Annotated in this window: 101 protein-coding genes, 2 tRNA genes and 5 pseudogenes (2 of these 108 running past the window's edge); 45 read left to right on the top strand and 63 right to left on the bottom strand. The window is 72.6% G+C overall.

What is annotated here, in order from left to right; genetic code table 11:
• The 3 genes from IG74_RS0111245 to rsmI all read right to left on the bottom strand — a co-directional run.
• Positions 1–514, bottom strand: the 5' portion of a protein-coding gene (locus tag IG74_RS0111245; protein WP_030673752.1) for a TatD family hydrolase. 356 nt of this gene lie to the left of the window's left edge; 514 of the gene's 870 nt are visible here — the first part of the coding sequence; it begins with the start codon at positions 512–514; its stop codon lies beyond the left edge, outside the window.
• Positions 515–570: 56 nt separating this feature from the next.
• On the bottom strand, positions 571–999 hold the full coding sequence (locus IG74_RS0111240; protein ID WP_030673749.1) for a hypothetical protein: 429 nt from the start codon (positions 997–999) through the stop codon (positions 571–573).
• 355 nt (positions 1,000–1,354) lie between these two features.
• Positions 1,355–2,272: a 16S rRNA (cytidine(1402)-2'-O)-methyltransferase gene (gene rsmI, locus IG74_RS0111235; protein ID WP_078868709.1), complete on the bottom strand. Its 918-nt coding sequence runs from the start codon at positions 2,270–2,272 to the stop codon at positions 1,355–1,357.
• Between the two features lie 62 nt (positions 2,273–2,334).
• Here rsmI and IG74_RS0111230 point away from each other — a divergent pair, with 62 nt between their 5' ends.
• The gene (locus IG74_RS0111230; protein WP_030673743.1) at positions 2,335–4,077 is read left to right on the top strand and encodes a dolichyl-phosphate-mannose--protein mannosyltransferase; all 1,743 of its coding nucleotides are present in this window, start codon (positions 2,335–2,337) and stop codon (positions 4,075–4,077) included.
• A gap of 25 nt (positions 4,078–4,102) precedes the next feature.
• On the opposite strand, the gene IG74_RS0111225 is transcribed toward IG74_RS0111230, so the two are convergent.
• Positions 4,103–4,873: a polysaccharide deacetylase family protein gene (locus IG74_RS0111225; protein WP_030673740.1), complete on the bottom strand. Its 771-nt coding sequence runs from the start codon at positions 4,871–4,873 to the stop codon at positions 4,103–4,105.
• 216 nt (positions 4,874–5,089) lie between these two features.
• On the opposite strand from IG74_RS0111225, the gene IG74_RS0111220 reads away from it, so the two are divergent.
• From IG74_RS0111220 to IG74_RS0111200, 5 genes are all read left to right on the top strand, one after another.
• Positions 5,090–5,698: a hypothetical protein gene (locus IG74_RS0111220; RefSeq protein WP_030673737.1), complete on the top strand. Its 609-nt coding sequence runs from the start codon at positions 5,090–5,092 to the stop codon at positions 5,696–5,698.
• A 120-nt stretch (positions 5,699–5,818) separates the two neighbouring features.
• Complete coding sequence (locus IG74_RS0111215; RefSeq protein WP_030673734.1) at positions 5,819–7,444, top strand: penicillin-binding transpeptidase domain-containing protein; 1,626 nt, start codon at positions 5,819–5,821, stop codon at positions 7,442–7,444.
• Between the two features lie 250 nt (positions 7,445–7,694).
• Positions 7,695–9,425 carry a penicillin-binding transpeptidase domain-containing protein gene (locus IG74_RS0111210; protein WP_030673732.1) on the top strand — a complete coding sequence of 577 codons (1,731 nt, stop codon included), beginning with the start codon at positions 7,695–7,697 and terminating at the stop codon, positions 9,423–9,425.
• A 107-nt stretch (positions 9,426–9,532) separates the two neighbouring features.
• Complete coding sequence (locus IG74_RS49315; protein ID WP_199818813.1) at positions 9,533–9,697, top strand: hypothetical protein; 165 nt, start codon at positions 9,533–9,535, stop codon at positions 9,695–9,697.
• Positions 9,694–10,545, top strand: a complete 852-nt coding sequence (locus tag IG74_RS0111200) for a DMT family transporter (protein WP_030673729.1) — start codon at positions 9,694–9,696, stop codon at positions 10,543–10,545. Before IG74_RS49315 ends, IG74_RS0111200 begins: the two co-directional genes overlap by 4 nt.
• Before the next feature lie 39 nt (positions 10,546–10,584).
• Here the strand turns inward: IG74_RS0111200 and IG74_RS0111195 are convergent, their stop codons facing one another.
• Genes IG74_RS0111195 through IG74_RS0111180 form a run of 4 tightly spaced genes read right to left on the bottom strand, consistent with a single transcriptional unit; the run spans position 10,585 to position 14,400 of the window.
• Positions 10,585–11,775, bottom strand: a complete 1,191-nt coding sequence (locus IG74_RS0111195) for a serine hydrolase domain-containing protein (RefSeq protein WP_051854792.1) — start codon at positions 11,773–11,775, stop codon at positions 10,585–10,587.
• Between the two features lie 36 nt (positions 11,776–11,811).
• A complete protein-coding gene (locus IG74_RS0111190) occupies positions 11,812–12,570 on the bottom strand; it encodes an energy-coupling factor ABC transporter ATP-binding protein (protein ID WP_030673722.1) in 759 nt (252 codons plus the stop codon).
• Positions 12,558–13,319, bottom strand: coding sequence for a cobalt ECF transporter T component CbiQ (gene cbiQ, locus IG74_RS0111185; RefSeq protein ID WP_030673719.1), 762 nt, complete (start codon positions 13,317–13,319; stop codon positions 12,558–12,560). Before cbiQ ends, IG74_RS0111190 begins: the two co-directional genes overlap by 13 nt.
• 1 nt (position 13,320) lies before the next feature.
• Entirely contained in the window at positions 13,321–14,400 is a 1,080-nt protein-coding gene (locus IG74_RS0111180) for an energy-coupling factor ABC transporter permease (protein WP_030673716.1), read from the bottom strand.
• Between the two features lie 264 nt (positions 14,401–14,664).
• On the opposite strand from IG74_RS0111180, the gene IG74_RS0111175 reads away from it, so the two are divergent.
• Positions 14,665–15,033 carry an SsgA family sporulation/cell division regulator gene (locus IG74_RS0111175; protein ID WP_030673712.1) on the top strand — a complete coding sequence of 123 codons (369 nt, stop codon included), beginning with the start codon at positions 14,665–14,667 and terminating at the stop codon, positions 15,031–15,033.
• Between the two features lie 15 nt (positions 15,034–15,048).
• On the opposite strand, the gene IG74_RS0111170 is transcribed toward IG74_RS0111175, so the two are convergent.
• Positions 15,049–17,295 (bottom strand): MMPL family transporter, encoded by a 2,247-nt coding sequence (locus IG74_RS0111170; RefSeq protein WP_030673709.1) that lies wholly within the window; start codon positions 17,293–17,295, stop codon positions 15,049–15,051.
• Positions 17,296–17,400: 105 nt separating this feature from the next.
• Positions 17,401–17,991: a TetR/AcrR family transcriptional regulator gene (locus IG74_RS0111165; RefSeq protein WP_030673706.1), complete on the bottom strand. Its 591-nt coding sequence runs from the start codon at positions 17,989–17,991 to the stop codon at positions 17,401–17,403.
• Positions 17,992–18,190: 199 nt separating this feature from the next.
• Here IG74_RS0111165 and IG74_RS0111160 point away from each other — a divergent pair, with 199 nt between their 5' ends.
• A complete protein-coding gene (locus IG74_RS0111160; protein WP_030673704.1) occupies positions 18,191–21,478 on the top strand; it encodes a S41 family peptidase in 3,288 nt (1,095 codons plus the stop codon).
• Between the two features lie 92 nt (positions 21,479–21,570).
• Positions 21,571–21,756 (top strand): hypothetical protein, encoded by a 186-nt coding sequence (locus IG74_RS0111155; RefSeq protein WP_030673703.1) that lies wholly within the window; start codon positions 21,571–21,573, stop codon positions 21,754–21,756.
• Between the two features lie 201 nt (positions 21,757–21,957).
• Here the strand turns inward: IG74_RS0111155 and IG74_RS0111150 are convergent, their stop codons facing one another.
• From IG74_RS0111150 to IG74_RS0111140, 3 genes are read right to left on the bottom strand one after another with little or no spacing between them, the layout of a single operon-like run.
• Entirely contained in the window at positions 21,958–22,845 is an 888-nt protein-coding gene (locus IG74_RS0111150) for an SDR family oxidoreductase (protein WP_030673701.1), read from the bottom strand.
• Positions 22,842–23,792, bottom strand: a complete 951-nt coding sequence (locus IG74_RS0111145; protein ID WP_037825028.1) for an alpha/beta fold hydrolase — start codon at positions 23,790–23,792, stop codon at positions 22,842–22,844. Before IG74_RS0111145 ends, IG74_RS0111150 begins: the two co-directional genes overlap by 4 nt.
• Positions 23,789–25,333, bottom strand: coding sequence for a flavin-containing monooxygenase (locus IG74_RS0111140; protein WP_030673697.1), 1,545 nt, complete (start codon positions 25,331–25,333; stop codon positions 23,789–23,791). The genes IG74_RS0111145 and IG74_RS0111140 overlap by 4 nt, the downstream gene beginning before the upstream one ends.
• Positions 25,334–25,564: 231 nt before the next feature.
• Here IG74_RS0111140 and IG74_RS0111135 point away from each other — a divergent pair, with 231 nt between their 5' ends.
• Positions 25,565–26,191 (top strand): MerR family transcriptional regulator, encoded by a 627-nt coding sequence (locus IG74_RS0111135; protein WP_030673695.1) that lies wholly within the window; start codon positions 25,565–25,567, stop codon positions 26,189–26,191.
• 37 nt (positions 26,192–26,228) lie between these two features.
• On the opposite strand, the gene IG74_RS0111130 is transcribed toward IG74_RS0111135, so the two are convergent.
• Both IG74_RS0111130 and IG74_RS0111125 read right to left on the bottom strand, forming a co-directional pair.
• Positions 26,229–27,242 (bottom strand): DUF6528 family protein, encoded by a 1,014-nt coding sequence (locus IG74_RS0111130; protein ID WP_030673694.1) that lies wholly within the window; start codon positions 27,240–27,242, stop codon positions 26,229–26,231.
• A 143-nt stretch (positions 27,243–27,385) separates the two neighbouring features.
• Entirely contained in the window at positions 27,386–28,174 is a 789-nt protein-coding gene (locus IG74_RS0111125; protein ID WP_030673693.1) for an exodeoxyribonuclease III, read from the bottom strand.
• Between the two features lie 75 nt (positions 28,175–28,249).
• Here IG74_RS0111125 and IG74_RS0111120 point away from each other — a divergent pair, with 75 nt between their 5' ends.
• Positions 28,250–28,729 carry a GNAT family N-acetyltransferase gene (locus IG74_RS0111120; RefSeq protein WP_030673691.1) on the top strand — a complete coding sequence of 160 codons (480 nt, stop codon included), beginning with the start codon at positions 28,250–28,252 and terminating at the stop codon, positions 28,727–28,729.
• Between the two features lie 99 nt (positions 28,730–28,828).
• Here the strand turns inward: IG74_RS0111120 and IG74_RS0111115 are convergent, their stop codons facing one another.
• The 3 genes from IG74_RS0111115 to IG74_RS0111105 all read right to left on the bottom strand — a co-directional run bounded on the left by IG74_RS0111115 (position 28,829) and on the right by IG74_RS0111105 (position 31,318).
• Positions 28,829–30,037 carry a HAMP domain-containing sensor histidine kinase gene (locus IG74_RS0111115; protein WP_030673689.1) on the bottom strand — a complete coding sequence of 403 codons (1,209 nt, stop codon included), beginning with the start codon at positions 30,035–30,037 and terminating at the stop codon, positions 28,829–28,831.
• Between the two features lie 13 nt (positions 30,038–30,050).
• Positions 30,051–30,515: a hypothetical protein gene (locus IG74_RS0111110; RefSeq protein WP_030673687.1), complete on the bottom strand. Its 465-nt coding sequence runs from the start codon at positions 30,513–30,515 to the stop codon at positions 30,051–30,053.
• A gap of 95 nt (positions 30,516–30,610) precedes the next feature.
• Positions 30,611–31,318: an FMN-dependent NADH-azoreductase gene (locus IG74_RS0111105; protein ID WP_234334309.1), complete on the bottom strand. Its 708-nt coding sequence runs from the start codon at positions 31,316–31,318 to the stop codon at positions 30,611–30,613.
• Positions 31,319–31,393: 75 nt separating this feature from the next.
• On the opposite strand from IG74_RS0111105, the gene IG74_RS0111100 reads away from it, so the two are divergent.
• The 5 genes and pseudogenes from IG74_RS0111100 (at position 31,394) to IG74_RS0111085 (ending at position 36,274) form a co-directional block, all read left to right on the top strand.
• Entirely contained in the window at positions 31,394–32,287 is an 894-nt protein-coding gene (locus IG74_RS0111100) for a sigma-70 family RNA polymerase sigma factor (RefSeq protein ID WP_030673682.1), read from the top strand.
• A 287-nt stretch (positions 32,288–32,574) separates the two neighbouring features.
• Positions 32,575–33,096 (top strand): annotated as a pseudogene (locus tag IG74_RS0111095) (transposase family protein); the annotation flags it as partial.
• A gap of 147 nt (positions 33,097–33,243) precedes the next feature.
• Positions 33,244–34,059, top strand: coding sequence for an SDR family oxidoreductase (locus IG74_RS0111090; protein WP_030673676.1), 816 nt, complete (start codon positions 33,244–33,246; stop codon positions 34,057–34,059).
• 451 nt (positions 34,060–34,510) lie between these two features.
• A pseudogene (locus tag IG74_RS53380) lies at positions 34,511–34,751 on the top strand (IS5/IS1182 family transposase); the annotation flags it as partial.
• Between the two features lie 134 nt (positions 34,752–34,885).
• On the top strand, positions 34,886–36,274 hold the full coding sequence (locus IG74_RS0111085) for a S53 family peptidase (protein ID WP_030673672.1): 1,389 nt from the start codon (positions 34,886–34,888) through the stop codon (positions 36,272–36,274).
• 37 nt (positions 36,275–36,311) lie between these two features.
• On the opposite strand, the pseudogene IG74_RS45790 reads toward IG74_RS0111085, so the two are convergent.
• A pseudogene (locus IG74_RS45790) lies at positions 36,312–36,786 on the bottom strand (IS5/IS1182 family transposase); the annotation flags it as partial.
• A 96-nt stretch (positions 36,787–36,882) separates the two neighbouring features.
• Here IG74_RS45790 and IG74_RS53375 point away from each other — a divergent pair.
• Positions 36,883–37,106: pseudogene (locus tag IG74_RS53375) on the top strand (integrase core domain-containing protein); the annotation flags it as partial.
• A gap of 695 nt (positions 37,107–37,801) precedes the next feature.
• Here IG74_RS53375 and IG74_RS0111075 read toward each other — a convergent pair.
• From IG74_RS0111075 to galU, 7 genes are all read right to left on the bottom strand, one after another.
• Positions 37,802–37,875 (bottom strand) — tRNA-Ala (locus IG74_RS0111075).
• 114 nt (positions 37,876–37,989) lie between these two features.
• Positions 37,990–39,300 (bottom strand): gephyrin-like molybdotransferase receptor GlpR, encoded by a 1,311-nt coding sequence (gene glpR, locus IG74_RS0111070; protein ID WP_030673670.1) that lies wholly within the window; start codon positions 39,298–39,300, stop codon positions 37,990–37,992.
• A gap of 305 nt (positions 39,301–39,605) precedes the next feature.
• Positions 39,606–40,229 (bottom strand): GNAT family N-acetyltransferase, encoded by a 624-nt coding sequence (locus IG74_RS0111065; protein ID WP_030673668.1) that lies wholly within the window; start codon positions 40,227–40,229, stop codon positions 39,606–39,608.
• Positions 40,226–40,774, bottom strand: a complete 549-nt coding sequence (locus IG74_RS0111060) for a MogA/MoaB family molybdenum cofactor biosynthesis protein (protein WP_051854787.1) — start codon at positions 40,772–40,774, stop codon at positions 40,226–40,228. Before IG74_RS0111060 ends, IG74_RS0111065 begins: the two co-directional genes overlap by 4 nt.
• Positions 40,771–41,262 (bottom strand): cyclic pyranopterin monophosphate synthase MoaC, encoded by a 492-nt coding sequence (gene moaC / locus IG74_RS0111055; RefSeq protein ID WP_030673664.1) that lies wholly within the window; start codon positions 41,260–41,262, stop codon positions 40,771–40,773. Before moaC ends, IG74_RS0111060 begins: the two co-directional genes overlap by 4 nt.
• 127 nt (positions 41,263–41,389) lie before the next feature.
• The gene (glp, locus tag IG74_RS0111050) at positions 41,390–42,766 is read right to left on the bottom strand and encodes a gephyrin-like molybdotransferase Glp (protein ID WP_037825024.1); all 1,377 of its coding nucleotides are present in this window, start codon (positions 42,764–42,766) and stop codon (positions 41,390–41,392) included.
• Positions 42,767–42,769: 3 nt separating this feature from the next.
• Positions 42,770–43,672, bottom strand: a complete 903-nt coding sequence (galU, locus tag IG74_RS0111045; protein WP_030673660.1) for a UTP--glucose-1-phosphate uridylyltransferase GalU — start codon at positions 43,670–43,672, stop codon at positions 42,770–42,772.
• 95 nt (positions 43,673–43,767) lie between these two features.
• Here galU and IG74_RS0111040 point away from each other — a divergent pair, with 95 nt between their 5' ends.
• Entirely contained in the window at positions 43,768–44,379 is a 612-nt protein-coding gene (locus tag IG74_RS0111040; RefSeq protein WP_078868715.1) for a 5-formyltetrahydrofolate cyclo-ligase, read from the top strand.
• Positions 44,380–44,481: 102 nt separating this feature from the next.
• On the opposite strand, the gene IG74_RS0111035 is transcribed toward IG74_RS0111040, so the two are convergent.
• A complete protein-coding gene (locus IG74_RS0111035) occupies positions 44,482–47,331 on the bottom strand; it encodes a penicillin acylase family protein (RefSeq protein WP_030673656.1) in 2,850 nt (949 codons plus the stop codon).
• A gap of 198 nt (positions 47,332–47,529) precedes the next feature.
• Here IG74_RS0111035 and IG74_RS0111025 point away from each other — a divergent pair, with 198 nt between their 5' ends.
• From IG74_RS0111025 to mscL, 6 genes are all read left to right on the top strand, one after another.
• Complete coding sequence (locus IG74_RS0111025) at positions 47,530–49,059, top strand: potassium/proton antiporter (protein WP_078868706.1); 1,530 nt, start codon at positions 47,530–47,532, stop codon at positions 49,057–49,059.
• Between the two features lie 438 nt (positions 49,060–49,497).
• Positions 49,498–50,763, top strand: a complete 1,266-nt coding sequence (locus tag IG74_RS0111020; protein ID WP_030673650.1) for an MFS transporter — start codon at positions 49,498–49,500, stop codon at positions 50,761–50,763.
• 67 nt (positions 50,764–50,830) lie between these two features.
• Complete coding sequence (locus IG74_RS49300) at positions 50,831–51,160, top strand: FmdB family zinc ribbon protein (protein WP_030673647.1); 330 nt, start codon at positions 50,831–50,833, stop codon at positions 51,158–51,160.
• 112 nt (positions 51,161–51,272) lie between these two features.
• Positions 51,273–52,124: an S-methyl-5'-thioadenosine phosphorylase gene (locus IG74_RS0111010; protein WP_030673643.1), complete on the top strand. Its 852-nt coding sequence runs from the start codon at positions 51,273–51,275 to the stop codon at positions 52,122–52,124.
• A 361-nt stretch (positions 52,125–52,485) separates the two neighbouring features.
• Positions 52,486–52,986, top strand: a complete 501-nt coding sequence (locus IG74_RS0111005; protein ID WP_030673639.1) for an RcpC/CpaB family pilus assembly protein — start codon at positions 52,486–52,488, stop codon at positions 52,984–52,986.
• 138 nt (positions 52,987–53,124) lie between these two features.
• The gene (gene mscL / locus IG74_RS0111000) at positions 53,125–53,640 is read left to right on the top strand and encodes a large conductance mechanosensitive channel protein MscL (RefSeq protein WP_030673635.1); all 516 of its coding nucleotides are present in this window, start codon (positions 53,125–53,127) and stop codon (positions 53,638–53,640) included.
• Positions 53,641–53,680: 40 nt separating this feature from the next.
• On the opposite strand, the gene IG74_RS0110995 is transcribed toward mscL, so the two are convergent.
• Positions 53,681–53,899, bottom strand: a complete 219-nt coding sequence (locus IG74_RS0110995; protein ID WP_030673632.1) for a hypothetical protein — start codon at positions 53,897–53,899, stop codon at positions 53,681–53,683.
• Positions 53,900–54,135: 236 nt separating this feature from the next.
• Here IG74_RS0110995 and IG74_RS0110990 point away from each other — a divergent pair, with 236 nt between their 5' ends.
• From IG74_RS0110990 to IG74_RS0110975, 4 genes are all read left to right on the top strand, one after another.
• The gene (locus IG74_RS0110990) at positions 54,136–55,347 is read left to right on the top strand and encodes a low temperature requirement protein A (RefSeq protein ID WP_030673628.1); all 1,212 of its coding nucleotides are present in this window, start codon (positions 54,136–54,138) and stop codon (positions 55,345–55,347) included.
• Between the two features lie 76 nt (positions 55,348–55,423).
• Entirely contained in the window at positions 55,424–56,533 is a 1,110-nt protein-coding gene (locus IG74_RS0110985) for a P1 family peptidase (RefSeq protein WP_063761232.1), read from the top strand.
• Positions 56,534–56,770: 237 nt separating this feature from the next.
• Positions 56,771–58,003 (top strand): L,D-transpeptidase, encoded by a 1,233-nt coding sequence (locus IG74_RS0110980; RefSeq protein ID WP_030673621.1) that lies wholly within the window; start codon positions 56,771–56,773, stop codon positions 58,001–58,003.
• A gap of 204 nt (positions 58,004–58,207) precedes the next feature.
• Positions 58,208–58,981, top strand: a complete 774-nt coding sequence (locus tag IG74_RS0110975) for a DUF6227 family protein (RefSeq protein WP_030673619.1) — start codon at positions 58,208–58,210, stop codon at positions 58,979–58,981.
• 58 nt (positions 58,982–59,039) lie between these two features.
• Here the strand turns inward: IG74_RS0110975 and IG74_RS0110970 are convergent, their stop codons facing one another.
• The 6 genes from IG74_RS0110970 to IG74_RS0110945 form a co-directional block, all read right to left on the bottom strand.
• Positions 59,040–59,291, bottom strand: coding sequence for a hypothetical protein (locus tag IG74_RS0110970; RefSeq protein WP_030673616.1), 252 nt, complete (start codon positions 59,289–59,291; stop codon positions 59,040–59,042).
• 101 nt (positions 59,292–59,392) lie between these two features.
• A complete protein-coding gene (locus IG74_RS0110965) occupies positions 59,393–59,785 on the bottom strand; it encodes a hypothetical protein (protein WP_158857567.1) in 393 nt (130 codons plus the stop codon).
• Positions 59,786–59,879: 94 nt separating this feature from the next.
• Positions 59,880–61,955, bottom strand: coding sequence for a PTS fructose transporter subunit IIABC (locus tag IG74_RS0110960; protein WP_030673614.1), 2,076 nt, complete (start codon positions 61,953–61,955; stop codon positions 59,880–59,882).
• Positions 61,956–62,041: 86 nt separating this feature from the next.
• On the bottom strand, positions 62,042–62,989 hold the full coding sequence (pfkB, locus tag IG74_RS0110955; protein WP_030673613.1) for a 1-phosphofructokinase: 948 nt from the start codon (positions 62,987–62,989) through the stop codon (positions 62,042–62,044).
• The gene (locus IG74_RS0110950; RefSeq protein ID WP_030673612.1) at positions 62,986–63,753 is read right to left on the bottom strand and encodes a DeoR/GlpR family DNA-binding transcription regulator; all 768 of its coding nucleotides are present in this window, start codon (positions 63,751–63,753) and stop codon (positions 62,986–62,988) included. Before IG74_RS0110950 ends, pfkB begins: the two co-directional genes overlap by 4 nt.
• A 230-nt stretch (positions 63,754–63,983) precedes the next feature.
• Positions 63,984–65,516 carry an MFS transporter gene (locus IG74_RS0110945; RefSeq protein ID WP_030673611.1) on the bottom strand — a complete coding sequence of 511 codons (1,533 nt, stop codon included), beginning with the start codon at positions 65,514–65,516 and terminating at the stop codon, positions 63,984–63,986.
• 165 nt (positions 65,517–65,681) lie between these two features.
• Between IG74_RS0110945 and IG74_RS0110940 the strand changes: the two genes are divergently transcribed.
• Positions 65,682–66,665, top strand: coding sequence for a helix-turn-helix transcriptional regulator (locus tag IG74_RS0110940; RefSeq protein WP_030673610.1), 984 nt, complete (start codon positions 65,682–65,684; stop codon positions 66,663–66,665).
• A gap of 308 nt (positions 66,666–66,973) precedes the next feature.
• On the opposite strand, the gene IG74_RS0110935 is transcribed toward IG74_RS0110940, so the two are convergent.
• The gene (locus tag IG74_RS0110935) at positions 66,974–67,978 is read right to left on the bottom strand and encodes a sigma-70 family RNA polymerase sigma factor (RefSeq protein WP_030673609.1); all 1,005 of its coding nucleotides are present in this window, start codon (positions 67,976–67,978) and stop codon (positions 66,974–66,976) included.
• A gap of 216 nt (positions 67,979–68,194) precedes the next feature.
• On the opposite strand from IG74_RS0110935, the gene IG74_RS0110930 reads away from it, so the two are divergent.
• The 3 genes from IG74_RS0110930 to IG74_RS0110920 all read left to right on the top strand — a co-directional run bounded on the left by IG74_RS0110930 (position 68,195) and on the right by IG74_RS0110920 (position 70,593).
• The gene (locus tag IG74_RS0110930) at positions 68,195–68,731 is read left to right on the top strand and encodes a GNAT family N-acetyltransferase (RefSeq protein WP_037825022.1); all 537 of its coding nucleotides are present in this window, start codon (positions 68,195–68,197) and stop codon (positions 68,729–68,731) included.
• A gap of 48 nt (positions 68,732–68,779) precedes the next feature.
• Positions 68,780–69,973 carry a questin oxidase family protein gene (locus IG74_RS0110925; protein ID WP_078868705.1) on the top strand — a complete coding sequence of 398 codons (1,194 nt, stop codon included), beginning with the start codon at positions 68,780–68,782 and terminating at the stop codon, positions 69,971–69,973.
• 83 nt (positions 69,974–70,056) lie between these two features.
• Complete coding sequence (locus tag IG74_RS0110920; RefSeq protein ID WP_037825020.1) at positions 70,057–70,593, top strand: MarR family winged helix-turn-helix transcriptional regulator; 537 nt, start codon at positions 70,057–70,059, stop codon at positions 70,591–70,593.
• Between the two features lie 129 nt (positions 70,594–70,722).
• Here IG74_RS0110920 and IG74_RS0110915 read toward each other — a convergent pair whose 3' ends face one another.
• Both IG74_RS0110915 and IG74_RS0110910 read right to left on the bottom strand, forming a co-directional pair.
• A complete protein-coding gene (locus IG74_RS0110915) occupies positions 70,723–72,246 on the bottom strand; it encodes an MFS transporter (protein WP_030673600.1) in 1,524 nt (507 codons plus the stop codon).
• A gap of 241 nt (positions 72,247–72,487) precedes the next feature.
• Complete coding sequence (locus IG74_RS0110910; RefSeq protein WP_030673598.1) at positions 72,488–73,156, bottom strand: TetR/AcrR family transcriptional regulator; 669 nt, start codon at positions 73,154–73,156, stop codon at positions 72,488–72,490.
• Positions 73,157–73,514: 358 nt separating this feature from the next.
• Between IG74_RS0110910 and IG74_RS0110905 the strand changes: the two genes are divergently transcribed.
• A complete protein-coding gene (locus IG74_RS0110905; protein WP_078868704.1) occupies positions 73,515–74,846 on the top strand; it encodes a M6 family metalloprotease domain-containing protein in 1,332 nt (443 codons plus the stop codon).
• A gap of 15 nt (positions 74,847–74,861) precedes the next feature.
• Here IG74_RS0110905 and rho read toward each other — a convergent pair whose 3' ends face one another.
• Positions 74,862–76,016: a transcription termination factor Rho gene (gene rho / locus IG74_RS0110900; RefSeq protein ID WP_037825019.1), complete on the bottom strand. Its 1,155-nt coding sequence runs from the start codon at positions 76,014–76,016 to the stop codon at positions 74,862–74,864.
• Between the two features lie 367 nt (positions 76,017–76,383).
• Between rho and IG74_RS0110895 the strand changes: the two genes are divergently transcribed.
• From IG74_RS0110895 to IG74_RS0110885, 3 genes are all read left to right on the top strand, one after another.
• The gene (locus tag IG74_RS0110895) at positions 76,384–76,674 is read left to right on the top strand and encodes a hypothetical protein (RefSeq protein ID WP_051854784.1); all 291 of its coding nucleotides are present in this window, start codon (positions 76,384–76,386) and stop codon (positions 76,672–76,674) included.
• A gap of 100 nt (positions 76,675–76,774) precedes the next feature.
• The gene (locus tag IG74_RS0110890) at positions 76,775–77,590 is read left to right on the top strand and encodes an SDR family NAD(P)-dependent oxidoreductase (RefSeq protein ID WP_030673589.1); all 816 of its coding nucleotides are present in this window, start codon (positions 76,775–76,777) and stop codon (positions 77,588–77,590) included.
• A gap of 121 nt (positions 77,591–77,711) precedes the next feature.
• Positions 77,712–78,233, top strand: coding sequence for a GNAT family N-acetyltransferase (locus IG74_RS0110885; RefSeq protein ID WP_051854783.1), 522 nt, complete (start codon positions 77,712–77,714; stop codon positions 78,231–78,233).
• A gap of 43 nt (positions 78,234–78,276) precedes the next feature.
• Here IG74_RS0110885 and IG74_RS0110880 read toward each other — a convergent pair whose 3' ends face one another.
• The 3 genes from IG74_RS0110880 to IG74_RS0110870 are packed head-to-tail and all read right to left on the bottom strand — an operon-like array spanning position 78,277 to position 82,440.
• Positions 78,277–79,851 (bottom strand): aldehyde dehydrogenase family protein, encoded by a 1,575-nt coding sequence (locus IG74_RS0110880; RefSeq protein ID WP_051854782.1) that lies wholly within the window; start codon positions 79,849–79,851, stop codon positions 78,277–78,279.
• Positions 79,851–81,296: a VOC family protein gene (locus IG74_RS0110875; RefSeq protein WP_267885559.1), complete on the bottom strand. Its 1,446-nt coding sequence runs from the start codon at positions 81,294–81,296 to the stop codon at positions 79,851–79,853. Before IG74_RS0110875 ends, IG74_RS0110880 begins: the two co-directional genes overlap by 1 nt.
• A gap of 37 nt (positions 81,297–81,333) precedes the next feature.
• On the bottom strand, positions 81,334–82,440 hold the full coding sequence (locus tag IG74_RS0110870) for an NAD(P)/FAD-dependent oxidoreductase (protein WP_051854793.1): 1,107 nt from the start codon (positions 82,438–82,440) through the stop codon (positions 81,334–81,336).
• A gap of 237 nt (positions 82,441–82,677) precedes the next feature.
• Between IG74_RS0110870 and IG74_RS47865 the strand changes: the two genes are divergently transcribed.
• Together IG74_RS47865 and IG74_RS0110860 are read left to right on the top strand one after the other, a co-directional pair.
• Positions 82,678–83,670: a LysR family transcriptional regulator gene (locus IG74_RS47865; protein ID WP_030673575.1), complete on the top strand. Its 993-nt coding sequence runs from the start codon at positions 82,678–82,680 to the stop codon at positions 83,668–83,670.
• Positions 83,661–83,736 (top strand) — tRNA-Arg (locus tag IG74_RS0110860). Before IG74_RS47865 ends, IG74_RS0110860 begins: the two co-directional genes overlap by 10 nt.
• A gap of 111 nt (positions 83,737–83,847) precedes the next feature.
• Here IG74_RS0110860 and IG74_RS0110855 read toward each other — a convergent pair.
• Complete coding sequence (locus tag IG74_RS0110855; RefSeq protein WP_234334307.1) at positions 83,848–86,040, bottom strand: ATP-binding protein; 2,193 nt, start codon at positions 86,038–86,040, stop codon at positions 83,848–83,850.
• 351 nt (positions 86,041–86,391) lie between these two features.
• Here IG74_RS0110855 and IG74_RS0110850 point away from each other — a divergent pair, with 351 nt between their 5' ends.
• Positions 86,392–87,753, top strand: coding sequence for a hypothetical protein (locus tag IG74_RS0110850; RefSeq protein WP_030673568.1), 1,362 nt, complete (start codon positions 86,392–86,394; stop codon positions 87,751–87,753).
• A 516-nt stretch (positions 87,754–88,269) separates the two neighbouring features.
• The gene (locus tag IG74_RS45780) at positions 88,270–89,232 is read left to right on the top strand and encodes a PP2C family protein-serine/threonine phosphatase (protein WP_051854781.1); all 963 of its coding nucleotides are present in this window, start codon (positions 88,270–88,272) and stop codon (positions 89,230–89,232) included.
• Positions 89,233–89,424: 192 nt separating this feature from the next.
• On the opposite strand, the gene IG74_RS0110835 is transcribed toward IG74_RS45780, so the two are convergent.
• The 5 genes and pseudogenes from IG74_RS0110835 to IG74_RS0110820 all read right to left on the bottom strand — a co-directional run bounded on the left by IG74_RS0110835 (position 89,425) and on the right by IG74_RS0110820 (position 92,276).
• Positions 89,425–89,652, bottom strand: coding sequence for a hypothetical protein (locus IG74_RS0110835; RefSeq protein WP_030673562.1), 228 nt, complete (start codon positions 89,650–89,652; stop codon positions 89,425–89,427).
• On the bottom strand, positions 89,652–90,050 hold the full coding sequence (locus IG74_RS45775) for a hypothetical protein (protein WP_158857565.1): 399 nt from the start codon (positions 90,048–90,050) through the stop codon (positions 89,652–89,654). Before IG74_RS45775 ends, IG74_RS0110835 begins: the two co-directional genes overlap by 1 nt.
• 298 nt (positions 90,051–90,348) lie before the next feature.
• A complete protein-coding gene (locus tag IG74_RS54405; protein ID WP_324607498.1) occupies positions 90,349–90,987 on the bottom strand; it encodes a hypothetical protein in 639 nt (212 codons plus the stop codon).
• 397 nt (positions 90,988–91,384) lie between these two features.
• Positions 91,385–91,465: pseudogene (locus IG74_RS54400) on the bottom strand (hypothetical protein); the annotation flags it as partial.
• 169 nt (positions 91,466–91,634) lie between these two features.
• Positions 91,635–92,276 carry an HAD family hydrolase gene (locus tag IG74_RS0110820; protein ID WP_030673557.1) on the bottom strand — a complete coding sequence of 214 codons (642 nt, stop codon included), beginning with the start codon at positions 92,274–92,276 and terminating at the stop codon, positions 91,635–91,637.
• Between the two features lie 326 nt (positions 92,277–92,602).
• On the opposite strand from IG74_RS0110820, the gene IG74_RS0110815 reads away from it, so the two are divergent.
• The 3 genes from IG74_RS0110815 (at position 92,603) to IG74_RS0110805 (ending at position 94,326) form a co-directional block, all read left to right on the top strand.
• On the top strand, positions 92,603–92,971 hold the full coding sequence (locus IG74_RS0110815) for a hypothetical protein (protein ID WP_030673554.1): 369 nt from the start codon (positions 92,603–92,605) through the stop codon (positions 92,969–92,971).
• 153 nt (positions 92,972–93,124) lie between these two features.
• Positions 93,125–93,658 carry a flavoprotein gene (locus IG74_RS0110810; protein WP_030673550.1) on the top strand — a complete coding sequence of 178 codons (534 nt, stop codon included), beginning with the start codon at positions 93,125–93,127 and terminating at the stop codon, positions 93,656–93,658.
• On the top strand, positions 93,655–94,326 hold the full coding sequence (locus tag IG74_RS0110805; protein ID WP_030673546.1) for a nucleotidyl transferase AbiEii/AbiGii toxin family protein: 672 nt from the start codon (positions 93,655–93,657) through the stop codon (positions 94,324–94,326). Before IG74_RS0110810 ends, IG74_RS0110805 begins: the two co-directional genes overlap by 4 nt.
• Here IG74_RS0110805 and IG74_RS0110800 read toward each other — a convergent pair whose 3' ends face one another.
• The 14 genes from IG74_RS0110800 to IG74_RS0110735 form a co-directional block, all read right to left on the bottom strand.
• Positions 94,327–95,556 carry a DegT/DnrJ/EryC1/StrS family aminotransferase gene (locus IG74_RS0110800; protein WP_051854779.1) on the bottom strand — a complete coding sequence of 410 codons (1,230 nt, stop codon included), beginning with the start codon at positions 95,554–95,556 and terminating at the stop codon, positions 94,327–94,329.
• Between the two features lie 2 nt (positions 95,557–95,558).
• Complete coding sequence (locus tag IG74_RS0110795) at positions 95,559–96,713, bottom strand: GNAT family N-acetyltransferase (protein WP_051854778.1); 1,155 nt, start codon at positions 96,711–96,713, stop codon at positions 95,559–95,561.
• A 251-nt stretch (positions 96,714–96,964) separates the two neighbouring features.
• Positions 96,965–97,945: a DUF1648 domain-containing protein gene (locus IG74_RS0110790; protein WP_037825016.1), complete on the bottom strand. Its 981-nt coding sequence runs from the start codon at positions 97,943–97,945 to the stop codon at positions 96,965–96,967.
• Between the two features lie 69 nt (positions 97,946–98,014).
• On the bottom strand, positions 98,015–98,317 hold the full coding sequence (locus tag IG74_RS0110785; RefSeq protein WP_030673534.1) for a hypothetical protein: 303 nt from the start codon (positions 98,315–98,317) through the stop codon (positions 98,015–98,017).
• Between the two features lie 28 nt (positions 98,318–98,345).
• Positions 98,346–99,359, bottom strand: a complete 1,014-nt coding sequence (locus IG74_RS0110780) for an alpha/beta fold hydrolase (protein ID WP_078868703.1) — start codon at positions 99,357–99,359, stop codon at positions 98,346–98,348.
• Positions 99,356–100,312, bottom strand: coding sequence for an aromatase/cyclase (locus IG74_RS0110775; RefSeq protein WP_030673530.1), 957 nt, complete (start codon positions 100,310–100,312; stop codon positions 99,356–99,358). Before IG74_RS0110775 ends, IG74_RS0110780 begins: the two co-directional genes overlap by 4 nt.
• A 20-nt stretch (positions 100,313–100,332) precedes the next feature.
• Positions 100,333–101,118 (bottom strand): SDR family NAD(P)-dependent oxidoreductase, encoded by a 786-nt coding sequence (locus IG74_RS0110770; RefSeq protein WP_030673527.1) that lies wholly within the window; start codon positions 101,116–101,118, stop codon positions 100,333–100,335.
• Positions 101,119–101,179: 61 nt separating this feature from the next.
• A complete protein-coding gene (locus tag IG74_RS0110765; RefSeq protein ID WP_030673524.1) occupies positions 101,180–101,437 on the bottom strand; it encodes an acyl carrier protein in 258 nt (85 codons plus the stop codon).
• Between the two features lie 135 nt (positions 101,438–101,572).
• A complete protein-coding gene (locus IG74_RS0110760; protein ID WP_030673522.1) occupies positions 101,573–102,781 on the bottom strand; it encodes a ketosynthase chain-length factor in 1,209 nt (402 codons plus the stop codon).
• Entirely contained in the window at positions 102,778–104,055 is a 1,278-nt protein-coding gene (locus tag IG74_RS0110755; RefSeq protein ID WP_030673520.1) for a beta-ketoacyl-[acyl-carrier-protein] synthase family protein, read from the bottom strand. The genes IG74_RS0110760 and IG74_RS0110755 overlap by 4 nt, the downstream gene beginning before the upstream one ends.
• Positions 104,052–104,600 carry a TcmI family type II polyketide cyclase gene (locus IG74_RS54395; RefSeq protein WP_324607497.1) on the bottom strand — a complete coding sequence of 183 codons (549 nt, stop codon included), beginning with the start codon at positions 104,598–104,600 and terminating at the stop codon, positions 104,052–104,054. The genes IG74_RS0110755 and IG74_RS54395 overlap by 4 nt, the downstream gene beginning before the upstream one ends.
• A 258-nt stretch (positions 104,601–104,858) precedes the next feature.
• The gene (locus IG74_RS0110745) at positions 104,859–105,542 is read right to left on the bottom strand and encodes a response regulator transcription factor (protein ID WP_234334306.1); all 684 of its coding nucleotides are present in this window, start codon (positions 105,540–105,542) and stop codon (positions 104,859–104,861) included.
• 149 nt (positions 105,543–105,691) lie between these two features.
• Positions 105,692–106,642 (bottom strand): class I SAM-dependent methyltransferase, encoded by a 951-nt coding sequence (locus tag IG74_RS0110740; RefSeq protein ID WP_051854777.1) that lies wholly within the window; start codon positions 106,640–106,642, stop codon positions 105,692–105,694.
• An 18-nt stretch (positions 106,643–106,660) separates the two neighbouring features.
• A complete protein-coding gene (locus IG74_RS0110735) occupies positions 106,661–107,884 on the bottom strand; it encodes a cytochrome P450 (RefSeq protein ID WP_030673512.1) in 1,224 nt (407 codons plus the stop codon).
• A gap of 641 nt (positions 107,885–108,525) precedes the next feature.
• On the opposite strand from IG74_RS0110735, the gene IG74_RS0110730 reads away from it, so the two are divergent.
• Positions 108,526–109,191, top strand: a complete 666-nt coding sequence (locus tag IG74_RS0110730; protein ID WP_037825042.1) for a response regulator transcription factor — start codon at positions 108,526–108,528, stop codon at positions 109,189–109,191.
• 21 nt (positions 109,192–109,212) lie between these two features.
• Here the strand turns inward: IG74_RS0110730 and IG74_RS0110725 are convergent, their stop codons facing one another.
• A complete protein-coding gene (locus IG74_RS0110725; RefSeq protein ID WP_051854776.1) occupies positions 109,213–110,754 on the bottom strand; it encodes an MDR family MFS transporter in 1,542 nt (513 codons plus the stop codon).
• A 178-nt stretch (positions 110,755–110,932) separates the two neighbouring features.
• Complete coding sequence (locus IG74_RS0110720; RefSeq protein WP_234334305.1) at positions 110,933–111,673, bottom strand: TetR/AcrR family transcriptional regulator; 741 nt, start codon at positions 111,671–111,673, stop codon at positions 110,933–110,935.
• 453 nt (positions 111,674–112,126) lie between these two features.
• Here IG74_RS0110720 and IG74_RS0110715 point away from each other — a divergent pair, with 453 nt between their 5' ends.
• On the top strand, positions 112,127–113,356 hold the 5' portion of the coding sequence (locus tag IG74_RS0110715) for a transglycosylase domain-containing protein (RefSeq protein WP_051854775.1). The gene runs 696 nt beyond the window's last position; the window shows 1,230 of its 1,926 coding nt (coding positions 1–1,230); its start codon is at positions 112,127–112,129; its stop codon lies off the right edge, out of view.

Below are 113,356 nucleotides of genomic sequence, written 5' to 3'. Positions count from 1 at the left end.
CGTCGTCGTGGGCCTCGCGGTCGTGGATGACCAGGGCCTTGCCGTGCCGCTTGGCGATCTCGATGTGGGCGCGGAAGGACCGTTCCTGCGCGGCCATGCCCTCGGGCCCGGTGCGGAAGTGGTCGAGGCCGGTCTCGCCGACGCCCTTGACGTGCGGCAGCGCGGCGAGCCGGTCGATCTCGGCGAGCGCCTCGTCGAGCGCGGCCTCTCCCCCGGCGGCGCGGGCCCCCTGCCGCGACCATCCGTCGGGATCCCCGTGCACGATGCGCGGCGCCTCGTTCGGATGAAGGGCCACCGCGGCGTGGACGGCGGTGTGCGCGGCTGCGGTCTCGGCGGCCCAGCGGGAACCGGCGACGTCGCAGCCGACCTGCACCACCGTGGTGACGCCCACCGACGCGGCCTTGGCGAGCGCCTCCTCGACGGTGCCGGACTGCATGTCGAGGTGGGTGTGGGAGTCGGCGACCGGGACGCGGAGCGGGGCGGGGGCCGGGGGCGGAGTGGTGTCGGCGGGCATGCCCCGATCCTACGGAGCCCTCCCGGAGACGCCCCGCCCCCGTCCCGCCGCGGGCCTCAGCCCGCCTTGCGGTGGTTCTGGAAGGGGTGCAGCAGGTCCGAGAGGTGCCAGTGGTGCTTGGGCTCCCCCGCGGAGGCCTCGGCGGAGTCGTCGCTCGCCGGGACCTTCGTGGCCGACGGCGGGTGCTCGGTGTGCGGCTGGCGGTGCAGGGACTCAAGAGCGGACCGCACGGTCGACACCTGGCCCGCGCGCATGATCCGTACGACGTGACCCCCGCAGTTCAGGCAGGTGGGCCGGGTGAGCGGGGACGGCACGCGGTGCCCGCCCGCCAGATACATCACGAACTGTTGACCCTTGGCGTCCACGTGGTGCTCGATCTCGTACGACTGTTCCCAGCCGTGCCCGCAGCGCATGCAGGCGAACGCGTAGGACTCATGGACGACGTCGACAGCCGTGCGGTGACCGGTGTCTGCGATCTCACTCATGTGCGAGCTCCTCTTGTCCGCTGGACAAGCACCACCGGCCCGGAGCGTCCTGCCCGGACCCGGGCCTGGCGGTGAGGGACGGGTGCGCCCCTGACCTCCAGTGGACGCCTTTCCCGAAGCGAGCGCATCAGACCTGTGCACTGTTGGGCCCGATTTGGCATTCCCATAGGAATTCAGCCTGACGCGCGGCCCACGCTTTTGCCTTTCACGATAGTCCTTTGCCAGCCGATGGGCCGCTCGGAGGAATAAATCCCCCGGATCCGAAACGGTCGGCGAAGGCGGAGAAAGTGCAGGCAGCACGCGTGTGCGCCGGTATCTCACGCCCCTGCGCACACGCTGTCGCTCCCGTCCCGCGTCACGCCCCAGGCGCGTGCTTCGCCGCGACCACGGCGTCGAAAACGCGCCGCTTCGGCAGCCCCGCGTCGGCGGCCACGGCGGCGATCGCCTCCTTGCGCCGCTCCCCCGCCTCCTCGCGCACGCGCACCCGGCGCACCAGCTCGTCGTCGTCGAGTTCGTCGCCGCTCGGCTCGGGCGCGCCCGTCACGACGACGGTGATCTCACCGCGCACCCCGTCGGCCGCCCACTCGGCGAGGTCCTTGAGGGGGCCGCGGCGGACCTCCTCGTACGTCTTGGTCAGTTCGCGGCACACGGCGGCCCGGCGCTCGGGGCCGAAGGCCTCGGCCATCGCGGCGAGCGCGTCGGCCAGGCGGTGCGGGGCCTCGAAGTAGACGAGGGTGCGCCGCTCGTCGGCCGACTCGCGGAGCCGGGCGAGGCGCTCGCCCGCCTTGCGGGGCAGGAAGCCCTCGAAGCAGAAGCGGTCCACGGGCAGGCCGGAGAGCGCGAGCGCGGTCAGGACGGCGGAGGGGCCGGGCACCGCGGTGACCCGGACGTCCCGCTCGACGGCGGCCGCGACCAGGCGGTAGCCGGGGTCGGAGACCGACGGCATGCCCGCGTCGGTGACGAGCAGCACCCGCGCGCCGCCTTCGAGCGCGTCGGCGAGCTCGGGCGTGCGCGCCGATTCGTTGCCCTCGAAGTACGACACCACGCGGCCGCCCACGGTGACGCCGAGCGCCTGCGCGAGCCGCTTGAGCCTGCGGGTGTCCTCGGCCGCCACGACGTCGGCGCGCTGAAGTTCGGCGGCGAGCCGGGGCGGGGCGTCCGCGGGGTCGCCGATGGGCGTGCCGGCGAGGACGAGCGTGCCGGTGCCGTCGGGGGAGCCGCCGGGGGTGGTGCCGGGCGTGCCGTCGGGGCTTGAGTCTGCGCTTCCTGTCACGGTTCCATCCTCGCAGGGGCAGGGCGCGGGACTGTCACAGTCTGGTTCCCTACGATGGCGCGGTGACCAGTACCGCGTCGTCCCCGGACACCCGTGAGGGCCAGCAACCCGAGGAACAGCAGCCGTCGCCCTGGCACCGCAGACTGCGCCGCTTCGGCTACGCGGCGCGGCCCAGAGGCGATGTGCGGGCGCGGCTCGTCCCGCCGTACGCCGAGCCGAGCTCGCGGATCTGGGCGGCGCTCGGGGTGCCGCCCCTGGCCGCCCAGCGGGTGACGCGCTGGTCGGGCTGGGGCGGGCCGATCCTGGTGGCGCTGGTGGCGGGCCTGCTGCGGTTCTGGAACCTGGGCAGCCCGAAGGCGGTGATATTCGACGAGACGTACTACGCCAAGGACGCCTGGGCGCTGATCCACCGCGGCTACGAACTGAGCTGGCCCGACAAGATCAACGACACGGTCATCCAGCAGGGCGACGGCATCGCGCTGCCCACGGACCCCGCGTACGTGGTGCATCCGCCGGTCGGCAAGTACGTGATCGGCATCGGCGAATGGCTGTTCGGCTTCGACCCGTTCGGCTGGCGGTTCATGACGGCGGTGCTCGGCACCCTTTCGGTCCTGATGCTGTGCCGGATCGGGCGGCGCCTCTTCCGCTCCACGTTCCTCGGCTGTGTCGCGGGCGCGCTGCTCACCGTGGACGGGCTGCACTTCGTGATGAGCCGCACCGCGCTGCTCGACCAGGTGCTGATGTTCTTCGTGCTCGCCGCGTTCGGCTGCTTCCTGGTGGACCGGGACCGGGCGCGCGCCCGGCTCGCGGCCGCGCTGCCGGTGAACGCCGACGGGGTGGTGCGCCCGGACCGGCGCGTCGCCGAGACCGTGCGCCTGGGGTGGCGGCCGTGGCGCTGGGCGGCGGGGCTCTGCCTCGGCCTGGCCTTCGCGACCAAGTGGAACGGCCTGTACATCATGGTGTTCTTCTGCCTGATGACGGTCCTGTGGGACGTGGGCGCGCGCCGCGTGGCCGGGGCGCGGCGGCCGTACACGGCGGTGCTCAGGCTGGACGTGCTGCCCGCGTTCGCCGCGACGGTGCCGGTCGCCGTCGGCACGTACCTGCTCTCCTGGCTCGGCTGGATCCTCTCGCCGAGCGACGGCACCGGCGGCTACTACCGCAACTGGGCGGCGACGGACGGCAAGGGCGGCAGCTTCACCTGGCTGCCGGACTGGCTGCGCAGCCTGTGGCACTACGAGAACAAGGTGTACGACTTCCACGTCGGCCTGTCCTCGCCGCACACCTACCAGTCGAACCCGTGGAGCTGGATCGTCGACGGCCGTCCCGTCTCGTACTTCTACGAGTCGCCGCTGCCCGGCAAGGACGGCTGCCCGGCCGACACCAAGGAGAAGTGCGCGCGCGAGGTCCTCGCGCTCGGCACCCCGCTGCTGTGGTGGGCGGCGGGCGCCGCGCTGCTCTACGTGCTGTGGCGGTGGTTCTTCCGCAGGGACTGGCGCGCGGGCGCGATCGTGTGCGGCGTCGCGGCCGGCTACCTGCCGTGGTTCATGTACCAGGAACGGACCATCTTCTACTTCTACGCCGTGGTCTTCGTGCCGTTCCTGTGCCTGGCCGTGGCGATGCTCGTCGGCGCGCTGATCGGACCGCCGGGCTCCAGCGAACGCCGCCGGGTGGCGGGCGCGGCGAGCGCGGGCGTCCTGGTCCTGCTGATCTTCTGGAACTTCATCTACTTCTGGCCGATCTACACGGGCCAGGCCATCCCGATCGAGTCGTGGCGGTCGCGGATGTGGCTGGACACCTGGGTGTAGGCGGGGAGTCGGGCGGGCGCGGGGTTCAGCGGACCGGGAAGCCGAAGGTGTAGCCCTGGGCCTTGAGCCAGGGCAGGAGGCGGCGCAGGGCCTCGACGGTCTGGGTGCGGTCGCCGCCCGCGTCGTGGAAGAGGAGCGTCGGCCCGTTGGGCAGCTCCCGCTGGACGGTGGCGACGATGGCGTCCGTGCCGGGGCGCTCGAAGTCCTTGGTGTCCACGTTCCAGCCCAGCGGGCGCATGCCGCGGGACGCGGCGAGCTTGCGGCTGTAGGGGGTGAACGCCCCGCCGGGCGCCCGGTAGTACATCGGGCGCACTCCCCCGGACGCCTTGGTGATCATGCGTTCGGCGTCGAGTATCTGCTTCGACTGGTAGGCCTGGGAGTCCTTGTCCATGGCGGTGTTGTGCGACACCGAGTGGTCGCACAGCCGGTGCCCGGCGGCGACGACCTTCTTCACGAGGTCCGGGTGGGCCTGCGCCTGCGTCCCCACCATGCAGAAGGTGGCCTTCGCGCCGTACTGCCGCAGCAGGTCGAGCATCTGGGGGGTCCACTTGAGGTCGGGGCCGTCGTCGATGGTGATGTTGACGCCCCGCTTGCCCTGCTCCGAGGCGTGCGCGATGGCCGCCGAGACGGGCTTGGCGGCGGCGCCCTTGCCGGGTGCGGAAGCCTTCGGCGGCGCGTCGTCCGTGTCACCGGCCTGCGCGGTCCACACCGAGGCGCCGGTGGCGAGCAGCATCACCCCGAGGGCCGCCCCGACCACCTTGCCGTACCAGCCCCGCCCACCGCCGTGCCGCGCCATGTCCGCCCCTCTCACAGTCCCTTGCCGATCCCCGGTCCCCTTGTGACCACCCCGCAGGACGGACCGCGGTGATCAGGGGATGCCTCTGTTACCGATCACGGACAATTCCGGGAGATTTCCCGGACAACTCCCCGGAAGCAGCGGCTGAAACCCCATCAATTGGCCCGATCTCGCCCCTCCGTGGCAACGCCCACCCGCCGCGGCGAGAATGCTGCGATGGATCAGGGCATCGCCGGACTGGCCGCGGGCATCGCGGGGCTCATCGGAGCCGGGGTGGGCGGGCTCGCCACGGCCTACGGGGCCCGTGTCGGCGCGCAGAAGACCATCGAGGCGGCGCAGACGCAGGTCCGGGCCCAGTCGTCCGTCGACCACCAGCAGTGGGTACGGGACCAGCGCCGGCAGGCGTGCACCGACGTCTTCGACGCGTTCAGCCGCTATCTGCGGGCGGCGAGCGTGTGCGGATCCCACGTCAAGGCGTCCCGCGCGGTGTCGGTCGACGAGATCGGAGAGCTGTCCGCGGCCGCGATGGACCTGCACGTCGTGGCGGGGCACCTGGAGCTGTGGGGGCCCGACGACATCGTCACCGCCGCCGACGGGGTCACCAGCACGGCGCGCGCCCAGCACGAACGGTTCACCCACTGGCTGGCGGCGTTCGCGTCCGGCGACGCGGAGGCCATGAGCGAGCAGGCGAGCCGGATCAACTCCGGCTGGCAGGACCTCGCCCGGATGCGGACGGAACTCGTCACGGCCGTACGGGCTCAACTGACGGTTCACGCTTCCCATTCGGTTCTGGCCGATCCGAATGGGTCCGGCCATTCTTCTTGACAGATAGCGATCGAGAATATGGCCGAAGATCTGCCCAGGACGCGACCGCCCTGAGGAAATCCGGGGTGGGGCGGACTTCCTCCTCCTAAAGTGTGGGCATTCCTGGGGAGGGAGCGCTTCATGCGCAAACGAGTGAAGGCCGTCATCGTCGGCGGGGTCTTCGCCGTCATGGTGGGGGGCGCCGGATACGGCGCGTTCAACGTGGTGAACGCGCTGAACGACGACGGCGGTCCGGCCACCGGGACCGCGGTGAAGAAGGGCACGCCCGACGCGAAGGAAGTCCGCGACACCGCGCGGTCGTTCCTCGCGGCCTGGGCGAAGGGGGACGCGGACACGGCGGCCGTGTACACGAACAACAGTGAGGTGGCCGCCCTCGCCCTGGCCGGCTACCGCGAGGACGCGCACATCCGCCAGGTGCGGCTGACGCCGGGCCGGATCGACGGCACCCACGTGCCGTTCTCGGTCCGCGCCACCGTGTCGTACGAGGGCACCTCCAAGCGCCTCGCGTACGAGTCCTCGTTCGAGGTCGTGCGCGGCCGGAACACCGGGCGGCCCCTCGTCGACTGGAAGGCGTCCGTCGTGCATCCGAAGCTGCACGAGGGCGAGAGCCTGGAGACCGGCGAGGCCGCGGCGCCGCCCATCAGGGCCGTGGACCGCGAAGGCCGGGTCCTGACGCCCGAGCGGTACCCGTCCCTCGCGCCGGTGCTCGCGCGGCTGCGGACGGCGTACGGCGAGAAGGCGGGCGGCCGCCCCGGGATCGAGCTGTACGTCAAACGGGCCTCGGCGGACGCCGGTACGACGACGCTGCTCACGCTCGCCAAGGGCAGACCCGGCACGCTGCCGACGACGCTGAGCGCCGTCGCGCAGCGGGCCGCGGAGGACGCGGTCGCCAAGTACCCCGAGTCGTCGGTGGTCGCGGTCAAGCCGAGCACCGGCGAGGTGCTCGCGGTCGCCAACCACCGCGAGGACGACTTCAACGCGGCCTTCCAGGGCGAGCTGGCGCCCGGCTCGACGATGAAGATCGTGACGGCGGCGATGCTCATCGACAAGGGCGTCACCAAGGCGAGCGGCCCGGCGCCGTGCCCGTCGACCGCGACCTGGCAGAGCCAGACCTTCAAGAACCTCACCGGCCTGGAGCCGAACGGCGGGGCCACGCTCGCGGACAGCTTCGCCCGCTCCTGCAACACGGCGTTCGTGAAGCTCGTCGACGAGAAGCCGCTCACCGACGCCTCCCTCACCGAGGAGGCGCGGGACAACTTCGGCCTGGGGCGCGACGACTGGCGCACCGGCATCCCCTCGGAGGACGGCTCCGTGCCCGCCTCCACCGGCCCCGACCGGGCGGCGAACGCCATCGGCCAGGGCGAGGTGCAGCTCAACCCGCTGAACCTGGCGTCGGTGACGGCCACGGCGATGACGGGCTCCTTCCGCCAGCCCGTGCTCGTGCCGAAGTCCCTCATCGCGGGCGAACTGGCCACCGCGCGCGGCCTGTCCGGGACGACCGTCGCCCAGCTGCGCCAGATGATGCGGCGCACCGCGCTGTCCGGCACGGGCGCACGGGCCATGGCGGGCCTCGGCCCCGACGTCGGCGCGAAGACCGGTTCGGCGGAGGTCGACGGACAGGCGCGGCCCAACAGCTGGTTCGCGGGCTACCGCGGGGACGTGGCCGCGGCCGCGATGGCCCAGGAGGGCGGCCACGGCAGCGACACGGCGGGCCCAATCGTGGCAGCAATCCTCCGAGCGACCTGAGCGTGAGCGCCCGCCCGGGGGCGCGCCCCAAAGGGGCGCGGGGCTGTGTCCATATGCGGCTCCGCCGCGCGGGCGCGCCCAGCCACAACCGGTCCGCGGAATGCACACCCACGGCCAGTGGGGCGCTTGGGCGCAGCCCAAACCAATGACGCCGCGAACCGTGCCCGGACGGGCTGCCGCTAGGTTGGGCCTTCGGTGAGTTGAGCAGAGGTGCGGCGGGGGCCGACGGGGAATCGCGGAGGGCTGGTTCGTGGGCAAGAGAAGACGTGTCGCCGAGCGCAAGAAGGTGCGGCCGGGCGTGCTCGGCGGGGCGGTGGTCGCCGTCGTGTGCGGGGTGGGCTTCGCCGCGTACGCCCTGGCGGGGGAGCCGGAGGCGGACGGGGCGGGCGGTGCGGACGGCAAGGCCGTGGCGTCGGGCCCGCCGACGGCCGCCGAAGTGCGCACCACCGCGCGGGGGTTCCTCGCGGCCTGGGCGGCGGGCGACGTGGACCGCGCGGCCGCGCTGACCGACGACCGCGACGCGGCACGGACGGCCCTGCGGTCGTATCAGAAGGACGCCCGCGTCACGAAGGTGCGGCTCACGCCGGGCAGGCCCGCGGGCCCCAAGAGCCCGAAGGTGCCGTTCAAGGCGGCGGCGACGGTCTCGTACGAGGGAAACCGCAAGACGCAGGGCGCGGTGGGCACGGTGCGCAAGCCGTACGCGTACGACTCGGCGCTGAAGGTCGTGCGCCGGGCGTCCGACGGCAGGACGCTCGTCGCCTGGCGCCCTTCCGTCGTGCACCCGGAGCTGAAGCCCGGCGACCGCCTGGTCACCGGCGAGGCGGGCGATCCGCCGATCAAGGCCCTGGCCCGGGACGGCGGCGCGCTGACGGCCGCCAAGTACCCCTCGCTCGGCACGGTCCTCGACGGCCTGCGGGACAAGTACGGCAAGAAGGCGGGCGGCACCGGCGGCATCGAGCTGCGGATCGTCCGCAAGGACGCGCGGGACGCGGCGCGCACGAAGGCCAAGAGCGACGACGCGAAGGTCACGCCTGACAAGACGCTCCTGACGCTCGCGCCCGGCACCCCGGGCACGCTGAAGACGACGATCAGCCCTCGTGTGCAGGAGCGGGCCGAGAAGGAGACCGCGAAGCGCAAGCAGGCGTCGGTCGTGGTCGTGAAGCCGAGCACGGGCGAGATCCTGGCCGTCGCCAACTCCCGCCCCGGCGGCTTCAACACGGCCTTCCAGGGCTCGCTCGCCCCCGGCTCCACGATGAAGGTCGTCTCGTCCTCGATGCTCCTGGAGAAGAAGCTCGCGGGCGTCGACAAGAAGCACCCCTGCCCCAAGTACGAGACGTACGGCGGCTGGAAGTTCCAGAACGACGACAAGTTCCAGATCAAGAACGGCACCTTCCGGGCGAGCTTCGCGCGGTCCTGCAACACGGCCTTCATCAGCCAGGCGAAGAAGCTCTCCGACGACGACCTGACCAAGCAGGCCCGGGACGTCTTCGGGCTCGGCAACGACAACTGGTCGATCGGCGTGTCCTCGTTCGACGGCGCGGTGCCGGTGCAGTCGGACGCCCAGATGGCGGCCTCACTCATCGGCCAGGGCGGGGTGCGGATGAACCCGCTGAACATGGCGTCGGTGGCGGCGACGGTCAAGTCCGGCACGTTCCGGCAGCCGTATCTGGTCCCGCCATCCCTGGACAAGCGGAAGCTGGCGACGGCCGCGCGCAGGATGTCCCCCTCGACGGCGTCCGCCCTGCGCGACCTCATGCACTACACGGCGGTCGCGGGCACCGCCGTCAAGCCGATGTCGGGCCTCGGCTCCGACTCCGGCGCGAAGACCGGCTCCGCGGAGGTCGACGGGCAGAAGAAGCCCAACGGCTGGTTCACGGCGTACCGCGGGGACGTGGCCGCGGCGGCGGTGGTGCAGGCCGGCGGGCACGGCGGCGAATCGGCGGGCCCGGTGGTGCGGGCGATGCTGCTCGCCGGAGGCTGAGCCGGGACGGCCGGACGGCCGGACGGCCCGTCGGCCGGGGGCCGCGAGCCGTCCGGCCGTCGATACCCGGTCGCATGGCACGTACACGCACCGCTAGCGTGCGCCGCATGGGTACTTCTGCCAGCGACGCGTACGACACCGGCGGTTCATCCGCGCACCCCCGTTTCACCCGGGCCCCGCGCGAGCTCGGCCCCGACGAACCGACCGGCGCGGTCCGGCGGTTCCCCGACCGGACCGGGACCGCCGCCGAGGCCGCCGGAGCCGCCCGGTGACCCCGCTGGTCGCCGCGGCCGTCCTGCTCGCCGCCGTCACCCACGCCGCCTGGAACGCGCTCGCCCACCACATCACCGACAAGCTCGTCGGCTTCACCCTCATATCGGGCGGCGGCGCCCTCATCGGGCTGCTGCTCGCCCCCTTCGTGGCCGTGCCGGACGCCGGGGCCTGGCCCTATCTGCTGCTGTCCGCCGCCATCCACGTCGCCTACTACGCGCTGCTCATGTGGTCCTACCGGCTCGGGGACTTCGGGCAGGCCTACCCCATCGCGCGCGGCACCGCGCCGCTGGTGGTGACCGTGCTCGCGGCGGTGTTCGCGGGCGAGGTGCCCGGCGGGTGGCAGGCCGCCGGGGTCGCCGTCTGCTCGGCCGGGCTCACCGGGCTCGCCCTGTGGGGCATCCGGGGCTCCGGGCGGCGGCCCGACTGGACCGCGCTCGGCGCGGCGCTCGCCACCGGCGTCTCCATCGCCGCGTACACCGTCGTGGACGGTCTCGGGGTACGGGCGTCCGGCTCGTCCCTCGGGTACATCGCCTGGCTGATGCTGGTGCAGGGCACGGTGGTGCCGCTGTACGCGGTGTGGCGGTGGCGCGGCGGGTTCGTGGGGCGGGTGCGGCCCGTGGCCTGGATCGGGCTCCTCGGCGCGGCGCTCTCCGTCTCCGCGTACGGGCTCGTGCTGTGGGCCCAGACGCGGGCCGACCTCGCACCGATCTCCGCGCTGCGGGAGTCCTCGATCATCGTGGGGGCGGGGATCGGGGCGGTGTTCTTCAAGGAGCGGTTCGGGGCGCCGCGGATGCTGGCCGCGGGCGTGATGGTGGCGGGCATCGGCCTGATGCTGCACGCGGGGTAGGGCCCTGCCGGGGGCTCCCGACCTCGAACGCCGGACGGGCTATACGGCCCGCAAGGCCCGGAGCACGCTCTGGGGGCGGGCGTCCGCCGTGACGCCCTTGCCCATGGTGTTCGTGACGTAGGCGAAGGCGAGGCCCGATTCGGGGTCGGCGAAGGCGAGGGTGCCGCCGCGGCCGGGGTGGCCGAAGGAGGCCGGGGTCAGCAGGGGCGCCGCGGGGCCGTGGAGCATGTAGCCGAGGCCGAAGCGGGTGGGGGTGACGAGGACCCGGTCGGGCCCGGCGGACGCCTCGCCGCGGGCGAGGGCCAGGGTGCCCGGCTCGAAGAGGCGGCCGCCCCCGTCGACGTCCCCGATGAGCGCGGCGTAGAAGCGGGCGAGCCCGTCCGCCGTGGCGATGCCGTTCGACGCGGGCAGGGAGGCCGCGCGGTAGCCGGGGTCGTTCTCGTCGGGCAGCGGGTCGATGACCGCGAAGGCGCGCCGCGTCAGGGACGAGGGGTCCGCGTACGCCGCCGCGACCTCCGGCTTCGGCCGGGCGCGCAGCCCGCCGCGCCCGGTGTCGGCCGCCATGCCGCCGAGCCGCCCGACCCGCGCGGCCCGCGCCTCGGGGAGCCCCAGCCACAGGTCGAGGCCCAGCGGCCCCGCGACCTCGTCCGCGATCCACTCGCCGATGGCCCGGCCGGAGACGCGGCGCACGAGCTCCCCGGTCAGCCAGCCGTAGGTGTGCGCGTGGTAGCCGTGGTCCGTGCCGGGCTCCCAGGCGGGCGCCTGCGCGGCGACGACCGCGGCCGCGAGGTCGGGCGAGTACGCCTCGGCGGGCGTCAGCGGCTGGTCCAGGACCGGCACCCCGGCGCGGTGGGCGAGCACGTGCCGGACGAGCGCCCGCTCCTTGCCGCGCGCCTTGAACTCCGGCCAGTAGGCGCCCACGGGCGCGTCCAGGTCGAGGCGCCCGCGCTGGTGCAGCAGGAGCAGCGCGGCGGCGGCCACGCCCTTGGTGGCCGAGCGGACGAGCTGGGCGGTGCCCCGCTCCCAGGGGGCGCCGCCGTCGAAGTCCCGCGTGCCGCCCCACAGGTCCACCACGCGCCGCCCGTCGCGGTACACGACGACCGCCGCGCCCCGCTCGCCGAGCGCGGTGAAGGTGCGCCGGAAGGCGTCCCCGACCGGTTCGTAACCGGGGGCCACCGTGCCGTGCACCTCGGTGTCGGCCCCCGCCGTAGCCACTACGTCAGCGTCCATGCCTGAGCCAACCACCCCGTGCCGCCGAAGATTCCACTAGCGTGCCGCCCCCGCCGTCTTGGGATCGAAGCCGAAGGGCAGTTCCAGGCGGTGGCTCCGCATCAGCTCCTCGTCCGCGAGCAGCTCCCCCGTCGCGCCGTCGGCCGCGATCACGCCCTCGCTGAGGACCAGCGCCCTGGGGCACAGTTCGAGCGCGTACGGCAGGTCGTGCGTGACCATCAGGACGGTGACGTCCAACGCGCGCAGGATGTCGGCGAGTTCGCGGCGCGAGGCCGGGTCGAGGTTCGAGGACGGCTCGTCCAGGACGAGGATCTCCGGCTCCATCGCGAGGACCGTCGCCACGGCCACCCGGCGCCGCTGGCCGAAGGAGAGGTGGTGCGGCGGGCGGTCGGCGTACCCGTCCATGCCGACCTGGGCGAGCGCCTTGTGCACGCGGGCTTCGAGCTCGGGGCCGCGCAGCCCGGCCGCGGCGGGGCCGAACGCGACGTCCTCGCGCACGGTCGGCATGAACAGCTGGTCGTCGGGGTCCTGGAAGACGATGCCGACCTTGCGGCGGATCTCCGCCATGTGCCGCTTGCCGACGGGCAGTCCGGCCACGGTGACGGTGCCCGCGCCAGCGGTGAGGATGCCGTTCAGGTGGAGGACGAGCGTCGTCTTGCCCGCGCCGTTCGGCCCGAGCAGGGCGACGCGCTCGCCGCGGGTGATCGTCAGGTCCACGCCGAACAGGGCCTGGTGGCCGTCGGGGTAGGCGTAGGCGAGGCCGGAGACCTCGAGCGATGCGGTCACAGGGTCCATCCCAACAGGCAGACGAAGAGGGCGGTCGCGGGCAGGGCGAGGGCGTACGACCACTGGGCCCGGCTCGCCGTCACCTCGTCGATGACCGGCATGGAGCCCGTGTAGCCCCGGCTCACCATGGCCAGGTGCACGCGCTCGCCCCGTTCGTACGAGCGGATGAAGAGCGCCCCCGCCGACTTGGCGAGCACGCCCCAGTGGCGCACTCCGCTCGCCTCGAAGCCGCGGGACTCGCGAGCGATGCGCATGCGGCGCATCTCGTCGGCGATGACGTCGCCGTAGCGGATCATGAAGGAGGCGATCTGGACGAGGAGCGGCGGGAGTCTGAGCCGCTGCAGGCCGAGGAGGAGTTCGCGCAGCTCCGTGGTGGCGGCGAGGAGCACCGAAGCGGCGACGCCGAGGGTGCCCTTGGCGAGGACGTTCCAGGCGCCCCACAGGCCGCTCTCGCTGAGCGAGAGGCCGATGACGTGCACGCGCTCGCCCTGGGCGACGAACGGCAGCAGGAGCGCGAACCCCACGAAGGGGATCTCGATCAGGAGCCGCTTCAGCAGGAACGGGGGCGGTACGCGGGCCGCGTACGCCACCGTCGCGAGCAGGGCCGCGTAGGCCGCGAAGGCCCAGACCGCCTCGCGCGGGGTGGACACCACCACGACCACGAAGCAGAAGACGGCGGTGAGCTTGGCGTGCGGCGGCAGCGCGTGCACCGGGGAGCGGCCGTGGCGGTACAGGCGGTGGGCGTGGCCCGCGCCCATGTCAGGCGCTCTCGGCGGGCGCGGTCGCCGCGGCGGTCCCGGCCGGGTCCGCCTGGTCCGTGGACTGCGCGCGCCGCCTGCGGACGGCCCAGAAGACGCCGGTGCCCGCGACCACCGTCACGCCGACGCCGACGACGCCCGCGAGGCCGCCGGAGAGGCGGGTGTTGGTGATGCCCTCCACGCTGTAGTCGAAGAAGGGCGAGTCCTTGGCGGCGTGCTCCTTCTCCTTCTGGTCGATGCCCTTGTCGCGGGCGACCTTCTCCAGGCCGTCCGGGTTCGTGGAGGCGTAGAAGGAGACGAACCCGGCGAGGACGAGGGAGGTCACCAGGCCCGCGGCCCACAGCTTGCGGTGGGAGCGGGCCGCAGCGGGGGCGGGGGCGCGCACGGCGGGCGCGTCGACGAGGGCGCCGCCCACCCGCAGCTTGAGCGGTGCCGTCAGGCCGCGCGCGCCGTGCACGAGGTCGGGCCGCACGGCGACGACCGCGCCGACCGTGAGCGCCGTGATGGCGGCCTCGCCGATGCCGATGAGGACGTGCACGCCGATCATGGCGGTGGCGACCTTGCCGATCGGGACGTCGGTGGTGCCGCCGATCGCGTAGATGAGGGTGAAGGCGGCGGCCGCGGCCGGCACGGAGAGCAGGGCCGCGGTGAACGCGGCGGCGGTGAGCGAGCGGCGGCCGCGCGGCAGGACCTTCGCCAGGCCCCGGAAGACCGCGTACGCCACGACCGTGGTGACGACCGCCATCACCGTGATGTTCACACCGAGCGCGGTCAGGCCGCCGTCGGCGAACAGGACGCCTTGCATGAGCAGCACCACGGACACGCACAGGACCCCGGTGAAGGGGCCCACGAGTATCGCCGCGAGGGCACCGCCAAGGAGATGGCCGCTCGTCCCCGCGGCGACGGGGAAGTTCAGCATCTGCACGGCGAAGATGAAGGCCGCCACGAGGCCCGCGAGCGGCGCCGTCCGCTCGTCCAGTTCACGGCGCGCGCCGCGCAGGGCGACGGCGACCGCGCCCACCGCGGCGACGCCCGCGGCGGCGGATACGGGAGCGTTGATGAATCCATCCGGGACATGCATGCGCGTGCTCCTGGAAAGGTGCATGTCGTGAGCGTGGGGAGGCACTCACGCGAAATGAGCGGATCGCTCCGAGCGGGACGCTCGTGAACCTTTCAATGATGTGCGCTGTTGCGAAAAGGTCGCAAGAGCGTAGGAGTACCAATACGCGCCCCCGTCCGCGCCCCGGAAAAGCGCCTCCCCGCACACCTCAATATCCGTACATATGGGACATTGGGGAGAGGGCATCCGCACGTGTGCGGGCCGGGACGGCGAGAGGACAGAGCCATGTCAGCGGTCGAACAAGTCACCCGGGCCCACATCGTCACCGACTCCCCCGACGACCACGTCGTCGTCCCCGTCGCCCTGCGTTACGACCCGGAGGCCGACCCGCGCTCGGTGCGGATCGGCCTGCCCGGCACGGTGGCCGCGGACGGCCCCGGATCACCCGACTGGGTCCTGGAGCGCGACCTCCTGGAGCGCGGTCTGAGGGCCCCGGCGTCCAGCGGTGACGTACGGATCTGGCCCTGCGGGCGGGTGCAGGCGGTCGTGGAGTTCCACACGCCGAAAGGCGTGGCGGTCGTGCAGTTCGACTCGTCCGCGCTGGTGCGCTTCCTGCGTCGTACGTACACGGCCGCCACGCCGGTCAGTCACTGACAGCGATCGGGGGCGTCACACGCCGACCAGCTCCCGCTTGCCGTCGGGGTCGCCGTCGGCCGCGGGCGCCATGTCCTTGAGGCCCTCGCCCTCCACGTCCACGTTCGGCAGCGCCCGGTCGAGCCAGCGCGGCAGGCTCCACGCCCGGCGGCCGAGGAGCGCGAGCACCGCGGGCACGATGGCCATGCGGACGACGAACGCGTCGAAGAAGACCGCGATGGCGAGGCCGAAGCCGATCATCTTGACCATCTGCTCGCTGGACCCGATGAAGCCCGCGAAGACGGCGATCATGATGACGGCGGCCGCCGAGACGACCCGCGCGCCGTACTTGAAGCCGGTGACGATCGCCTCCTCCGGGCTCTCGCCGTGGACGTACGCCTCGCGCATGCGGGTCACGAGGAACACCTCGTAGTCCATCGCGAGGCCGAAGACGACGCCCACCATGAAGATCGGCATCATGCTCATGATCGGACCGGTCTGCTCCACGCCGAACAGCGAGCCGAGCCAGCCCCACTGGAAGACCGCGACCACCGCGCCCAGCGCCGCGAGCACCGAGAGCAGGAAGCCGAGCGCCGCCTTGAGCGGGACCAGGATCGAGCGGAAGACGACGATCAGGAGCAGGAAGGCGAGGCCCACGACGAGCGCGAGGTAGGGCAGCAGCGCGTCGTTGAGCTTCTGCGAGACGTCGATGTTCATGGCCGTGGTGCCGGTGACCATGACGTCGGCGCCGCTGTCGGCCTTGACGTCCTTCGCCTCGTCGCGGATGGCGTGGACGAGGTTCTCGGTGTCGGCGCCGCTGGGCTTGGCGGACGGCACGACGCTGATGATCGCGGTGTCGCCCGCCTTGTTGAACACGGGCGGGCTCACGGCGAGCACGTCGTCCAGGCCGCCGATCTTCTTGGCGACGGCGGCGGCCTCGCCCTTGGCGTCCTTGACGCCCTTGAGGTCGGTGACGGTCATCAGCGGGCCGTTGTAGCCGGGCCCGAAGCCGTCCGCGATGAGGTCGTAGGCCTTGCGCTGGGTGGTGGAGGTGGGCTGCGAGCCGTCGTCGGGCAGGCCGAGTTCGAGGCTCGCGACCGGCATGGCGGCGGCGCCGAGGCCGAGCACGCCGAGCAGCAGGACGGCGATCGGGCGGCGGACCACGAAGCGGGCCCAGCGAGTGCCGAGGTTCTCCTTCGCGGGCGCGGCCTGCGCCTCGCCACCCTTGCCCTTCCTGCCCTTCTTGCCGCCGAGCAGCTTGCTCTTCTCGCCCGCGGGCTTGACCTTGCGGCCCGCGTACCCGAGCAGCGCCGGGATCATGGTGAGCGCGATCAGGACGGCGATGGCGACCGTGCCCGCCGCCGCGACGCCCATCTTGGTGAGCATCGGGATGTTGACGACCGCGAGGCCGACGAGCGCGATGACCACCGTCAGACCGGCGAAGACCACGGCGGAGCCCGCCGTGCCGACGGCCCGGCCCGCCGCGTCCTCGCGGTCGCGGCCCTCGGCCAGCTCGGCGCGGTAGCGGGAGACGATGAACAGGGCGTAGTCGATGCCGACCGCGAGGCCGATCATCATGGCGAGCGTCGAGGTGGTCGTACCGAGGTCGAGGGCGCTGGCGAGCGCGGTGATCGACGAGACGCCGATGCCGACGCCGATCAGGGCGGTGAGCAGCGGAAGCCCGGCCGCCACGAGCGAGCCGAAGGTGATGACGAGCACGACGGCGGCGACCGCGATGCCGATGATCTCCGTGGCCCCGGTGTGCGGGACGGCCTGCAGGGCGTCGCCGCCGACCTCGACGGTCATGCCGCCGGTGCGGGCGTCGTCGGTGGTCTTCTCCAGGGCGTCCCGGCTGTCGTCGGTCAGCTCCATCGACGTGACCTTGTACGTCACCGAGGCGTACGCCGTGGTGCCGTCCTTGGAGACCGCCTTGGCCGCGAACGGGTCGTCGGCGCGCGCCACCTGGTCCGAGCCGGACTTGAGCGCGGCCACGGTCTTGCCGATCGCGGCCTTGTTGGCCGGGTCGGTGACCTTCTCGCCGGCCGGTGCCTTGAACACCACGCGGGCGTTGGCGCCGTCGGCGCTGGCCTCGGGGGCGCGCTGCTCCAGGAGGTCGAAGGCCCGCTGGGCCTCCGTGCCCGGGATCGAGAAGGAGCTGGACGCGGCGGTCGGCGCCGACGCGGCGCCCACCCCCGCGAGGGTGAGCAGCGCCACCCAGATCAGGGCGACGAAGTGCCGCCGCCGGAAGGCGAGTCGGCCCAGTTTGTACAGGAACGTGGCCACGAGGGGGTACTCCCGGTCAGGTCGTGGGGTGGCTACAGGGCAGGGGGGATCGGCCCGACGACGTGAGCGACTCGCGTCAGGAGTGGTGCCGCTGAGGGGCTCGGGTCAGACGCCGAGGGCGGGGAGGATCACGGCGTCGATGTACTTGATGAGGAACTCCTGGTCGACCGTGCGCTCCTCGACGAGCTCACGGGCGGTGAAGCCGCCGACCAGCATGTGGATGACGTACTCCAGGGCCGGGTTGTCCGCGGCGACCTCGCCGCGCTCGACCGCGCGCCGCAGCATCGCGTCGAGCCCGGTGAGTTCCGGTTCGATGAGCAACTGGCGCAGCGCCTGGTGGAGTTCGGGGTTTCCGTGGATGGCGTGGAACAGGCCGCGCATCAGGGCGTGGTCCTGCTCCATCTTGCAGTCGTCCTGCAGGGTCGCCATCCGCATGAGGTCACCGCGCAGCGAACCGGTGTCGATGTCCGCGAGCGACGCCGGCTTGTTGTGCCTGAGCGCCCGCGCCACGAGCTCCGGCTTGCCGCCCCACTGGCGGTAGAGCGTGGCCTTGCTGGAGCGGGTGCGGGTGGCGACGGCGTCCATGGTGAGGCTCTCGTACCCCACCTCGCGGAGCAGGTCGAGCACGGCCTCGTACAGCTCCGCCTCACGCTCGGGCGAGATCCGGCTGCGCCGGGGGGGTGCCGTGGCCGCCATGACCGCCGCCTTTCTGTCGCTGCTCGCCCCGCTACTGTACGCGGATGTCATATCGAAACGAAACGGTTTCGTTCATGAACTGGGTCACACAGAATCAGCCCGTACGGCGTTTGAGGACGAGGCGCGAAGCGCCCATGAGGGGGAAAGGGGCGAAGCCCCATAAGTTGCAGCGACCGGCGCGCCGGAAAAGCATGGGGGCGTGCCCCAGGCGTACCTCCGCTTCCCCCACCTCAGCGGCGACCGGCTCTGCTTCGTCGCCGAGGACGACCTGTGGGTGGCCCCGCTGGCCGCGGCGGGCGCCCCGCCGGGACGGGCCTGGCGGGTGACGGCCGACCGCACCAAGCTCGGCCACCCCCGCTTCGCCCCGGACGGCCGCCACATCGCGTACACGAGCTGGCGCAGCCTCGACCCGGAGATCCACCTCGCGCCGGTGGACGGCGGGTCCGCGCGCCGCCTGACGCACTGGGGCTCCCCGGACACCCGCGTGTGCGGCTGGACGCCCGACGGGCAGGTCCTCGCCGTGTCCTCGCACGGCCAGCCCTTCTCGCACTTCTGCTGGGCCTACAGCGTGCCCACCGACGGCTCCCCCGGCGGCAAGCTGCCCTGGGGCCCGGTCCACGACATCGCGATCGACGACCTGGACGGCGAGCGCAAGACGCTGCTCCTGACCGGCAAGCCGCCGCACGAGCCCGCCGCCTGGAAGCGCTACCGGGGCGGCGCCACGGGCCGCCTCTGGCTGCACGGCGAGCACCTCCTCAAGGACGTCGAGGGGCATCTGGACGCGCCCATGTTCGTGTCCGGGCGCATCGCGTTCCTCTCCGACCACGAGGGCGTCGGCAACCTCTACTCGTGTCTGCCCGACGGCAAGGACCTGCGGCGCCACACCGACCACGACGCCTTCTACGCCCGGCACGCGGCCAGCGACGGCACCCGCGTCGTCTACCAGTGCGCGGGCGAGATCTGGCTCGTCGACGACCTCGCCGCGGACTCGGTGCCGCGGCGCCTCCCGGTCGCCATCGGCGGCCCGCGCGCGGGGCGACGCACGTACCAGGTGCCCGCCGCCCACCACGTCGACGCCCTGTCCGTGGACACCACAGGGCGCGCGAGCGCGGTCGTGGTCCGGGGCAGCCTCTACTGGCTGACCCACCGCGACGGCCCCGCCCGCACCATCGCCGACACCCCGGGCGTGCGCGTCCGGCTGCCCGAGATGCTCGGCACCGGCGGGCAGGTCGCGTACGTCACCGACGCCGAGGGCGAGGACGCGATCGAGATCGCCCATCTGCCCCGGGCCAGCGGCGAGCGCGCGCCGCGCCGCCTCGCCGCCGGGGAGCTCGGCCGGGTCCTGGAGCTGGTGTCCGACCCCGAGGGCGAGCGCCTCGCGATCGCCTCGCACGACGGCCGGCTGCTCCTCGTCACCGTGTCCGACGAGGCGGCCGCCGACGCGGGCACCGAGGACTCCGACGGCGAGGTCACCGAGCTGATCAGGTCCCTCAACGGGCCGGTGCGCGACCTGGCGTTCTCCCCCGACGGCGCCTGGCTCACCTGGTCGCACCCCGGCATCGGCCGCTCCTTGCGGCAGATCAAGCTGGCCCGGATCGCGGGCCCCGGCGCGCGCACCGTCATCGACGTCACCAACGGCCGCTTCGAGGACGAGAACCCGGTGTTCACCCGGGACGGCCGCTACCTGGCGTTCCTGTCCTGGCGCGGCTTCGACCCCGTCTACGACGTGCACACCGGCGACCTGTCCTTCCCGCTCGGCTGCCGCCCCTACCTCGTGCCGCTGTCCTCGGCCACGCCGTCGCCCTTCGCGCTGCTGCCCGACGGGCGGCCCGCGGCGGGCGGGCTCGACCCGGATGCCGACGACGCCGCCGACTCCCGGGACGGGCAGGTGACCGTGGAGGCGGAGGGCCTGGAGAGCCGGGTGACGCCGTTCCCGGTGTCGGCGTCCAAGTACTCGGCGCTCCACCCGGTGAGCGGCGGCGGCCTGGTGTGGCTGCGGTGGCCGATCTCGGGCGCCCTCGGCGAGACGTTCGCCAACCCGGCCGACACCTCGGGGCGGCCGACCCTGGAGTACTTCAACATCACCAAGGCCAAGAAGTCCGAACTGGTCGACCACCTCGACTGGTTCGCGCTCAGCGGCGACGGCAGCAGGATCGTCGTCGTCGACGAGGGCGACCTGCGGGCCGTGCCGTCCACGGAGTCCGGCGACGGCGACACCACGGTCTGGATCGACCTGCGGCGCATCCTGCACGAGGTCGACCCGGCCGCCGAGTGGCGCCAGTCCTTCGACGAGGCGGGCCGGCTGATCCGCGCCTACTTCTGGGACCCCGGGATGTGCGGCATCGACTGGGACGCGGTCCTCGACCAGTACCGGCCGCTCGTGGAGCGCGTCGCGTCCCCCGACGAGTTCGCCGACCTGCTACGGGAGGTGCTCGGCGAGCTGGGCACCTCGCACGCGTACGTGACCGCCGCCCGGCGCAACGAGGGGCCCGCCCACTACCAGCGCGCCATCGGCCTGCTCGGCGCCAACCTCGTGCGCCGCGACGACGGCTGGATGGTGAAGCGCATCCTGCCCGGCGAGTCCTCCGACTCCAAGGCCCGCTCGCCGCTGGCTGGTTCGGGCATCCGGGAGGGTGCCGTGCTCACGCACGTGGACGGCCGCCCGGTGGATCCGGTCACGGGCCCTTACCCGCTGCTCGCGGCGGCGGGCGGCACCACCGTGGAGCTGACGTTCGTGCCCGCCGAGGGCGAGGGCCGCTCCCGCCGCGTGGCCATCGTGCCGCTGATCAACGAGCGACCCCTGCGCTACCAGGACTGGGTCGCCAAACGCCGTGGCGTCGTACGGGAGCTGAGCGGCGGCAGGTGCGGCTATCTGCACATCCCCGACATGGGCGGCTCCGGGTGGGCCCAGTTCAACCGCGATCTGCGCCTCGAGGTCTCCCGGCCCGCCCTGATCGTCGACGTGCGCGGCAACGCGGGCGGGCACATCAGCGAGCTCGTCGTGGAGAAGCTGACCCGCAAGATCCTGGGCTGGGACCTCACGCGGAACGCGCAGGCCGTGTCGTACGCCTCCAACGCGCCCCGGGGCCCGGTGGTGGCCCTCGCGGACGAGGCGACCTCGTCCGACGGCGACATGATCACGGCCGTGTTCAAACTCCTCGGGCTCGGGCCCGTGGTGGGGCAGCGGACCTGGGGCGGCGTCGTCGGCATGACCGGACGGCACACGCTCGGCGACGGCACCGTGATCACCGTGCCGATGAACGCGGGCTGGTTCGACGCGTACGGCTGGGGCGTGGAGAACCACGGCGTCGAGCCCGACATCGCCGTGCTGCGGACGCCCCTCGACTGGGCCGAGGGACGGCACGCGCAGCTCGACGACGCGGTGCGGGTCGCGCTCGACCTCCTCGCCGAGCACCCCGCGGCCGCGCCTCCCGGGTACGACGACGTGCCCGACCGGCGGCGGCCCGCGCTGCCGCCGCGCGGGTGAGCGGAGCGTAACTGTCCGACATGCGTGGTATGTCGGCGCGTGTCAGGCTGGTCGAGGCCCGATCCCCTCACCCACTTCGGGAGTGAAACTTCATGGGCATCAAGGACCAGTTCCAGGACAAGGCGCGCGACCTCGCCGAGAAGGCGCAGGACGCCGTGCGCGGTGGCAAGGACGAAGCGAGCGAGCGCGCCGCGCAAGGCCGTGAACAGTCCCAGGACTCCCTGGACGACGCGCAGCGGGAGGCGGAGGACCGCTTCAACCGCGACTACGACGCGTAACGCTGCGCTGTGCTTGGGCGGGTGGGCGCCCCTGCCGCTACCGCGGCCGGGTTTCGCCCACCCGCCCATCCATGTCTCCCCAGCCTCGCGAGGCCCGGCCCCGACGCGGAGCGCTGCCGCCCGGTGGGGGGGCGGGGACGGGTGGGCACAGCGCCTAGGTGCCGAGCAACCGTTCCACCAGGGCGCAGCCCCAGGTGCCGCTCAGCCTGTTGGCTGGGCCCGGGACGCGGCCTCGTCGGCCGTGCCGCCCGCGCCCATCAGGCCCGTGGGGACCTCGCCGAGCCGCGGCTCGAAGCGGCGCATCTCGCGCTGGCCGACCCCCGCGATGATCCCCGGCAGATACGGCCGGGCACCTTGCAGGCCCCGCAGCCACCACTGCCCGTACACATGGGCGGAGCGCCGCTCGATCCCCGCCACGAGGCGGTCGACCGCGGGCCCCAGGGGGTAGGTCTTGTTGGACGGCCACGGCAGCCGCTGCCGCAACTCCCGCATCACGTCGTCCCGATCGGCCCCCCGCACCATGTCCGTGTCCGTCCAGGACAGGTAACCGACCCCCACCTTCACGCCCTTGTACCCGACCTCGGCCCGCAGCGCGTGCGCGTACGCCTCCACGCCGGACTTGGACGCGCAGTACGCGGTCATCATCGGCGCCGGAGTGATCGCGGCGAGCGAGGCGATCTGCAGCAGATAGCCGCGGCTCTCGGCCAGGACGGGCAGGAACGCCCGTGCCGTCACCGCGCTGCCGATCAGATTGACCTCGATGACCCGCCGCCAGGCGACGGGGTCCGAGGTCATGAAGGGCCCGCCGCTCGCGACGCCCGCGTTGGCGACCACGATGTCGGCCTTGCCGAAGCGCTCCTTGACCTCCGCCGCCACCCGCGCCATCGCCTCGTGGTCGGTGACGTCGGCGTACCAGAAGTCGCTCTCGGTGTGCAGCCGCCCGCTGACCTGCTTCAGCTCCTCCGGCTCCAGGCCCACGAGCGCGACGTGCGCGCCGCGCGCCGACAGCTTGCGGGCGAGGAGTTCACCGACCCCCCGCGCCGCCCCGGTGACGACCGCGACCTGCCCCTCCAGGCTGACCTTGCTCACGCGCCCTCCTTCAGTCGTCCGTACGCCCCGGACGTCGTGTCCGCGTACGTTTCGGTGAGTTCCGCGACGGCCCGCGTCACCGCCTCCGGCGCCTCCACCGGTGTCATGTGCCCGACCCCCGTCAGCTCGGTCAGGCCGGTGCAGTGCGGCAGCGCCGCCGCGAGCCGCCGTGCGTGCACGACGGGGGTCAGCCGGTCCTCGGTCCCCGCGAGCACCGCCGTGGGCACCGTGAAGTCGGCGAGACCGGCGTCGAGTTGCAGACCGTCGAGGACGTGCGCCCAGCGGTACCTCGGCACGCGCGGGCAGGAGTGCACGATCCGCGCACAGGCGTCGACCCGCTCGGGGGCCGAACCGGGCCCCATCGTCGCGTACTTGAGCAGCGTGCGCGAGAGCGGCGTGACCGGGCCCATCGGCGCCCGGGCCGCCAGGACCCGCCGGGTGAGGAAGGTCCGCGCCGCGCCCGCGCGCAGCGGCACCACCGTCGACTCCGCGACCAGGCGCGAGCTGCCCGTGCTGCACAGCAGCGCCGCCGCCGCGTGCGCGCGCACCCCCGGCCGCGCGGCCGCGGCCATCAGCGTCATGCCGCCCATGGAGTGCCCGGCGAGCACCGCCCGCTCGTCGGGTGCGAGCGTCGCGGCGAGCACGGCCTCCAGGTCGTCGGCGAGCGCCCGCGTGCTGTATCCGGCGGCCTCCACCGGCACCTGGCTGCGCCCGTGCCCGCGCTGGTCGTACACGATGACGCGGCGGGTGGCCGACAGGGCCCGGACCTGTGCCGCCCAGAACGCCGTCGAGCAGGTCCAGCCGTGGATCAGGACGACGGCGGGCGCGCCGTCGGGCCCGTGCGCCTCGACGTGCAGGCGGGTGCCGTCGGCCGACACGGCGGTGAGCTCGCGCGCGGCGACGGGCGGCGCGAACGGCCCGGTCAGGACGTGCCCCCGGCCCTTCACGCGGAGACCTCGAGGGCGCGGCCGCCCCGGTCGGCGGGGCGCGCGGCCGGGGGCCGCAGCACCTCGTACTCGTTCAGGTCCACGCTGCGGGTCGCCGTACGGAACTCCGTCGTGGTGCCGGGCCAGACCGTGGTGTTGACGCCGTTCTCGTCCAGGTACCAGCTGGTGCAGCCGCCGGTGTTCCACACGGTGCGCTTCATGCGCTCCTGGACGCGGCGGTTCCAGGCGTTGACGGCGCTCGGCCGGGGGACGAGGGCGGCGCGGCCGCCGAGGACGTCCAACTGCCGCAGATAGTCGGCCAGGTAGTTCAGCTGGGACTCGATCATGAGGATCATGGAGGAGTTCCCGAGGCCGGTGTTCGGGCCGATGACCGTGAGGAAGTTGGGGAAGCCCGCCGCGGTCGCGCCGCGCAGGGCCTTCATGCCGTCCTTCCAGGTCTCCATCAGCGTGTGGCCCTCGTCGCCCACCACGCGGTCGGCGATCGGCATGTCCGTGACGTGGAAGCCGGTGCCGAAGACGATCGCGTCGACCTCGGCCTCGGTGCCGTCGGCGGCCACCGCCGTGGAGCCGCGCACCTCCGCGAGGCCGCTGGCGACCACGTCCACGTGCGGCTGCGCGAGCGCCGGGTAATAGCTGTTGGACAGCAGGATGCGCTTGCAGCCGATGCGGTACGTCGGGGTCAGCTTGGCGCGCAGCTCCGGGTCCTTGATGGCGCGCGCCATGTTCCGCTTGGCGATGCTCTCGATCAGGCCCAGCTCGTTCGGGCGCTTGGTGAACGCCTGCACCTGGAGCTCGCGGATGCCCCACAGCAGGCCGCGCCGCAGCTGCGTGGTGAACGGCAGCTGCCGGTGCAGCCAGCGCTCGGCCCCGGTGATGTCCCGGTCCGCGCGCGGCATGACCCACGGCGGCGTGCGCTGGAAGAGCGTGAGGCGGCGCACGTCGCGCTGGATCTCCGGCACGATCTGGATCGCGGACGCCCCGGTGCCGATCATCGCCACGCGCTTGCCGCGCAGGTCGTAGCCGTGGTCCCAGCGGGCGGAGTGGAAGACCTTGCCGGGGAAGGAGTCGAGACCGGGGACGTCGGGCGTCTTCGGGTCGGACAGCGGTCCGGTGGCGGACACCACGACGTCGGCGGTGAGGTGCCCCTGGCTGGTCTCCAGCTCCCACAGCAGCCGCTCGCCGTTCCAGCGCGCCCGGCGGACCTCGGTGTCGAGGCGGATGTGCGGGCGCAGCCGGAAGGTGTCGGCGACCCGCTCCAGGTAGTCCCAGATGTGCTCCTGGCCGGAGAAGGTGCGCGGCCAGTCGGGGTTGGGCGCGAAGGAGAACGAGTACAGGTGGGACGGCACGTCGCAGGCGCAGCCCGGATAGCTGTTGTCGCGCCAGGTGCCGCCGACCGCGTCGGCGCGCTCCAGGACGACGAAGTCGGTGACGCCCTCCCGGCGCAGCCGCACGGCCGCCCCGATGCCGCCGAACCCGGATCCGATCACCGCCACCCGGACGTGCTCGTGCGCCTTGTCGCGTACCCGCTTGCGTTCGGCCATGCCGCCGCCTCCCGAAGTCCCATGACTCTGCCAGTAATTGCTGGCACGATCGGAGCGTAGAGCAGCTCCGTACTCATGGGTAGGGGTCGGCGGGGGAAAGTTACCGACGGTAGGGCTCGGGCCTGCGCATAGGCTGCCGGTATGGCGGGAGATGGGGCGGACGCGGTGACGGACGGGGCGACAGGGGCAGCGGACACGGGCGAAGGCCCGCCGCCGGTGCGCGAGTACCGCATGGACGAACTGGCCGAGGAGGCCGGGATCACGGTGCGCACCGTGCGCTTCTACCGCGAGCGCGGCCTCATCCCGCCCCCGCGCCGCGAGGGCCGCATCGCCTGGTACGACGACCACCACCTGGCGCGCCTGCGCACCATCGCCGCCCTCCTGGAGCGCGGCCACACCCTCCAGGGCATCGCCGAGCTGGCCGAGGCCTTCGAGAAGGGCCGCGACGTGGCCGAACTCCTCGGTATCGACGGCCCGTCGGAGGAGACCCCGGTCCGCCTCACCCCCGAGGAGCTGGCCGACCGCTTCGCGGGCCAGGCCACCCCGGAGAACCTGGCCGCCGCGATGGAGTTCGGCTACCTGGGCACCGACGGCGACGACATCGTGCACATCAGCCACCGGCTGCTCGACGCCTCGGCCGCCCTGGTGCGCAAGGGCATCCCGCTGGCGTCCGTCATGGAGGCGGGCCAGCGCATCCGGGAACACGCGGACGCGCTGGCCGAGTTGTTCGTCGCCTTCACCGTCGAGCACGCCGCCGAGCATCCGGAGGTGACGGCGGAGGAGCTGCGCCCGCTCGCCAAGAGCGTGGTGGAGGCGGAGCTCTCCCTGGCCCTCGACCGGCGCCTGAACCGGGCCTGAGCCCCCGGAACGGTCGGGCGGGGCAGACCGTTCCCGGTCAGCTCGGCAGCCACCAACGAGCCTTGTAGATGCCCCCGTTGACCAGGCGGTAGCTGCCGGCAGGCCGGTGCACCGTGACCCGCGTCGTCCACCAGGTCTCCCCCAGGCCGCCCTCCGGCACGGTGCTGAGCACCTGCCCGGTGCGCGGGTCGTTGCCGACCGCCTTCACCTTCGCGCGGTCGATCAGCTCGTGCCCCGCGTAGTCGCGTACGAACGCTCCCGTCCGCTTCTCGTACTGGAAGACGGCCGCGTTGGTCGTCACCCACAGCCTGCCGGGCCGCCCCGCCACCGGGAACAGGTCGTGGCCGCCCGCCGTCCGCCCCGGCACGGCCACCGGCAGCGGGGTCGCGGAGGTCTGCGCCAGGGCGGGCCGGGCGGGCTCCCCGCCGACCTCGTACGTCACGAGCTCGTCGTCGCCGATCGCCCACAGGACGCGCCGCGCCCGGTCCCAGTGCAGACCGTGCGCGCCCTTGAGGCGCGCCTCCGCGTACCGCGCGGCGTCAGGGCCGCACGAGGCGGCGTACAGGCGCACCAGCGCGCCGGTGCTGCACGCGACGGCCACGTTGCCGTCGGGCAGCACCTCGGCGCTGTGCGGGTTGAACAGGTCGTCGCCGGGGCCGATCGCGGTCCCCCAGTAGCGGCGGCCCGACGGGTACTCCACGGCGGCCGCGAACCCGAAGGACGCCGTCGTCAGGACCAGCGTGCGGCCCCGGAGCCGCCGCGGCTTCGCCTCGCACGGGTAGACCCAGCTCTCCTCGGGCCGCAGGTCCGCGTAGCGCGGGTCGCCGAGCGGCGAGAACTGCCAGCGCACGACGGACGGATCGGCGGCCGGGTCCCACTCCCGCCGCCGCGGGTCGAGCACGAGGAGCCGCTTGCTCGCCTGCTCGGTGACCAGCACGGGCGGGGTGCCCGGGGGCACGCCGCCCGCCGCGGCCCTCGCGGGCGCCGCCCCGAACGCGCCGACGGCACCCGCCCCGATCAGAAAACCCCGTCTGGAAAGACCCGCAGCCATGAAGCCCCCTCGCCCGACCGGCAGTTGACGCGCTCGCCATGCGCGCGACCGCAATCTGCCATGCCGTACGGGGGCGGGACAGCCCTCCGCCGGACCTTTCACCGACGGTTCGCCCGGAGGGCGCAAAACCGGGTCGGCCGGGCCTACTCGTAGACGACGGTCACCGGGGCGTGGTCCGACCAGCGCTCGGCGTGCGTCGCGGCCCGCTCGACGAAGCCCTTGACCGCGCGGCCCACGAGACCGGGCGTCGCGACGTGGTAGTCGATGCGCCAGCCCGTGTCGTTGTCGAAGGCGCGGCCGCGGTAGGACCACCACGAGTACGGGCCCTCGACGTCCGGGTGCAGGACGCGCATGACGTCGCCGAACTCGGCGAACACGTCCGACATCCAGGCGCGCTCCTCCGGCAGGAACCCGGAGTTCTTCTTGTTGCCCCGCCAGTTCTTGAGGTCGGCCTCCTGGTGGGCGATGTTCCAGTCGCCGCAGACGAGGACCTCGCGGCCGTCCGCTGCGGCCCGCGCCTTCAGGTCCTTCAGGTACGCGAGGAACTCCCCCATGAACCGGACCTTCTCGTCCTGCCGCTCGGTGCCGACCTCGCCGGAGGGCAGGTACAGGCTCGCGACCGTGACGCCAGGCAGGTCGGCCTCCACATAGCGCCCGCTCGCGTCGAACTCGGCGGACCCGAATCCCACCTGGACGCGCTCCGGCTCGCGCCGCGTGTACAGCGAGACGCCCGCGCGGCCCTTCGCCGCGGCCGGGGCGTGCGTGACGTGCCAGCCGTCGGGCTCGCGCACCTCGTCCGGCAGCTGGTGCGGCTCGGCCCGCACCTCCTGGAGGCACAGCACGTCGGCGCCGGTGCCGTCGAGCCACTCCACGAACCCCTTCTTGGCGGCGGCCCGCAGCCCGTTCACATTCACGCTGGTCACAGTGAGCATCCCGGCACCCTACCGGCACACTGGAGACTGCCACCGCAGCCACCACACCTCATGCATAGGGATACGATTCACAGCATGGACATACGCCGGGTCGCCTTCGACCACCCCGACGCCGTGAAGCTCAACGACCGTGTCCAGGCCGAGTACGCCGAGCGCTACGGCGACGAGGGCGACGTCACGCCCCTCGACCCGTCGATGTTCCGGCCGCCGCACGGCCTCTACCTCATCGCGTACGACGCCACGGACGCGCCCGTGGCGACGGGCGGCTGGCGCGTGATGGACCACAACGGCGAGGGCTACTCGGACGGCGACGCCGAGATCAAGCGCATGTACGTCGTCCCCGAGGCGCGGGGCCTCGGGCTCGCCCGGCGGATCCTGGCCGCCCTGGAGGACGACGCCCGCGCGGCGGGGCGGGCCCGCATGGTCCTCGAAACCGGCACCAAGCAGCCGGAGGCCATCGCCCTCTACGCCTCCAGCGGCTACGCCCTCTGCGACCGCTTCGGCTACTACCGCTTCCACGACCTGAGCCGCTGCTACGCCAAGCCCTTGCGGTGACGCTTCGCTGGATGAGCCGCGCCGGGGTCGCGCCGTACCGCGCCGGGCTGTCATCCGCCTGCCGGTCCGTCGTGGCCGCTCGCGCAGTTCCCCGCGCCCCTACGGGGCCCGCCGCACAGCGGCGCTGAGGTCAAGGGTCGCCACCGCCCCACCCCCCTCATTCGCGAAGCGCACCGAGGCGCCCAAGACCTCCGCCTGCCCCCGTGCGATGGTCAGCCCGAGCCCGAGCCCCGTCTCCCGCGCCCCCGTGCGAAACCGCTGCGGCCCCCCGGCGAGCAGCGCCTCGGGAAACCCGTCCCCCTGGTCCCGCACGGCCACCACGCCCCCGTCCACCTCCACCACGACCGGCACCCGACCGTGCCGCAGCGCGTTGGTGACGAGGTTGGCCACGACCCGCTCCACCCGCCGCGGATCGGTCCGCACCCGCACGTCCCGCACCACCCGCACCGACACCCCCTCCGCGTCCCCCACCGCCCCGCCCACGGCCCGCCGCACCACATCCGCGAGCCCGCACTCCTCCGTCCGCACCTCCTCGCCCGCCGCGTCGAGCCGCGCCACCTCGATCACGTCGTCGACCAGCTCCCGCAGCCGCCCCGCGGCCTCCCGCACGAGCTCGGCGGGCCGCCCGGGCGGCAGCAGCCCGGCCGCCGTGACCATGCCCGCGACGGGCGTCCGCAGCTCGTGGGCGATGTTCGCGGTGACCTCGCGCTCGGCCCGGATCCGCCCGGCGAGCGCGTCCGCCATGGTGTTCACGGCCGCCGCGAGCCGGGTGATCTCGTCCTTGCCGTGCAGCGGAAGGCGCGCCGTCAGATCGCCGTCCGCGATCCGCTGCGCCGCGTCCGCCTTCGCGGTGAGCCGGCGCCCGAGGCGCGTCGCGACGAGCAGCCCGGCCACACAGGCGAGCGCGGTGCCGATGCCACCCGCGGCCCACAGCACCCGGTCGAGATCGCGTACGGTCTCGGTCTCCCAGCGGTACGGCCGCTTCACCGCGACGATCTCGTCGCGGTACCCGCTGGCCGCCCACAGCTGCGGCAGCTTCCCGCTCCGGTCGAGGTACACGCCCCACTTGCCCGCCCGCGCCGCGCGCGCGAGGGGCCTCGGCAGGTCGGGCGGGTCGACGAGGGTGCGGTCGCCGTCGATCCCGGCCGCGTGGTCCTGCACGGCGGTCCGCAGCCGCTCCCCGGCCTGGCTGCGCGCGCTCGCGTACTGCGCCTCGACCGTGCGGTGGTGCACGAGAAGCCCGATCACCACGGACACGACGGCCGCCGTGCCCGCGATGGCCAGGCCGATCTTCGTCCGCAGTCCCATGCGCGCCCCGGCCTCAGAATTCCGGCGCCATCAGGCGGATGCCCTGGAACTGCACGTTCACGGCAGCGGGCGGCAGCGCCTCCGGCTTCGCCGGCTCGACGGTCGCCCGCCGGTAGTAGGCGGCGGAGTCCTCCCGCTCGACCCCGCTGAGCGTCAGCATCGCCTCGTACGGCTCCCGGCCGCACCCCGGCAGGCACCAGCTGCCGCTGAGCCGGCCCGTGGCCCGGGCGGTGGGCCCGCCCCAGTCCTTCCAGCGCAGCGACGACATGGCCACGTCGTCGGTGACGCCGAAGACCGTGGGCCGCTGGAGCGGCCGCGCGAGCGCGTCGGCGACGTACACCGGCCCGCTGATCCGCGTCGGCTTCAGCGCCGACCCCTCGACGTGCAGCCCCTCGTGCTCCGCGCAGCCCCCGGCGAGCACGGCGGCGAGCGCCGTCCCGCCGACGGCTCCGGCACGCCTCGTCCAGCTGCCCACCATGCGACAAATGTAACGATCACCCCATTGGGGCACGCGCGGAGACCAGCCGGAGGAGGGACGCCCGGCCCCGGGTCCCTCCCGGGCCCCTCCCGGGCCTAGAACGACTCCGCCAGCTCCCCCACCGCCTCCCGGGCCCGCGCGAGCGACCGCTCCCCGAGCTCGCGGAACCGCCCGAGCGCCGGGATGTCCCCGGCCCGGGTCAGCTCGGCCCGCACCACGCGCAGGTTCTCCCCCGCGACCCCGAGGGCCGCGAAGTACGCCCGCAGGTACGGCAGCTGGAAGTCGCACCCCTCGCGCGGCGTGCCGGGCCCGTAGCCGCCCCCGCACGCGGCGGCCACCACGACCCGGGTGCCGCCCAGCAGCGGCCGCCCGCTGTCCGGGTCGACGTACGCGCCGGGGAAGGAGACGCGGTCGATCCAGGCCTTGAGCGCGGCGGAGACGGAGAAGTTGTACATGGGGGCGCCGATGAGCAGCGTCGTGGCCTCCCGCACCTGGGTGACAAGGGGCAGCGTCGCCGCCCACTCGCGCTCCTCGTCGGCGCCCTCGGCGAGCGCGGCCACCTTCTCCAGCGGCAGCGCGCCCTGCCGCTCCGCCCGCGTCCCGAGCCGGACGTACCCCTCGCCGACGAGCGGTACGGGCTCCGCGGTCAGGTCCCGGTACCGGTACGCGGCGCCCGGGTACCGCGCCTGCCAGCCGCGCGCGTAGGCGGCCCCGAGCTCCCGGGTCACCGACCCGTCGCGCCGGTCCGCGCCGGAGTCCAGGTGCAGCAGCACCGGTGCCTCGGTCCGTACGGTGTCATCCACGATCGTCACTCCTGTCACCATCAGGTGGTCGGCTCCGTCACGGCCCTGACGGAGCGACCCGGGAAAAGGTGACCGATGGACGAGCGGCATGGGGCGGACGGCCTCGCGGACCTCTTCGAGACGCAGCGCGGCCGGCTGCGGGCCGTCGCGTACCGCATGCTCGGCTCCGCCGCCGAGGCCGACGACGCCGTGCAGGAGACCTGGCTGCGGCTCGGCCGCAGCGACGTCACGGGCGTCGCGAACCTGCCGGGCTGGCTGACGACGGTGGTCTCCCGCATCTGCCTCGACATGCTGCGCACGCGCGCCGCGCGCCGCGAGGAGTTCCTGTCCGACGAGGGCGCCCTCGACCGCGTCCCCGGCCACGCCGTGCCCACGCCCGAGGAGGAGGCCGTCCTGGTCGAGTCCGTGGGCCGGGCCCTGCTCGTGGTCCTCGACACGCTCGGGCCCGCGGAACGGGTCGCGTTCGTGCTGCACGACACGTTCGCGGTGCCCTTCGACCGGATCGCCCCGATCGTGGAGCGCTCCGCCGTCGCCACGAAGAAGCTGGCGAGCCGCGCCCGCCTGAAGGTCCGCGGCACGCCCGCGCTGCCCGACGCGGAACTCGCCCGACACCGCCACGTCGTGGAGGCCTTCCTCGACGCGGCCCGCGGCGGCGACCTCACCGCGCTCCTCGCGGTCCTGGCCCCCGACGTCGTCCGCCGCGCCGAGGCCGCGGCGCTGCCCGTGGGCGCCCTGGCGGAGATCCGCGGCGCCGGCGCCGTCGCCCGCGAGACGGTCCTGCTCACCCGCAACGCCCAGGTCGCCGCCCCGGCCCTGGTCAACGGCCGCCCCGGCCTGATCGTGGCGCCGCACGGCCGGCTGCTCCTGGCCCTGACCCTGACGGTCGAGTCCGACCGCGTCACGGCGTACGACGTGATCGCCACCCCGTCCCGCCTGCGCGCACTCGACCTCGCGGTCCTGCGGGACTGAGGCCCGCCGTGCCCTCGCACGGGGCACGACACCGAGGACGCGATCTCCGGGGCACAACGCAAAGATCCCGCCCGATCTTTCGATCGGGCGGGATCTTCATGTGCAGTGGGGCGTTCACAAAAGGGTCTGACCTGCAGTTCAGCGCTCGCACCGCGGCTGGCTCCCGTTAGCGGTCATCACCCGGGATCGCGGACACAGCTGCACGGGATCGACGCCTGGCGGAAGCCACGTTCCTGCAGGTCAGTCAATTCCGTCGGTGGCCCCCGGACTCCTGCCGAGTGTCCCTGGGCCTTGACCCCGGGCTGCGCGAGGCCTTGATTGGACTGAGTGAGGGCGACTTCGTCATCGTCGACGGGGCCCTCGCCCCCACCGACCGTATCGCCGCGGACGAGCCCTACTACTCCCAGAGACACAGGAAGCACGGCATGAACGTCCAGGTCATCGCGGCCCGGGACGGCACACCGCTCTGGTTCTCCCGCGCTTGGCCCGGCCGGACCCACGACCTGACCGCCGCCCGCGCCCACGGCATCGTCCAAGCCTGCCCGACCAGGGAAATCCTCGTGTTCGCGGACCGCGCCTGCCAGGGCGCCCGCTCAACCGTCCGTACTCCCTACAAGCACCACCGCGAACAACCCGCCCACTACCAGCAGTTCAACCGTGACCACGCCCGACTGCGAGCGCCGGGCGAGCGCGCCTTCACCCACCTCAAGAGCTGGCGGCTACTGCGACGAGCCCGCTGCTCGACTACCCGCACCGGCCCCACCGTCGCAACGGCCCATACCCTCCTGATCTGCGAAAACGGAGAATGAAAGGGCTCACTGATCTTGTTCATGTATCGGTCGTCTTCCGACAGGAAGCGATATGCTGACACGTGGACGCTGAGTCGCAATGCGGATGACGAAGAGGCCCCCATACCGAGGGGCCGCAATCTGGTAGTTTGCGAACGAGGGTCACCGATGAGTAATAAAACGGTCCTGATTACCGGAACGTCCTCGGGAATCGGTCTTGCCACCGCTGTCGCCGCGGCGCGCAGTGGCTGGCACGTGGTAGCCACCATGCGCGACACCAGGAAGTCCGGCTCCCTCGAAGCAGCAGCCGAGGATGCTGGTGTCTCCGTAGATGTCCACTCACTGGACGTGACTGACCCCGTCTCCGTCGAGGCGTGCCTGGCTGGCCTTGGCCAGCTGGATGCTCTGGTCAACAACGCAGGTGCTGGGCACGTGGGCACTCTGGAGCAGGAGAGCGTCGAGGACGTGCGTGCGGTGATGGAGGTCAACTTCTTTGGCGTGCTGCACGTCACCCGGGCAGCCCTGCCGCTCCTGCGTGAGAGCAAGGGGCGCGTGCTCACGGTGACCAGCGTCGGTGGCGTGGTGGGGCAGCCCTTCAACGAGGCCTATTGCGCAGCCAAGTTCGCTGTCGAGGGCTTCATGGAGTCCCTGGCGCCAGTTGCGGCCACCACCGGCGTATCCGTGAGCGTCATCGAGCCGGGAGCTGTGGCGAGCGAGTTCGTCAGCAATGCGGGTCTCGGCAACATGCCTGATATGGGGCCTTACGCCCCCGCCTTGTTCGCTTACCTCGAACGCACCCGCAACGCCTTCGCCAACGCGCAAACTCCGATGGACGTTGCTCAGACTCTGGTCGACCTGCTTGCCGCCGAGCAGCCTGCCTTCCGCGTGTTGACCTCGGAAAGTGCGTGTGCATTCGCCGGCACGAAAGTCAAGGACCTCGACGGCTCAGCGGTGCAGAAGCTGACCAGAGCCTGGGTTTCCTAGTTGGTCGTGTTTGCTACCGGCTTCGTCCTCGCTTGGTTCAGGCGCGGGTGGGATCGCACAACGGGCGTAGGGCGCCGGCGCACCGGTTGATCGGAGCCGAATCCCCGACCGCCGGCGGCAGGTGGTCACACGCCTGCCGCAATCCACAAGCGATCATTCGCCGTGCCGGGCGCGGTGAACGACTCGCAACTCCTCGGCACGGTGCCCTCCGGCAGGTCTACCGCGCGGCGGCGGAGCCATGCTTCTGATGTACCGCGCGCGCAGTGGACAGCCCGGCCGGCGGGCAAAGGCCCCTGGGACGGGGTGGCTTGAGATGAGACGGGTTTGAGGGGCGGCACAAAGTAGTGCTGAGGTTGTTGTGCGGTGAGGCCGCGCCGCGGGATTCGGGTGGTGTGCCGCCTGGAGTGGGAGTCGCCGCGCGCTTGTCTTATTCCAGGACGCCCGGTTCGAGTATGTTGACCGCACGGGAGTGCAGTGGCACTACGCGCCGCACTGGAACACCGTCTACGGCTACTTCGCCACCTGGAGAAGGACGGCACCTTCGCCCAGCTCAACGGCCTGCTGCGGGAGTTGGTACGCGAACAGGAGGGCCGCAACACGGAGCCGACGGCCTGTGTGATCGACGTGCAGAGCGTGAAGACCTCCACCCCCGCGTACTCGCCGGCAGCCAGGGCACGGACAACGCCAAGAAGCCGAACAGAATACGCATCACAGGATGAAACAACGGAAGGAATCAATCTCCCAGAACCAACCTGGGAGGTATTCGGCATACTCCCAATGGCCCAGTGATGGGGCGAGCCTGAGGCGAGGGGTGCACGCTGAGCGTATGGCCCACATACGAAATGCGGCGTGGTGCGCCCTCGCCCTCGCCCTCACCGCGACGGCCTGCGCGAGCAGCGCCGCCCAGACCGCGCCGTCCGGGTCATCCCCTTCACCCATTGCTTCCGGGCCCAAGCCGTTCCTGACGGTGCCGAGCATCCAGGAGTGCCGGAAGGCACTCCATATCCCCTGCTACACGCCGGACGTGGTGCGCAAGGCGTACGGCATCGACAAGCTCAACCATCGGGGACTGACCGGCAAGGGCCGCGTCATCGCGATCTACGACGAGTTCGTGCCGCCCTCGCTGGAGCGGGATCTGGAGAAGTTCAGCGAGGCGATGAACCTGCCGAAGCCGAAGCTGACGATCAGGAAGATCGACTCGGGCGGCTCGGCGGCCCCGTTCGACGCCACCAACGAGTCGATGGCCGCGGGCGCCATGGAAACCACCCTCGATGTGCAGATGGCGCACATGATGGCGCCGGACGCCAAGATCGTGGTCGGACAGCTCGCCCTGCCCAAGGCACCGCCCAACCGCCCTGACCGGCCGTTCCTGACACACATACCGTCTGAGGAGGCCAAGGAGAGTGGGGAGGGGATGGCGGAGCTGTTCGCCGGGGCCTTCGCGGAGATGGTCAAGCAGGACAGCCCCGATGTCATCTCGGTCAGTTACTCCGCACAGGAGTACCAGGCCGCGGGCAATACCCACGAGCCGGTGGTCGCGTTCGAGAAGGCGAGCAAGGTCTTCGCCGACCTGGTCGGCGAGGGCGTCACGTTGGTGTCCGGCGCCGGTGACTGGGGCGCGGCGCCCACGATCGGTGAGGACGACAAGCGGGTCAGATCGACGAGTTGGCCCGCATCGGATCCGGCATTCCTGTCGCTGGGCGGATCCCGGCTGCATCTGGACGCCCACGGCAAGCGGACCGGCCCGGACACCGTGTGGAACGACTCCACGACGCAGGGCGGGGCCACCGGCGGGGGCCCGTCGCAGACCTTCCGCCGCCCGGCGTACCAAGAGAGCGTGCGTGACGTGGTCGGCGATCGGCGCGGCACCTCGGATGTCTCCATGGACGGCTCCGCCTCCGGCGGCACGCTCATCTACCAGAGCTTCCTTCCCGCCGGGGCCGGATGGCTGCCCCTGGGGGGCACGAGCGAGGCGACCCCGCTGTTCGCCGCGGTCGTCGCGCTCGCGGGCGAGAAGGCGGGCAAGCGCCTGGGCGACATCCACGACGAGCTGTACAAGCTGGCCCAGGATCCCAAGGGCGGCATCGTCGACATCACCGAGGGCAACAACGGCCCCGACGGCTTCGAGGCCACCAAGGGCTACGACCTCGCCTCCGGCCTGGGCACCGTCGATGCGGCACGGTTCGTGCCGGCCCTGGCTGCCGCGGCGGCCTGAACCGAGTCCCGCTCACCGGAGGACGGTCACCAACGCCTCATCCTGTGATGCGTATGTGGTCCGGTGACGTCGGGTCGCGCGAGGGACGGTGCTCTCGGTGAGGCGGCGGGCCATGAGGCCGGTCATGGCGAGGTGGATCATCGCTTCGGAGCGGGCCGGGAGGGTCTCGCAGTCGCGGACCAGGCGGCGGTTCAGCATCAGCCAGCCGTAGGTCCGCTGGACCGTCCGGTGTTTCGAGATCGGGGTGAAACCTCTGCTCCCGGGGGTGCGGGCGGTGATTTCCATGTCGCTACCGAGAGAGACGGCATGCTCGACGAAGCGCTTGCGGTAACCGCCGTCGACCCAGGCCTTGCGGATGCCGGGCTGGCCTGCGGCGACCTGACCGAGCAACTGGGTGCCAGCCACGGAGTCCTGGACGCTGGCCGCGGCAACCAGCTCCGCAAGCAGCAGGCCGAGTCGGTCCCAATGCTCCGCTTGTGGCCCACGACCTTCTTGGCGTTGTCCGTGCCCTGGTGTGACGGAACTTTAGGTCTTTGGTAGGCGGGTTGTTCTGGCTGGTGTCTTGTTGTTGGGGCGGGGATTTTCGGATGAAGGTCGTGTTGAAGGACTCGGCCGGCAACGCACTCGCCGAGTCCTTCAACATGACCTTCAAACGCGAGACGCTCCAACGCCGAAAGCGCTGGTCCAACGAGCGCGAGGCCCGCCTCACGCGTTCCGCTGGCTGCACCGCTACAACACCCGACGCCGTCACTCCCGCCTCGGACAACGCAGTCACATCACCTACGAGACAGCACTCGACAGAACAGCAACTACCCTGGCCCAAGCCGCATAGCCCGTGTCCAAGGTTCCGGGTCAAGGCCCCCGGGCCCCGCACCAGCCGCACACTATCCGCCTCACCCCCACCGCGACCCGGTCCTGACTCTCCAATTCACCACCGAGCGTCACCAACCCAAAATCGCCGTCGTTCACACACCGATGCCTGGATCACGACATACAAGCCCATCCGGTCCCACAACGAGGGCATCAACGGTCGCTTCAAGAGCGTCGAGATCGACACGGAGAGCCCAAGCACCGCCCTGCTCCGGGCCAGGTCGCCCAGACGCTCCTGGTCGCCATCACGGCCACGGCAGGCAACCTCGACATCCTTGAGACGTGGCTCTACCGCCGCAGCGGCGTCACCGAACTCACGGACGCGGACTACGGAGCGGCCACCCCAGCACCAATCCTGCCGCTGATCGGCCTGTCAGAGGAGAGCGGACGACCGCCCCCGTCCAGGGGCTAAGCCACCGAAACCGGACAAACAATCACACACCGCGATCGCGGCCAGCCCCGGACACCCAGGGCTGGCCGTGATGCTCACAACACCACACAGCCGCGGGTCAACGCGTCCACGGCTGCGGATCACCGTCATCGCTCACCCCGAACAGCCTCGAACAGACCCCGGAAACGACGAAGATCCCGCGCGATCATGATGATCGCCGGGATCTCGTCAACCGATCTTGAGCTAACTCAAGAACGGCCGTGCAGTGGACCTGAGGGGATTTGAACCCCTGGCCCCCTCGATGCGAACGAGGTGCGCTACCGGACTGCGCCACAGGCCCTTGCAACGAGTGAAACTCTAGCACCCCCGACGGGGTGCTTGGAAATCCGTTCCCCCGCTGGTCAGCAAGCGGGACCCCGCGGTGGCGCGATGCGGTCACGGGGTGTGCCGCGGGTCACTCGTTCGCGGCGCGCGGGCGGCCGTCGGCGGACGCGGCGTCGTCGTACTGGTCGAACAGCGGGGTGCGGCCGCGCTCGCGCGAGCGGCGGGCGGACGCGGCCCGGCGGGCGTCGCTGCGGGCGTCGTCCGCGACGGCCTCGGTCCGCTCCTCCCGCGCCGGGTGCTCGTGCTCGGCGTGCTCCCGCTCGGTCCGGTCGCGCTCGGTCCGGTCGCGCTCGGCGCGGTCCGCCGTGCCGTCCGCGGCCGGTTCCGCCGTGCTCGACCGGGCCGAGCTCCAGGTGTCGGGCGCGCCCAGGTCGACGCTGCCGGTGGCGCGCGGGGCGACCGGGGCCGTCACGTACGTCGGCAGGGGCACCGGGACCGGGTCCCAGCTGTCGCCGCGGCCGGGGCCGTGCCGCCGCTCGCGCTGCTGGTCGACCCACTCGGCGTGGTCGGTCTGCTCGACGAGCGCGCGCCGGTCGGCGGCGAGCGCGGACAGACCGGGGTCGGCTTCCGGGACGGGCTCCTCCGCGACGGGCTCGGCGCTCTGCTCGGCCCTGCGCGGCTGCCGCGCGCGCAGCTGCCGCGCGGCGGCCTCGGCCCGGCGCCGGTCCATCGTGTACGTGAAGCGCCGCCGCTCCTGGCGGCGCAGATAGACGATGTACGCGCTCAGCAGCGCGGCTGGCACCCCGGGCACCCACAGGAGCGCGACACCGCCGACCGCGGCGGCGACCGCCCCGAGCGTGAAGGCGAAGAACAGCATCACGGTGGTGCGGCGGCGGCGCGCCAGGACCTTGGAGCGCCGGGCCCGCGCGGCGGCCTCGGCGGCGCCGCGCGCGGCCTGCCGCTCGGCTGCCGCGCCCCGGGGGTGCCGGTGGACCTGCTGGCGGTCGGGGGCCGGACGGCCCTGGCCCCGGCGCTCGCGCCGGTCCGCCGCTTCCTGCGCGGACGGCTCCCGGCCGTGCGGCTCCGTGTCCACGCCCGCCTGGGACCGGGGTCGCTGCCGACCCGTCGCCCGGCCGCGGGGTTCGGTCGCCACGTCCTCGTCCGGGAGCATGGCGAAGGCCCGGACGTCCACCGAGTCGGTGGCTGCGTCCGGTTCGGCGCGCGACTCCTCCTCGTCGGACGAGTCGGACGTGCGCGCGCGCAGGTCCTTGGCGTATCGGCGCTCCATGCCCGCCCGTCCGGACAGCAGCCGGATGGCGGTGCTGAAGCGTTCCGTCGGACGGGCTTCATTGAGCTCGTCCTGCCTACGGAGCCACATCGGCACCAAGTAGGCGGCCCAGGCCCCGACGATGACTGCGTAGAAGAGGCCGCTGCTGCTCACGCCTCACACGGTAGAGGGGTTTTGTCGAGGCCATCCGCCAATTGGGCCGGTGTGTCGCACGATCCGGCTGATATCTCAAACTTTTTTTGCGACTGGTGCGATCAACAGCCTGATCCCACAAGGAAATTAACGGTCACTCACCGATCATTTTCGAACAGGTATTTCATTTATGAGAGAGACAGCATCCCCGCCGGTCGGCGGCCGGGGCGCGCCAACTCGCGCCGCTCGCGCGCCAAAGCGACCTGGTGGGCGCCCTCGCGCCCGCACCGGACGCCCCGTCACCCCTGCGTCGCGCACACGGTCCGCTACGCGGTGTGCCGGGGTCGGGCCCGGTGCCAGCGGTGCAGCAGGCCCTCCGGGACCTCCTCCACGGTGAGCGCGAACACGAGGTGGTCGCGCCAGGCCCCGTCGATGTGAAGATATCGTGGACGAAGTCCCTCCTCGCGGAATCCGAGTTTCTCCACGACCCGGCGGCTCGGCGCGTTCTCCGGCCGAATGCAGACCTCGACGCGGTGCAGCCCGACCGTCCGGAAGCAGTGGTCGACGACGAGTGCCACGGCCGTCGGCATCACTCCGCGCCCCGCCACGGACTCGTCCACCCAGTACCCGACGTGCCCGGAGCACATCGAACCCCAGGTGATCCCGGCGACCGTCAACTGCCCGACGAGCCGCCCCTGGTACTCGATGACGAACGGCAGCATCCGGCCCGCGTTGGCCTCCGCCCGCAGGTGCCGGACCATCTGGCGGTACGTGGGCCGGTGCGCGACCGGGCCGCCGGGCGTGGGCGGCGGGATCGTGGCCTCCCACGGGCGCAGCCAGTCGCGGTTGCGCCGGTTGACCTCGCGCCAGGCGCGCTGGTCGCGCAGCCTTATGGGGCGGAGGGTGACGTCACCGTCCGTCAGCTCGGCGGGCCAGCTGGGGCTGTTCAGCTCGCACCCCCGTCGGTTCTCGGATGGTCGCCGCCGCGCAGCTGGTCGACGGCGTGCCTGAGGAGCGGCCCCAGGACCTCCAGGCCGTCGCGCACGCCGCCGCTGGAGCCCGGCAGGTTCACGATCAGGGTGCGGCCCGCGACCCCCGCGAGGCCCCGGGAGAGGGCGGCCGTGGGCACCTTCTCGCGGCCGTACGCGCGGATCGCCTCCGGGATGCCCGGCACCTCGTGGTCGAGGACGCCACGGGTCGCCTCGGGCGTGCGGTCGGTGGGCGAGACGCCGGTGCCGCCGGTGGTGAGGATGACGTCGTACGCGGCGTCCACCCCGGCGCGCAGGGCCCGCGCCACGGGGTCGCCGTCGGGCACGACCTGGGGCCCTTCGACGGCGAAGCCGAGCGCGGCGAGCCCTTCGGCGAGTATCGGGCCGCCCTTGTCGGCGTAGACACCGGCGGCGGCGCGGTTGGACGCGGTGATGACGAGGGCGCGGTACGGGGCCGGGGAGCCCGGGACCCCGGTGGAGCCCGGGGCGCCGGTGGAGGCGCTCACGCGTCCGCTCCCTCGCGGTTCCAGGTGCCGGACTTGCCGCCGGTCTTCTCCTCCACCCGTACGTCCGTGATGACGGCCCCCTTGTCGACGGCCTTCACCATGTCGACGACCGTGAGCGCGGCGACGCTCACTGCCGTGAGTGCCTCCATCTCCACGCCCGTGCGGTCGGTCGTCTTCACGGTGGCGGTGATCTCCACGGCGTCGTCCGCGACGGACAGGTCGAGCTTCACCCCGGAGACGGCCAGCGGGTGGCACAGCGGGATCAGGTCGGGCGTGCGCTTGGCACCCATGATGCCCGCGATCCGGGCCGTCGCCAGGGCGTCGCCCTTCGGGACGCCCTCGCCGCGCAGCAGCTCGATCACGCGTGGCGCGACCAGGACGCGCCCGCTCGCCCGCGCGGTGCGCGCGGTCACGTCCTTCTCCGATACGTCGACCATGCGGGCGGCGCCCGCTTCGTCGATGTGCGTCAGTCCCTGCTGGCTGCTCATGTGCTGTGGCGCTCCTGGTCCGGACCCCGCGCGGGCGCGCGGCCTGCTGTGCGCGACACCGTACCGCCCGCCCGTGGCGCGTGACCGCCCCACCCGAGCCGACGGCCCGCTCCCCGCCGGGCCGGGGTCAGCCGAGGAGCACCACGTCGACCTCGGCGCCCGGCTCGACCGACGTCGTGGCCTCGGGGACGACGATCAGCGCGTCCGCCTGCGCGAGGGCGGCGACGAGATGCGACCCGCTGCCGCCGACGGGCGCCACCGTGCCCGCGGCCGCGTCGTGGCGGCCGCGCAGGAACTGGCGCTTCCCGGACGGCGACGTGAGCGTCTCCGCGGTGCTCAGCCGGGCCCGGACGGTGGTCCTGTGCACGTCGGGCAGGCCCATCAGGGCGCGCACGACGGGCCGTACGAAGACCTCGAAGGAGACGTACGACGACACGGGGTTGCCCGGCAGTGCTAGGAGCGGGGTGTGGTCGGGGCCGATCGAGCCGAAGCCCTGCGGCTTGCCGGGCTGCATGGCGAGCTTGCGGAACTCCACGCCCCCGCCCGCTCCGAGGCCCTCCTCGTCGTCCGGGTCGCCGATGGCGGACAGGGCTTCCTTGACGACGTCGTACGCGCCGACGCTGACGCCGCCGGTGGTCACCACCAGGTCGGCGCGGATGAGCTGGTCCTCGATGGTGGAGCGCAGCGTCTCCGCGTCGTCGGCGACGGCGCCCACCCGGTAGGCGATCGCCCCGGCCTCGCGGGCGGCGGCCGTGAGGGAGAAGCTGTTGGAGTCGTAGATCTGACCGTCGGCCAGTTCCTCGCCGGGCTGGACCAGTTCGCTGCCGGTGGACAGGACAACCACGCGCGGGCGCGGGCGCACCGTGACCGTGCCCCGGCCGATCGCGGCGAGCAGGGCGATCTGCGGGGCGCCGAGGACCGTCCCCGCGGTCAGGGCGCGGTCGCCCGCCCGCACGTCGCTGCCCCGCGCGCGGACGTGGGCGCCGGCCGCGGCCGGGCGGTGGACGCGGACCTCGCCCGAGGCGCCCTCGGGGGCCGCGCTGTGGGCCCGCATGCCGGAGACGGGGCCCTCGCCGAGCCCGCCGTCGGTCCACTCCACGGGCACGACGGCCTCGGCACCGGGCGGCAGCGGGGCACCGGTCATGATGCGGGCGGCCTGGCCGGGGCCGACGGTGGGCGGCTCGCCCGGCCCGGCGGCGACGTCCCCGACGACGGTCAGGACGGCGGGGAACTCCTCGCTCGCGCCCGCGACGTCGGCCACCCGGACCGCGTACCCGTCCATGGAGCTGTTGTCGAAGGGCGGCAGCGACACGGGCACCGTGACGTCCTCGACCAGGACGCAGCCCTGGGCGTCGAGGAGCTGGAGCTCGATGGGCTCCAGCGGGCGGACGGCCGCCAGGACGTCGGCCAGGTGCTCGTCCACCGACCACACGTGCTCCCGGCCGGTGTCCTGCCCGCGGTGCGCCCCGGTGCCGTCGTGCGTCGTCGTGCCGCTGCTGCTCAAGTGCTACATCTCCTCGCTGACGTAACTGCGGAGCCAGGCCTTGAAGTCCGGGCCCAGGTCTTCACGTTCGCACGCGAGTCTGACAATGGCACGCAGATAGTCGCCGCGGTCGCCGGTGTCATAGCGGCGGCCCTTGAAGACCACGCCGTGCACCGGCCCGCCGATCTTTTCGTCGGCCGCGAGCTGCTGGAGCGCGTCGGTCAGCTGGATCTCGCCCCCGCGGCCCGGCTCGGTCGTGCGCAGTATGTCGAAGATGTGCGGGTCGAGGACGTACCGGCCGATGATCGCGTAGTTCGAGGGGGCGTCCGCCACGTCCGGCTTCTCGACCAGGTCGGTGACCTTCACGACGTCGCTCTCGTCGGTGGCCTCGACCGCGGCGCAGCCGTAGAGGTGGATCTGCTCCGGCTCGACCTCCATGAGGGCGATGACGCTGCCGCCGCACCGGTCCTGGATCTCGACCATGCGGGCGAGCAGCGGGTCGCGCGGGTCGATCAGGTCGTCGCCCAGGAGCACCGCGAAGGGCTCGCGGCCCACGTGCGGGGCGGCGCACAGGACGGCGTGACCGAGGCCCTTGGGGTCGCCCTGGCGGACGTAGTGCATGGTGGCCAGGTCGCTGGACTCCTGGACCTTCGCGAGCCGGGATTCGTCGCCCTTCTTCTCCAGGGCGGACTCCAGCTCGTAGTTGCGGTCGAAGTGGTCCTCCAGGGGACGCTTGTTGCGGCCCGTGATCATGAGGACGTCGTCCAGGCCCGCGGCGACCGCCTCCTCCACCACGTACTGGATCGCCGGCTTGTCGACGACCGGCAGCATCTCCTTGGGCGTGGCCTTGGTGGCGGGCAGGAAGCGCGTGCCAAGACCAGCTGCGGGGATGACAGCCTTGGTGATCTTGGGGTGAGACTCAGTCATGCGCGTCACCATATCCGGTGCCTATGCGAGGAATCTGTGGCTCCGGAATATTGGCCCATATGTAAGCACAATTAGGAAGGATGTGTGACTTCGTCATGGATCACCCCGACTCAGGCAAGGGAATCAAGCGCACGTTGCGCGGAGAGATCCTCGCGGCAAGAAGGCGGTTGCCGGAAGATGACGCGCACGAGGCGGCTGCCCGCCTCGCCGGGCGCGCCCTCGAACTGCCCGAACTCGCCACGGCCCGCACGGTCGCCGCGTACGTCTCCGTGGGCGGCGAACCGGGCACCCGCGCGCTCCTCGACACCCTCCACGCGCGCGGGACCCGCGTCCTGCTCCCCGTGCTGCTCCCGGACAACGACCTGGACTGGGCGGCCTACGACGGACCCGGCTCGCTCGCCCGCGTCCAACACGCTGGGAAGATGGAGCTGTTGGAGCCCTCCGGCCCGCGAATCGGCCCGGACGCCGTCCTGGAGGCCGACGCCGTGCTGCTCCCGGGGCTCGCGGTGGACGGCCGCGGCATGCGCCTGGGGCGCGGCGGCGGCTCGTACGACCGGGTCCTCGCGCGCCTGGAGCGTGCGGGGGCCGACCCCGCACTCGTCGTGCTCCTGTACGACGCCGAAGTCGTCGCGCACGTCCCCGGGGAGGCGCACGACCGCCCGGTGCGCGCTGTCGTGACGCCTTCGGAGGTACGGCGGTTCGGCTGAGGCCCGCGCCCCTCCTGGAGAGGGGCCGAAAAGAAAATGGCCCTCCACGCGTGCGTGGAGGGCCATTTCGCATCAGCCGCCCGTGAGGGCGTCAGCTCCGGCTCAGGGCTTCAGCACCAGCGTGTCGCTCGTGCTGTCCTCGACGGCCTTCTTGGAGTACGACCACGGCAACAGCTCGCCCTTGACCCACTTGCTCGTCTGGTCGGTGTAGTGGTCGCTGTAGGCGTGGCCCGAAGCGCCGGTGAGGTTGATCCACCGGGACTTGTCGAAGTCCTTCAGGTTCACCACCATCCGCATCGACGGCACCCAGATGACGTCGTAGCCGCCCGCCGCGTTCCAGCCGGTGGCGTTGACCGTGGCCTCGCCGCCGCCGAGCTTCCAGGGGCCGCGGTTGAGCACCCACTGGAGCCAGCCGGGCCCTTCGGTGCCGAGCGTCTGGTTCTTCAGCGTGAGCCGGTGCAGACGGCCCCAGCTCCAGGTGTCGATGTCCTTGCCCAGCTTGGCCGTCAGGTCCCAGCGGGCGTCCGCGAGGGCCCGGGCGAAGAGCTGGTCGCGGTTCTTCGTCTCCTTGTCGGTGCGGCTGCCCGGGGTCTTCCACCAGTCGTTGTCCTCGTCGTTGAGGATCTTGCGGATGACCTCGAAGTAGCGGTCGCCGCCGTCGGGCTGCGCCGAGTCCGCGTCCCGCTCGCCGCACTCGCGGACCTTCTTGTCGTCGTCGGCGGGCCGGGTGTCGCTGGTGTGGTCCACCCACAGGCACTGGCCCTTGACGCGCAGCTCCTTGGGCAGCTTGTTGCCGATGGACAGCTGCAGGATGCTGCGCCAGACCGCGTTGAAGTACGCGGCCGCCGCCGAGTCGGCGTCCTGGGTGTAGTCCCAGCCTTCCAGGAGCTTCTGCGCCTCACGGACGTGCTTGTCGCTGATGTCGACCTTGAGCAGCTTGGGCACGAGCAGGCGTGCGATCTCGCTGCTGTTGTCGGTCTGCATCAGCCGCATGTCCTCCGTGGAGATCTTGCCGCCGTTCTTGGTCTTGGCCTTGATCAGGTCCTCGATGCGCTGGCTGCGCGCGCCGTAGCCCCAGTCCGTCGTGAGCTTGTACGGGTACTTGTCGCTGATCACGGCCTGGTTGGCGGTGACGATGTAGCCGCGCTTGGGGTTGTACTCGTACGGCAGCTCGTCCTGCTCGATGTAGCCGTTCCAGCGGTACTTCGGGTCCCAGCCGGGCGCGGGCAGCGAGCCGTCGCCCTTCCCGCGCGTGGGGATCTTGCCGGGGGCCTGGTAGCCGATGTTGCCCTCGGTGTCGGCGTAGATGAGGTTCTGCGAGGGCACCTCGAAGGAGGCCGCCGCCTCGCGGAACTCCTTGAAGTCCTTGGCCCGGTTGAGCTCGAAGACGGCGTCCATGGACTTGCCCGGCGTGAGCGCGGTCCAGCGCAGCGCGATGCCGTAGCCCTCGCCGCGGTCCGGGGCGGCCGAGTCGACCTGGGCCCGCTTGCCGACCTTGACCAGCTCGTCGTCGCGGTCGGAGATCAGCGGGCCGTTGTTGGTCTCCCGGACGGTGATCGTCTTGGTCTTGCCGCCCGCGACCTTGATCTTCTCCTCGCGGGAGGTGAACGGCAGCACCTTCTTGCCGAACTGGTACCCGTCCGCGGTGAACTTCTCCAGGTAGAGGTCGGTGACGTCGGCGCCCAGGTTCGTCATGCCCCAGGCGATGTCCTGGTTGTGGCCGATGACCACGCCGGGCATCCCGGAGAAGGTGTAGCCGCTGACGTCGTACTGGCACTTCGCCGAGACCGAGCGGCAGTGCAGGCCCATCTGGTACCAGACGGACGGCAGCTGCGGCGCCAGGTGCGGGTCGTTGGCCAGCAGGGGCTTGCCGGTGATGGTGTGGGCGCCGGAGACGACCCACGAGTTGGATCCGATGCCGTTGCCGTTCGAGCCGAGGCCCGCGTCCGGGACCTCGTCGAGCACGTCCGAGAGGCCGGACAGCTGCGACTGGAGACCACTGGGGGGCTGGGCGTTGCCCGCGACGCCGGTACCCGCGGTGCTGGTGCCCGTACCGCCGGTTCCGGTGCCGGTGCCGGTACCCGTGCCGCCGGTGCCCGTGCCGGTACCCGCCGTGCCGCCCGTGCCCGTACCGGTGCCCGTGCCGGACTGCGACTGCGAGGCGTCCGACGCGTCACCGCTGAACTTCTTGGTGGCCGCGTCGTACGCGCCCTCCTGGACGATCGGCTTGTTCCGGTCGTACGGGTAGTCCGGATACAGGTCCTTGATCTGGGACGGGCCGAGGCGGCTCGTCATCAAGGAGCGGTCGATCTCGTCCTGCATGTTGCCGCGCAGGTCCCAGGCCATGGCCTTGAGCCAGGCCACCGAGTCGACGGGCGTCCACTTCTGGGGCTTGTAGTCGTTCTCGAACTCGAGCGCCGCGTACTCGAGCGAGATCTCCTTGCCCTCCTTGCCGTCGAGATAGGCGTTGACCCCCTTGGCGTACGCCTGGAGGTACTTCTTCGTCTCGGGCGAGAGCTTGGAGTCGTACTCCTTCTTGGCCACCCGGTGCCAGCCGAGGGTGCGCAGGAATTCATCGGTCTTGACCTGGCTCTTGCCGAACATCTCGGAGAGCCGCCCGGAGGTCATATGGCGGCGGACGTCCATCTCCCAGAAGCGGTCCTGCGCCTGCACGAACCCCTGGGCCATGAACAGGTCCTCGGGGGAGTCGGCGTAGATCTGCGGAATGCCGTTGCCGTCGCGCTTGACGTCGACCGGGCCCTTCAGGCCCTTCAGGTCGATGGTGCCCTTGGTCTGCGGGAAGGAGGCCCTGACGGTGCTGATGCTCCAGTACGCGCCGAAGCCGATGCCGCCGACGACGGCCAGGACCAGGAGGATCACGATCAGTCGGGCTCGGCGCCCCTTCTTCTTCCCGGGCTTAGCGCCGGAAGGGGCGGTGGTGTTGGAGGGCATCGCTGTCCTTGCTGTCCTTCGCGAGCGGCAGTTCGGGGCTTGGGCGGGTCCTGGAGTGCTGGAGCAACCATAGGCGCAGGGCGGGACGGCCCCGGACGCGGAGTCGGAAACCGACAACGAACGAAAGTTCGCTCAATGTGGATGAAGTACAGGGGTCGACGTCAAGGAAGCGTTAAAACTTAGGTAAAGTAACGAAGCATCACGGCTCGCACGACGGAAGGAACGCCCCTGTCTGTCCACGACCTCAACCAGCTGCTGCTCGTCTCCTCGCTCGTCCTGCTCGTCGCGGTGGTCGCCGTGCGCATCTCCTCGCGCAGCGGACTGCCCAGCCTGTTGCTGTACCTCGGCATCGGCGTGGCCATGGGCCAGGACGGCATAGGCAACGTCACGTTCAACAACGCACAACTGACCCAGGTGATCGGCTACGCGGCACTCGTCGTGATCCTGGCCGAGGGCGGCCTCGGCACCAAGTGGGGCGAGATCAAACCGGCCCTCCCCGCGGCCGCGTCCCTGGCGCTCGTGGGCGTCGCGGTGAGCGTCGGCGTGACCGCGGCGAGCGCGCATTACCTGGTCGGGCTCGAATGGCGACAGGCGCTCATCATCGGCGCGGTGGTCTCGTCGACGGACGCGGCCGCGGTCTTCTCCGTCCTGCGCCGGGTCCCCCTCCCCTCCCGGGTCACCGGCGTCCTGGAGGCGGAGTCCGGATTCAACGACGCCCCCGTGGTGATCCTCGTCGTGGCCTTCTCGGCCGCGGGCCCCGTGGACGACTGGTACGTCCTCATCGGCGAGATCGCCCTGGAGCTCGCCATCGGCGCGGCCATAGGGCTCGCGGTGGGCTGGCTCGGCGCCTACGGCCTGCGCCACGTGGCGCTGCCCGCGTCCGGCCTCTACCCGATCGCGGTCATGGCCATCGCCGTGACCGCCTACGCGGCCGGCGCCATGGCCCACGGCAGCGGCTTCCTCGCGGTGTACCTGGCGGCGATGGTCCTCGGCAACGCCAAGCTGCCGCACTGGCCCGCCACCCGCGGCTTCGCCGAGGGGCTCGGCTGGATCGCGCAGATCGGCATGTTCGTCCTGCTCGGCCTGCTGGTCACGCCGCACACGCTGCTCGACGACATCTGGCCCGCCGTGCTCATCGGCCTGGCCCTGACGCTGGTCGCACGGCCCGTCTCGGTCGTCGTGAGCCTGCTGCCCGTCAGGATGGCCTGGCAGGAGAAGGCGCTGATGTCCTGGGCGGGCCTGCGCGGCGCCGTGCCCATCATCCTCGCCACGATCCCCATGGTGAACGGGGTCGAGAACAGCGAGCGGATCTTCAACATCGTCTTCGTCCTGGTCGTCGTCTACACCCTGATCCAAGGGCCCACGCTGCCGGGGCTCGCCAAGGTGCTCGGCCTCGGCAAGGGCGCGGGAGCATCCGACCTCGGCATCGAATCGGCCCCCCTGGAGCGGCTGCGCGGCCATCTGCTCTCCGTGCCCGTACCGGAGGGATCGCTGCTGCACGGCGTCGAGATCAACGAGCTGCGGCTGCCCGCGGGCTCGGCCGTCACGCTCGTCGTACGGGACGAGACCTCGTTCGTGCCGCTGCCCACCACGGTCCTCCAGCACGGCGACGAGCTCCTGGTGGTGGCGACCGAACCGGCGCGCGACGCGGCGGAGAAGCGGCTGCGCGCGGTGGCCCAGGGCGGCAAGCTCGCGGGCTGGCTGGGGGTGGGGGGCGGACAGCGGTGACCACGGGGCCGCGGGGTCCCGTGGACGGGACGGGTCGGGGCGGCCAGGACGGGGCAGGCCGGGTCGGGTCGGTGCGGCCGGGTCGGGTCAGTCCGGAGACAGGGTCAGTCCGGAGACAGGGGCGGGCCGGGGGGAATCACAGGTGTCACGAGTCTCACTTCTCGTAATCACAGGTCTCATTTGCGAAGTACCTGTACGATGAAGGCGCACTCGGTCCGTCCCGTCAGCGCGCTCTCAGAGCGTCGGCGGAGCGCGCACCGAGACCCACGCACCGACACTGATCGAACCAACTCTGTCTGACGCAGAGCTGGCGCGACCGTATGGCGGCCGCGGCGCCCTCGCAGTGGGCAGCCCGGTATCTACCGCAGTTCTGCGCTAGAGGACAGCTCTCGGCGCCCCCGCACGGGCGCGCTACCAGGCAGCAGAAAGGCATGGGCCGTGGCGTCCACGGTCACTGACCCCCGCCCGGGCTACGGGCAATTGCTGCGCACCCCCCGCGCCTGGACGTTCCTGCTCCCCGGCTTCGCCGCGCGGCAGCCGTTCGCGATGCTCACCATCTCCATCGTGCTGCTCGTGCAGCACACCACCGGGTCGTACGGCGCCGCCGGTGCCGTCTCGGCGGCCACCGGCGTCTCCATGGCGCTGTTCGCCCCCCTCAGCGGCAAGCTCGCCGACCGGTTCGGGCAGCGCGCCGTGCTCCTGCCCGGCGTCCTCGTGCACGCGGCCTCCGGTGTCACCCTCACCGTGCTCGCGCTGTCCGACGCCCCCCTGTGGGCCCTCTTCGTCGCCGCGGTGCCCACGGGTGCCTCGACGCCGCAGATCGGCCCCATGGTGCGGGCCCGCTGGGGCGTCAAGCTCCAGGGTTCGCCGCTCGCGCAGACGGCCGCCGCCTTCGAGTCCGTCACGGACGAGCTGACCTTCGTGCTCGGCCCGCTGGTGGCGACCGCGCTGTGCACGGGCGTCGACCCGGCGGCCGGACTCCTCACGGAGGCCGGTCTGACCCTGGTCGGCGGCCTGCTGTTCGCCGCCCAGAAGAGCACCCAGCCGCAGCCCGCCGCTGCGGGCCACGCACGCGTGAAGCACGATTCGGCGCTCCGGGTGCCCGGTGTGCGCGTGCTGATCGTGACGTTCCTCGGCATCGGCACGGTCTTCGGAGGCATGCAGGTCGCCCTGGCCGCCTTCACCGAGTCCATCGACCGGCCCGGTCTGAACGGCGTCCTGTACGGCACCTTCGCCGCGGGCAACATGATCTCCGGGATCATCTGCGGCGCCGTCGCCTGGAAGGTCTCCCCGCAGCGGCGGCTCGTCGTCGGCTACACGGCGCTGACCTTGATGGCCTCGGGCCTGTGGGCCGCGCAGTCCGTGCTCCTGCTGGCCGGGCTCGGCCTGCTCGTCGGCGTCTGCATCGCGCCCGCCCTGATCACCGGCTACACCCTGGTCGACAGCCTGGTCGCGCCGACCGCGCGCACGGAGGCCTTCACCCTGCTCACCGGCGCCGTCGCGCTGGGGCAGGCCGCCGCCGTCACGGTCGCGGGACAGCTGGAGGACCGCCTCTGGGACGGCGCCGGATTCCTGGTGCCGCTCGGCGGCACCGCGCTCGCCCTGGCGGTGCTGCTGGTCCTGAGTTCGCGGCTCACTCCCCCGGCCACGGGCCGGACCGTCGCACGTGGCGTGGGTCACCGCGTACCGGTGGCGGTGGACTGAACCCGCGGAATACGTCACTATGGACCGTCGTTAGCACTCATCGAGTGAGAGTGCCAGGAGGAAGCAAGTGCCGACGTACCAGTACCAGTGCACCGAGTGCGGCGAGGGCCTCGAGGCGGTGCAGAAGTTCACCGACGACGCCCTGACCGTGTGCCCGAACTGCGACGGACGCCTCAAGAAGGTGTTCTCGGCGGTCGGCATCGTCTTCAAGGGCTCGGGCTTCTACCGCAACGACAGCCGCGGCTCGTCGTCGAGCAGCTCGCCGGCGTCTTCGTCGTCGTCTTCTTCGACGTCTGCGTCTTCTTCGACGTCGTCCTCGAAGTCGTCCTCTTCCTCCTCGTCGTCCTCGGACTCCAAGGCGTCGAGCACCACCTCGTCGAGCTCGTCGGCCGCCTAGCGCGCCGGTTCTCCACACTCCGGAAGGCCCCGCCGTCCCCTGGGACAGCGGGGCCTTCGGTGTCTTTGCGGCGCACTCCCGGCCGTTTCCCCGTACGGCTACTGTGCGGGCCATGGTGAACACGGCGAACGCGCAGCAGGCCGATGTCGGCGTCATCGGCGGATCGGGCTTCTACTCCTTCCTCGACGACGTGACCGAGGTGCACGTCGACACCCCCTACGGCGCCCCGAGCGACTCCGTCTTCCTCGGTGACATAGCGGGGCGCCGGGTGGCCTTCCTGCCCCGGCACGGCCGCGGCCACCACCTGCCGCCGCACCGCATCAACTACCGCGCCAACCTGTGGGCCCTGCGCTCCCTGGGCGTGCGGCAGGTGCTCGGCCCGTGCGCGGTGGGCGGGCTCCGCGCCGAGTACGGGCCGGGGACGCTGCTCGTGCCCGACCAGTTCGTGGACCGCACGACGGGGCGCACCCAGTCGTACTTCGACGGGCTTCCGCTGCCCGACGGCGGCGTGCCGAACGTGGTGCACGTGTCGCTGGCCGACCCGTACTGCCCGGCCGGGCGGGCCGCCGCGCTGAAGGCCGCGCGCGGCCGGGACTGGGAGCCGGTGGACGGCGGGACCCTCGTGGTGATCGAGGGGCCGCGGTTCTCGACCCGCGCGGAGTCGCGCTGGTACGCGTCGCAGGGCTGGTCCGTGGTGGGCATGACCGGCCACCCCGAGGCGGCGCTCGCCCGCGAACTGGAGCTCTGCTACACGTCGATGACGCTGGTCACCGACCTGGACGCGGGCGCGGAGTCGGGCACGGGCGTCTCGCACGACGAGGTCCTGCGGGTGTTCTCCGCGAACGTGGACCGGCTGCGGACGGTGCTCTTCGACGCGGTGGCGGGGCTTCCGGAGACCGGGGCGCGGGACTGCCTGTGCGTGGGGGCGCTGGGCGGGATGGATCCGGGGTTCCGGCTGCCGTAGGCCCGGGCGGGTCTGGGCGGCCCTGGACGGCCCTGGACGGCCCTGGACGGCCCTAGGCGGAACGTGCCCTTCGGGTGAGGGAGTTGTCCACAACCGGGCGGTAGCGCACGGGGCTCAGCGGGATCGGCGGCGAGCCCGCATCGTGGGATCGGAATCCGAACTCCTCGGTCCGAACTCCTCACGACGGGCGGTGGTCGTCATGACGCAGGACGCTTCACGCATCGGTACGCAGGTCGGTTCGTCACAGGTGGGTACGCGCACGGGCGTCCAACCCAGCGCACGGGCCGCGTCGTACGTGGCGCGGGCACGGCCCGGGCCCGGCGGCGGTGGGGGCGGGGGCGCTCCGCCACCGCCGTGCGAGGTGCCGCACTTCTCCCCCCTGCACGTGCGCGGCGGACGCCAGCGGCTGCGGCGGCTCGCCCGGCACCGCAGGCGGGCGGTGGCCGTGGGGCTCGCGATGACCGCCGCCGCGCTGGCGGCCGCAGCACTGGGAGACGCCGAGCGGTCACGGCCGGGGGGCTCCGCGGCGTCCGTGACCGCGAAGGGGGCGGGCGACGGCCGGGAGCGGGCGCGGCCGCCGGCCCGGCCGGTGACGGCGCCGGTCCGGATCGCGGACGCGGCGACGGCGCGCCTGCTGCGCCCCGGCGACCGCGTGGACGTGGTCGCGGCGGAGGACCCGGCGACGGGCCGGGGCGGCGCACCCCGTGTGATCGCGTCGGACGCCCGGGTGTCCGAGGTGCCCGAGCCCGCGGACGGGCCGGCCGAGGGCGGGGCGCTGGTCGTCCTCTCCGTGCCGGGAGAGACGGCGGCGCGGCTCGCGGGAGCGAGCGCCACCGCGCACCTCGCGGTGACGCTGCGATGAGCCGCACGTCCGTGCGGACGACTGATGCGCTGTCAAGTCGCTCGTTCGCGTTACGGAAGTGGACAGGCCTGCCAGACGCTGCCGTAGGTTGCGAAGCGGTTTGCCGCACAACCCGCATTTGCAACGAAAGGCCTAGTGGTGAGCGAGAAGAAGGAACCGAGCGTCTGGCAGGGCTTCAAGGCCTTCCTGACACGCGGCAACGTCGTCGACCTGGCGGTCGCGGTCGTCATCGGCGCCGCGTTCACGAGCGTCGTGAACTCCGTGGTGAAGGGCGTCATCAACCCGCTGGTGGGTGCCTTCGGGACGAAGGATCTCGACCACTACAGCTCGTGTCTCAAGGACCCGTGCGTGGTGAAGAACGGCGAGGCCGTGAGCGGCATCCCGATCATGTGGGGCTCGGTGCTCAGCGCCACCCTCAGCTTCCTGATCACTGCGGCCGTCGTCTACTTCCTGATGGTCCTGCCGATGTCGAAGTACCTGGCCAAGCAGACCGCACGCCAGGCGGCCAAGGAGGGCACGCAGGAGGTCATCGAGGTCACGGAGCTGGAGGTGCTCAAGGAGATCCGCGACGCACTGGTTGCCCAGCGCGGCGCGAGCCCCGGCGGGACGGCGCAGCCCGGGGGGACGGAGCAGCCCGGGGGCGACGCGCGCTAGCAGGACCGCGAGCCCTGGCCGCGCGGGCGGCGGCGCGGGCTCAGATGTGGTGGGGCGGCTTCTCGTCCAGGAAGCGGGCGAGGTCGGCGGCGCTGTCGCCACTCGCCGACGGCCGCTCGCCCCACCCGCGATCCGTATCGTCCGAGGACTGCTGCGACAGGGGATCGTCGAAGATCAGCGCACTGGTCGGCTTCTTCGGGGCCTGCCGGGGCTTCGCGTCCTTGGGATCACGCGGTTCGGGGGCGGGGGCGGTGCTCATGCCTCCAGCGTACGTCCGCCGGGGCGGCCCCCGCCCCACGCCCGCCGGGCCGCTGCCCTCCCCCACGAAAGCACCGCCCGCGGCGACAGAGGCACCACTCGCGGCAACGGAGGCATCGCCCGCGGCGGTGGCGGCCCGGCCCGTGGCGGAGGGCGGCCGCCACCCACCCGGGTGCTCCCGCTCCGACACGGCCCGACCCGGGCCGTCGCACCGCCGGGCTCTGCTGTTCTTGCCCCATGACGTCCAGTCCTTCCCCCGCGAGCCCGGCTCCCGCCTCCCCTCCCCCGCCGCTGCGCCCGATGGTCGCCCGCGGGCGGGAGGAGTCCCACCGCGCGGCGACACCGCTGGAGCTCTTCTTCGACCTGTGTTTCGTGGTCGCGGTCGCCCAGGCCGGGGTGCAGCTGGTGCACGCCGTGGCCGAGGGGCACCCGGGCGACGGGGTCCTCAACTACGCGATGGTGTTCTTCGCGGTGTGGTGGGCCTGGATGAACTTCACCTGGTTCGCCTCGGCGTACGACAACGACGACTCGCTGTACCGCGTGGTGACGCTCCTCCAGATCGCCGGCGTTCTGGTGCTCGCGGCGGGGGTATCGAAGGCCTTCGAGGACCATCAGTTCCTGGCCCTCTGGCTCGGCTACCTGATCATGCGGCTCGCGCTGATCGCCCAGTGGCTGCGGGCCGCGGCCTCCACCACGGGCGACGAGCGGCGCACGGCGCTGCGCTATGCGGGCGGAGTGGCGCTGTGCCAGGTGGGCTGGCTGGGCCTCCTCGTCCTGCCGGAGGGGGCGCGGCCGTGGACGTTCCTGGTGATGGCGATCGCCGAGATGGCGGTGCCGACGGTCGCGGAGAGGGCGCGGACGACGCCCTGGCACCCGCACCACATCGCCGAGCGGTACGGCCTGTTCACGATCATCATGCTCGGCGAGACGATCGCCGCGGCGACGATCGCGGTGAAGTCGGCCATCGACGAGAACGACGCGCTCGGCGAGCTGCTGCCCATCGCCGTCGGCGGACTCCTGTTGATCTTCGCGGCGTGGTGGATCTACTTCGTGGTGCCGATCCACGGCCATCTCCGCTCCAACCAGCAGGCGTTCCTGTGGGGTTACGGCCACTACTTGATCTTCGGCTCGGCGGCGGCGATCGGCGCGGGGATCGAGGTGGCGGTGGAGCAGGCGGTCGGCAAGGCGCACATTTCGGAGACGGCGGCGTCGGCGGCGGTGACGATCCCGGCGGCGGTGTACCTGTTCACGGTGTGGCTACTGCACTCGCGTCACTTCAAGGTGGGGCTCGCCCAGCAACTGGTGCTTCCGGTCACGGCGGTCGCGATCCTGGCGTGCACGTTCGCGGGCCGCTGGGCGGTGTTCGCGGCGGGTGTGGTGGCGGCGCTCGCGGTGGCGGTCGGGGTGACCCTGACGTCCCGGATGGTGCGGTCCGAGCGCGTCGCCTGACGGCCGCGGAGACGGGGCGCAAGACCGTCCCGATCGCGCGTCCCCCTCCCGGCAAAGCCCGTGATACGCATGCCGCATGACGACATCTGACGCACCTGAGGCAGGGACGCGGGACGAGTCGGCCGGGGCACTGACCGACGTCGCGGGGCTGCGGGTCGGGCACGCGGGCCGGGTGGGCGACGGCTGGCTCAGCGGGACGACCGTCGTGCTCGCGCCGGAGGGCGGGGCCGTGGCGGCCGTGGACGTGCGCGGCGGCGGCCCGGGCACCCGGGAGACGGACGCGCTCGACCCGCGGAACCTGGTGCAGCGGGTGGAGGCGGTCGTGCTGACGGGCGGCAGCGCGTACGGCCTCGACGCGGCGACCGGGGTGATGGCCTGGCTGGAGGAGCAGGAGCGCGGCGTGCGGGTGGGGCCCGAGAGGGCGCACGTGGTGCCGGTGGTGCCCGCGGCGTGCGTGTTCGACCTGGGGCGCGGCGGCGCGTTCCGGGCGCGGCCCGACGCGGCGCTCGGCCGGGCGGCGGTGGAGGACGCGGCGGCGCGCGCGAGCGGGCACGCGGTGGCCGAGGGCAATCTGGGCGCGGGCACCGGAGCGGTGGTGGGCCAGCTCAAGGGCGGCATCGGCACGGCGAGCACGGTCCTCGGCTCGGGCGTCACGGTCGCCGCCCTGGTGGTGGCGAACGCGGCGGGGTCGGGCGTTGATCCGTCGACGGGGGCGTTGTACGGGCGGTTCTTCGAGGGGGCGCCGGTCGAGCTGCCCCCGGCCGAGGTCCACGAGGCGGCCCGGCGGCGCCTAGCCGAGGCCGCGGCGCGCAACGGACGGCCTCCGTTGAACACCACGCTCGCCGTCGTCGCCACCGACGCCGAGCTCACCAAGGCACAGGCGCAGAAGCTCGCGGGCACCTCGCACGACGGCATGGCGCGGGCCGTACGCCCGGTGCACCTGCTGAACGACGGGGACACGGTGTTCGCCCTGGCCACCGGCGAGCACCCGCTCGACGCCGGAAACCCCTTGGCCCTGAACGAGATCCTGGCGGCGGGCGCGGACATGGTCACCCGAGCGATCGTCAGAGCCCTGCTGGCAGCCACCCCGGTGGAAACCCCAGGCGGAACCTTCCCGTCCTACCGAAGCCTGTACGAATCCAGCCCGAACGGCGAGCGCGGCAATCCCAGCCCGTCCGGCGTTTGAGGACGAGGCCCGAAGGACCAACAGAGAGGGAAAGGGGCGAAGCCCCATATATCGCCCCCAACCCCTCAAGTGCCACCAAACTGAAGGACCTTGAAAACAGCCGCGGGCGCAGCCATGTGCCAGCGCTCACACCCGCGCCCCGGAACCATTCCTCCGCCCGGAAACTCTTTACCCGTACCGGATCAGACCACGTACATACCGAGAACGTGCTGGACGCAGACCGAATGGGAGCAGCCCGTGACAACGCCGGACATTGCAGCGCAGCCTCGGCACCTTCGCCGTCGGCGGGTCGTGCTGGCTACCGCCGCACTCGCGGCTGTCGGCGCGCTGACCCTCACGGCCTGCGGTGGTGACGCCGACGCCAAGGACGACAAGAAGTCCGGCGCGGCCAAGGACGCGTCCGGCGCGCAGATAGCCATCTCCTCCAAGGACGGCGCGACCGACGCCTCGATCAACGCCACCGGCGTGAAGGTCAAGGGCGGCAAGCTGACCAGCGTGAAGATGACGCAGGTGACGTCCGGCGCCGCGGTCGAGGGCTCCATATCCGCCGACGGCAGCTCCTGGAAGCCCAAGGCGCAGCTGGAGCGCGGCACGAAGTACAAGGTCACCGCCAACGCCAAGGACGGCGACGGCCGCCCGGCGACGGAGAACGCGACGTTCACGACGGTGGCGTCGGCGAACAGCTTCATCGGTTCGTACACGCCGGACGGCGGCACCACCGTCGGCGTGGGCATGCCGGTGTCGTTCAACTTCGACAAGGCGATCACCAACCGCAAGGACGTGCAGTCGCACATCACGGTGACGTCCAGCAGCGGGCAGAAGATCGTCGGCCACTGGTTCGGCAACCAGCGCCTGGACTTCCGGCCGCAGGAGTACTGGAAGGCCGGCTCCAAGGTCACGATGAAGATCGCCCTGGACGGTGTGAAGGGCGGCAACGGCATCACCGGCGTCCAGGACAAGACGGTCACCTTCACCATCGGCCGCAAGCAGGTCTCCACCGTCGACGTGGGCGCCAAGAAGATGACGGTCGAGCGGGACGGCAAGGTCATCAAGACCGTTCCGATCTCGGCGGGCAGCCCGCAGAACCCCACGTACAACGGCCAGATGGTGATCTCCGAGAAGTTCGTCCAGACGCGGATGAACGGCTCGACGGTCGGTTTCGGCGGGGAGTACGACATCAAGGACGTACCGCACGCCATGCGCCTTTCGACGTCCGGCACGTTCATCCACGGCAACTACTGGAGCTCGCCCTCCATCTTCGGTAGCTCGAATACCAGCCACGGCTGTGTGGGGCTCCAGGACGCCCAGGGGGCGCAGGGTGACACGATGGGCAAGTGGTTCTACGACAACTCGCTGATCGGTGACGTCGTGACGGTCAAGGGTTCGCCGGACAAGACCATCGCCCCCGACAACGGCCTGAACGGCTGGAACATGTCGTGGAGCCAGTGGACCGCGGGCAGCGCCGAGTAACGCGGGACTGACCGACACCGCCACAAAAGGGGCGCGCATGGCGTCCCGAAGGGCGCATTCGGGGCGCCAACGGAGCGAGCCGCACGGGAACTTGCCGTGCGGCTCGATCGTTTTCCTGTTCCCGGACATGATGTCGGACCCAGGGGCTACGGTATGCACGCACAAGGTGACATGCAGCAACGCCGGAAGCATCCGGGAGTATCCGTGAGCGTTCCGTACGAGACAGCGTACGAACCACCTGAGTCGCCCGAGCCCCTGACTCCAGAGGAGCACCTCGAGCGACTGCTCAGCCGCGCGCTGAACTCCTTCGACCTGCCGGACGACACGGTCCGGCGCCTGGAGCGATCCCTGGCCTACGACAGTTCGCTGCACTCCGCGCACCACAGCGCGGGCCTGCACCGCGAGACGTACCGCCACACCTGGCTGCTCGCCGACGGCAGCGCGCTCACCCTGTGGGAGCTCGTGCACAACGCGGGCCCCGGCAGCCAGGCCCAGTACGAGCTGTATCTGGACGAGGAGGAGGCCGGAGTCGCCACCGCCCGGCTGCCGCTGCCGCCCGACACCCCGGCCGGGGACCTGCCCGTCGTCCTCCAGCTGACCACGGCGAACGAACCGCGGCACACATACGTGCCGGACGACTCGGCCGACCACGCGCGCAGGCTGCTGCGCCGCGCGGAGAACCCGGCGGGCGGTGAGCGCCCCGGGGACGACATGGCGCGCCTGCTGCGTTCGGCCTTCGCCCACCAGATCACCCAGGCCTTCGGCCGCTCCGGCCTCACCGGCGAAGCCAGGCTCGGCTTCTCACTGTACGAGCACGCCTTCCTGCTCTTCGACGGCTCGGAAGTCAGCCTGTGGGAGGTCGAGCACACGGCAACGACCGACGGCCGCCACATGTGCGAGGTGTATGTGAGCGAGCGCGCGGCCCGCGCGGCGATGGCGCGGCGGGCCCGGGCGTTCCCGGTGACGCGCAGCCGCTAGCCATCCGGGCGCGCCCGGGGCCGAAGCCCGGGGCCGACCCATAGGACCCGGACAGGCCCTAGTCGCGCCCCTTGCCGAACTGCCGGACCAGACCGGCGAACGCGGCCCGCTCGGCCGCCGTCAGCTGCACGGACTCCGCGCCCGGCGGCCCCGACTGGACGGGCAGCGAGCTCAGCGCGGGGCCGCCCGAGGTCTGCGGTCCGGCCTCCCGGCTGCGTCGTACGCGCAGGAAGGTCACGGCCCAGAGGGTGGTCACGGCGGCGAACAGCGCCACACTTGTCTGCTGAACGATCGAAGCACCGTCGAACATGCCGCTCAGTAGACAACAGCCGCCAGCCTAACAACAGGGGCGTTTATGGGACTTTGGCCTTGAAGTGACGCATCTCCCATCGGGCGGGGCGGATCCGGCCTTCAGGATTCCGGTTCGCGCTCGCCGGTGACCAGGCCCGCCATCCGGACACAGATCGCGGGGAGTTCGGGGGCTTCGAGGTCCCAGTCCTCGGTGTCGATGCCCGCGAGCAGGCAGGACGCCCACAGGGTCGCGAGCAGCCGGGCGGCGACGTCGGTGCGGGCGGGGCTGGCGGCGGGGGCCTGGCGGCGGACGACGTGCGTGGCGTGCTCGATCAGGGAGGGTTCGAGGAGCCAGCGGATGCCCGCGCCGGTCTCGATGAGGAAGCCGGAGTAGACGGCGAGGAAGACGCGGTCGGCCTCCGTGGGCCGCTCAAGGCTCGCCCGCGCCTGCTCGGTGAGTTCGACGACCATGCCGAGCAGGCTGCTGAGGTGGCTCTGCTGAAGCTGACTCACGGTGGCCCCCACGGGTGTGGCCCGTGTCCCGGGCGCCCATGCCGCACGCAGTACCAGCAGTATGCCCACCAGGAGGGGGCCCGGGAACGTCCGGTCAGACGGCGGCCGGAACCGGTGACGCGTCCGCGGTGGCGTCCGCCGCGTCCTGCCCGGGGGCCAGGGGCGTCTTCCGGGCGCTCTTGAGCAGCACCACCACGGCCGTCGACACGCACACGCCCGCGGCGATGGCCAGCAGGTACAGCAGCGGCTGACCGATCAGCGGCACCACGAAGGCACCGCCGTGCGGGGCGCGCAGCGTGCAGTCGAAAGCCATCGACAGGGCACCCGTGACGGCGCCGCCCGCCATCGACGCGGGGATGACCCGCAGCGGGTCGGCGGCCGCGAACGGGATCGCACCCTCGGTGATGAAGGAGGCGCCGAGGAACCAGGCGGCCTTGCCGTTCTCCCGCTCGGTCCTGGTGAACAGGCGGCCCCGGACGGTCGTCGCGAGCGCCATGGCGAGCGGCGGCACCATGCCCGCCGCCATCACGGCGGCCATCACCTTCAGCGAGCCGTCGGTGGGGTGGGTGAGGCCGCCGACGGCGAAGGCGTACGCGACCTTGTTGAGCGGGCCGCCGAGGTCGAAGCACATCATCAGGCCGAGGATCACGCCCAGGACGACGGCGTTGGCACCGGACAGGCCCTCCAGCCAGTCGGTCAGGGCGCCCTGCAGCGAGGCGATGGGCTTGCCGACGACGAGGAACATCAGGAAGCCGACGACCGCCGCGGAGATCAGCGGGATCACCACCACCGGCATGATGCCGCGCAGCACGGCGGGGATGCGGATCCGCTGGATGCCCATGACCACGGCGCCCGCGAGCAGACCGGCCGCGAGGCCGCCGAGGAAGCCCGCCTCGATGGTGACGGCGACCGAACCGCCGACGAAGCCCGGTACGAGACCCGGCCGGTCGGCCATGCCGTACGCGATGTAGCCCGCGAGGACGGGCACCAGGAAGGCGAAGGCGAGGCCGCCGGTCTGGAAGAGCAGGGCCGCCCAGCTGGTGTGGTCGGTCCAGACGAAGTGCTCCGCGACGGACGGGGCCTTGTCTATCTTCCAGCCGCCGATGGCGAAGCCGAGCGCGATGAGGAGGCCGCCCGCGGCGACGAACGGCACCATGTAGCTGACGCCGGACATCAGCCAGGTGCGCAGTTTGGTGGCGTAACTGTCGTCGCTCTCGCCCGTGTTGTCCACGGGGCTCGGGCCCGCCGGGGTCGTGACGTCGCCGCGGGCGGCCTTCTCCCGGGCCTCCGCGATGAGTTCGGCGGGGCGGTTGATGCCCGCCTTGACGCCCACGTCGACGGTGGGCTTGCCCGCGAAGCGGCGCTTGTCCCGTACGGCGACGTCGTGGGCGAAGATCACCGCGTCGGCCCGCCGGACGGTCTCGGCGTCGAGGCGGGTGAAGCCAGCGGAGCCCTGGGTTTCGACGGTGAGGTCCACGCCCGCCTCGCGGGCGGCGTTCTCCAGTGCCTCGGCGGCCATGTAGGTGTGGGCGATGCCGGTGGGGCAGGAGGTGACGGCGACGATGCGGAAGCGCTCGGTGCCGCCCTCCGCCCGGGGGTCCGGCCGCTCGGCGCCGGGGGCCGTGTCTTCGGTGGATACGACCGCCGTGTCTTCGGCGGATACGGCTGCCGTGCCTTCGGCGGGTACGACCGCCGTCTCTTGGGCGGGTACGGCCTCGTCGCCGCGGATCAGTGCCGCCGCCCGCTCCGCGTCCGTCGCCGCGCGCAGGGCGCTCGTGAACTCGGCGTCCATCAGCTGCCGGGCCAGGGACGACAGGATCGTCAGGTGGGCGTCGTCCGCGCCGGTGGGGGCCGCGATGAGGAAGACGAGGTCGGCGGGGCCGTCGGGGGCGCCGAAGTCGATGCCGCGCGCGCTGCGGCCGAAGGCCAGGGTGGGCTCGGTGACGTGGGCGCTGCGGCAGTGCGGGATGCCGATGCCGCCGTCGAGGCCGGTGGGCATCTGGGCCTCGCGGGCGGCCACGTCGGCGAGGAAGCCGTCCAGGTCGGTGACGCGGCCGAGGGCCACCATGCGTTCGGCGAGGGCGCGGGCCGCCGCCTCCTTGGTGTCGGCGGCCCTGTCGAGGTCGAGATCGACCAACTCCGCGGTGATCATGGCGTGGTTCTCGCTCATCGCGGGCTCCTTTGCGCGCGGACGGCCCGGGGACACGGGCGAAGGGGGAACGGGGAACGGGGAGGGACGGGCTCAGGGCTCAGGGGTCAGGCGGCGGGCTCGGTCAGGGCGAGGTCGAGCGGGACCCGGTCGGTGACGGTGACGGCGTCCGGCACGAGGTCGGCCGGGGCGGGCATGAGGCTGCCGGGGAGCTGGACGGCGGCGGCGCCGTGCGCGACGGCGGCGGCGAGCGCGCGCGGCCCGGTGCCGCCCGCGACGAGGAACCCGGCGAGGGAGCTGTCGCCCGCACCCACGTCACTGCGTACGACGTCGACGCGGGCGTGCCCGAAGTACGTGCCGGAGTCGTCGACGAGGAGCTGGCCGTCGGCTCCGAGGCTGGCGAGGACGGCGCGGGCGCCGCGCTCGCGCAGCTCGTCGGCGGCCTTGAGGGCGTCGCCGACGGTGGCGAGGGGGCGGCCGACGGCTTCCGCGAGCTCCGCGGCGTTCGGCTTGACGACGTCCGGGCGGCCGGGGAGGGCGGCGAGGAGGGCCGGGCCCGAGGTGTCCAGGGCGATCCGGGCCCCGGCGGCGTGGCAGCGCTCGGTCAGGTCCGCGTACCAGGACGGGGCGAGGCCGCGCGGGAGGCTGCCGCAGCAGGCGATCCAGTCGGCGTCGGCGGAGTGCGCGGCGACGGTGGTGAGCAGGGACTCGCTCTCCTCCGCGGTGAGTTCGGGGCCCGGGGCGTTGATCTTCGTGAGGGTGCCGTCCGGTTCGGCGACGGAGATGTTGGAACGGGTGGGGCCGGCGATGCGGACCGGGGCGACGGCGATGCCCTGTTCGTCGAGGAGCTGGGCGACGAGGGCGCCCGGGGCGCCGCCGAGCGGGAGGACGGCGAGGGTGCGGACGCCCGCGGCGGCGGCCGCGCGCGAGACGTTGACTCCCTTGCCGCCCGGGTCCATGCGGTCGCCGGTGGCGCGGACGACGGCGCCGCGGGTGAGGGCGGGGACCTCGTAGGCGCGGTCGAGAGAGGGGTTCGGGGTGACGGTGAGGATCATGCGCGCACCACTTCCGTGCCCGCGCGCTCGATGGCGGCGGCGTCGTCGGGGCTGAGGCCCGTGTCCGTGATCAGCAGGTCCACGTCGGTGAGGTCGCCGAAGCGGGCGAAGTGCTCCTGGCCGTACTTGCCGCTGTCGGCGAGCAGTACGACGCGGCGGGCCGCGGCGACGGCGGCGCGCTTGACGGCGGCCTCGGCGAGGTCCGGGGTGGTCAGTCCGTGTGCGGCGGAGAAGCCGTTCGCGGCGAGGAAGAGGACGTCGGCGCGGATCTCCGCGTACGCGCGCAGGGACCAGGCGTCCACGGCGGCCCGGGTGCGGTGCCGGACGCGGCCGCCGACCAGGTGGAGCTGGATGCCCGGGTGGTCGGCGAGGCGGGCGGCGGTGGGGAGGCTGTGGGTGACCGCGGTGAGGGCGGACTCCAGGGGGAGCTGCGCGGCCAGGCGGGCGACGGTGGAGCCCGCGTCGAGGATGACCGTGCCGGTGCCGTCGGCGGGGAGCTCGGTGAGGGCGGCGCGGGCGATGCGGTCCTTCTCGTCGGCGGCGGTGCCCTCGCGCTCCGCGAGGTCCGGCTCGAAGTCCAGACGGCCCGCCGGGATGGCGCCGCCGTGCACCCGGCGGAGGAGGCCCGCGCGGTCCAGGGCCTTCAGGTCGCGGCGGATGGTCTCGGCGGTGACCTGGAACTCGGTGGCGAGCGAGAGGACGTCGACGCGGCCGCCCTCTCTTGCCAGGCGCAGGATCTCCTGCTGGCGCTCTGGCGCGTACATGGCTCGGGGGCCTCCTGCGTTTGTGCCCGGATGTGTGGGTTCCTTTGGATCGTACGGAGCCTCCGGCCGGAAGTAAACAGGATCGGGCATCACTCGGGCGCAAACGGGCCTCGCTTGGATGCAAACGGGCCCCGCCTGGCCCTCCCTGGGGGGGGCGGCCTGGCGGGGCCTGGGTTGAACGGTTGCGCGGCGGCACGTGGGGCTGTGCCCACAGCGGGGGGACGGTCGCGTCAGCTCGTGAGGGCCGGTTCGCGGGCCGGGGCCTTCTCCACGGTGTCGACGGACTCGGCGCCCTCCACGTGCTGGGCGGGCTTGCGCGGGAGGCCCAGCATCAGGAGGAAGATGACGACCAGGACGCCGAAGACCCACCACAGGGCGTTCTGGAAGCCGTGGGCGAACTCGTCGGCGATCCGCTGCGGCACCACGTTCTCGTCCATGACGCCGAAGAAGACCACGGACACCAGGCCGAGCCCGAGCGCGTTGCCCATCTGCTGGACGGTGTTGATGAGGCCGGACGCGGAGCCCGCGTGCTCGCGCGGGACCTCGGAGAGCACCGCGTCCGTCAGCGGGGCCACGATCAGGCCCATGCCGAGGCCCATCACCACGAGCGGGAGCGCCATCTGCCAGGGCTCGATGTCCGCGCCGTACCGCCCGGACTCCCAGATGTAGATGAGGACGCCCGCGGCCATCAGCAGGGCGCCCGCCTGGAGGACCTTGCGGCCGAAGCGCGGCACCAGCTTCTGCACGGAGAGGCCCGCGGCGACGGACACGGCGATGGAGAAGGGCACGCCGGTCAGGCCCGCGCGCAACTCGCTCCAGCCGAGGCCGACCTGCATGTACATGGTCCAGACGAGGAAGAAGATGCCGAGCGAGACGCCGAACACGGTCTGCACGGCGATGCCCGCGGCGAAGCTGCGCACCTTGAACAGGGACAGCTCCACGAGCGGCGAGCCGTCCTTGGCCGCCTTGTTCCGCTCGTACGCGACGAGCACGCCGAACACCACGACCGCGCCCGCCATCATCGCGTAGCCCCACAGCGGCCAGCCCAGCTCGCGGCCGCGCGTCAGCGGGTACAGGAGCATCAGCAGGCCCGCGGTGACCAGGACGACGCCGACGAGGTCGAGCCGCAGCGCGCGCGGCGCCTTGGACTCGGTGATGAACTTCCGCCCGAGCAGCAGGCCCGCGATGCCGACCGGCAGGTTGATCAGGAAGATCGGGCGCCATTCGAGGCCGAGGATGTTCCACTCCGTCAGGAGCGCGCCGAGCAGCGGCCCGGACACCGCGCCGAGGCCCACCACCATGCCGAACAGGCCGAAGACCTTGCCGCGCTCGTGCGCGGGGAACGTGGCGTGCACGATCGACAGGACCTGCGGCACCATCAGTGCGGCCATCGAGCCCTGCAGGATCCGCGAGGCGACCAGCATCTCCGGGTTCGCGGCGAAGCCGCACAGCGCCGAGGCGACGGTGAAGCCGGTGATGCCGATGAGGAATATCTTCTTGCGGCCGTAGATGTCGCCGAGCCGTCCGCCGGTGATGAGGCCCGCGCCGAGCGCGAGCGCGTATCCGGCGGTGATCCACTGGATCTGGCTGAACGTGGCGCCCGCGTCCCGCTGGATGGCGGGGATCGCGATGTTCACGATCGTCACGTCGACGAGGTCCATGAAGGCGGCCGTCATCACGATCGCGAGGGCGAACCACCGACGGCGGTCGGACGGTGACTCCGGGGACGGAGCAGCCGCGGTGGGGGTGCTGGGAGAAGTCATGCCGTCAGGCTAGAGGCCCTATAGGACAGGTCATGACCTAGTTCTGCGGGATCATGGGTCCCGTTCTCGGCGGAGTTCCCGGCAAACGGTGCCGGCGAACGATTCCGGCAGTCGGTTCCGGCAATCGGTTCCGGTGAACGCCAGACCTCGGCGGCGGGAGGCCCCATGACCACGGACACACCGGCACGACTCCTGCAGCTGCTCTCGCTGCTCCAGACTCCGCGGGAGTGGCCTGGCGGCGAGCTCTCCGACCGGCTCGGGGTCTCGCGCCGCACGGTGCGCAGGGACGTCGACCGGCTGCGGGAGCTCGGCTATCCCGTGCGGGCGACGCAGGGCGCGAGCGGCGGCTACCGGCTCGTCGCGGGCAAGGCGATGCCGCCGCTCGTCCTGGACGACGAGGAGGCCGTGGCCATCGCGGTGGGGCTGCGCGCCGGGGCCGGGCACGCCGTCGAGGGCGTCGAGGAGGCGTCGGTGCGGGCGCTCGCCAAGCTGGAGCAGGTCCTGCCGTCCCGGCTGCGCCACCGGGTGTCCGCGCTCGGCGCCGCGACGATGTCGCTGACCAGCGGGGACGGGGCGCGGATCGCGCCGGAGACGCTGACGGTGATCGCGTCGGCGACGGCCGCGCACGAGCAGCTGCGGTTCGCCTACGAGGCCAAGGACGGCACCCCGTCGCGGCGCCTCACCGAGCCGCACCGCCTGGTGTCCACGGGGCGGCGCTGGTACCTGGTCGCGTTCGACCTGGAGCGGCAGGACTGGCGCACCTTCCGGGTGGACCGGGTGTCGGAGCCGTTCGCCACGGCGGTGCGGTTCGCGCCGCGGATGCTGCCGGGCGGGAGCGCGGACGCCTATGTGCGGCAGAGCGTGCTCGCCCGGCGGCCGGAGACCTCGGCGTACGAGGTGGACGTGGAGTTCCACGCTCCGCTGTATCGGGTGCGGGGGCGGCTGCCCGCGGCGCTCGGTGAGCTGGTCGCGGTCGGCGACGACCGCTGCCGGCTGCGCGGGACGGTGACCGAGCCCGTGGAGTGGGTGGCGGGCCGCCTCGTCTGGGTCGCCTGCGACTTCACCGTGCACGGACCCGACGAGCTGGTGTCCCGGGTACGGGAACTGGGGCGCAGGCTCAGCGCGGCGGTGGACGGAACCGGGCGCTGAGGCACACCACGGCCTCGGGCTGCCGAGCTGGGGCGGCCCGGCAGCCCGAGGGGGCCGGACCGCATAGGCGCAGGCTGACCGGCGCGGGCCGCAGGCGCGGGCAGACCGGGGCACGGACAGGCCGGGGACCCGGACCGCACGGGCACGGACGGTGGGCGCGGCGTCGCAAGGCGCGGGCAGACCCCGGAAGGCCGGACCGCACAGGCATAGGCCGGTGGGCGTGAGGCCGCAGGCCCTGGCTGGGCCGGGCCGGGCCGGAGCGTGGGCGTGGCCGGTGGGGGCCCGGCCCCGGCTGTTCGGCGGGCCGCCTAGGCCGCCGCGTCGAAGCCCGTGTCGCGCGCCAGCTTCTTCAGTTCGAGGAGCGCGTGCTTCTCTATCTGGCGGATGCGCTCGCGGGTCAGACCGTGCTCCTTGCCCACCTCGGTGAGGGTGCGCTCGCGGCCGTCGTCGATGCCGTACCGCATCTTGATGATGGAGGCGGTGCGCTGGTCGAGGCGGCCGATGAGGTCGTCGAGCTCCTCGCTGCGCAGCAGCGTGAGGACGGACTGCTCGGGGGAGACCGCGGAGGTGTCCTCCAAGAGGTCGCCGAACTGGGTCTCGCCCTGGTCGTCCACCGCCATGTTCAGCGAGACGGGGTCGCGGGCCCAGTCGAGGACGTCCGTGACGCGCTCGGGGGTCGACGCCAGCTCGGTGGCGATCTCGGCGGCCTCCGGCTCGCGGCCGTGCTCGCGGTTGAACTCGCGCTGTACGCGGCGGATCCGGCCGAGCTCCTCCACCAGGTGCACGGGGAGCCGGATGGTGCGGGACTGGTCGGCTATGGAGCGGGTGATGGCCTGGCGGATCCACCAGGTCGCGTACGTGGAGAACTTGAAGCCCTTGGCGTAGTCGAACTTCTCGACCGCGCGGACCAGGCCCGCGTTGCCCTCCTGGATGAGGTCGAGCAGGGGCAGGCCGCTGCGGGGATAGCGGCGCGCGACGGCGACGACCAGGCGGAGGTTCGACCGGATGAAGACGTCCTTGGCGCGCTCGCCGTCGGCGACGAGGGCGCGCAGTTCGTCGTCGGACGCCTGCACGGCCGACTTCTCCTCGACCTCGCCCGCGAGGATCTTCTCGGCGTAGACACCCGCCTCGATGATCTGGGACAGCTCGACTTCCTTGGCGGCGTCGAGCAGGGGCGTGCGCGCTATCTCGTCGAGGTACATGCCGACCAGGTCGCGGTCGGCGATCTCGCCGCCTGTAGCGCGAACACTGCGTGCCGCGTCGGTCTCGCCGGTGTCGGCGGACTTACGACGGGCGACGGCACGGGTTGCCATGCGTGCTCCCTTGCGTGGTTGTCACTGGTCGGTCCGGCTGTGACCCGTGGTGGCGGGCGGGCCGGGCGGTCCGGTGTGGACCTGTGGTGGACGGCACACCCTCCCAGGTGCCCCGCATCCGATGGATACAACGACTGGAATCCGGACAGAATTCCCAACCCGCGCGTCTGTTTTCCTGATCATGCAGTACCCTGTGCCGCCACACAGGGAGGCACAGTGCCGCAGGAACCCACAGAGGTGCAGGTCAGACCGGGCGACGAGGCGGATCTCGGGGCCCTCACGGAGATCTACAACCACTACGTCCGTGAGACGGCCATCACATTCGACACCGTCCCGTTTCTGCCGGAAGAGAGACGCCCTTGGCTGCTCTCCCACCCCAAAGACGGCCCCCACCGCCTGATGGTTGCCCAGGCTGGCAATTCGGGGAAACCTGACATTCTCGGCTATGCCACGTCCGGGCCGCTGCGCGCCAGGCCCGCCTACGCGACCTCCGTGGAGGTCAGCGTCTATCTCGACCCGCGGGCGGCCGGGCGCGGCGTCGGCACCCTGCTCTACGACGCCCTCTTCGCCGCCCTGGAGGGCGAGGACCTGCACCGGGCGTACGCGGGCATCGCGCTGCCCAACGCGGCCTCGGTGCGGCTGCACGAACGGTTCGGTTTCCGGCACATCGGTACGTACGCGGAAGTCGGCAGGAAGTTTCACCGCTACTGGGACGTGGCCTGGTACGAGCTGCCCCTAGGGCCAAGGGACTAGTTCCGCAGACCGTTACTCGCGGCCGGTCGGCGCGCCTAGCGTGCCGCCATGAACGAGATCAGCGCAGCCCCGAAGGACACCGGCCCGGCTTCCACCGCTCGCTCCGACCCCGCATCCGGCGCCCTCTCCGACCTCGCGTCCGCCGCCCTCTCCGGCACCGCGAACGGCACCGCGAACCGCACCGCGAACGGCACCACGTCCGCCTCCGGCGGCGTCCTCGACGAAGCCCTCGAGCGCCTGCACGCGAGCGGTCCCGAGCGGGTCGTGCGCCTCACCAACCACGGCCCGATGGCCGTCGAGTCCCTGGTGCACAACGGCCAGGCCCACACCGTGCACCGCTGGCTCGACCACTACCGCCACAAGCTGGAGGACATGCCCGCGCGCGTGTCCCCCGTCACCGACGCGGACTGGCGCGCGGCGCTCGGCGACCCGCGCCGGGCCGCCGACTGGATCGACCACTTCTCCCGCGCCCTGGCCGAGCGGCCCTGGCGCGAGGTGCTCGCCGCCTGGTGGCCGGTGCTGCTCCCCGGCATCGCGGGCGGCTCCACACATCCGGTGATCCGCGTCGGGCACGCCGTGCGCGGCCTCACCGCGCCGGGCGGCGGGACCGCGCCGCGCGTGGCCGAGCTGGCGCACGGCCTCGGCTACTGGGCGGCCCGGCACTCCCCGCTGCCGCCGCGCGCGCCCCGGGCCCTGCCGGACGCGGCCGGTGCCGCCGCCGCGCTCGACGCCGTCGAGCGGATCCCGGTCCAGGACGGACCACTGCCGGACCGCTTCGCGCAGCTGGCCTCCGTGCCCGCGTGGCCCGGCGCCCCGGACGCCGACCCGGACGCCGCGCGCGCCCGTCTCGGCGACCTCGTCACCGCCGCCGTGCACCGGTACGCCACCCACGGGCACACCGACCCGATCATGCTGGTGCACGCGGCGACCGCGCCGAACGCCGTCCTGCGCGCCCTGCCCGCGCTCCCCCGCGAGCTGTGGGGCGTCTCCCTGGAGGCGGCCTGGGCGGCGAGCGCCGCCGTCACCGCCGCCTACGGCCCGGCCGCCCCCGCACCCTCCGCCCAGTTGCGCGCCGCGTACGACGAGGCCGGGCGCAGCACCTTCGACGAGGTCTTCGCGCGGGCCGCGGCACACGGCGACGACCACACCATCAAGTTCGCGGACACCGCCCTCGACGTCGGCGACGAGCGGGCGCGCGCGGCCGCGCTGCGGGGCGTGGAGCTCAACCCGCCCGCGCTCTGAGCGCGTTCACCGGACGGCCGCCGGTACGACGAGGCGCGAGCGCCCCTGCCGGGGGCACAGGAAAGCCTCGTACAGTGGGTTACATGGACAGGCCATCCACCGCGGCAGAGGACGCCGCCGGGGAGCGCGCCGCCGCCGGGCCGCGCTGGCTCGACGACGAGGAGCAGCGCACCTGGCTGGCGTACGTACACGCCTCCACGCTCCTGGAGGACTATCTCGACCGTCAGCTCCAGCGCGACGCGGGCATGCCCCATCTGTACTACGGGCTCCTGGTGCAGCTGTCGGCCGCGCCGCGCCGCCGGATGCGGATGACGGAGCTGGCCCGCGGCTCCAAGATCACCAGATCCCGGCTCTCGCACGCGATCGCGCGTCTGGAGCGCAGTGGCTGGGTGCGGCGCGAGGACTGCCCGACCGACAAGCGCGGGCAGTTCGCGATCCTGACCGGCGAGGGCCAGGAGGTGCTGCGGCAGACCGCTCCGGGGCACGTGGAGGCGGTGCGCCAGGCGCTCTTCGACCGGCTCACCCCGGAACAGCAGAAGTCCCTCGGCGAGATCATGCGGATCGTCGCCGAGGGACTTCAGCCGAAGGAGGCGGGGGCGGACCTGCCCTGGCTCCGCTAGTAGAGCTCAACGCTTCGCTGGAATTGCCGCGCTGGACCGTCGATCACCTGCAGGTCCATCGTGGCTGGTCGCGCAGTTCCCCGCGCCCCTAAAAGGGGCGCGGGGGAACCGCAGCGCACTTCCGGGGCGTCAGTGCGCCACCACCGGGATCTTCACCTCGTCCTCGGCGCCGTCGCCGGAGGCCGACTGGCTGCCGTTCTGGGCGCCGGTGTTGATGAACACGGCGGCGATCACCGCGGACGCGGCGAGGATGCCGACCGCCCACCAGATGGCGGCGGTGTAGCCCTCCACCATGGACTGGGCCGCGAGCAGCTTCTGCGCCGCCGGGGTGGTCGCGGAGGCCGCGTGGTCCTCGATGTACGCCGTGGTCGCGGAGGCCGCGATGGTGTTCAGGAGGGCCGTGCCGATGGCGCCGCCGACCTGCTGCGAGGTGTTGACCATCGCGGAGGCGACACCGGCGTCACGCGGCTCGACGCCGTGCGTGGCGAGCGACATGGCGGGCATGAACGCCGTACCCATGCCGAGGCCGAGCAGCAGCTGCGCGGGCAGGATCAGACCGGCGTACGAGGTGTCGACCTCCAGCTGCGTCAGGAGCAGCATGCCGACGGCGGCGACCAGGAAGCCGGGGGCCATCAGGTAGCGCGGGGGGACGCGGATCATCAGGCGGGTGCCGATCTGCGTGGAACCCGTGATCATGCCGACGATCATCGGCAGGAACGCGAAGCCCGTCTTGACCGGCGAGTAGCCCTTCACGATCTGCAGGTAGTACGTGAGGAACAGGAACAGGCCGAACATCGAGATGATCGCGAGGCCGAGCGACAGGTAGACGCCGCCGCGGTTGCGCTCGGTCAGCACGCGCAGCGGGAGCAGCGGGTGCTTGACCTTGGCCTCGGTGAGGACGAACGCCACGAGCAGTACGACGGAGGCGACGAACATCGTGACGGTCACGCTGTCCGACCAGCCGTCGGACTCGGCGCGCGTGAAGCCGTAGACGAGCGCGACCAGGCCGAGCGTGGACAGGACCACGCCGGGGATGTCCAGCGGCGAGCGGTTGCGGCCGCCCTCGGGCTCGCGGATCACGAAGTAGGCACCGGCGGCGGCGACGATCGCGAACGGGATGTTCACGAAGAACGTCCAGCGCCAGTTCAGGTACTCGGTGAGGAAGCCGCCGAGGATCAGGCCGACGGCGCCACCGCCACCGGCGATCGCACCGTAGATGCCGAACGCCTTGGCGCGCTCCTTGGCCTCGGTGAACATCACCGCGAGCAGGGAGAGCGCGGCGGGCGCGAGCAGCGCGCCGAAGACGCCCTGGAGGGCGCGGGCGCCGAGCATCATGGCCTCGCCGGTCGCGGCACCGCCGAGCGCGGAGGCCGCGGCGAAGCCGATGAGGCCGGTGACGAAGGTGCGCTTACGGCCCCAGAGGTCGGCGATGCGGCCGCCGAAGAGCAGCAGACCGCCGAAGGCGAGGGCGTAGGCGGTGATGACCCACTGCTTGTTGCCCTCGGATATGCCGAGGTCCTCCTGGGCGGAAGGCAGCGCGATGTTCACGATGGTCGCGTCGAGGACGACCATCAGCTGGGCGAGCGCGATGAAGACGAGGGCCTTCCAGCGCTTTGGGTCGGGAGCGAGTGATGTGACGGGTGATGCAGACATGGGTGGAGCCACCTAATGACGCAGGAGTGAACGAGGCGAGTGCTGATTCAGACGTAGTCGGCGAATGCTGAGTCAGGCGGTCGGGACGGACGTGGTTGATTCAGGCGTGCTTACGGAGAAATGAGACACCGGCCGGGCTTGTCGGCACATGGGCCGCGGGTCGTGAGGACGGCTCGTCCTTTGGTCCCCGGTCCGTGGGCCGGGGTCCTGGACTGCCGGAACCGCGGCCGGTCGGCGCCGGTCAGTCGGCCTTCTGGCGTAGCTCCTCCAAGGTCGCGGGGTGTCCCGGAAGCGGTGAGCGGGCCGGTGCCATGAGGCCGTCCAGGAACAGCTGGAGATGGCGGTGCACGAACCGGTCGAAGTCCATGAGGCAGCCGCTGGACCCCGGCAGCGGCCGGGTCAGCTGCCCCAGGGCGATCATCACGTCGGCGACGCCGATGTCGGGGCGCAGCTGGCCGGCCGCGGCGGCGCGGTCCATGAGCCCCTGCACCGCGCCCTCGACGCGCATGCGGGCCGCGTGCAGTTCGGGGTGCTCGGGGTCGAGGGCTTCGGAGACGATCGGGCACAGGGCGCCGATGCGCTCGTCCACCGCGGCGTGCGCGAAGCCGCGCAGCGCCTCGAAGGCGGTGTCCGGCTCGGCGTCGACGGCCTCGATCGCCTCTTCGGCGAGCAGCGAGACGCGGTCGGTGACGAAGAGCAGGACGTGGTGCACCAGTTCGCCGCGGTCGGGGAAGTGACGGTAGACCGTGGCGTTGCCGACGCCCGCGCGGCGCGCGATCTCGTCGAGCGGCACGTCGGGGCCGTGCTGCACGAACATCTCGCGCGCGGCGGCGACGATCCGCTCCCGGTTGCGCAGGGCGTCGGCCCGCGGACGCGGTGCGGGTCGCTGCGCGGCGGTGGCGGTGGACACGGCGGAGTCTCCTCGAAGCGGTCAAAGGCCTCAGGTTCGCAGGGCCGCGGGTGGCGGGTCCAACGAATTTCCCGGCGGGAGCTGAGGTGCGCGATCCGGGGAGTGGATCCCCGTTTCGCGCGGACACCGGTCTAAACGGGGAGACGGTCCCCGGTTATTTCCCCTCTCCTGCGTGACCTGCGTCACATCAGGAAAGGGGCCCTGGGTCCCCGTCACACCCCCGGCCCCGCTCCCCCGGAACTTTCCGAGAAACCCACGATCGGTCGCGCTCAGCGCGCGCCCGCGCACCCTCCGGCACAGGGTGATCGCACAGGGCGCAGCCGGACCCGGCGGCTGCCGCGGAGCGGAAGGCCCACGCATGCAGCAGCCGAGGTGGAAGGGCATAGGCCGGGGCCGCGGCGCGGGGGCCGGGGCGCAGGGGCGGCCGCGCCGCCACCGGGCCGCCAGGGCCGTCGCCCTCGGCTCAGCCGCCGCGGTCGTGCTCGCCGTCACCACCTCCGCGAGCACCGGCCGGCTCCTCGCGGACACCCCGTCGGCCGCGGGCCCGGTCTCGCAGGCCCGGTCCACCGCGCTCGGCCCCTGCATGATCAGCGGCGAGCTCGGCGTCCAGATGTCGGAGGGCATCCCGACGGGCCCCGGCTACACCCGCTCCACCGGCACCGTGCGCGCCCTGAACCTGATGGTCGACTTCTCCGACGCCCCGGGCGAGGGCTCGGCGCTCGACCGGCTCGGGGAGTTCTTCCCGCAGACCTCCGACTGGTTCCGCACCAGTTCCTACGGCCGCCTCGACTACCGGGCCGAGGTGCCGGTGCCGGACTGGCTGCGGATGCCGAAGCCGTTCAAGAAGTACGGGATAGAGCGCGGCGCCCCCTTCGACCCGGGCTACCGCGACCTGGTCCGGGACATCGTGACCGCCGCCGACCCGGACGTGGACTTCCGCGCGTACGACCTGGTCAACGTGCTCATCACGCCGAACGCGGGCCCTTCCGCGCTCGACACCGTCCTGTCGGTGACGTTCGCGGGCAACCACGAGGCGCCGGTGGCGGACGGCGTGCCGATCGCCAACGCCTCCTTCGTGTACAGCCGGCAGGACGACGGCTCGGGCAGCTACGACCAGACCGGCTACCGGGTCCTGCCGCACGAGAACGGCCACGTCTTCGGCCTGCCGGACCTGTACACGCGCGACGGCGGCGGCGCGGTCGGCCACTGGGACATCATGAGCGAGGACTGGGGCGCCAACAACGACCTGCTCGGCTGGCACAAGTGGAAGCTCGGCTGGCTCGACGACACCCAGGTCGACTGCGCCCCGGCCCGCGGCACCACGGAGCACCTGCTCACCCCGCTCGCCGGACGCGGCGGCACGAAGCTGGTGTTCGTGCCCGCCGACGCGAAGACGGGGTACGCCGTGGAGCTGCGCACCCGCGCGGGCAACGACGAGGCGGTGTGCCGCCCCGGCGTGCTCGTGTACCGCGTGGACGCGGACGTCGACACCGGCCACGGCCCCATCACGGTCGCCGACGCGACCCGCGACAGCGGCGGCTGCACCCGCAGCCCGAACGTGCACGCGGAGCTCTCGGACGCGCCGTTCACCCTCGGCGAGACCTTCACGGACCGCGAGGCGGGAGTGCGGGTGAAGGTGGCGGGCGTGGACCTGGACGGCAACTACCGGGTCCTGGTCACGCGCGGCTGAGCGGCCGGACACCCGTCACTCCGCGAGGGCGGCACCGGGCACGGACATCCGTACCTGGCGCAGGAACGCCGCGTTGCTGGAAGCCTTGCGCAGCTGGTCGAGCAGCGCCTCGGCCCCCTCGCGCCCGTCGCGCCGGCCGAGGGCCCGCCGCAGGCCGCGCATGGCCGCCAACTCATCGGCAGGTACGAGGAGTTCCTCGCGCCGGGTCCCGGAAGGGGTGACGTCGACGGCGGGGAAGACCCGGCGGTCGGCGAGGGTGCGGTCGAGGCGCAGCTCCATGTTCCCGGTGGACTTGAGCTCCTCGAAGTAGTAGTCGTCGGCGCGCGACCCGGTCTCCACCAGGACGGTGGCGAGCATGGTCAGGGAGCCGCCCTCCTCGGCGAGGCGCGCGGCGCCGAAGAGCCGCTTGGGCCCCTGCACGGAGGCCGCGTCGACGCCGCCGCTGAGCGTGCGGCCGCCGCCCGCCGCGGTGTTGTTGTACGCGCGGCACAGCCGGGTCAGCGAGTCGAAGAGCATGACGACGTCCTTGCCGTCCTCGACGAGCCGCTTGGCGCGCTCGACGGCGAGTTCGGCGAGGGCGACGTGCGCCTTGGGCGCCCGGTCGAAGGTGGAGGCGAGCACCTCGCCGCACACGGCGCGGCGCATCTCGGTGACCTCTTCGGGCCGCTCGTCGAGCAGCACGACCATGAGGTGGCACTCGGGGTGGTTGACGGCGACGGCGTCCGCGAGCTGGCGCAGCAGCACGGTCTTGCCGGTGCGCGGCGGGGCGACGATCAGGCCGCGCTGGCCCTTGCCGACGGGCGCCACCAGGTCGACGAGGCGCGGGGCGAGGGTGCCGCCCGCGGTCTCCAGGCGCAGCCGTTCGCGCGGGTGCAGCGGGGTGAGGTCGCCGAACCGGGCCCTGCCGCGCAGGCCTTGGGGCGCGCGGCCGTTGACGCGGGTGACCTCGGTGAGGACGCGCGGCCGCGGGCCGCAGGTGCCCTCGACGAAGTCGCCCGCCCGCAGGCCGAGCCGGCGCACGAGGGCGGCCGGGACGAGGATGTCGCCGGGCCCGGGCAGGCACCCTTCGGCGCGCAGCTGCCCGTCGGCCTTCGCGATGTCCAGGACACCGCTGTGGATCCGCAGTTCGGTCGTGGGATCCGTGAGGATGGTGGTCTGAGTGGGGTTCATGGGGTGGGTGGTCCTTTCGCGGAAACGCGGGACGTGCGCGAACTGCGCGGAGAAGGCCGGTCGCGAGGGTCCGTGACACACCGGGTGGCGACGGATCGTGGCCTCGTACGACGGGCTTGATCGGAGCGGGAGTCCGGACCGGGCGAAGAGCGCCTCGGTGCGGAGAAGATGCGGAGCAGAAGGGCACGGCGCCCAGAAGGGGCGTACACACGTGCTGTTCGCACCGTAGCACACGACCTGGCGTGCACGGCCCGCTCCGCTCGGGATCTTGAGCTTCCGCACGCCGGTGACGGTATGTATGTGATCGCGTACGTTCGGTGTCCTCGCGGGTCGCGCTCGGCGGCCCCGACCGGCAGGAGGACTCCTCATGCGTCGTATCGCCCTCGCCCTCGGCTCCGTCGTCGCGGCCGGGACGCTGGCCCTGGCGGTGCCGGGCTCCGCGCTCGCGGCCGAGGGATCGCTGGTCGTCGGTGGCGTCGAGTACGTCGACCCCAGCGGCTGCTACGACTCGGACAGCTGGCCGCTCACCGTCGACAACTACACCGACACCCCTGCCCTGGTCTTCGGCGAGGCGAACTGCGGTGGCGTACCCGTCGAGTTCGTCGACTCCGGGGCCTCCACGATCTCCGAGTTCGGCGTGAGCGTATACATCCCCTGAGTGGTGATCGCACGGGCGGACGGGGGTGACAGAGTGGTGGGGCAAGCGCCCGTCAGGGCGGACATCATCAGGGCGAGCCCTCCAGGGAGGCTGAACGACCATGGCTGACAGCCGCGTTGTCCTCGTCACCGGTGGCGGCACCGGCATCGGCGCCGCCACCGCACGCCAGTTGCGCGCCGCCGGGCACCACGTGGTCGTCTCGGGGCGGCGCCCGGAGCCGCTGCGCCAGGTCGCCGAGGAGACCGGCGCGCTCGCCCACCCCGCCGACGCCGCCGACCCCGAGGCCGTCACCGGTCTCGTCGCGGCGACCGTCGAGGCGTACGGACGGCTCGACGGCGTCGTCCTGAACGCCGGGACCGGCCGCCCGGGTGCCGTCGGGGACGTGACCCCCGAGGAGTGGGAGACCGTCCTCACCACCAACCTCACCGGCCCCTTCCACCTGCTGCGCGCCGCGCTGCCGCACCTGCTCGAAACCCGTGGCTCGGTGGTCGCCGTCGCCTCGGTCTCCGCGCTGCGCAACGGCGTCGGCAACGCCGCGTACGCCACGTCCAAGGCGGCGCTGCTCCAGCTGTGCCGCTCCGTCGCCGTCGACTACGGGGCGCTCGGCGTGCGCGCCAACACCGTCTGCCCCAGCTGGGTGCGCACGGAGATGGCGGACCGGCGCATGGGCACGTTCGCGGAGTCCGCCCGGCTCGGCACCGGCGAGGAAGGGCTCGACGCCGCGTACGAGCAGGCGACGCGGCTGATCCCGGCGGGCCGCCCCGGCACGCCCGAGGAGGTCGCCGAGGCGATCGCCTGGCTGCTGTCGCCCGCCGCTTCGTTCGTCAACGGCGCCACGCTCACGGTCGACGGCGGAGTGACGGCGGTCGACCCGGGCACGGTGGCGTTCGGCTTCGACATCACACAGCGGGGCTAGGCCTGTCCGGCGGGGCCGGCGCCCAGGCCCCGGTCCCGCACCTGGCCAAGTCTCGAATGGTCCCTGTTCACAGGCCGTTAAGCAGTGTGGCTGACGGCCCATCACGACGTACGGTTCTTGCATGCCCGAACTCCAGCGCCTGCGCGCAGACCACGCCCCGGCCCTGCTCGCCTTCGAGCGGGAGAACCGCGCCTACTTCGCCGCCTCGGTCCCCGACCGCGGTGACGCCTACTTCGCCGAGTTCGACGAGCGCCACCGCGCGCTGCTCGCCGAGCAGGAGACGGGGGCGTGCCACTTCCACGTCGTGGTCGGCGGCGACGGCGAGATCCTCGGTCGGGTCAACCTGGTGGACGTGGCGGACGGTTCGGCCGACCTCGGCTACCGCATCGCCAAGAAGGCCACCAACCAGGGGCTCGCCACGTCGGTGGTGCGGCAGGTGTGCGTCCTCGCCGCCACCGAGTACGGCCTGACGTCGCTGCGCGCCGAGACCACCGCCGACAACCCCGGCTCGCAGGCCGTGCTCACCCGCACCGGCTTCGTGCCCACCGGGGAGCACGTCCTCGACGGCCGCCCCGGGATCACTTACGTCCGCGATCTGACGGGCCCGGACGTCCGGCCGACGGTACGCGCGCCGGGCGCCTGACGCACCCGGCGGCGGCCACCGGAAGCAACCGTCCAGGAAGCGGCTACAGGAAGCTGACGTTCTGCGCGAGCGCGAGCCCGCCCGAGTAGTTGACGGTGTTCGTGGCGGACCGCATGTACGCGCGCCACGCGTCGGACCCGGACTCGCGCCCGCCGCCGGTCTCCTTCTCGCCGCCGAAGGCCCCGCCGATCTCCGCGCCCGAGGTGCCGATGTTGACGTTGACGATGCCGCAGTCGGAGCCCTCCGCGGACAGGAACAGCTCGGCCTCGCGCTGGTCGCGCGTGAAGACGCTCGACGACAGGCCCTGCGGCACGTCGTTGTGCAGCGCGACCGCCTCCTCGAAGTCGCCGTACGTCATGACGTACAGGATCGGCGCGAAGGTCTCCTCCCGCACCACCCCGGTCTGCGCGCCGACGCGCACCACCACGGGCTCCACGTACGCCGCGTCGGGCGCGACGTCGGCGAGGCGCCGCCGGCCGCCCGCGAGGATCTTGCCGCCCTCGGCCTGGGCCCGGGCGAGCGCCTCCCGCATGCGGTCGAGCGCGGGCAGCGAGACCAGCGGCCCGACGAGCGTCGACGCGTCGAAGGGGTTCCCGACGGGCAGCTTCCGGTACGCCTCCGCGAGCCGCCCCACCAGCGTGTCCACGACGTCCTCGTGCACGATGAGCCGCCGCAGCGTCGTGCACCGCTGCCCCGCCGTGCCCGCCGCGGCGAACACCACGCTCCGCACGGCGAGGTCGAGGTCCGCGGAGGGCGCGACCACGGCGGCGTTGTTGCCGCCGAGTTCGAGCAGCGAGCGCCCGAAGCGGGCGGCGACCCGCGGCCCCACCTCGCGCCCCATCCGCGTGGACCCGGTGGCGCTGACGAGCGCCACCCGCGGCTCGTCCACGAGCCGCTCCCCCACGGCCCGGTCGCCGAGCAGCAGCCGGTGCACCCCTGCCGGTGCGCCCACGTCGTCGGCGGCCCGGTCGAGCAGCCGCGCGCACGCGAGCGACACCAGCGGCGTCAGCTCGGACGGCTTCCACACCACGGTGTCGCCGCAGGCCAGGGCGACGGCGGTGTTCCAGGACCAGACGGCGGCCGGGAAGTTGAACGCGGAGATCACCCCGACGACCCCGAGCGGGTGCCAGGTCTCCGCGAGCCGGTGCCCGGGGCGCTCGGACGCGATGGTCCGCCCGTACAGCTGGCGCGAGAGGCCCACCGCGAAGTCGCAGATGTCGATCATCTCCTGCACCTCGCCGAGCGCCTCCGAGCGGATCTTGCCCGCCTCGACGGTGATGAGGTCGGCGACGTCCTCCTTGTGCGTACGCAGCAACTCGCCCAGGCGCCGCACCAGTTCCCCCCGGCGCGGCGCGGGCACCGCCCGCCACTCCAGGAACGCCTCGTGCGCGGCGGCGACGGCCTCCTCGACGGCCCCGGGCGCGGCCGCGGCGAGCGCGAAGAGCCCCTCGCCGGTGACGGGCGTACGGGCCTGGATCCCCCGGCCTTCGGGAATCTCGGCCCCGACGCGGGAGAGCGCGGCGCGGGCGCGGTGACGGAGGGCTTCGGTGGTGGGGAGGGTGGACGGCACGGGGCTCCTTCGGAGAGGGCGTTTCGACTGGGGGCGGCCGGTGGCCATCAAGCCCGTCCGGCGTTCGAGGACGAGCGCGCGGCGCGGTCAGGGGCGGGCGGGTGGGGGAGCCCCAGCTGCCGGGCCACCCCCTCAAGAGAGGCCCGCTCCCGGGCCTCGTACAGGGAGAAGGGGTCGAGGACCTCCCGCCCCACCGCCCCCGACAGCCAGGCGCTGTCGTACGCGGCCCCCGCGACCGCGTCGTCCCGCACCCCCGCCTCCTCCAGGTTCGACTGGAAGATCCCGGCGGCGGACCGGGGCAGGAAGTCCTCGTACACGAGGGGCGCGGCCCGCACCCAGCCCCCGTCGAGGAGCCCGTCGAGGCTCGCGGGCGGCGCGGCGCCGTCGCGGGCCCGGTCCGCGACCACGTGGTACGTGAAGTGGCCGAGCCCCCGCGCGGCGAGCTCGCGCTCGGTGCGGGGCAGGTGGGCCGCCCACACCTCGCGGGCCGCCGCCGCGCGCTCGGCAGGGGTGGCGGGACGGCGCTCGTCGATCAGGGCGAGGAGGTCGTCGTAGCGGGCGCGCCCCGCCCGCGTGAGGGCGATCCCCCGCGCCTCCACCTCCCCGAACCGCACCCGCAGCGCCCCGCTGACGACGCTCCCGTCGGCGAGGCGGAGCGCGCGCGGCTCGTCGAGCGCCCGGAACGACGTCTGGCGCAGCAGCACGTCGGGGCCGTCCCAGGCGGGCGGGCCCTGCACGGTGTCGATCATCCGCACGCCGCGCGCGGTCATCCGGCGGTACAGCTCGTCGATGTCGAGGACGCGGGGCGTGAGGTGGTTGAGGTGCGTGCTGCGTACGCCGCCGATGTCGGCGGCCACGGCGGAGACCCGCGCCAGCTCCTCGTACCACGCCTTGTCGATCGGCTCTGCCGACAACTCGAAGGCAGCGACGGCGAGTTCGAGGAACCGCTCGGCGTCGGCTCCGGGCAGGCCGCCCTCGGCCTCGGCCCGGTCGGCGAGCGCGAGCAGCTCCGGCGGGAACAGCTCGCGCGCGGCCAGGAAGTCCTCAAGCCGCTCGCGCAGCCCGGCGTCGAAGAACCGCGGGTCGGCCGGGGTGAGCAGCGAGGTGAACACCCGGAAGGGGTTGCGGGCCAGCTCGTCCCCTTCGACGGGCCGGAAGGCGGTGGACACCACGGGCACGGCGCTCGCGGCGGCCTCGCGCAGGTCGTAGAACCCGACGGGCCGCATCCCGAGGGCTCCGAAGATCCGCGCCACCTGGCCGAGTTCGGCGGGGGTGCCGACGCGGATCGCGCCGTGCCGCTCGGCCGTGACCCGGCCGATGGAGCCGAGCCGCTCGGCGTCGGCGCCGCGCTCGCGCAGGACGTCCTCGTTCACCTCGCGGGCGACGTCGACGAGGGTGGCGTACGCGGGCACTTCGCGCCCGTACATGTCGGAGAGCCGCGCGGCGAAGGCGGCGCGGAGCTGCCAGGGGGCGTACGGGGAGTCATGGGTCACGGGGGCTCCTCTCGGCAGTACCGGCGGGGGGCGGTCGTCACACCACGTGGGCCTCCGGTCTGCCGCCCGCGCCCACCCGGAACCGCTCGGCGCTCAGGGACGACACGTCCACGGGCGGCTCGCGCTCAAGGACCAGATCGCGCACGACCTCGCCGACGGCCGGGGCCTGGAGGAAGCCGTGCCCGGAGAACCCGGTGGCGTACAGGAAGTTGGGCACGTCACGGGAGCGCCCGACGAGGGCGTTGCGGTCGGGCGTGACCTCGTAGAGCCCGGCCCAGCCGCCCACGACGTCGAGGTCCGCGAGCGCGGGCGCCCGCCGCCGCATCACGTCCCGGAACAGCTCCACCCAGTCCTCCGTCCACGTCGTGTCGAACCCTTCCTCCTGCCCCGGGTCGGCGAGCCCGAACAGCAGCCCGTGGTCGCTGTTGTGGAAGTACGCCGTGGAGGAGAAGTCGATGGTGAACGGGGTGCGGGGCGGGGGCGGCACGAGCGGGGCCGAGAACGCGATCTGCCGCCGCAGCGGCCGCACCGGCAGCGGCACCCCCGCCATCGCCCCGACCCCCGCGGACCAGGCGCCCGCGGCGCACACCACGGTGTCGCAGGCGATCGCCCCGCGGTCGGTCCGCACGGCGGTGACGCGCCCGCCGGTCACGTCCATCCCGGTCACGGAGGTCTCCGTGACGAAGGAGACCCCGGCAGCGGCGGCGGCCCCCGCGTACCCGGCGACGACGGCTCCCGGCCGGGCGTGCCCGTCGTCGGGCGAGTGCGCGGCGGCGAGCAGCCCTTCGGTCCGTACGTACGGACACAGCTCGCGGGCCTCGTCGGGCCCGACGATCCGGCCGCGCACCCCCATCCGCGCCTGCACCGCGACGCTCTCCTCGAACGCGGCGACGTCCTCCGCCCGGTCGAGCAGGAACAGGTACCCGACCGTCTCCAGGCCGATGTCGCCGCCCGGCCGCGCCGCGAAGTCGCCGTAGGCCCGCAGGCTCCGCGCGCCCAGGGCGATGTTCACCGGGTCGGAGAACTGCGCCCGCACCCCGCCGATGGGCTTGCCCGAACTCCCGCGGCCGAGCGCGCCCCGCTCCACGACCACGACGTCCCGCACCCCGGCCTCGGCGAGGTGGAAGGCGACGGACGTACCCATCACCCCGCCGCCGACGACCACGACCCGGGACGCCCGGACCGACCGCGACCGAACCGACCGCGCCGACTGCACCGACCGCGCCGACCGCTCCGTCCGAGACCGAGCCACAGGGACCAACCCCTTCCGCCGCGCAGTGTCCGGGGTTGCCATCGTGACGCACACGGACAGTTGAGGTCCATCAACAGTCCGTACGTACGACCGTTTACGTCATCTATAGGGTCGCCCTAGGGTCACCGCATGAACTGGACGAGCGCGCAGCTGCGCTCCCTGGTGGAGCTGAGCAGACGCGGCACGGTCACGGCGGTGGCGGCGGCCCTCGGCTACACGCCCGGCGGGGTGTCGCAGCAGCTGGCGGCCCTGGAGCGGGCGACCGGGCACGGGCTCCTCCGCAGGACCGGCCGCCGGGTCGAGCTGACCGAGGCGGGCCGCACCCTCGCCCGCCACGCGGAGCGCATCCTCGCCACCGAGGCGGACGCCCTCGCGGCCCTGGAGCGCACCCGCTCGGAGATCACCGGGGTGCTGCGCGTCGCCCTCTTCGCCACGGCCGCCGCCGAACTGCTGCCCCAGGCCCTGCGCCGGGCCCGCGAGGCGCACCCCGGCCTGGAGATCCAGACCCGGGAGATGCCGGACGTGGACGCCGTCTACGACGCGGTGGCCTCGTCGGCGGTGGACCTGGCCCTCGGCCTGGACTACCCGGACGACCCGATCCCCCGCGACCCGACCCTGCGGCTGCTGCCCCTGCACACGGAACGCTTCGCCCTGGCGACCCCGCCGGGCCTGCTCCCCGCCACGCGTGCCGGTGCGCCCGGGGAGGGCCCGGCCCCGCTCCCCCTGCGGGCCACCCAGCCCCTCCCCTGGATCCTCCCCTCCCCGCACAGCCACTACGGCCGGGCCGTCCGCACGGCCTGCCGCCGCGCCGGCGTGGAGCCCCGGGTCCAGCACGAGGTCACCGACACGGCGGCGACCCTCGCCCTGGTGGAGGCGGGCATCGGCGTCACCCCCGTCACACCCCTGATGCTCCGGCTCCGCCCCTCCCAGGTGGACGTCGTCCCCCTCGCGGACCCCCCGCTGCGCCGCGTCGTCGCCGTCCACCGCACCACAGCCGACCCGCTCCCCGCCCTGGCCGCCCTGGTCACCGTCCTCCGCACCCCGCCCCAACCCCAGGGCGCCCCCGGGCCCCCATCGGATACCCTGTCCGAAGCCGCCCTCACGGACGGCACGCCTTCGTAGCTCAGGGGATAGAGCACCGCTCTCCTAAAGCGGGTGTCGCAGGTTCGAATCCTGCCGGGGGCACCATGCATTGCCGCTCTGACCCGGGGTTTCTCCCCCAGGGAGGGGGCCTGATCGGCCTCGGACTTCGCGTCCGGGGCCGTTTGCGTGAGCGGGTGGAGTGAGCCGGGGGCGGGCTCAGCTGGATGCCCGGGGCGTGGTGTCCGTCGCGTAGCTCATTCCCTGTTCGTACGACATGGAGCGGCCCGCCTCGTAGCTGTGCTCGTAGGCAGGGTCGCCGATCTCGTCGCGGATGGCGCGTTCACAGGCTTGGCGGGGGGCGATCAGGTCCGGGGAGTTGAGTTGGACGCGGCCGCCGGCACGGTGCCACAAGCGCTGGGCGATGCCGAGGAGTTCGGCCGCCCGGTGAGCTTCGCCCAGGGCGACCGTGGCTGATGCCAGGGTGTCGATGGCCAAGGCCGCGACGATGCTGGCGTTGTGCAGCAGCCAGTGCGCGGCAACAGCCCGGGTGGCGTTGCGGGCCCCCGAGGCGGTGTCACCGCGGGCGAGGTCCAGCTTCGCCACGATCACGTCGGAGGTCGAGCGCGTCCAGTGCTCGCCGCGCCGGGCGCACTCGGCGCGGACCTCTTCGGACACCGCGCGGGCCGCTTCGTGATCGCCGCTCATCAGGTGCGCGTACGCCAGGGCACCGATCGTCTGAATCTGTGCCGAACCGAGCCAGTCGTCCCGGACGGGGAGGCGGGTGGCACCGGACATGAGGCCGACCGCCTCGGCCGACCGACCGCTCAGGGCGAGCTGGCTGCCCGTGAGGTAGGCGGAGACGGAGAGGGCGACCGGGTCCGCCTGCTGCCGTGCCACGTCGGTGAACCGCCGCCCGTAATCGCCGGCGGTGTCCACGTCGCCCTGCATGATCGCTCCGGCGCCACGTGTCCACAGGGCCCGGAGGAGATCGGGCCCTGGAGGCGGATCGGCGGCGAGCACCCGGTCGAGGCAGTGGTTCGCATCGCGCACATGGCCGCAGTGCCGCCACAGGAAGCCCGCGGTGCCCGCGAACTCCAGGGCGGCCCGCGGGTCGGGGCGGTCGAGGGACCAGTCCACCGCGGCGCGCAGGTTGGCGTGGTCGGTCAGCACGCGTGCGCTCCACTGCACCTGGCGGCCGGTGTTCCACTCGGCGCAGCCGTCGCGGGCCAGGCGTCGGTAGTACTCGCGGTGGCGCAACCGCACGGCGTCCTCCTCGCCCAACTCCCCCAGCCAGTCCGCGCCGTACTCGCGCACCGTGTCGAGCATCCGCAAACGGGCCGTGCCGGTGCGCTGGTCGCGTCGCACGATGGACTGGGCGACGAGCTCGTCAAGGAGCGCGGGCACCCGTCCGGCCGCCAACGGTCCCCCGGCACACACTTCCTGGGCGGCCTCGACGTCGAAGCCGCCGGTGAACACCGCGAGCCGGGCCCACAGCAGCCGCTCCAGCGGAGCGCACAGCTCGTGGCTCCAGCCGATGGTGGTGCGCAGGGCCCGGTGGCGCGACGGATCCACGGTGCCGTCGTCCGAGGCCAGCAGGGCCAGTCGGTGGTCCGTCCGCGTCCCGAGGTGGTCGTCGAGTTCGGCGAGCGACAGGGTGGACAGCCGCGCCGCGGCCAGTTCGACGGCCAGCGGAATGCCGTCCAGGTACCGGCAGACGGAGACCGCGACCGGCCGGGTGGCCTCGTCGAGTACGAAGCCGGAGCGCACGGCGGTCGCCCGCTCTGCGAACAGGGTCACCGCGTCCTCCCGAGCCGCGGTACCCGACTCGTCCACCGGCAGCGGCTCGACCTCCAGACACTGCTCCCCGGGCAGCCCGAGCCGTCGGCGACTGGTGGCCAGGATGTTCACGTGCGGAGCGAGCCGCAACTCGTCGATGAAGGCCGCGCAGTCCTCCAGCAGGTGTTCGCATGAGTCCAGTACCAGCAGCAGTCGCTTGTCCGCGAGCCACTCGGCCAGCGCCTCCGTCGCCGGGCGCGTCGTCTGGTCGGCCACCCGCAGCGCCTCCATCGCCGCAAGACCCAGCGTGTTGGGTCCGATCAGACCGCTGTCGTGCAGGCAGGAGAGCTCCACCAGCCACACACCGTCCGGGTAGGCGGGCCGCATCCAGCGCGCGGCCTCCACCGCGAGACGTGTCTTGCCGATCCCACCAGGCCCCAGGAGAGTCACAAGGCGGCGCCCGCCGTTCCGGTCCCTGGGTCCCTCGCCGCCCTCGGCCGGCCCGTCATCCGGACGCAACATGACGTCGAGCCGCGCGAGTTCGTCCTGCCGTCCGATGAAACTGCGAGTCTCCGACGGCAGGTTCCCCGACCACTCGCTCATCTCCGTCTCTCCCGGCACGCCGTGTGACACGGGACCCCTCCCTTGGCTTCCTACCTGACCCGGCCCGGCTGAGTCTGCTCCGGCGGACCTCTCTGTGGCGGGACACCGGCCATGCGGACAGAAACACGGCATCGCCTGGTCACCCCTGTTCACTTCGGGGTGCGTGACGACCAGTTCGCCTCCGTCCGCGACCGGCAGGGTCGGCGAGCACACGGCGCGCACTACGGAGCGTCGTCATCAACACACTCCGGCTAACGGTCAGCGCGCCCTGGCACCCGTCCAAGCGCCACCGGTGCGCCGGTTGTGCGTGGGCGAAGGGCGCGGAATGGTGCCCGCCGTACCGGGGGCATACCGCCTCGGCAAACGTGAGGAGTCCTTCTCATGACCAGACGATTCCCGCTCTTCCAGAACCTCCCGACGTGGAGGACCCACGTGGCAGCCGTGTCCGCACTGGCCGTGGGCCTGATAGCGGCCCTCGCGCCCAGCGCGGCGGCCGCGCCCGGTGACCTGGACACCGGCTTCGGCAACAGCGGCAAGGTCACCACCGACTTCGGCGCCACCCCGTCGGAGCCGGAGATCGGCAACGACCTGCTGCGTACGTCCAACGGGTCCCTGTTCGTCGCCGGGCGACGGGGTTTCGGCACCCCCGGCGTCGGTCCGGGCACTTTCGGTGTCGCCAAGTACACCTCCAGCGGAGCGCTGGACACCACCTTCAGCGGCGACGGCAAGGTCGCCACCGGCTTCGGCGACACCCTGTCGATGGCCCGGTCGGTCATCGAGGCCGGCAACGGGAAGATCCTGGTGGGCGGGTTCACCGGAGGGGAGCAGATCGCCGACCTGGCGCTGGCCAAGTACAACGCGGACGGCACCCTCGACACCTCCTTCGGCGGCGACGGCAAGGTCACCACCGACCTGACCGGCGGGCTCGGTGACGGTATCCGCGGCCTGAGCCTGACGAGCGGCGGCAAGATCCTCGCGGCCGGGGCGGCCGGGAACGACTCCTTCATCGCCCGCTACAACGCGGACGGCACCCTGGACACCGGCTTCGGCGGCGGCGACGGCGTCGTGACCACCGACTTCGGCACCGGCGACCACCTCTTCGCGCTGGAGGAGCTGTCCAGCGGGAAGCTGATCGCGGCCGGCACCGCCAACAGTGACTTCCTGCTGGTCCGGTACAACTCGGACGGCACCCTGGACACCGGCTTCAGCGGCGACGGCATCGTGACCACCGACTTCAACGGGCTCTCCGACCTCGCGTTCGGCTTCACCCAGGCGCCCGGCGGGGACTACGTGCTCGCGGGCGCGGTCGACGCCCCCGAGCCGTTCGGCATCACCGGCCCCATCAAGGTCGGCGTGGTCCGCCACAACGCCGATGGCAGCCTGGACACCGGCTTCAGCGGAGACGGCAAGGTCACCACGGACGTGAACGCCCTGAGCGCCGACGAGGCACGCGCCGTCGCCGTGGACGGCGACGGCAAGATCGTCGTTGCCGGACTGGCCGGCGAAACCGTCGTGTTCCCCGTCGACCCCGTCGACGGCGACGCCCTCGTCGTCCGCTACAACTCCGACGGCAGCCTGGACACCGGCTTCAGCGGGGACGGCATCGCCACCGTCGACTTCTCCGGCGGGGCCGATGTCGCTCGTGGCCTCGCACTGACCGGCAGCGATGACATCGTCATCGCCGGCGGCGCGACATCGAGCAGCACCGGGCTCGACTTCGCCCTGGCCAAGCTCCAGGGCTAGGGCGGCCACAGAGGACGGCGGCGGTGATCCGGGGCGGCGATACCGGACCACCGCCGTCCCTTGTCCGTACCCGGGCGCCGCGGGAGGTGCTCTCGCGCAGCGCGTGCGCGGGCGCGGCGCGCTGCGCCACGGCACCCTCTCCCGAGACCGTTGCCCGGCTCCGTCCCCGGGCCGTGCATGCCACGAGAGGCCCGCCTATTCGAGCAAGGCGCTCCCATGACCGCACCACGACGAAAACGACTGGTCAACCCTCGGTCCGCTCCGGTCAACCGGCCCTGGCCACCGGCATATTGGACCAGAGTGGCCGTCCTCTGGCGCGGACTCACCAGGCGCGGGGAGAGGCCGGGGGCGCGCATGGCCGTCAGGGCAGTCGGGCGGAGGTGGCTCAAGACGAGCACGCGGAACTGGCGCAGCCGGGGACGACCGGGGCTCGCGCTGGGGGTGAGTGGCCTGCTCGCCATCTGCAGCGGTCTCGGCAGTTGGCACCTGGGAGTCGCCGTACTGGTCATAGGTCCTGTGCTGGCCTCCGCCCGCCTGGACGCGCGGCGCACCGCAGCGGTGGCGGCCCTGGCGCTGTTGCTCGCTCTCGGGGCGGGCGCCGCGAGGGGCCTCACGATGACTCCGGGTTTCGGAATCGAGTTCCTCGTCCTGCTGGTCGGAGGCGCGCTGTCCGTCCGCGACGCCGCCCGGCACACGGCCGACGCGGCCGCACTGGCCCGGGCCACCGATGTCGCGCAGGCATCCCAGAACGCGATCCTGCGGCCGATCTCGGTGGAGTTCGGCGGCATCGAGGTGTGCGCCCGGCACCGCTGTGCCGTGCAGGGGGCTTCGGTGTGCGGGGATCTGTACGACGTCGCCCACACCCCGTACGGAGTGCGCCTGCTCATCGGGGACGTACGCGGCCACGACCTGGACGCCCTGCGGGCCACCGCGGTGACCATCGGGGCCTTCAAGGACCTTGCCTATCTCACCCCCGACCTCGCCGACCTGGCGACGGCCCTGGACGCCAGGCTCGCCCCGGAACTGGGGGCGGAGGACTTCGTCACCGCCGTACTCGCCGAGTTCGCCCCGGGCGAGGTCCGCATCGTCAACTGCGGGCACCCCGCGCCCGTACGGGCAGGCAAGCAGGTCAGGTTGCTGGAACCACTTGAGCCGGCACCCCCGTTGGGCCTGCATCCGAAGCCGCGGCTGTACCGCTTCTACCTCACGGGGCGGGACCGGCTGCTGTTCTACACCGACGGCCTGAGCGAGGCACGCGATGCGAACGGCGCCGACTTTCCGCTCCTCGAACGGGTTGGTGACGCACTGGCCGTGCTCTCCCCCTCCGACGCGCTCGACACGCTGTACGCCATGGTGGCCACGCACACGGGCCGCGCACCGGCCGACGACATCGCGCTCGCCCTGTGCCAGCCGACCAGCATGGTCGCCCTCTCGCCCCCTGCCCGGCCCTCGAACCCCGCAGCACGCAGGGAGCCGTAGGGGGGCGGGGTTGCAGGGGCCGAGGGGGCAAGTACAGGCACTCGATGCCGTGGTCGTACCAGTCGAGGTACGTGGCCAGGACCCGGGCCCGGACCGTGTGGCAGGGCGCGCAGGCGCCCGTCGGGGCTGGGGTCGACGCCTTCGCCGGGGCTGAGGGCAGGCACCACGGCCATGAGTAGCCCTCGGGTCACGTCAGGCATGAGTTCGCTCCCCCCAGGAGAAGCGTGGGGTGGTTCCGGCCGCCCCGTAGCCGGGCCAGTCCTCTTCCAGCCAGGCGGCGGCGAGGCGGGCGCCCTCGACGCAGTTGGCGAGGAGGCCGGTGTGGACGAGGGGACAGGCGTCGAGGTGCTCGCGGTAGGCCCCGTACGGGTCCGGGAACTCGTAGTCGTCCTCGCCGCCTTCGGGATCGGTGGCGGTCATCACAAGCCCACCCTCCGCTTGCCATGGAGGGCGCGCTGTACGGCGCTGAGCAGTTGCCGCACGTCGGCGTGTACGCGGGTGTTCGACGGCTCCACTGCCCAGTGCAGGGCAGACTCCGCAGCACCCAACGGCGGCACGACGATGTACGTGGCCAGTCCGCACGCCACGGTCTGAGGCAGCACCCAGCCATCGGTCGACCGCGGGGGCACGAGGAAGTAGTGGATCCGTGTCCACGGGTCGCAGATGACGGCCCCGCAGTCGTCGCCCAGCGTGTCCATGGTCCGCAGCCCGAGCGCGCGGGGCGTGCGGACAGCGTCGAAGTGGACGCCTGCCTCGACATGCCAGACCACGCCGATCGGCGGGAGCCAGGGCAGTTGCGCTCTCACAGCAGCTCTCACGCGACACCTCCCGCGAGGCACCAGCCGCAGCGCACGATGGGCCACATGCGGCTGCTGCTCCGGAACATGACGTGCCCGGCCGGCACGAGGCGCCTGCTGACGGCACCGCAGTACCAGCACGCCCGGCCGTGCCGACGAGCGGAACTCGCCCGTCCCTCGACGCGGGTCAGCCCGACGGCTGTAGCCCTGGCCATCCCTGCTCCCATCTGCCTGAACCCCGTGGACAGACAGATGATGGGCGCCTACAAGGGGCACAAGGGCTACAACGTGTATCCCCTCCGGTCCCCCGTCCGGGGCTCTAGACGGCGCCGATCCACTCCGAGAAGGCCGTCAGGTCCTCGGCGTCCGCGCGACGAAGGCGCCGCAGCGTGGCCGCTGTCTCGCGGGCCCACGGGGGCCCGCGGGTGTGCTGTGGGGCAACGAGGCGGGCGACCTGCAAGCTCTCCCACGCGTCGTCGGTCAGCCCGGCCCACAGCTGCGCGCGCGAGAGCTCGATCCAGAAGCTGGACTGCCGCTCGGCCGGCAGGTCGTCGGGAGGGGTCCACTCGCTGGCCACGTCGAGGGCGCGGCCGACGTGGTCGCTGCCGAGGCTGACGGCCACGGACACCTCGTGGATGCGTACCGAGTCGGGGCCGAACGCGGTGCCCTGGTACTGGTCCTCGGGTACGGCGTCTCCGATCCGCCGGGCCTCCTCGAAGTGGGTGTCCGCGGCGTCAGCGTCCTGCGCACGCCCGGCGATGACCGCGGCGCGCATGTGCAGCGCGCCGCGGACGGCCTGTTCCTCCGGGCTGGAGGGTGAGGGACTGGCGTCGATGGCCTGCTCCAGGGCGAGCAGGCCGGGGGCGTAGGCGCGAGCGGCGAAGAACGTCTCGGTGCGTACGTAGGCGGTGCTGGCTTCGACGAGCGGGTCCTCGGAGCGACGTGCTGCCCAGCGCATGAGCTCGATGAGGCGCGCGGAGAGGTCGTGGTGCCCGTACTTGTAGGCGACGGCGTCGGTGGCGCGCGATGCCGACGAGTAAGCGGGCGGCGTGCTGCTGGTCGTGGCCCGTGGTGTGGTGCAGGGAGCGGAGGGCGTCGTCGAGCAGCGTGGGGGCGTGCTTGGCGATGCGGGTGTACTGCGCGGCGAGGCGCCAGTTGACGGCCTCGTCGGCTGCGGTGTGCAGCTCGGCGAGCGTACGGCGGGGCCGGCCCATGGGGATGTCGTATCCGGCGATGGACGCGGAGATCGCGGGGAGGGCCGTGCGGATGCGGCTGAGGGTGATCGTGTCACCGGTGATGAGGCGCCCGGGGTCCACGCCGAGGGCGGCCGCGATGGATTCGAGGGAGTCGTCGCTGGGGGCCCGGGCGCCCCGCTCGATGCCCTTGATCGTGGCGAGCGAGAGGTACGCGGTGCGGGCGAGGTCTGTCTGGGTCATCCGGCGCGCGTGGCGGATGGTCGCGATACGGCGGCCTACCTCGCGCTTGCTGTCGGCGGGCATACTGACTCCGGTTCGGGACGTCCACTCCGAACCGTACCCGCGCGACTACGTACCGGATGCGTGAACGGCCCCGCTGGCCTGCGCAGGTGGGGCCGTTTCTTGGCGGTCAGTCGGCGATGATGGACGTCAGTTCGGTGAGGGTGTCGATACGCCAGTCCGCGGCCGCCGCGACATCCGGGTCGTCCGCCCACAGGCGCCCCCAAGGGCCGCGGCGGATGTGCGCGGCCCGCAGCCCGGCGCGCTTGGCCGGATACAGGTCGTTGGCGGGGTGGTCGCCCACGTACACGGTCTCGTGAGGCACCGCCTGGGAGATCTCCAGTACGCGCGCGAAGAACTCCGGGGCGGGCTTGGCCACTCCCCAGTCGCCCGAGGTCACGATCACGTCGGCAGGAAGGTCCAGGCCGCGCAGGAGCTCGCCCGTGCGGCCGGTCTGATTCCCGGCGATGACGACGCGTACGCCGAGCTTGCGGAGCCCCGATAGGGCGGGTCTGACGTCGTCGTAGAGGTCGCTCTCGTCGAGGAACTCGCCGTGCCCGGCGGCTTCGCGGGCCGCGTACTCGGCGGCGATGTCGATGCCGGGGCGGGCCAGACGCACGGCGTCCGCGTTGTCACGGCCCTGGGCGACGACGGCGCCGACGAGCGCGGACAGGGTGTGGCGGGGGATGTCGAGCCAGTCCGCCCACGATCCCCAGTAGCGATCGTCTCGGGTGATGGTCTCGCCGACGTCGAAGACGATGGTCTCAATCACCCCAGCGAGCCTAGGGCGTTGTACCGGCATGGGCTCACCGGTACTGCCCCTGTTCCGTGGCCGTCCCGGGTGAGCCCGGCGGCTGGCCCCCAGCGGACGCGGTTCTCTATCACCCGCTTCGGGCACGGCCACCGCCTCCGACCGGTCAAACGCACTCGCGTCATGGGCTGCTCCTTCGCCATATGGGCGTGTCAAGGCTGCACCATGCGCCACAGTGCCGAATTCCAGACGAGTGAATTGGAAGCCCTAGCCACTTACTTGAATTCCCGAAAGGATTAGACCAACCCCGAGGGGGGTTCTTGATCGGAAAAGAGGAGAGAAGAGAAATGAAGCTCCGCTACCTTGCCGGATTTGCCACCACGGCGGCACTCGCTGGTCTGATGCTGGGAACTTCGCCTGCGTCCGCCGCCGTCGTACCCGCGTTCGGCGACGTGTACAAGGGACGTTGGCACACCTACTCCTGGCAGCACACGGCCCACGGCACCGTGAACATCCGCAAGGTCGAGGGCCCCGCGATATCGGCGAGAATGGTGCAGTGCAACGGTGGCGCGCAGATCGGCAACATCGTCAATCTCCCCAACGCCGATCCCACCGGCTGGGTAAGCATGGGTTACGTCAATGGAAACTTCTGCCTCTCGGTGAAGAGCAACGGAAACAATTCGAGCGACACGTGGGACGGATATCTGGACTACTGAGAAAGTGGGAGCCTGCCGTTCCGGCGGCAGGCTCTGCTCCGGATGTGGGCCCGCGCCTCGATGGTGCATGCCCGGTGCCCCGGCCGGTCCGGGCCCGCGCCCCGAGCTCGGGCACTGTTGCGCTTGATCCACTGTGCGCGGTGGGATGAGTGCATGACCCCTCCGACTCTGTACTTGTTCGGCTCCGCCGCGCCGCCGCTCTTCGACGTGGCGAAGGTGATCGAGGCGGCGCAGGCCGACGGGTGGGACGTCTGCCTCGGGCTGACGCCGACGGCGGCCCGCTGGCTGCACGGGAGCATCGACGGGCTCGCCGTGCTCACCGGGCATCCGGTGCGCAGCGCGTACGGGCTTCCCGGTGAGCCGGACGTCTGGCCCGGCGCGGACGTGGTCCTCTTCGCCCCCGCGACGTTCGACAGCGTCAACTCCTGGGCCCTCGGGCTCACTCAGGACTTCGTGGTGGGGGTCGCGGCGGAAGCCATCGGAAGGGGCGTTCCGACGGTGACCGTGCCGTACTGGAACACCGCGCTCGCCCGGCACCGGCAACTGGACCGGAGCGTGGTCGAGTTGCGCGAGCAGGGCGTCACCGTGCTGTACGGCGAGGGCGGCTTCGTGCCCGGCGCGGCGGCGGACTACCCGTGGGACGCCGCCCTGGCCGCCGCGCGGCAGCGGCTGACCGGCCCCGCGTGAGCGCGCTCGCGCCGCGGCACCGGCTCGTCGCCGACGTCCTGGAGGCGGGCGCCTCGTACCCCCTCGTGCTCGCCGGTGGGCACGCCGTCCGGGCGCACGGGCTCGGCGGGAATCCCGGCACGGGGCTCGGCTTCGCCACGGAGAGCCCCGAGGGGATGGACGGCGTCGTCGCCCTGGTGGGCGCGGGGCTCGTGGGGCGCGGGTGGCGGGTGCGGGTGGGAGAGACGGCGCCGCTGGCCGCGCGGATCACCGCCGTCGACCCGGTCACCGGGGGCGCGTACGAGGTCCACGTCCGCAAGGAAGCGCTCTGGCGGCCGCCCGTCCGCACCGAGTACGGGCTCGCCCTCTCCCTCGAAGACGCCGTCGGCACCCGGGTCCGCGCCCTCGCCGACCGCGGCCTCGCCCGCGACCTCGTCGACGTCCGGGCTGCCGCGGACCGCTGGAGCCGCGTCGAACTGGAGGAACTCGGCCGCCGCCACGCCCGCGACGCCTTCGACCTCACCGACCTGTACGCCCGCCTGGGCGGCGCCGAGTGGATCGACGACGGCGAGTTCACCTCCTGCGGCCTCGACGCCCGGGCCGTCGACGACCTCCGCCGCTGGGCCCAGGAGTGGGCGGACGACATCGCCGAACGCCTCCAGGAACTGGCCGCCCCGGAGGACGCGTGATCAGTTGGCCAGCGGGGTCGCGCGGGGTCTCTCCGGGGTGGGGGCCGGGGCGGGGTAGCGGGCCGGGGCCGCGCTCTCCTTGGTGAGGGCCGTGGCGACGTGGTGGGCGATGAGGGGGTCCGCGGGCAGGACGTGGGACGCGAACCAGCGGGCGGCCTTCGGGTCGGGGGACGGGTCGACGAACTCGGCGCCCGCGTAGTCGTCGAGCGGCGGGTCGTAGATGTAGCCGCACACCACGCCGCGCCGCACGAGGCGGTCGACGAGCGCGTCGCGGTCGCGGACCAGCAGGGGCGCCCGGAAGAGGGCCGGAGGTCCGTCGTCGGTGGCGCGGGCGCGGAGCTCCGGCGTCGCCCAGATGGTGCCCGAGAGCTCGGCGACCCCCGCCCTGCGCCGGGTGAGGTCGGCGTCGAGCCCGGCCATACGCAGGCCCAACTGGCCGCGCACCAGGGCCCCGTGGCGGGCCCGGTAGCCGTGCAGGTCCACGCGGACCCACGGTTCGTACGCGGCCAGGTTCGGCGCCCGGTGCGCGCAGCCGGAGAGGCGGGGCGCGTGCAGGGGCATGCGGAAGGAGTCGCGTTCGAGGAGGCCGAGGCGCTGGAGCGTGCGCCACACCGGGCGCACCAGGTGCAGTCCGCGCACGGCCGAACGCGCGAGGGGGCGCACGGTCGTGTACACGTCCTCGCGAAGACGGCCGGGCACAAGGAGGTCGTCGCGGAGCACCTCCAGCTCGCGCCGTGTGCGCGCGTCCTCGACGGCGAGGAACCCGCCCGCCATGCCCGCCACGTGCTTGGACAGGCTGAAGGCCGCCGCCTTCCCGAAGGTGCCGACGGGCTGCCCGTCCACGTGCGTGCCGATCGCGTGCGCCGCGTCCTCGAAGAGCGGGATGCCCCGTTCGTCGCAGCGCGCCTTGAGTTCGGTCACGCGGTCCGGCATGCCGTAGAGGTTGGTGGTGAGGACCGCGTCCACGGAGGCCCAGGTGGCCTCCGGGACGGCGGCCGGGTCGATGTTCCCCGTCCAGGGGGACACCGGGGCCTGCACCGGGCGCAGGCCCGCCGCGAGGACGACGAAGAGGATCACGTCGTCGTTCACCGGCGACATCAGGACCCGGGCGCCGGGCCTGCACCAGCGCCGCAGCGCGAGGTAGAGGGCCAGGCGTGCCGAGGGCGTGTAGACGCATTCGCGTCCCAGTCGCCGCGTCATCGTCGCGGCGAGCCGCGAGCCGTACGGCATCGTCACCTCTTTCGTCGAGGGGCCTGTTGTGGGGTGTGCCGGGGATCGCGCTGGGGGCTCGTCCGGGAGCCGGGCGCGCCCGTGCGCAGGGAGCCCGCCGCCTTCAGGAGGCGGTCCGCCGGGTCGCGGAGCCGCGGGTGGGCCAGGACCGTGTTCCGCAGCCCGCGCACCGGTCTGCGCCACAGGCGGTACGCCGCCGCCACCGGGTGCGGGCGCGTCGCGAAGCCCTCGCCGACGCGCAGTTCCCGGGTCTTGAGCCAGTCCTTGTACTCCTTGTCGCCGCGCCCCAGGTCCATGAGCCGCACGCCGTCCCTGCGGGCCGCGTCGGCGAGGCGCAGATGCATGATCAGGCCGGGCGAGTAGTAGCGGAAGTCCGGGTCGTACGCGGTGAACCAGCAGGCGAAGACCGTGCGCGAGCGGGGCCCGAAGTGCGCGGCGACCGGGCGGTCGCCCGCGTACAGGACGGAGAGGACGCCGGTGAAGTGCTCGTCCCTGACGTGGGAGAAGTGGGTCACCAGGTCGACGATCCAGGGGCGCGCGAAGCGGTCCATGCGCCCCGTCCTGCGGTACTGGGCGGACTTCCAGCGCATGAGCTGGCGCAGCGGCCCGGGGTCGCGCTCGTCGAAGACGAAGCGCATCTCGCCCGCGTCCCGCCCCAGGCGGCGCTCCTTCTTCAGGGTCGTCTTGGCGATGCCCGGGTAGGTGCCGCGCAGCCACTCGGCGTAGCCCGCGTCGTCGTCGCCGTCCTTCAGGTCGATCACGGGCGAGTCGAACATCCCGGTGACGTACCGGCCGAACGGCTTCTGCTCCTCCACCAGGTGGTCGAACTCGAAGGCGGAGAGCCGGCAGGAGCGCAGCAGTTCCTGGGCGTTCCAGGTGACTCCGGGGCGGTGCACGAGGGCCTGGCAGTCGGAGAGGCCGAGACCGACGGCCCGGCCCACGCCGACGGCGTTGCGCTCGTACGGGAAGAAGCCCACGGCCTCGCCCGCCTCGCGCAGGACCGCCACCCGCGCCCCGCCCCGGTACGTGCCGATGCCGGCCGCGAACTGCGGTGCCAGGAAGGGGTTGGCGTAGTCGGGCGACTCGTCCATGGCCCGGTGCCAGGCCGCGCGCAGGGATTCGGTCAGCTTCTCGGGTCTGTGGATCTCTATGTCCACGTCGGATCAACTGCCCTTCTGAGCCTCAACGGCCTCGCGGACAGTGGCACACCGGACCCGGCCCGGATCCCCGAGGCGCGCGGAACCTTCCTGACGGATCGCACGGGCGACCCCTCCCCCCAAATCCCCCATGGCGCTGTGCGCGTCATGCCCCTGCGGCGGACGGTCCCCCAGACGCGGCGACGACCGTTCCGGCGCGGCTCAAACCTGGCGAAGCAGTACGCACGCTGTCAAGGGTGCCTCCCGTGCCGCTACGGGTGGTGCGCGTCCGGCGCGTGGCGCGCGCCCAGCGCGTTCAGGAGGGCCGCCCCGCGCTCCGCGTCGTCCACCGACACCGCGAAGGCCTTGCCCTTGGCCCGGACGACCAGGCACTCCCCGGCGCGCAGCATCACCGTCGTGCCGAGGCCGCTCAGCCGGTAGCCCCAGCCGCCGACCTGGCCGGGCGTGCGGTGTTCGGCGTACGCCGTCTCGATGGTCTCGGGCGCCCAGCGGCGGGCCGGCCAGCCGAGCGGCCCGAGCGTGACCCGCAGGCCCTCGTCGGTCACGGCCGCCTGCACGGAGGCGCAGGCCAGGCAGGTGACGGCGACCAGGGCGAGGGGCGCGGCCAGCGGCCACAGCGGGTCGGTGAGCCCGGCCACCGTCACCGCGACCGCGACCGCCGCCGCCACGCCGAAGACCGCGGCGAGCGCGTGCATCCAGGGGCTGGACGTACGCGACAGCCAGGCGACGCGCTCCCCGGGCGCGAGGTCCGCGCGCGGGGCGGCGCCCGGCGGCGGGGCGTCCGGCAGGCCGCGGCGGGCGAGCAGGATCCCCAGGCCCGCGGCCGCCACGGCGGCGACCACGACGGCCACGCCCCACCCGGTCGCCGATCGCGCGTCGTGCCAGTCGGCGCGGTCCGCGTTGGCCCGCACGATCGACGCCTGCGCGCCGACGAGGGCCACGCCGAGGGGCAGCAGCACGGGCGTGCGCCAGGTGTCCGCGCGACGGCCCGCGAGCAGCGCGCCGCCGGCGACCGCCGCCCAGATCAGCGCCGGGAACAGCGTCGCCGCCCACAGCGGCATCGAGCCGTCGGGGCGCGCGGAGCCCGCGCTCCAGTGCGTGGCCAGGCGGTCGGGGAGCCGGTGGGCCGCCGCGAGCGGCAGCGCGATCAGCAGCGCCAGGGGCACGGCGCTCGCGCCCAGGGCGCCCCACGGCCACCGTCCGCTCCCCCGGTCCGCTGCTGCGCCGCCCACGGCTCCCCCTTGATCAGTCCGGCAGGTCGCTTCCACCGTAACTCGCCGCGACCCGGCCCTGACCAGGGCTCATCCCGCGCGGAAGATGACGAAGGGCCAGGTGGCGGCGGGCAGTTCGCTCAGCGCGGCGTCGGGGGCGGTGGGTGTCGCTCCGGTGGGCGGGTCCCGGGGCGTCGGCGCCCGCTCCACCGGCGGCGGTCCGGCCGCGGCCGCGGCGAAGAGGCTCAAGGCGCCGAGCAGCGGGTGGAGTTCAGGAGTGGTGAGTTCAGCTGTGGTCTCGGTGAAGCCAGTGGTCTCGGTGAAGCCGGTGGTCTCGGTGAAGCGTGTGGTTTCCGTGGTGCCGGTGACTTCCGTGGTGCCGGTGGGGGCCATCGTCGTCCTCCGTGCGTCCGTACGCGCGTCAGTGCCGCAGGCAGTCGTCCGCGAAGGCGAGCGCCCGCAGGTGGTAGGCCCGGGCCGCCCAGCCCAGGCTGATGTTGTGGCCCGCGCCCGGCTGGCGGTCGACGGTCACGCGCGGGGCCGCGCGCAGCCCGGCCCGCAGCCGGGCGACGGCCGGGGCGTCGCACTGCCACAGGGCCTCGTACTCGGCGAAGGTGAACCGCACCGGCACCCGCACCCGGCCCGCGAGCGCGGCGAAGGCGCCCGGCCAGCGCGCGGCGTCCCGCAGCTCCCGCGCCGGGACCGGCGAGACCACGCGGGCGCTGGCGCGGAAGGTGTGGGGCGGGTAGAGGCGCAGCGGCCCCCAGTGCCCGGACCAGCGCACGCCGTCGGCGGGTCCGGTCAGCTCGGTGAGGGGCCGCGCGTACCGCTCGCCGCAGCCGGAGACGTCCAGGCCGAGCAGGCCTGCCCCGGCGGGGTCGTCCCGCTCGTCCGCCGCCATCCGCAGCGCCACCTTGCCGCCGAAGGAGTGGGCGAGGACGAGGACGCCCGCGCCCGTGTCGTGCCGTGCGGCGTGGCCCCGCAGCGCGGCGCGCACGGTGGCCGCCTGCTCGGCAACCGGCAGGCCCTGCGGGAGGCGGGCGGCGGACAGGCCGTAGCCGGGCCGGTCGAGGGCGAGCACCGCGTAGCCGAGGTCCGCCGCGAGCGTGAGCAGCGAGGTGCCCGGGTGGGCCTGGCCGTCGAAGTAGGCCGCGCTCATGCCCGCGCCGTGCAGGGCGAGGACGGTGGCGCGGGGCCGCTCGCCCCGGGGCAGGGCGAGCAGGCCGGACAGGACGACGCCGTCACCGGCGGCGAGGGTGACCTCGCGGACGCCGGGGGACGGGGTCCAGGCCGGGCGCGGGGTGGGGGCGCCCGGCCGGGGTGAGGGCCCGGCCGGGCGGCGGGCCGCCGACGGCGCGCGCGTGGGGGCGGGCGCGCCCGCCGTCGGCGGGGTCTGCGGGGCGAGCGCCACCCCGCCGGGCGTCCGCCCGGTCATCCCCGGCCCTCCGCGTGGGCCTTGGCCGCGTTCAGGGTGGCCAGGCTGTTGGTGCTGAGGGCCGTGCGCACGTACGCGACCGCGTCCGGGACCGTCGCGTCGGGGCCGAGGACCCGCGCCACGTTCTCGGTGTTGAGGACGAAGGTGTGCTGCGAGGACGCGGTGACGCCGGTCGCGGTGCCGGTGAACGTCCAGTAGCCGGTGTGCAGCGTCATCAGGGCGGGCAGCGTGCTCTGCTTGTACGCGATCTTCCGGTGCGGGAACGTCACCCGGTACGACTTCGTGGTGTGCGTCGAGCCGTCCTTGGAGCGGGTGTCCATCTCCAGCGACTGGAGGCCGGGGACCGGCTCGTCCAGGCGTACGGAGTCGACGTGCGGGAGCCGCTCGGGCCACAGGTGGGCGTCGTTGATGAAGTCGTAGACGTCCTTGGCGGTGCCGTCGATGTGGACGGTGTCCTCGAAGGAGCAGAGCAGGCCCTCGTCCTCGGCGGCGAGGCCGCGCTCGGCGTTCTCCTTCAGGGCGGCGAGCTCGCTGCGCGAGTTGCGGTCGACGGCCTCGTCGATCCAGGCCAGGCCCTCGGCGTCGTCGGCACGGTAGTCGTGCAGGAGGCGCACCAGGCACTGCCCCGACGGCAGGCTCTCGATGATCCAGGCGCCGCCCATGGCCGCGACCGGGGGCGTGCTGACCTCCTGCCGGAAGTCGACGCGAAGGCCGGCCCGGTCCAGGACGCGGCGCGAGGTCCAGTTCTTGACCTCGCCGTTGCCGGTGGCCCAGATGCGGATGCGCTCCTCGCGGTCGTCGCCCTCGACGCGCTCGGCGTACACGGTCGGGGGGAAGAGCCGCGGCCAGTTCGCCACGTCCGCGATCAGGCGGTACACGGCCTCGGCCGGGGCCGCGACGGTGATCTCGTGCTCGACCTCGCGGACGGTCTCTTCGACGTCATGAACGGTCATGTGTGCGCTCCTCGTCCGGCTCAGTAGTTGCCAAGTCCGCCGCAGACGTTCATGGCCTGCGCGGTGATGGAGGCGGCGGTGTCGGAGGCCAGGTAGCCGACGAGGCCCGCCACCTCCTCGGGCGTCGAGTAGCGGCCGAGCGGGATCTTCGCCTGGAACTTCGCCAGGATCGCGTCCTCGGTCGTGCCCTGGAGGGCGGCGTAGTTGCCGCGGACGTGCTCGGCCATCGGCGTCTCGACGTAGCCGGGGCAGACCGCGTTGACGGTGATGCCGGTCGGCGCGAGCTCGTTGCCGAGGGCCTTGGTGAAGCCGACGACGCCGTGCTTGGAGGCCGAGTAGGGGGCGCCGAGGACGACGCCCTGCTTGCCCGCCGTGGAGGCGATGTTGATGATCCGGCCCCGGTCCTTGTGCCGCATCCCGCCGGTGTTGAGGACCTCGCGCGTCATCCGGAAGACGCTGTTGAGGTTGGTCTCGACGATGTCGTCCCACAGCTCGTCGGCGATGTCGGCGGTGACGCCGCCGCCGGGGCGGCCCGCGTTGTTCACCAGCACGTCGACGGTGCCGAAGCGGTCGACGGCCGCCGTCACGAAGGCGTGGATCGAGTCCGCGGAGCGGACGTCGACGACCGCGCCTTCGACGTCGAGGCCGTCCTCGCGCAGCTGCTTGACGGTCGTGACGACGTTGTCCGCGGTACGGGCGCCGAGGAACACGCGGTGGCCCTGCTCGGCGAGGAGACGGGCGACCGCGAGCCCGATGCCGCTGGTGGCACCGGTGACGACGGCCACGCGCCGGTCCTGCTGGGACATGTGCTCTCCTTCATGAGGAGTCGTTGGGTGGTGGGGTGCTGGGCGTGCTGGGCGTGCGGGCTCAGGCCGCGTGGGCCGCGACGGCCGCCACGAAGGCGCGCGGGGTCGTGGCGTCGCCGACGACCGACTCGTCGAGCTCGATGCCGTACTCGCGCTCGATGCGGCTCGCGGTCTCCAGGAGGGCCAGCGAGTCGTAGCCGAGCTGCTCGAACTCCGTGTCGGGCACGTCGGCGGCGTCGAGGTCCACGCCCTCGGGCGCGCCGGAGCCTTCGAGCAGCACGCGCTTGAGGTCGTCGAGGGTGAAGGCGGTGGCAGACATGCCGGGTACTCCTTGGTGAGGGTGAGTGGGAGAAAGCCGCGTACGAGCGCCCGAAGGGGCGCGGGGAACTGCGCGACCGGCCACGGACGGCCCGCGGGTGACCGGCGGCCCGGCGTGACGGTTCCGGCGAGGCGCCTACGCGCCGCGCACGACCATCGCCGAGTTGAAGCCGCCGTGCCCGCGGGCGAGCACGAGCGCGGTGCGCAGCTCGGCGGCGCGCGGCTGCGAGGTCACGAGGTCGAGGCCGTGGGAGTCGGCGGGTTCGACGTGGACCGTGGGCGGGATCTGCCCCTCCGCGAGGGCGAGGAAGGCGGCGGCCAGGTCCAGCGGTGCGGCGCCCGAGTAGAGGCGCCCGGTCATGGTCTTCGGGGCGGTCACCGGGACGCCGTACGGGCCGAAGACGCCGGTGAGGGCGGCGGCCTCCGCGCGGTCGAGGCCGGGGTCCGCCGCGGCGTCGGCGAAGACCACGTCCACGTCGCCGGGGCGCGCCCCGGCGTCAGCCAGGGCGAGTTCGACGGCCTTGCGCAGACCGGGGCCGCCGGAGCCGCCGGGCCCGTCGAAGGTGGCGGCGTACCCGGCGATCTCGCCGTACACCCGGGCGCCCCGCGCCCGCGCCGCGTCCGCGCGCTCCATGATGAGCAGCGCGCCGCCCTCGCCCGCGACGTGGCCCGCGGCCCGGTCGTCGAAGGGCAGGTACGCCGTGGTCGGTTCGGTGCCGGTGCTGAGGCGGCCGCTGGTGTGCAGGCCCACCCAGCCCCAGGAGCAGAGGTTCGCGTCGACGGCGCCCGCGACGACGAGGCCGGTGCCCTTGCGGATCTGGCGCCGGGCGTGGGCGACGGCGTCGAGGCCGCCCGCCTGGTCGGTGACGACGACGCCGCTCGGGCCCTTCATGCCGTTGCGGATGGAGATCTGGCCGGTGTTGACCGCGTAGAACCAGGCGAAGGACTGGTACGCGCTGACGTACTGGCTGCCCTTGCTCCACAGGTTCTTCAGCTCGCCCTGGCTGAACTCGAAGCCGCCCGCCGAGCTCGCGGTGATCACGCCCATGTCGAAGGCGGGCAGCTCGGCCGGGGCGATGCCCGCGTCCGCGAGCGCCCAGTCGGCGGCGACGAGGGAGAGCCGCGTGACCCGGTCGGTCTGCGGCAGGAGCCGGCTCGGCAGCTGCTCGTCTACCGCGAAGCCGGAGATCTCCCCGGCGAGCGTCGCCGGGTAGCCGGAGGAGTCGAAGCGGGTGAGCGGGCCGATGGCGCTCTTGCCCGCGAGGGTGGCGTTCCAGAAGTCGGTCGTGCCGAGGCCGTTGGGCGCGACGACGCCGAGGCCGGTCACTACTACGGGCACGGTCACCGCGCGGTCCTCTCGGGTCGGGCGAGCACCATGGCGCTCTGGAAGCCGCCGAAGCCGCTGCCGACGGTCAGGACGGCGTCGGTGCGCCGCTCGCGAGCGGTCAGCGGGACGTAGTCCAGGTCGCACTCGGGGTCGGGGGTGTGCAGGTTCGCGGTCGGCGGCACCACGTGGTGCTCCATGGCGAGGACGCAGGCCGCGATCTCGATGGAGCCGATCGCGCCCAGGGAGTGGCCCACCATGGACTTGATGGAGCTGACGGGGGTGCGGTAGGCGTGCTCGCCGAGGCTGCGCTTGAACGCGGCGGTCTCGTGCCGGTCGTTCTGCTTGGTGCCGGAGCCGTGCGCGTTGACGTAGTCGATCTCGTCGCCGTTCATCCGGGCCTCGTCGAGGGCGACGCGGATGGCCTCGGCCATCTCGGCGCCGTCCGGGCGCAGTCCGGTCATGTGGTAGGCGTTGCTGCGGGTCGCGTAGCCCGCGATCTCCGCGTAGACGTGCGCGCCGCGGCGCCGGGCGCTCTCCAGCTCCTCCAGGACGAACACCGCGGCGCCCTCGCCGAGCACGAAGCCGTTGCGGGTGCCGTCGAAGGGCCGCGAGGCGTGCGCCGGGTCGTCGTGGCGCGGCGTGGTGGCCTTGATGGCGTCGAAGCAGGCCATGGTGATCGGGGAGATCGGCGCGTCGGACGCGCCCGCGACCATGACGTCGGCGGTGCCCTCGCGGATCAGCTCGACGGCGTACCCGACGGAGTCGAGCCCCGAGGTGCAGCCCGCGGAGACGACGCTGCTGGGACCCTGCGCGCCCACCGCGAGGGCGACCTCGGCGGCGAACGAGCTGGGCACGAAGTACCCGTAGAAGAACGGGTCGGCGTAAGTGTGGTCGACGAGGTCGAGGCGGCCGCCGTCGCTGACGGTCCGGTAGTCCTCGTCGAGGCTCATGGTGGCGCCGACGGCGCTGCCGACGGTGACGCCGACCCGGTAGGGGTCGTACGCGGCGACGTCGATGCCGCTGTCGGCGACGGCGCCGCGCGCTGCGACCACGGCGAACTGCGCGGCCCGGTCCATGCGCCGCACTTCGCGCGGGGTCAGGCCGTGCGCGTACGGGTCGAAGTCGACCTCGGCGGCCACCCGGGAGCGGAACGGGGCGGGGTCGAAGAAGGTGATGCCGCGGGTGGCGGTGCGGCCCTCGCTGAGCAGGTTCCAGAACCCCGCGGTGCCGACGCCGCCGGGGGCGAGCACCTCGACGCCGGTGATGACGACGCGGCGGCTGTGGCTCGTCACGCGGCCTCCCAGTGGTGGACGCGGGTGGCGATGGCGTCGGCGGGGGTGGTCCAGACGGCCGGGTCGTACGGCGGGACGATCGGCATCAGGGCGTCGCAGATCTTGATGAAGCGGGGGTCGGCGTCGACCCAGGCCTTGTCGATCAGGGCGCCGCCGTCCTCCTGCTCGAAGTGCTGGAGGTGCAGGTACACGTCGCCGAGCAGGAAGAGCCTGCGGTGCCGGGTGCCCATCCGCTCGGGGAAGTCGGTCGCGTCGAGTTCGGCGAACAGCGCGGCGACCTCGGCCTTCCGCGCGGGGTCCATGCGGTTCACGATGAGGGTGCTGTGCAGCGGGCCGCGGGCGGCGCCGATCCCCGCCGACCAGTCGTAGAAGAGGGTCGCGCGGCCGTCGGCGGCGGCGTCCTCGCCGGGGGCCGCGGCGTGGTCGCGCACGTCGATCAACAGGTCGTGGTAGGTGAACACTTGGCGGCGGGTGAGGCCCGCGTCTCGCGGCGCTTCGGGAATCACGTCGGATTCCCTGCTGGCCAGCGTCACAGTGGTGTGCATGCGGAGTTCTTCCTGCCTCCCGATTCGAAGCTTGCGCTCAGCTTCGCCGACCCGCGGTTCAAGTCTCCAGACAGCCAGTGCACGGCAGTTATAGGTCTTCTCAGGGGGATTGCAGGGCTCCCCGCAGATACCCGTGGCTACCGGTGGATACGTCAGACGCACGTCAAATCTCTGACAAGTACGCGCTCTGGCGGGGAATGCGCGAAGGCCGACGCGGCGGTGCCGCGTCGGCCTTCGTGCGTTCTTTCTGTGACCGGCTCACGCCTCGGCCATCATGAACCCCACACCTCGTACGTTCACGATCCAGTCGCTGTCGCCCAACTTGCCCCGCAGGCTGCTGACATGGGTGTCGACCGTGCGCCGCGACCAGGAGTCGCCCCAGATCTGCCGGACGATCACCCGGCGCGATACCACGGTTCCCGGGTGCGCCGCCAGCATGTGCAGGAGGTCGAACTCCTTGCGCGTCAGGCTGATGCGCCGGTGGTGGAAATGCACGTCGCGGGAGTTCACATCGATGCGCAGCGGCCCGTGCTCAATGACCCGGGCGGTCTCGGAACGCGGTTCGAAACGGCGCATCACCGCCTCGATCCGGGCGAGGAGTTCACGGAATCCATAAGGCTTCGCGACATAGTCGTCGGCCCCCGCCTGAAGTCCCAGAACGGTGTCGAGTTCGGAGCCCCGGCCGGTGACGGCGATGATCGGGGTGTTTCCCGCGGCCCGGATCACCCGGCACACCTGAAGGCCGTCCAGATCCGGCAGGTCGAAATCGAGGAGGATCACATCGGCCTCGCCGTACGCGGCGAGCGCCTCGGCGCCCGTCGTCGTGCCCCGCACGTCGTGTCCGTGCCGCTCCAGATCGCGCATCAGACGGTCCCGGTCGGGCGAGTCACCGCCCACCACGAGCACCTGCCAGGAGGCGGACAGGGTGCGCGCCCCGGACACCGCGGCGCTCAGTGACCTGAGCGGTCTGGCCCGTGGCTCGCGCACGAGGTCCGTCACATTGCTTCTGCCGTCCATCATGTCCCCGTACATGTCCCCGTACGCGTCCCCGTACGTGTCCCCCATGGTCTTGCGCCCCGTGCCGTCGCGGCTCAGTGCCTGCGCACGGCCGTCGCGATCGGCAGCACGCCGGTGTCGCTGTAGGAGATGCCGGTCACGGTGAGGCCCGCCTCGGCGAGCTGCTCGCGGATCTCCTGCTCGCTGGTGAAGTTCAGGTACTTGGCCTGCAGGATGTCCCCGAAGATCGCCAGGTCCTGGCGCAGGTCGTCGGCGTGGATGCCGTACCGGTCCCAGTCTCCGGTCCGGCCGCCGTCGGCCCACGGCGGGGCGGGCGGCGTCGGGATGAAGCTGATCAGGAGCCGGCCGCCGACGCGCAGGGCGCGGGCGAAGTTGCGGTACAGCTCCACGAGCCGGTCGCGGTCGGGCTCGTACATGTTGAGGCCGTTGCTGGTGAGCAGGTCGACCTCGCCGTCGAGGCCGAGCCGCCAGGCGTCGCGCACGTGGAACTCGCAGGCGTCGGCGAGGCCGCGCGCGGCGGCGCGGGCGCGGGCGGACTCCACCGACTCCGCGTCGATGTCGGCGCCGATCAGGCGCAGACCGCTGACGTCGGCGACGCCGGAGTAGTCCTGCTGGAGCAGGTCGTCCATGAGGCCGCAGGGCACCGAGGCGAGCACGGCGCCGTCGGTGACGTGCGGGGCGATGCGGGCCTTGAAGCGGCCGAAGCGCTCCCTGATGCCGGGCATCAGGGACTTCGTCAGGAGCCACCGCTCCAGGTCGTTCGCCGTCGGATCGCCGGGCTCGTACTGGAAGACGTACGACGTCCAGTAGCCGTTGAGGCCCTCGTTGTGCAGCAGAAAGCGGCCGAACTCGGACTCCTGGAGCTCGGCGAGCAGGGCGAGTTCGCGGTCGAGGGGCAGCAGGAGCCGGTCCTCGGTGGCGCGCAGCCGCGCCTCGATCTCAGCGGCGCGGCGCGCGGTGGCCTCGCCGGAGTCGACGCTGCTCAGGGTGTGGTGGGAGAGGGTGGATTCGGCGGTGGTGGTCACGTCGGGCTCCTTGGGGGTTCACCAGGTGACGGGCAGTTCGCGCAGGCCGTAGACCAGCGCGTCGTACTTGAAGGGCAGCTCCTCGACGCCGACGGCGAGCCGGAGGTCGGGGATGCGCCGGAACAGGGTGTCGAAGACGGTCTGGAGCTCGACCCGGGCGAGGTTCCGCCCGAGGCACTGGTGCGGTCCGTGGCCCTGGGCCACGTGCTGGCGGGCGTCCCGGTCGGGGTCGAAGACGTCCGGGTCCGGGAAGGCCAGGGGGTCGCGGTTGGCGGCGACGTTGGAGGCGATGACGCCCTCGCCCGCCTTGATGCGCACGCCGCCGAGCTCGACGTCCTCGGTGGCGACGCGGCCCATGCCGATCTCGACGACCGAGAAGTACCGCAGGAGTTCCTCGATCACGGCGGGCGTGCGGCCGGGGTCCGCGACCATCTTCGCGAGCTGCTCGGGGTGGGTCAGGAGCGTGACGATGCCGAGGGAGATCATCTCGGAGGTCGACTCGTGCCCGGCGAGGAGCAGCAGCTGGGCGAGGCTGGCGAGCCCCGGCCGGTCCACGTCGCCGGTCTCGGCGCGCTGCCGGGCGATCTCGCGGCTGAGCAGGTCCTCGCCCGGGTCCGCCTCCTTCTCGGCGACCAGGCGGTCCATGTTCGCGCGCATCTCGCGGGCGATGGCGTCGCGCTCCTCGCCGGTGGTGGAGCGCCGGAGCATCCCGGCGGCCAGGGCGTAGAAGCGCTCCAGGTAGTCGGGGCTCGCGCCGATCCGCTCGGTGATGACGAGGCGGGGCACGGTCAGGGCCAGGTGCTGCACGAGGTCGACGGGGCGCGGCAGTTCGAGGACCTTGTCGATGGCCTCGTCGACGATCTGCTGGATGCGCGGCCGCAGGGTGTTCACGCGGCGCATGGAGAACTCGCTGATCACCGGGGAGCGGGCGGCGGAGTGCGCGGCCCCGTCGAGGGAGATCATGAAGGGCGCGAAATGCGCGAAGGCGCTCTTGCCCCCGCTCGATATGGAGGGGAAGCCGGGGTCGCTGCGATCGGAGCCGAGCCGCGGGTCGACCAGGGCCGCGCGGACGTCCGCGTGCCGGGTGAGCATCCAGGCGTGCCGTCCGTCGGACATCTCGACGCGGCTCACCGGCTCTTCATCGCGCAGCCGTGCATAGGTTTCCGGAATGGCGAAGGGGCAGGTGCGGGTGATGGGGAAGCGTATCGGACCGGCGGTTTCCTGAACCGGGGCGTCGGACATTGCACTCCTTCGTGGAATCGCCGCGGGAAGAGGTGTACGGGCACGCGGGAATGGGCGGCTTCAGCGCCGCTTCGCCCGGTCGCTCCAGTGGCTTGACCGGATCTTTCCATGCACTGCTTCCAGCCTGCCCACGGCCTGACAACGTACACCGCATGGAGAGATACGTTGTATCGGAAAAACTCCGCTACCCGCAAGCACCCAGCCGCGGCCGAGCGTCCGGCGGACTGGCAGGTGCGCTGGTCAGACGGGTGATTGACGCCTCACCCCAGGCTCCGCCGACGGCGAACACGGTGGCGTGAAATCACCCTGAGGACACCATGAGCGGAGCGTACGGTTCGAGCCATTGACCAAGATTTACGATGTCATGACGGAAAGAAAACTTACTGCCACCACCGCGCCGATGGCGGTGGCGCTCCCGTGTGGCACCATGAGCCCGTTGATCACGCGAGGCCGCGGCCGACTCCGAGCGGATGCGCCTTAACTGACATACGGGGGACACTGTGTTTCATGTCATTGAGCAATTCCGGCATCTTGCCCTGCATTTCGGCGGGCACTCCGCGATATCCGTGAAGTATTTGCAGGCCGCGGTGCTCTGGCCCTCACTTCCGGTGAAATCGTCGGACTCCTTGCGCATACTCCTGGTGGAAAGCAGGCAACCGGAGCGGGAGCGCCTCGAAAAGGACCTGATGCGGCACGGGTACCACGTCCACAGCGCGGCGACGGCAGCGCACGCGCTCGATGTGCACGGGGAGGCCGATCTGATCCTGCTCGGCCTCGAACTGACCGACCTGGACGGCCTGGAGCTGTGCCGGGTGATCCGGAACTCCAGCGACGTCCCGATCATCGCGGTCACCGCCCGCTCCTCCGAGCTGGACAAGGTCCTCGGCCTCCAGGCGGGCGCCGACGACTACGTGGTCACGCCGTACGGCCTGCGGGAGCTGCTCGCCCGGATCGAGGCGGTGATGCGGCGCGCCCGGCCGCGGCGCGAGCGGGCGGCGCCCAGGACCGTGGAGCACGGCCCCCTCAGGATCGACTCGGGGCTGCGCGAAGTCACGTACGAGGGGCGGCCGGTGAAGCTGACGCGCAAGGAGTTCGACCTGCTGCACCTGCTCGCCTCGCACCCGGGGACCGTGGTCGCGCGGGACGACATCCTGCGCCGGATCTGGGGCGAGTCCTGGTCGCGGCGGACGGTGGACACCCATGTCAGCAGCATCCGCAGCAAGCTGGGGTGCAGCGCCTGGATCATCACGGTCCGCGGGGTGGGGTTCATGATCGGCGACGGTCTGCCGGACGCGGCGAGCGGGTAGCGGCGGGCGTCCGGGGCGGGTTCAGCGCTGCCGGGGCTTCGCGAGCAGGATCACCGCGGCGCCGAGGGCCAGCGCGCAGGCGGGCCACAGCAGGGCGTTGGCCATCGTCGCCGAGGTGACGGTGCGGACGAAGCCCTCGGCCCCCTTGCCCGCCGTCATGTGGTGGAAGTCGAGGTGCGCGAGCCCGGCCCGCCGGTCCGCGGGCAGCCCCTCGGAGTGCCGCTCGATCTGGCTCTTGAGCTGCGCGGCGAGCACGCTGGCGATCACCGCGGAGCCGAGCGTGGAGCCCACCTGGCGCGCGGTGTTGAACAGTCCGGACCCGGCGCCGATGTACTTCGGCGGCAGGCTCTGCATCGCGGCGACGGCCAGCGGGCTCATCATCAGCGAGCTGCTCGCGCCCATCCAGGCGGCGTGGGCGAGCAGCACCGCGATGCTCATGTCCGGGGTCATCAGGAAGTGCCGCACGAACAGGGCCGCGCTGAAGAGCGCGAGCCCGCTGAACGCGGGCCACTTGGGCCCCACCTTGTCCACGAGCTTGCCGATCCGCGGCGCGAGCGGGACCGAGACCAGGGCGGACGGCAGCATCATGAGCGCGGCCTGCGCGGGCGTCATGCCCCGGCCGACCTGGAAGTACAGGGTGCCCGGGAAGCTCGCGGCGGTGATGGCGAAGCCCGCGGCCACGATGGCGAGGTTCGCCGCGGAGAAGGTCCTGACCTTGAAGATGCCGAGCGGCACCAGCGGCTCGTGCTCGTTCTTCGCCTCCCAGACGACGAAGGCGACCGCGCACAGCAGGCCGAGGACGAGGACCCCGTACACCGAGACCGGGATGCCGGTGCGCAGTCCGAACAGGTTCAGGCTGTCGGTGATCCGGGACCAGTGGTACGCGTCCCCGTTCTCCAGGGCGAAGATCACGCAGAACAGGGCGACGCCGCTGATGAGGATGCCGGGGACGTCGAAGCGGTGCCGCCTGCCGGGCAGGTTCGGGACCAGGCGCTGGGCGACGGCCATGCCCGCGAGGCCGATCGGCACGTTGATGAAGAAGATCGAGCGCCAGCCGAGCGAGTCGATGAGCAGCCCGCCGGAGATGGGCCCGATGAGGATGGCGGCGCCGGACACCAGGCCCCAGTACGACATGGCGCGGCCGCGCATGTCCTTGGGGAAGATCTTGCTGATCGTGGCCATGGACTGGGGCGCCATCAGCGCGGCTCCGATGCCCTGGAGCGCGCGGAAGGCGATGAGCTGGCCGATGTTCCCCGCGAGTCCGCACAGCACGGACGCGCCGGTGAAGACCCCCATGCCGATCAGATAGATCCGCTTGGGCCCGAACTGGTCGCCGAGGCGGCCCGCGAGGAGCAGCGGCACGGAGTAGGCGAGCAGATAGGAGCTGGTCGCCCAGACCGTCGTGCTGATGTCCGCGTGCAGGTCGGCGGAGAGCTTGGGCATCGCCACCACCACGATCGTGGTGTCGAGCATGAGCATGAAGAAGCCGACCATCATCGCGGCGAGCGCGCGCCAGGGCGCCTCGACCTGGTGCTCGGCTTTCTCGACTTGTGCCGTGGTCATTCACCGGCCCCCTTTCTCTCGGTTCTCTCGATTCCCTCGGCCCATACGCCGTATGGATCGATACACCGTATCGAAGGGGTGTGCGGGGCCGCAAGCGAAAGCCGGTGCCGGGCGTGGGCCCGGCACCGGCTCGGTGCGGTCGGTTCAGCGGTCGGTGCCTGACGGGCCGACCGGGCGGTCAGGTGGCGAGGCGTGCCGCGATGCCGTCGAAGAGGTACTCCAGGCCGGTGTCGAACTTCGTGTCCGCGTCCCGGTCCCGGGCGTCCCGCACCACCTTCGCGAGCATCGGGTGGCGGCCGCTGGCGATGACCCGGTTGAGGTAGTCGCTGGAGGCCAGCTGCCACTGCTCCTTGTCCAGGCCCGTGTCCCGCTCGGCGCGCCGCTCGGTGATCTCGTTGCGGATCGCGCCGATCACGTACGCGTTGACCGCGTCCCGGACCCGTACGACCGTGTCGATGTCCTCGAATCCGGGCGCGTCGGCGAGCGCGGCGAGGGAAGCCTCCAAGTGGGCCAGGGCGTTCGGCCCGAGCAGCGGCCGGCCGCCGAGCAGGTCGGCGAACCACTCGTGGCGGCGGGCGGCGCGCCGGGTGCGGTCCGCGAGGGTCCGCAGCGCCTCGCGCCAGTCCTGCCCGGCGCTCCGGGGCAGCGGGATCTCGCCGTAGACCGCGTCCGCCATCAGGTCGAGGAGCTCTTCCTTCGTGGACAGATACGTGTACATGCGCATCGGGCCCGCGTTGAGCTCGGCGGCGACCTTGCGGATGGAGACCGCGGCCAGGCCTTCGGCGTCGGCGATCCCGATCGCCGCCGCGACGATCCGGTCCCGGCTCAGGGCGCTCGGCACCGGCCGGTCCGGCGGCTCGGGCCGATCCCAGACCAGCCCGGGCCCGTCCCCACCGCCACCGCGTCGTGCCGCCATCATGCCTCTTCTTCTGTCGCCCGGTGAATGCGACTGCCACGATACATACGCCGCATCCGATACGGCGTATGCCCCAATACGAGGTATCCCCTCGCTGTCGGGGCGGGCTCTCCCTCCCACCCACCCACCCGAAACTCCCCAGCCTTGCGAGGCAGGAGCTCGGGCCCCCGCCACCGCTGTGGGCAATCGTCCCGCAGGGCGGGACGGGTGGGCACAGCGCGCAGGTGCCGCCCAGCCCGATCACCGGGGCCCCAGGCCCGCAAGGGCGGGTGGGTGGGACCATGCCGCGCGACCCGCAGGGCGCTCAGCCCTTGGGGCAGCGGCCCCGGCCAGGCGGGGCGTCCTGTCGGAATGGATTCGTCCGAAAGCTTCCAACACGCCCTGACCTGCGGCTTGTTACGAAGAGCTGACAGCTCGTCGATCAACCCTGCGCAGGGTTTTCACCTCTCCTCCGGCATGGGGACACACTCGACGCGCAGCGCCAAGGACCGGCGGCGGCGCAGGCTCATCGACTATCCGCGGCGCGGCCGTCGGGGGGTGCGCCGCTGGCTGCCCTCCTGGCGGCAGTGGCTGAGCGCCTTCGGACTGTGCGGCGGCGCCATCGGCGGGCTGTTCGCCTACGTCTACGCGGCCGTCGACATACCCGACGAGAACGCCGCGGCGCAGCAGGAGGCCAACGTGTACTACTGGGCCGACGGCACGCAGATGGTCAGCACCGGGGACGTCAACCGGCAGAACGTCTCGCTGGACGAGGTGCCCAAGTCGGTGCGGAACGCCGTCATCGCCGCGGAGAACGCCAGCTTCTACAGCGACTCGGGCGTCTCCCCCAAGGGCCTGCTGCGAGCTGTGGGCAGCATGGCCGGCGGCGGGGACACCCAGGGCGGCTCCACCATCACGCAGCAGTACGTGAAGAACACCTACCTGTCGCAGGACCAGACGGTCACCCGCAAGGTCAGGGAGTTCGTCATCTCCCTGAAGGTGGACCGGCGCAAGAGCAAGGACGAGATCCTCCAGGGCTACTTGAACAGCAGCTGGTTCGGGCGCGGCGCGTACGGCATCGAGGCCGCGGCGCACGCCTACTACGGCGTCCCCGCCCGGAAGCTGAACCCCAGCCAGGGCGCCTTCCTCGCCGCCCTGTTGAAGGGCGCCGAGCTGTACGACCCGGCGACGAGCCCGGCCCACCACCGCCGGGCGAAGGCGCGTTGGGCCTGGATCCTGGACCGTCAGGTGGAGGTCGGGCGGATGGGCAAGGCCGAGCGCGCGCGGTACCGCACGTTCCCCGAACCGCTCGCGCGGTCGCGCTCCACCAGCCTCAACGCCCACTACGGGCAGGCCGGCTACCTCGTCGACATCGCCAACAAGTACCTCCGCCAGCGCACCGGGCTCACCGACAAGGACCTGGCCCGCGGCGGCTACCGCATCCGCACCACCTTCGACGAGCGCCGGGTGCGCCGGCTCGCCAAGGCCGCGCGGGACGTGGCCCGGCGCGACCTCGACCCCGAGCGGCGCAAGCAGGACCGGGGCGTGGAGATCGGCGCGGCCTCCGTGCGGACCGAGGACGGGGCCTTGCTGGCCCTGTACGGCGGGGCCGACGCCACCCGGCACTTCAGCAACAACGCCGACACCTCCGGTGTCCCCGCGGGCTCGGCGTTCAAGCCGTTCGTGCTGGCCGCCGCCCTCCAGGAC

It is taken from the genome of Streptomyces sp. NRRL B-1347 (assembly GCF_000720325.1).
Classification (GTDB): Bacteria; Actinomycetota; Actinomycetes; order Streptomycetales; family Streptomycetaceae; genus Streptomyces.
This window is presented reverse-complemented; position numbering and strand designations above follow the sequence as displayed.

What these genes read in the sequence shown, in the direction of transcription:
- IG74_RS0110990 (WP_030673628.1), top strand. Translation starts at nt 54,136, where the DNA reads ATGACGTCCAGTCCTTCCCCCGCGAGCCCGGCTCCCGCCTCCCCTCCC.
- IG74_RS0111090 (WP_030673676.1), top strand. Translation starts at nt 33,244, where the DNA reads ATGAGTAATAAAACGGTCCTGATTACCGGAACGTCCTCGGGAATCGGT.
- IG74_RS0111010 (WP_030673643.1), top strand. Translation starts at nt 51,273, where the DNA reads ATGGTGAACACGGCGAACGCGCAGCAGGCCGATGTCGGCGTCATCGGC.
- IG74_RS0111195 (WP_051854792.1), bottom strand. Translation starts at nt 11,775, where the DNA reads ATGGACGCTGACGTAGTGGCTACGGCGGGGGCCGACACCGAGGTGCAC.
- IG74_RS0110885 (WP_051854783.1), top strand. Translation starts at nt 77,712, where the DNA reads ATGCCCGAACTCCAGCGCCTGCGCGCAGACCACGCCCCGGCCCTGCTC.
- IG74_RS0111115 (WP_030673689.1), bottom strand. Translation starts at nt 30,037, where the DNA reads ATGGGACTGCGGACGAAGATCGGCCTGGCCATCGCGGGCACGGCGGCC.
- IG74_RS0111215 (WP_030673734.1), top strand. Translation starts at nt 5,819, where the DNA reads ATGCGCAAACGAGTGAAGGCCGTCATCGTCGGCGGGGTCTTCGCCGTC.
- IG74_RS47865 (WP_030673575.1), top strand. Translation starts at nt 82,678, where the DNA reads ATGAACTGGACGAGCGCGCAGCTGCGCTCCCTGGTGGAGCTGAGCAGA.
- IG74_RS0110985 (WP_063761232.1), top strand. Translation starts at nt 55,424, where the DNA reads ATGACGACATCTGACGCACCTGAGGCAGGGACGCGGGACGAGTCGGCC.
- IG74_RS0110945 (WP_030673611.1), bottom strand. Translation starts at nt 65,516, where the DNA reads ATGACTTCTCCCAGCACCCCCACCGCGGCTGCTCCGTCCCCGGAGTCA.
- IG74_RS0110765 (WP_030673524.1), bottom strand. Translation starts at nt 101,437, where the DNA reads ATGTCTGCCACCGCCTTCACCCTCGACGACCTCAAGCGCGTGCTGCTC.
- IG74_RS0111035 (WP_030673656.1), bottom strand. Translation starts at nt 47,331, where the DNA reads ATGCCCTCCAACACCACCGCCCCTTCCGGCGCTAAGCCCGGGAAGAAG.
- moaC (WP_030673664.1), bottom strand. Translation starts at nt 41,262, where the DNA reads ATGAGCAGCCAGCAGGGACTGACGCACATCGACGAAGCGGGCGCCGCC.
- IG74_RS0110960 (WP_030673614.1), bottom strand. Translation starts at nt 61,955, where the DNA reads ATGAGCGAGAACCACGCCATGATCACCGCGGAGTTGGTCGATCTCGAC.
- IG74_RS0111110 (WP_030673687.1), bottom strand. Translation starts at nt 30,515, where the DNA reads ATGGTGGGCAGCTGGACGAGGCGTGCCGGAGCCGTCGGCGGGACGGCG.
- IG74_RS0110815 (WP_030673554.1), top strand. Translation starts at nt 92,603, where the DNA reads ATGAAGCTCCGCTACCTTGCCGGATTTGCCACCACGGCGGCACTCGCT.
- IG74_RS0111165 (WP_030673706.1), bottom strand. Translation starts at nt 17,991, where the DNA reads ATGGCGGCCACGGCACCCCCCCGGCGCAGCCGGATCTCGCCCGAGCGT.
- IG74_RS0110915 (WP_030673600.1), bottom strand. Translation starts at nt 72,246, where the DNA reads ATGTCTGCATCACCCGTCACATCACTCGCTCCCGACCCAAAGCGCTGG.
- IG74_RS0110880 (WP_051854782.1), bottom strand. Translation starts at nt 79,851, where the DNA reads ATGGCCACCGGCCGCCCCCAGTCGAAACGCCCTCTCCGAAGGAGCCCC.
- IG74_RS0110970 (WP_030673616.1), bottom strand. Translation starts at nt 59,291, where the DNA reads ATGTTCGACGGTGCTTCGATCGTTCAGCAGACAAGTGTGGCGCTGTTC.
- IG74_RS0110935 (WP_030673609.1), bottom strand. Translation starts at nt 67,978, where the DNA reads ATGGCAACCCGTGCCGTCGCCCGTCGTAAGTCCGCCGACACCGGCGAG.
- IG74_RS0110920 (WP_037825020.1), top strand. Translation starts at nt 70,057, where the DNA reads ATGGACAGGCCATCCACCGCGGCAGAGGACGCCGCCGGGGAGCGCGCC.
- IG74_RS0110850 (WP_030673568.1), top strand. Translation starts at nt 86,392, where the DNA reads ATGACCAGACGATTCCCGCTCTTCCAGAACCTCCCGACGTGGAGGACC.
- IG74_RS0111120 (WP_030673691.1), top strand. Translation starts at nt 28,250, where the DNA reads ATGGACATACGCCGGGTCGCCTTCGACCACCCCGACGCCGTGAAGCTC.
- IG74_RS49315 (WP_199818813.1), top strand. Translation starts at nt 9,533, where the DNA reads ATGGGTACTTCTGCCAGCGACGCGTACGACACCGGCGGTTCATCCGCG.
- IG74_RS0110895 (WP_051854784.1), top strand. Translation starts at nt 76,384, where the DNA reads ATGCGTCGTATCGCCCTCGCCCTCGGCTCCGTCGTCGCGGCCGGGACG.
- IG74_RS54395 (WP_324607497.1), bottom strand. Translation starts at nt 104,600, where the DNA reads ATGCACACCACTGTGACGCTGGCCAGCAGGGAATCCGACGTGATTCCC.
- IG74_RS0110950 (WP_030673612.1), bottom strand. Translation starts at nt 63,753, where the DNA reads ATGTACGCGCCAGAGCGCCAGCAGGAGATCCTGCGCCTGGCAAGAGAG.
- IG74_RS0110925 (WP_078868705.1), top strand. Translation starts at nt 68,780, where the DNA reads ATGAACGAGATCAGCGCAGCCCCGAAGGACACCGGCCCGGCTTCCACC.
- IG74_RS0111180 (WP_030673716.1), bottom strand. Translation starts at nt 14,400, where the DNA reads ATGCATGTCCCGGATGGATTCATCAACGCTCCCGTATCCGCCGCCGCG.
- IG74_RS0110810 (WP_030673550.1), top strand. Translation starts at nt 93,125, where the DNA reads ATGACCCCTCCGACTCTGTACTTGTTCGGCTCCGCCGCGCCGCCGCTC.
- IG74_RS0111240 (WP_030673749.1), bottom strand. Translation starts at nt 999, where the DNA reads ATGAGTGAGATCGCAGACACCGGTCACCGCACGGCTGTCGACGTCGTC.
- IG74_RS0110780 (WP_078868703.1), bottom strand. Translation starts at nt 99,359, where the DNA reads ATGACCGGGCGGACGCCCGGCGGGGTGGCGCTCGCCCCGCAGACCCCG.
- IG74_RS0111135 (WP_030673695.1), top strand. Translation starts at nt 25,565, where the DNA reads ATGGACGAACTGGCCGAGGAGGCCGGGATCACGGTGCGCACCGTGCGC.
- IG74_RS0111040 (WP_078868715.1), top strand. Translation starts at nt 43,768, where the DNA reads ATGGATCACCCCGACTCAGGCAAGGGAATCAAGCGCACGTTGCGCGGA.
- IG74_RS0110870 (WP_051854793.1), bottom strand. Translation starts at nt 82,440, where the DNA reads ATGGGTACGTCCGTCGCCTTCCACCTCGCCGAGGCCGGGGTGCGGGAC.
- IG74_RS0110940 (WP_030673610.1), top strand. Translation starts at nt 65,682, where the DNA reads ATGACCACGGACACACCGGCACGACTCCTGCAGCTGCTCTCGCTGCTC.
- IG74_RS0110725 (WP_051854776.1), bottom strand. Translation starts at nt 110,754, where the DNA reads ATGACCACGGCACAAGTCGAGAAAGCCGAGCACCAGGTCGAGGCGCCC.
- IG74_RS0110735 (WP_030673512.1), bottom strand. Translation starts at nt 107,884, where the DNA reads ATGTCCGACGCCCCGGTTCAGGAAACCGCCGGTCCGATACGCTTCCCC.
- rho (WP_037825019.1), bottom strand. Translation starts at nt 76,016, where the DNA reads ATGAACCCCACTCAGACCACCATCCTCACGGATCCCACGACCGAACTG.
- galU (WP_030673660.1), bottom strand. Translation starts at nt 43,672, where the DNA reads ATGACTGAGTCTCACCCCAAGATCACCAAGGCTGTCATCCCCGCAGCT.
- IG74_RS0110720 (WP_234334305.1), bottom strand. Translation starts at nt 111,673, where the DNA reads ATGATGGCGGCACGACGCGGTGGCGGTGGGGACGGGCCCGGGCTGGTC.
- IG74_RS0111155 (WP_030673703.1), top strand. Translation starts at nt 21,571, where the DNA reads ATGGGCATCAAGGACCAGTTCCAGGACAAGGCGCGCGACCTCGCCGAG.
- IG74_RS0110890 (WP_030673589.1), top strand. Translation starts at nt 76,775, where the DNA reads ATGGCTGACAGCCGCGTTGTCCTCGTCACCGGTGGCGGCACCGGCATC.
- cbiQ (WP_030673719.1), bottom strand. Translation starts at nt 13,319, where the DNA reads ATGGGCGCGGGCCACGCCCACCGCCTGTACCGCCACGGCCGCTCCCCG.
- IG74_RS0110785 (WP_030673534.1), bottom strand. Translation starts at nt 98,317, where the DNA reads ATGGCCCCCACCGGCACCACGGAAGTCACCGGCACCACGGAAACCACA.
- IG74_RS54405 (WP_324607498.1), bottom strand. Translation starts at nt 90,987, where the DNA reads ATGCGCTGGGCAGCACGTCGCTCCGAGGACCCGCTCGTCGAAGCCAGC.
- IG74_RS0110775 (WP_030673530.1), bottom strand. Translation starts at nt 100,312, where the DNA reads ATGACCGTTCATGACGTCGAAGAGACCGTCCGCGAGGTCGAGCACGAG.
- IG74_RS0111225 (WP_030673740.1), bottom strand. Translation starts at nt 4,873, where the DNA reads ATGGCGCGGCACGGCGGTGGGCGGGGCTGGTACGGCAAGGTGGTCGGG.
- pfkB (WP_030673613.1), bottom strand. Translation starts at nt 62,989, where the DNA reads ATGATCCTCACCGTCACCCCGAACCCCTCTCTCGACCGCGCCTACGAG.
- IG74_RS0111085 (WP_030673672.1), top strand. Translation starts at nt 34,886, where the DNA reads ATGGCCCACATACGAAATGCGGCGTGGTGCGCCCTCGCCCTCGCCCTC.
- IG74_RS0110905 (WP_078868704.1), top strand. Translation starts at nt 73,515, where the DNA reads ATGCAGCAGCCGAGGTGGAAGGGCATAGGCCGGGGCCGCGGCGCGGGG.
- IG74_RS0110995 (WP_030673632.1), bottom strand. Translation starts at nt 53,899, where the DNA reads ATGAGCACCGCCCCCGCCCCCGAACCGCGTGATCCCAAGGACGCGAAG.
- IG74_RS0111130 (WP_030673694.1), bottom strand. Translation starts at nt 27,242, where the DNA reads ATGGCTGCGGGTCTTTCCAGACGGGGTTTTCTGATCGGGGCGGGTGCC.
- IG74_RS0111190 (WP_030673722.1), bottom strand. Translation starts at nt 12,570, where the DNA reads ATGGACCCTGTGACCGCATCGCTCGAGGTCTCCGGCCTCGCCTACGCC.
- IG74_RS0111100 (WP_030673682.1), top strand. Translation starts at nt 31,394, where the DNA reads ATGGACGAGCGGCATGGGGCGGACGGCCTCGCGGACCTCTTCGAGACG.
- IG74_RS0110835 (WP_030673562.1), bottom strand. Translation starts at nt 89,652, where the DNA reads ATGACCGCCACCGATCCCGAAGGCGGCGAGGACGACTACGAGTTCCCG.
- IG74_RS0111125 (WP_030673693.1), bottom strand. Translation starts at nt 28,174, where the DNA reads ATGCTCACTGTGACCAGCGTGAATGTGAACGGGCTGCGGGCCGCCGCC.
- IG74_RS0111220 (WP_030673737.1), top strand. Translation starts at nt 5,090, where the DNA reads ATGGATCAGGGCATCGCCGGACTGGCCGCGGGCATCGCGGGGCTCATC.
- IG74_RS0111140 (WP_030673697.1), bottom strand. Translation starts at nt 25,333, where the DNA reads ATGGCCGAACGCAAGCGGGTACGCGACAAGGCGCACGAGCACGTCCGG.
- IG74_RS0110800 (WP_051854779.1), bottom strand. Translation starts at nt 95,556, where the DNA reads ATGCCGTACGGCTCGCGGCTCGCCGCGACGATGACGCGGCGACTGGGA.
- IG74_RS0110770 (WP_030673527.1), bottom strand. Translation starts at nt 101,118, where the DNA reads ATGTCCCAGCAGGACCGGCGCGTGGCCGTCGTCACCGGTGCCACCAGC.
- IG74_RS0111175 (WP_030673712.1), top strand. Translation starts at nt 14,665, where the DNA reads ATGTCAGCGGTCGAACAAGTCACCCGGGCCCACATCGTCACCGACTCC.